Below are 113,593 nucleotides of genomic sequence, written 5' to 3'. Positions count from 1 at the left end.
TCTTCGGGGCGATGCTTCTCAAATGCGTTGTGGAAGCGTTCCATAATGTCGCGGGTATCCCGAAAAGCCACTCGACGCGCCGATGTCGAAACACTTGACCTTGGCACTGACGGGCATCGTTCCCTACGCCGCCAAACTTACCGCCTTTTCCAGAAGGCTCAAAGACGCCTGTGGGCTGAGGCTCGCCTACCATCATCACCTGATGATGGTAGCGGAAACCTTCGAGGAAATCAGCGCCATCTTCGACGCCGCCGGCCCGGAGGTGCGACTGCTATTGGACACGGGCCACGCTCGCGCCGCGGGGTTCGATTTCACCCGCCTCATCGAGCGTTTCGTCGATCGAATTGCTCACATTCATCGATAGGACGTGAGAGTTCAAGTCCTAGCGAGGGTACGGGATGGCAACATGAGCTTTAATGACGGCGTCCGGGCCGGCATGTTTACCGTCCCGGGTTACGGTGACGTGGATTTCGATCCTGGGTTCCAGTTGGTCCGCAAAGGCGGTTACAAGGGTTGGATTGTTGTCGAAGCCGAACAGGACGCGAGTATTGCTCCGTCCAAACCTGCTGTCGGCCGAGCGCATCGCTACCTGTCAGGAAGGCTCTTGCTCCGAAACGAGCGCTGAGGCGAGTTGCAAATGCCACGCCTTGAACCGAATCGAACCATCGGCCTTCGAAGCTTGTCTCCTAAGCCATTCATAATCATCGATACTCAGAAATGCCAATATCACCCTTTTCGCTGGATTCGTGGTTTCACTTGGCGGGCTTGGCAATATTGGTATTCTCGGTGCCATGATGCCGCTCCTCATGACCGTTGCTTTGGAATGAGAATGACAATCAACGATGACCCAATGCCCGAAATTCTCGAAACAGACACAGTCCGGTCGATTGATCGCCCCTTTCGATTGTCGCGTGCTTGCCCCAAATCGAAAACGATGTTCAGCCCCTAGTGGGCGCTTACCAAGACGGCAAAAGACTCATGCGCCGATCGCAATAATCGGTCTATATTTGCATTTCACATAAGGTCATTTCTTCCGCTACTTTCCCGCAAAGCGCAGCTTTTCAGCGTATTCGAGCGTTTTTTCTACGTAGCTGAGGACCAACCAATGTTGGTTGGAGGTTCGAGAATCGACCGGCCACCGTATCATTCTCCGACCTAACGGTTACGCCGACCAGCTGAACCGGACAATCAGATGCTTAATACTCTGCTGGCATAGCATATACTTCTGCAGCCGGATCCGCGAGGAATGAGCGCACCGTCGGTGGTAGGTGGCGCGACGTTAATGGCAAAGGGCCACAGCGCGCAAGAAGTTCGCGTAAGTCTGGCTTGACGCCCACATAGCGCCAGATCATCCGTGAGGCATAAGGGAGGTTTTCCCTTCGCCAGGAAATTCCCATTGTTGTTCCGCGCAAATAGACGCGCTGGTACTGATCGAAAGGCAGGAGGATCGTCTGGGACAACATGGAGTTCGGGCCGACGACACGCTCCGTAATGAAGATCCGGTTCCGATAGAAGGCCGCCAAGCCCACATATTTCGAAAACTGCTGGATGCCGTTTCCAGGGTCCCGCAGACGTTCCATTGACTTGACATGTACCAGACCCCTCCGCTCGATAAGGCGGCTGCACGAGCAGACGACCATTCCAGGCCAGGATGGCGAGCGATGATAGGTCTGAAAATAGCCGATATGGCGCCGCAGCGCCGTCAGATTTCCGGGGAACCCCTTTAATAGCTCTGAATTTTCATCGAGGCCGAGGGTCGGTTTCCGAAGGCGCTCGCGAAAATGCTTGGGAGCGAGACCAAAGTCGGCTGTGTCGAGATCGAAATAGTTGGCGATACGCGCGAGATTATGGGCAGACGGTCTCGTCTGGCCGTTAATGTATCGATTGAATTGTTGCCGGTTGATATTTATCGCACGGCACAGTTGCGAAATGGAACGCTGTGTTGCACAGGCAATTTTGAGGTTCTCGACCAGATAAGGCATCAGCCACTCCATTTCAGAAAGCCCAGCGTAAACTTGCTTAAAGAAGCGTCAAGTCGCGAAATTGCGTGAGCCGCCCCGACCTCTACATTCCCCGCTACAAAATAGAAAACGAGGGAACTGCGATGACGCATTCAAAGGATCAATCTTCACAGCTGAAAATCGGCCGCCGCCACTTCCTCGGCGGTGCCGTCGCGCTCGGCGCTTTACCGAGCCTTGCCTCGGGGCTGCTGCTGCCGCGTGATGCCCGCGCCCAGGAAATGAAACGCGGCGGCCATCTGAAGCTCGGTCTCAAGGGTGGCGCTAGCAGCGATGCGCTCGACCCGGCAACATACAGCGCCTCCGTATTGTTCGTCATCGGCCGCCTGTGGGGCGATACGCTCGTCGAATCCGATCCAAAGACAGGCGCCGCTGTACCGTCGCTGGCCTCTTCCTGGACGCCGTCAGCGGATGCATCTGTCTGGACCTTCAAGATCAGGAACGATGTGCAGTTTCACGACGGCAGCAAGATGACCGTCGCCGATATCGTCGCGACACTGAAACGGCATGCGGACAAAAATTCGCAGTCGGGGGCCCTCGGTCTGCTCACTTCGATCGCCACTATTGAAGAAAAAGCGGGCGATCTTGTGCTGACGCTTTCAGAAGGCAATGCAGATCTCCCGCTCCTTCTCACCGATTACCACCTTATCATCCAGCCGAATGGCGGGATCGACAAGCCTGCGGCCGCCATCGGCACCGGCCCTTATATTCTGAAAACTTTCCAACCCGGTGTTCGCGCAACCTTCGAGAAGAACTCCAAGGATTGGCGCGCGGAGCGCGGCTTTGTGGACAGCGTCGAAATACTCGTCATCAACGACAACACCGCCCGTATTACAGCGCTTGCCTCCGGCCAGGTCCATTTCGTCAACACTATTGACCCGAAAACGGTCCCGATGCTGCAGCGCGCACCCAATGTAGAAATTGTCCGAAATGCCGGCAAGGGCTTCTATTGCTTTTTGATGCATTGCGATACGGCGCCTTTCGACAACAATGATCTGCGGCTTGCGTTGAAATATGCCATCGATCGCCAGTCGATCCTGGATAAAATTCTAGGCGGCTATGGATCAATCGGTAACGACTATCCGGTCAATTCCAACTATGTCCTCGCGCCAAACGATATCGAGCAGCGCCCATATGATCCAGACAAGGCCGCCTTCCACTTCAAAAAATCGGGGCTCGACCGTCCGGTTCAATTGCTCACCTCCGACGCAGCCTTTCCTGGCGCCGTGGATGCGGCGAGCCTTTTCCAGCAAAGCGCGCGCAAGGCTGGCATTACGATCGACGTCAAGCGTGAACCGGAAGACGGCTATTGGTCAAGTGTCTGGAACAAGCAGCCTTTCTGCGCATCCTTCTGGGGTGGCCGTCCGACCCAGGATTCGCGCTACTCCACCTCCTATCTGTCGACCGCGGATTGGAACGATACGCGTTTCAAGCACCCTGACTTCGACAAATTGGTACTGCAGGCCCGGTCTGAGCTCGATGAAGCCAAGCGCAAGGTGCTTTATCGACAGCTGGCTCTGATGGTGCGGGACGATGGCGGTCTGATCCTGCCCGTTTTTAACGACTACATCATGGCCTCTTCGAAAACGCTAAAGGGATATGTCGATGATATCGGCAATGATATGTCCAATGGCTATATCGGCAGCCGTGTGTGGTTCAACACCTAAACCTTTTCGGGAATATGTGATCATGACCGAGCGCAGTTTCACCAGCATCGAAAATCAGTGGATCACCCTGAAGGACGGGACGCGGCTTGCCGCACGCATCTGGATGCCGCACGGTGCGGAGAGCGACCCCGTGCCTGCGGTTTTCGAGTTTCTGCCCTACCGCAAGCGCGATGGAACGAGCCCGCGTGATGAATCCACCTATCCGGTCTTTGCCGCTGCTGGCATTGCTGGCGTTCGCGTTGATATACGAGGCTCCGGCGAATCCAGCGGCGTCATCGATGGAGAATATACCGAGCTCGAGCTCGCCAATGCCCGCGAGCTGATCGGCTGGATCGCCGCACAGCCTTGGTCGAACGGTTCTGTTGGCATGATGGGCATTTCCTGGGGCGGCTTCAACTGCCTGCAGGTCGCGGCTCTGAAGCCCCCGGCGCTGAAGGCAGTGATATCGATCGCCTCTACGGTCGACCGCTATAATGACGACATCCACTACAAGAACGGCTGCCACCTCTCCGCCCAGCTTTCCTGGGCGGCAACCATGCTCGGCTACCAATCGCGTTCACCAGATCCGGCAATCGTCGGTGACGACTGGCGAGATATGTGGCTGCAGCGACTGAAGCAGGAACCCTTCTTCATGGAGGAATGGCTGGAGCATCAGCGCCGCGATGATTATTGGCGGCATGGTTCGATTTGCGAGAATTTCGCCGAATTCGACGTGCCGGCCATGGTCATTGCTGGCTGGGCGGACGGCTATCGCAACACGCCGCTGAAGGCGATCGAAGGTCTCGGCGACAAGGCGAAAGCGCTCATCGGCCCATGGGTTCACAAATATCCGCATTTGGCCTGGCCAAAGCCACGCGCCGATTTCCATGGTGAGGCCATCGCCTGGTGGAACCGTTGGCTGCGCGGCGAAGAAAACGGTGCGGAAAACCTGCCGTCGGTGCGCGCCTATATTCTCGATGCCATCAAACCTGCAATACGCCGCGATTTCGATCCTGGCTTCTGGATCGCAAAACGAAAATGGCAGCAGCCTGACCTGCAGTGCTTTTATGTCGAGCAGTTCGGCACCTTGACGGAGGGCATACCGATCCCGCACGCGCCGGAGCACCCAGTCTATCTGCGCTCGCCGCTCGACACGGGCACCGCCTCGGGCGAGTGGTTTACACTGAAGCCGGATGCAGAACTGGCGATCGATCAGCGTGTCGACGAAGCTGGATCGCTGACCTTTCAGACCGCGCCGCTGACCGAAGATCATGATTATCTCGGCCGTCCGCTCGTGACGCTGGCGCTCAGATGCGATGCGGAAACCACCAATCTCTGCGCAAGACTTGTCGATATCCATCCGGATGGTACGGCAACACGCGTCTCTTTCGGCCTGCTCAACCTCGCCCATCGCAACGGCAATGTCACGCCCGAACCTATGAGCAAGGGTGAACGCACGACTGTGAACCTGGTTCTTGATGCCTGCGGCTACCGTTTCCGCAAGGGGCACCGCCTTCGTCTGTCACTGTCGACTGCCTATTGGCCTATGGTTCTGCCACCTCCCCAAGATCCGGGTCTGACAATCGACATTACCTCGATCTGTCTTGGCCTGCCCCTGCTTGGGGCGCATGAGCTCATCGACGTGAAACAGCCTGACAATCCCGATCCACTACCGAAATATATTGAGCAATCGCCGTCGTTAACGAAGCGGCTGGTGGTACGCGATCTCTCAGCCGGCATTACCCGCTATGAAATCCAGGAGGATACCGGCCTTTTCGAGCATCCTCTCACTGGCCTGTCTACGCGGCAGCTGCGTGAGGAAACTTGGTCGATCGCGCCGGATGACCCGCTGTCAATGTCCGGCATCTCGACCTGGACCTGCGACATGCAGCGCCCCGGTTGGTTCGTTCGGACGGTCGCAACCTCATCAATAGCCTGCACGGAAAAGGATTGGATCATCAGCGCCTCGGTCATTGCCTATGAAGGCGAAACGGAGATCTTCCAGAAGATGTTCGAGGAGAAGCGTATCGCGCGAGATCTGATGTAGGTCAGCGCGAACCGAGCGATGAGATAGCAACTTCTCTCCAAGCACAACTCAGCTGGTTGAACGATGTATTTGGCAAAGCAATCGCTTCGGCGACGTTTCAGGCCCTACCGACAATCTCGTTGTCGATAGTATGGCGACAGTCAATTGAGAGCGGTGGCATGGCCTGTGTTTGACATCGCCATCAACTATCTGTTCCTCTATCCGACCAAGATTGGACTGATCTCATAGCGCTGGCCCACGCAGCAATATAGCGATATCGACAATAAGCTCCAAACTTGGGCGCAAGACTTCGTCTCCAGCACCCCAACGGACACCCTGCCCCTTCGTAAGGACGTCAGACTTGGGATTACATCATCGATCTGCAGAGCGCACGCCTTTCAGACAATGGAGGTCAAGATCGAGGTCAACGCGACTGACTTGGCTTACGCTTTTAGCGTTTAGGGTTCAAATCACCGGCCGACCCGCGATCTTGATTAGAGTCGAACCCTCGACCTACAGATTACTGTTGCGTATAAATAGGGAAGCTGTCAGCAACCCTTCCTTTGAAAATGCCGATAATAGGCTAATTTTCACCGATTTCGATTGTGGCGCAGATGTCTACAATACCTATTAAATGCCTGCTTTGTCTCGGCTTTTCAATAGTCTATCTCGAACAGGGTGTGGACTGCAGACCCGCTAGTTATCCCCCTTGTTGATATTTGATTTGGCAACAACAGGAAGAAAGCGGCCAAACGAACGACGACTGTTTCGCGCCCGGGCATCGATTTTCTCGATCTTTCCTGCCGCCGCCCATGCATCGATTACTCTTGCCTTCTCGGACGTAACAGTTCGCATGTGGTCGCGGGCCGCAATCGAAAGGTGTTCAGCTCCCTGCAATATCTCATTTGCAAAAAGGCGTCGGCGACGTTCGAAGGGGTAGAGAGGCCAGAACCACAGCGACATGGGGCGGCAGGCTGTTGGTCGGGGGATTGCGAGTGAGGCGGCCCGACCTGTGCGCCGCCCGACTTCCGATCAGGCAAAGCCTTCGAGCACGACCTTGCCTATGGTCGAACCGCTCTCGAGTTGCTCGTGCGCCTTCTTCAGGTTTGCTGCATTGATCTCGCCAAGGTTCTGCTTGGCAGTTGTACGAATCCTTCCATCATCGACGGCACTCGATATTTTGTTCAGGATCCTTGCCTGCTCGTCCATGTCAGGCGTGCCGTAGATGGCGCGAGTGAACATAAGTTCATGGTGGATAGATACGGCCTTGCGCTTAAACTTCATGATGTCGAAGCCTGATGGATCATCGATCAGGCAGAAACGGCCCTGCGGCGCGATTAGCTCGACGATGTCATCAACATGCTGCGCGGTCTGTGTTGTGGAGAAGACGAAGGCAGGAGCGCCTATGCCCAGTGCCGCTATCTGGCCGGCCAGCGGCTTCGAGTGATCGACTACATAATGCGCACCCAGTGACTTGACGAAATCCCTGGTTTCCGGACGCGAGGCCGTCGAAATAACAGTCAGGTCCGTGAATTGGCGCGCGATCTGGATGGCGATCGATCCCACTCCGCCAGCGCCGCCGATGATCAGGATGGCGGCAGCAGCTCCGGGTACCGGCTTCTTCACATCCAGGCGATCAAAGAGGGCCTCCCATGCCGTCAACGAGGTCAATGGCAGTGCCGCCGCTTCGGCCCAGCCGAGCTTTGAAGGCTTCCTGCCGACAATGCGCTCATCGACGAGATGAAATTCGGCGTTTGCGCCTGGACGGATAACGGAGCCTGCATACCAGACCTCGTCTCCCGGCCTGAAATTGGCGACATCTGACCCGACCGCGGCGACCACTCCCACAGCATCCCAACCAATCACTTTCCATTCGGCCCCGTCTGCTGGCCCAGTGCTACGACGGATCTTGTAGTCGACCGGGTTGACCGAAATCGCTTTCACTTCGACCAGAATGTCGCGGCCTTCAGGCCGCGGCGTCGGCAGTTCGATGTCAATGAGCGAATTCGCGGCCGCGATGGGCGAAGGGGTTTTGTATCCGATGGCCTTCATGCGTGTCTCCTTCTAGGTGAGTTGTCATTTGATATGATGGCTTGTTGAGTTTTAGGCATTCACTGGAAGCAGTTGGTCGATCTTCTTGGCCTCCAAAAAAACTTTCGTGCGTTGCCCTTTCAGAAGAGAGGATTCTCGATGCCGCCCAGTCTGTATCTCCGCCCGATTTTGCGCCTAATACCTGCTAGTCCCACCATAGAACTCCAATCTGCTTCTGAATGCCTTCCTTCACTTGATTGGCAACGAGACCTTCGTTCAGCAATTGGGTGGTCGTCAAAACAACCCGACAACCACCTGACAGTTTATCCCAAAATCACTTGAGCGGCGTTGCCTATGTTGCTGCAGCGTCTCCATCATCCTGTCCGGTGGCGGCAAAAGCGCCACCTTCGAGATGATAGACTGTCGGTTCGTCCGAAAAAAATTCTTGTATGCCTCTCATGAACACCTCGTGATCTTCGCTGGATTCAAAACCTGGAGTGTGATCCTCGAGCGAGCCCCATCGCACGATGAGGTTGAAGACTTCGGGCGTTTCGATCCCTTGCGCCAGAACATGGCCTTGGTAACCATGCGCACGGCTGAGCAACGGACGCACTTCAGCGAATGCTTGTCTGAACGCTTAGATGTGCTTCTTGTAAACGGGCAGCACAGCAATCTCATAAATCATGGTTGCACCTTTGAAGTGAATTTAAGCGGTTATGAGCTCTTACGCGCAGTGCCGGCCGACGGGTCGACGGCAATCGCGATCTTGCCCCGAACACCGTTGTTCGGAGTCTCGAGCAGCGCATGGGCGAGAGAAATGTCAGCAAGCGTATAAACAGCCCCAACGTGCGGCCGCAACTGACCACGCTCCACCAATGTGCTTAGTTCATCAAGCTTGCCTTGGTTCTGCCTTGTGAACACGAAGTGATAACTTGCGTTCTTGCCCCATGCTTCAATGAGGTTTTGTGGCTGTGCGATGTCTACAATCGAAACGACGCGTCCAAGATCCGCGAGCACGTGTGGGCTACGGGACAACGTGTCACCGCCAAGGGTATCAAATACGACGTCGACGCCCCGGCCACCTGTTTCCCGCATTATAACGTTGACATAATCTTCTTTCCTGTAGTCGATGACGACATCTGCGCCAACACGTCGTGCGAATTCAAAATTATCTTCGCGTACGGTCGTGAAGACCTTCGCGCCGATGGCTTTTGCGACCTGGATCGCAACATGACCGACCCCTCCCGCGCCACCATGGATCAGGATGCTTTCTCCCACTCTCAAAGCGGCACGCGACACCAAGGCCTCCCACGCCGTCCCGCCCACAAGGCTCAGGCTGGCTGCTTCTAAATGACTGAGCGTTCTCGGCTTCCGTCCGATGATGGTCTCGTTCGCAACATGGTATTCGGCATAGCTTCCTTGGCCGTTGAAGATTTGCGGCGTGTACCAGACTTCGTCTCCTGGAGAGAACATCGTCACGCCCGGTCCGATCGCTTCGACCACGCCGGATACGTCATGACCAGTAATGGCCGGCAATGGTACATAGTCGTGATAGTCACCGCGCCGAACCTGGTAGTCCAACGGATTGATCGACGTAGCATATACGCGCACCAAGACTTCTCCCGCCTGCGGAACGGGCTTCGGTACGTCAGAAAGCACGAACGAATCCGAACCGCCAAAAGAGTTGAGTATCATCGCTTTCATTTTAGATCCTCGTTTGTTGACAATAGTGTGCAGCTGCGGTTTTTACGATTAGCGCGGCGCTGAACGCAGGTTTCGTCACACCATCAGGCAGACGGGCTATACGGAGCCCGTCTGCTGCAGTGCGTAGAAGCGCTTCCCAAAGCCCAGGGTTGCCTCAGGCGCCTCCAGGACATTTTGGTAGCAATTGCCGTCGGCAACCCCGCTTTAACAAACAGGATTTTGCCGATGGCTGTCGAAGCGTGCGCCTTGATAGACACTCAAGGGTCTCATCGTTTGTTCATGGGTATTTCCGACGGCTTACGATCTCCAGCGACCGGTCTTCCCTAAGCCTGTAAGTTTCCTCATAGTTTTTGAAGCGGTGGGTGAAAGTACTTCCAATAGAAGACTTGAGCAGTTTTGTTCTTGGCTGTCCTTGAAACGTGATGCTGCCCTCAATTGGTTCAAGTGCATTTGCTTTTGTGGCAAGTGCCGTCTGGGCTGCCAAACTAGCCACTAGTACGATTGCGGAAACGGCTGCCTTCAAGGTCTTGGTCATGACGATATCCTTTCATCAGAGTGTTGACGGTCCCCATAAGCCATGGCGCGGTCGTGATGCTTGATATATGATTTACTGCGATTGCCTTTGGTAGCTGGCCTGCTTTAGGATCAGTTTCAACAAATCTTTGAAAGTAACCTCATGGATGTAGACGACTTGAACCTGTTCATACGCATCGCCCAACTCCGTAGCATCAGCGCTGCAGCTCGCGACGTAGGCTTAACGCCGGCGGGAGCCAGCGCCAGACTGGCGGCGCTGGAGCGAAAGCTCAGCGCCAGACTACTTCATCGCACGACACGGCAAGCGACCCTGACCGAGGACGGCCTCGCCTTTCTGCCGCATGCAGAAAATGTTGTGAATGCGGCTGAATCCGCTCGAGCGGCTCTTGGGCGAGAGCAAGCCGCGCCTCGCGGCACATTGCGGGTTGCTGCTCCGGCCTCGTTCGCGCGGATGCATATTGTGCCAGGTCTGCCCCACTTCTGTAGGCAGTATCCTGAACTGACCCTCGATTTCCGGATCTCGGACAGCATCGTTGATCTTGTCGAAGGTGCCTTTGATGTGGCGGTTCGTTACACCGAGCTCAGTGATTCGTCTTTCATTGCGCGACGGCTTGCACCAGACAACCGGGTGCTGGTTGCGTCCTCCGAGTATATCCAGCAACGCGGTCGGCCAAAGACACCTGACGATTTAGTTGAACACACATGCCTCGTCGTTGGCACGCTCGATCTTTGGACGTTTCGAGGAAAAGATGCAGAGGTGATTGAGCGGCGTGTCGCCCCTAGCATTCGCATCAATGACGGGACAGCCGTCCGCGACGCCGCTTCTGCCGGGCTCGGCATCGCTCTTATGGCCACGTGGTGCGCATCGGACGAAATCCGCTCTGGTACCCTCGTGCCAGTGCTTCCCGACTACCCGCTAATCTCCACGCAGACGCTGTGGGCGTTATATCCAAGTTCCCGTGAACTGGCGCCAAAAGTGAGGGTGTTCATCGATTGGCTCGTCGGTCTGTTTGGAAATCAGCCGTACTGGGACCTAGGCCTTGAGAGGATTTTGAACAACGGTCGATGACACGCACTTGCCATTAGTACATTTTCCTGCAGTTGGAGAGTTGCTTGCCCTAAATGTCTTTGTGGCGCTTTCAGCAACGGCGACGACATACGGAACGGTAGTGGCTCCAGTCCTGCGGAAACAACGACGCGCTGGACGGAGCTCAACGCGGAGCTCCGTCCAGCTACGTGCCAGGCGCGCGCATCGACCTCACCAAATGTCTGTTTGACATAGCCGCGCGGCTCACGGCGCACGGATTCTGAATTGCGGAAGGACTTCAGTTCCGATCTCGTCGAAAACTTCAGCTACCGGTCTCTTGCTAAACTTGAGGTTCAGGCGACGTGGTTGACCCCATTTGAGCGCAGGTCGTCCAGAAGGTCAGCCAGCCGTCGTCGACCCACCCGATATCCGAGATGGATAGGGCCGGGCGGCATATCCGGATCTGCGGCCAGGTCGACGTAGAGCGATTGGGCAAGTGGCTTGAATCCTGCTCAGGCGGTCGAGTGCTTCTCGCCATTCCGAGGCGACCTGCGCCTGCTGAATGACATTGCGTGGGTAAGTGAGCCAGCCATCGCTACGTTGCGCGATCCAGTCCAGCGATTGCTGGCTTTGGCCGGTCACGAGGGTGGGCAGCCGCGGTGAGAGAGGTTTGGGCACGAGATCGCCTCCGCCCGCGAGCCGCCCGTAGTACGCCGACTCGTGGACCGGAAAACGCTTCGTGAGAAACGCCTCTACGTAGTCGAACGCTTCGCGGAAGAGTTCGGCGCGCAGGTTCGCGTCGCGGCCATAGGCAGGATACTCGACCGGGCGGTCGCCCGAAGCTACGCCGAACACGAAACGTCCGCCGGATAGGCGATCAATCGACGCAGCCGCTTTGGCGACATCTATCGGGGGGTGGAGCGGCAGGATGTCTATCCGTGGATCGCGGTTCCGCTCGATCGTCAAAGCCATCTGGTCGAGCAGTTCGGCATGCAGCCGCGCCGCCATCATCCGGATAATCGCCGATGCGTTCGTAGGTCGCCGGATTGATGGAGATGCGGAGGCTCGCCGACGAAACGAACGAGCCATTGATCCAATTCTTGGCCGAATAAGCCGTCATCTGAAAGTCCTTAGATAGCTGCATGACATGACGGTCCCTCCACCGCCGTGAATGGACTGGTGTTGCTAGAAAGCTCCTGCTCGTGCTTGAGCCCGCTGCGACCTCGCTTAAGCGGGCACGGACCGCATCGGGGATCAGGTCAGGAACGGGGGAGCATTTTCGCCGCGCAGGCGATAGTTGGGACGCGGGCGTTCAAGACGGATCGATTCGAGCACTGTGTAGGCGTGATACTTGGTCTGTGTGGTCACACCGGCGAGCCGTTCCGACCAGAGCTGGCCGTTGCTGCTGCGCTTCTCGAGTACATACTTGGTGGCGTAGTTCGCCATGGAGTTGATCCAGTTCTCGGTGCCGACGAACACTTTGTCCCAGCCGGCGCCGTCCAAGATGCTAATCAGGGCATCCGACCTCGAGAATCGATCGACGGCGGCTTGCGCGCCATCAAGGACGTCGGCGAAATACTCAATCGACGCCTTGACCGTCTCAGGCGTGCCGTACTTCATGTGGTGACCGGCGACGAGGAAGTCGAAGTCGAACTCGAGGAGCTGTTCCTGGGCCTGATACCAGCCGGTTATGTTCTGCGAAGCGTCGCAATGCATGAAGGTGGCGCTGCCGGGGCTGATGATGTCGATGACGGTCAGCACCTTCTGCGCCGGCGTGTAGATGAAGATGTTGCCGGGGCAGTGGTTCTCGCCCTTGTACGAGAGCTCTAGGGTCACACCGCCGACCGTCAGCGTGTGTTCCTTGTCGAAGGTCAGCGTCGGGATCGGACGGTTCGGATCGGGAAAGCGCTCGAGCAATTCCTTGGTGATCTCGTGAGCGACGATCTCGACGTTCGGCCCGAACACGGACGCGGCGCCGATGTGATCGGTGTGCCAGTGGCTGTAGATGACATGCGTCACGGGTTTGTTGGTGACATCCTCGATCGCTGCGAGCATATTCTCGCCGATCGTGGGCGGGGCATCAATCGCGATCACGCCGTCGTCCGTCACCACGAACGCCGCATCATAGCCACCGCTGGTAACCCAGTAGAAGCCGCCGCGCAGCTCCTCGACATGGTAGCCCAGCTTCTGGAAGCGCTCACTGGTGAAATAGGATGGATAGTAGTTCGGGGGATCCGCCGGATGCTCACCCGCCTCGGGAAAGCCGTAATTGTCGATTGCGAAGAATGCCGGCGTGTCGCTGGCGTTGATGGCTTTCTGATGGTTGTTGCACATGATCCGCTTCCTTTGCTGATAAATTGGGAGTCGCGCGGGACGCTCAGGCGTCCGTGGCCTCGAACCGGAGGACCGCCTTGATGACGCGACCGGCGGCGACGTCTTCGAACGCCTGGTTGATGTCCGCGAAGTCGTAGAAGGTGATCAACCGGTCGAACGGGAACCGACCCGTCCGGTAGAGGCCGATCAGTTCGGGGATCACCAGCGCCGACACGGCATCGCCTTGAATGATACCCTGGAGCGTCTGCCCGACTGTCAGACACGATGCGTCCACCATCGCGCCCGAATGGGCGTTGAAGGCGACGAAGCCGAAATGTCCCATCGGCGCCAGGGCACCAATCCCCGCATCGAGGTTCGCCGCGCGCCCGCTGGTGTCGAGAACGAACTCGACGCCCCTTGGCTCGATCTGCCGGATCGCGGCGGATACGTTCGTCTGGCCGGCCGCGTTGACGACGTGGGTAGCGCCAAGCTCTATGGCAAGCTTCAGTCGTTCTGCATTGATGTCGATGGCAATCACCGTGGCCGCGTCGGCGACCTTGGCGGCCATGATCGCGGCGAGACCGACCGCGCCCACGCCGAAGACGGCGACCGTGGCGCCGACCGGAACCCTCATCGCGTTCAGGATCGCACCGGCGCCGGTCTGGAAGCCGCAGCCGAGCGGCCCCAGGATCTCCAGCGGCACGTCGCTGGGCACCTTGATGGTGTTGCGCTGATGCGCAAGCGCATAGGTGGCGAAAGAGGATTGGCCGAAGAAATGGGCGTGCAGAGCCTCCGCGCTGTTCCGCTCGACGCCGATGGAGCCGTCCAGCCTCGCGCCCGCAAAGTTGGCCTCCCACACCTTCTCGCAATAGGCGGCGTGAGACGACAGGCAGGGTTTGCACTGTCCGCACGAATGGTAGGAGAGCACGACGTGGTCCCCAGGCTTGAGGTGGGTGACCGATACTCCAGTACGCACGACGAGGCCCGCGCCCTCGTGGCCGAGGATTGCCGGTAGTGGCGTCGGCATCAGCTGTTGCCGGACATGGGCATCGGTCGCACAGATGCCAGTTGCGACCATGCGGACCAGCACCTCGTCCGGCCGGGGCGTTTCAAGTGTCACATCCTCCATCACGAAGGAAGCATCCTTTCGCTCGATCACGGCAGCGCGAGCACGCGTGATCGCGCTCTGACCGTGCAGAGCGCGGGGAATGTCCGCTGCTTCAGGGTTTCGCGATCTTGTCATCGGTGGCCTCCAGGGAGCTCGATTGCGAGGGAAGCGGTTGGTGTTTCCGCTGCCCTTTCCTCGAAAATACCGATCCTGTAGTGTTGCAGTAGCCGCCAAAGCAGAAACGTGGAGTTGCTAATGCCAGAACCCGAGCCCGTTGACTTGTTGGACGTGATCGCATTCATCCGAGTGGTGGAAACCGGAAGCATTGCAAATGCTGCCGCGCGCCTCGGCATCGTCAAATCTATCGTGAGCCGGCGCGTCAGCCGCCTCGAGACTGTTCTTGGTGCTCAGTTGCTGACCCGCACGCCGAGGGGCACGAGGTTGACGGATATTGGTCGCGAATATCATGCGCATGCGGCCGCAGGCCTATCGCAACTGGAATCGGCGCAGGAGGTCGTCAGCAAGTCGACCAGCGAGATTTCTGGCCAGCTGCGAATTCAGGTTCCGGCCGCCTTTGGCGAGTTTCTGCTGGCGCCGCTACTGGCGGAATTCGCGCTTCTCTATCCGCTTATCCAGTTCGATGTTCGCTTTACCGATCGTCAGGTGGACATGGTCGCCGAGGCGTATGATCTTGCGATCTGGCCCGGCGCCGTTCCGGACTCGATTCTCATCACCCGCAAGTTTGCCAAGGTTCGCTGGGCAGTGGTAGCCAGCCCGGCCTACCTCGATGCGCGCGGACGTCCTGCGGTCCCCGCTGACCTGGCGGCGCACGACACCATTCTCTACGCGCTGGATCCCGGCCGTTGGCGCTTTCAGGGCCGCGAAGGCTGGGAGCACGTGCGCATGAACTCCCGATTCTGCACTGATAACGGGCAGATGCTCCTGGCCGCTGCGCGCGCAGGTCTGGGGGTTGTACTTGCTCCAATGTTCATGGTCGAAGGCCCTTTGGAGCGAGGCGAGCTCGAAGCGATCCTTCCCGATTTCCAGCACGAAGGGGGGGATCTGCAGATCTTCATGCCGCCTGCACGCGCCGGTATCGCGCGTGTGCGGGCATTGGTGGATTTCCTCTACGAGAAATTCGACCGGGAAATCTAAGTCGTTTGCCGGGTCAGGGCAATCTCCAGGCCGCCAGAACCAGCAGGGCACCACCAATCGCCATCGCGGCCAGTGCGGCAGTAACACCTCGGCTAGGGCGTGGCGGCTGCCAGCCCCCATCACTCGATGCAACATGAGGCCCGCCCGCGGCTGCGGGCTGATCGACTGTGTTGGCGCTGAGCTGAATCCGCAGTTCCGCCATCTTCCGCCGGATGCGTAAAGCGAGGATAACCGCCAAATATGCCGTCATGAGCGCCGCCAGTGCGGCCACGAGACGGAGCGTATCCGATTGCGCCGTGAGCGGAGCGGCGCCAGCTGCCACGCGCCCGTCCATGTAGCTTCCCAGCAGCGCAGATCCGGCAAGCGCCGAGTGCGTTGACGACGCCGAACAGCACGATGAAACTGATCAATTCCCTGCTACCGTACTGGAGTGCGTTGGTGATGCCGAGCAGTAGCGCCGGACCCAGGAAGAACGTCCCCGCGAACGCGATCCCCGCCTGCGATACATAGAAGCGCCACAGATCATGCGGATTAGCCGAGGTGCTCTCACCAAAGGCCGCGATGTGCAGCGTAGAGGCTGAGCGAAGTCAAGGCGAAGCGGCGCAGGCCATATAGCTGGCGAATCTTGATCGGCAGCAGATTGCCGAAACGGCGCTCATGACATGGCTGGTCGTCAGCCACACCGCCTGTTCGACACTCAAACCCAGAACCTGTTGCAGTTGAGCAGTGTTGACGCTCACCAGCGCGCTGCCGAGGCCCGCCGTCGTTCCCACCAGCACCGCGACCAGGATGTGGGCGAGTCTGGTCGCCGGATCCTGCGAGGGGGTTGCGGGCGAACCGGCGACAGCAGGCCGCTGATGCTCCGGAAAGTCACAGGGTTTATCATCCAGAATGTCGCGAAACAGGGTCATGAGTCTGTAATCATGTAGTTCATCGAAAGGATTTGATCCCGAACGAGGCTAGGATATGAGGAAAGCTGAAACAAAGAAACGCCACTGATGATTGCGGCTACCGAAGGCGATACCGTTGACGCCCACAGCGTCGGCAGGCGCAGACATGTTAGCCGGAAATGAGCTTTTTGCCGGCGGCAGCCATGCATCATCCATGATCATCGAGAACCCTTTCCAGTCCACGATCCCAGTACGGTTGAAGCCCAAATCGACTGACAACCCGGTCGATGAAGAGCGAGCGGTGTCTATTTTGCGCAGGTCATAACCCCCGCAGTGGCACGATGCCCCGCGCGACGGGCCGGTCCGCTCCTAAAAGACACGCGACCTAGACGCCGTTCGAACACGCTATTTGATGATGGTGCAAAGTGGATGAGAGTGGAAAGCTAGTAGGTGGTAGTATCAAGTTAGCTCCCACTCTCCTATGTTGCAAGTCACGGACCCGCTGGTGTGTTTAGGTCAGCGTGCCACCATCAACGGTCAGGATGGTTCCGGTGATTTGTCGGGCCGCACCAGATGCGAGGAATGCAACCGCAGCCGCGATATCCTCCGGCTCGCCGTACCGGCCGAGCGGAATTAGAGCACGCTGGAAATCTCCGAACTCGCCCTCGGCCGGGTTCATTTCCGTGTTGGTTGATCCCGGCTGAATGAGGTTGACAGTGATGTCACGAGGGCCAAGTTCTCGCGCCAGACCGCGGGTAAATGATTGAAGTGCCGATTTTGTCATTGAATAAACCGTCGACGGTCCGACAATGCGTTCTGCGCCTGCGGAGCCGATTGTGACGATCCGGCCACCTTTGCCAAGATACGGCATCACGGCTTGCGATGCCAGGATCGGGGAGCGAGCGTTGACAGCAAAAAGGGCGTCGATCTCGGCGACGGTGAAATCCGCCACATCCTTGTAGATCGCGATAGCAGCATTGTTCACCAATATGTCGAGGCCGCCCAACGCCTGCGCCGCCTCATCAACCGACCACTTGACCGCATTGGGGTCCATGCTGTCAGCCTGGATAGCCAACGCCTTGCGCCCTTTGCCTTCGATCGTTGCGACAACTTGCGCTGCCCGATCAGCGGCGCGTTCGTACGTGATCGCAACGTCGGCGCCTTTTTCGGCCAGTGCGATTGCGATCGCGGCTCCAATGCCGCGGGACGCACCAGTCACAAGCGCACGTTTACCTGCTAGTTCACTCATCGATCATTCCTTTCTTTATCGACAGGGGAAATGTTTCGCCCGGCCGCCTTGCGGCGGGCGTCCGTGCGGCCTGCCGCCGTACGATTATTTTCGGATTACGCGATCAGGACCGGCAGACCGCTCAAGCGGCGGTTGTCCATATCGTCATGCGCGCGGGCTATCTCGTCGAACGGATAGCGCGTGGTTTCGAGATCACTGAATATGCCTGAGCGCAGTGCATCCCATAGCTGAGTGGTCGCGATTTCGACTGCCGATCCCCAGACGTATTGAGGGGTACCGCCGCTGCGGACAACGACGCCTCGTCGCACAAGATCGGGGGTCGGCGCCGGCTGACCCGACGCGGCTCCAATCGTGGCAATCACGCCACCATCACGGACGCTTGACACGCCTAGCGCAAAGGTCGCCCGGCCAACCAAATCATAGACGACGTCGACACCGTCAGGTGCGATCGTGCGGATCTTGGCGGCGATGTCCGGCTCGCCAGCGTAGAAGGCATGGGTGGCACCGGCCGCGACCTTGTCGAACTTGTCCGGGGATCCGGCGACGCCGATCACGGTTGCGCCCAGCGACTTTGCCCAGCGAGACAGGATGGCGCCCACGCTTCCCGATGCCCCAAGTACCAGCACCGTGTCGGGGGACTTGAGATCGTGGAGACCACGCATCCCCATCCAGGCTGTCCCACCCTTCGCCAGGAAGGTCGCCGCAGTCTCGTTCGAGATATCGGCGGGCAGGCGGATGAGCGGCGCGGTCGGAATGATCCTCTCGGTGGCATATGCGCCTTCCGAAAAGAAGTAAGCCACTCGGTCGCCGACCAACAACCCCTCGACGCCGGATCCGACCTCGGTGATCGTCCCGGCTGCTTCGAAACCGGGAACCGCCGGCAACGCTATCGGATACTGGCCCTTTCGTATCATCGTATCGACAAAGTTGAGGCCGATCGCGTCCTGAATGAGCCTGACCTCGCCGGCTCGTGGCGCGCGCAGGTCTTTCTCAACGATTTGCAGGACGGAGGGGCCGCCGGTTGACTGAATTTGAATGAATTTTGACACGATATCGTCTCCGGGTTTCAGATGGCTGGCGGCGCCTCCGGTGAAATACGAGGTGGGCGCAGCGATGCTCAGTTGAACTTGACGAGGTTGAGAGCAGGCAACGGACCGCCGGGGAACTGAACCAGTTGGCCGCCGATCGAGAGGGAGCCGAGATCGATCCCGAAGAAGCCTATGCGGTCGATGATGGCCGCAACCTCGGCTTTGGCCCTAGTGTCGTCGCCGGAATAGAACAGGACTCGCCTGCCGCCTTCCGACTGGGGGTCGCCCGACAACTGTTCGGGCCTTAGATGGTTGAACGCCTTCACGACGCGCGCGCCCGGCACGAGTGTGTGGAAGATTTCCGTGGAGGTGCGGCCGCCAAGGTCCGCAGGCCGGTAGAGCGGCGCTTCAATGGAGTTGTTGGCATCGATCACGATCCTGCCGTCGAAATTCAGGCCGGCGAGCGCGCCAGGAATCTTTGACCACGGAACTGCCACGAGAACGATGGCATGCGCTGCGACCTCTTGCAGGCTTCCAGCCCGGATCGTGCTGCCGAGGTTCGAAACGAGCGTCGTAAGACTTTCCGGTCCGCGGCTGTTCGCGATCACGGCATCGATGCCTGCCTTACCGAGCGCCATGGCAAATGCACCTCCTTTATTGCCGGCTCCGATGATTCCAACGGTCATGATCCAGACCTTCCAAGTCAGTTAGCGGTTGTTTTGGCGGCGGCCGGTCCTTCTGCTTCATCCTTGGCCTGATGCCGTCGGCGTCGCAGAAATCCGGTGTTGCTGTTGACCCGAATATGGCTGGCAAATAGACACAGCATAAGTCATAGATGGATTGTTTTAGTTTCAATCAATGTTTGAAGGTTGCTTATTATGGAGACGCTGGCAAACCTAGAAGCGTTCGTTCGAAGCGCGGAAGCGAGCAGCTTTTCCGGGGCTGCTCGGCGTCTCTCGATCACACCGGCCGCAGTCAGCCGGAACGTTGCGATGCTGGAACGAAACCTCGGCATACGGCTGTTTCACCGCTCGACGCGGAAGTTGACCTTGACCGAGGCGGGGGAGTCCTTTCTGGCAAGCATCGGCGACAGCCTGAACCACCTTCAGGGGGCAATCGACGGGGCATCACAAACGAAGGGCGAGCCTGTCGGCGTTCTGAAGCTCAGCATGAGTTTAACGTTCGCTATGGGATACGTTCTTCCCGCACTGCCCGACTTTCTGGCCCGTTACCCGGGCGTCAGACCTGACTGGCATTTCGACAGCCGCAAGGTCGATCTTATCGCCGAGGGTTTCGACGCCGCGATCGGCGGTGGTTTCGAACTCAATCCGGGCGTCGTTTCCACGACGATCGCACCGGTTCACGTTATCGCGGTCGCTTCGCCCGGCTATTTTGCTGGACGTCGCCGGCCGACTAGCCCTGCCGATCTGGCCGATCATGCCGGGATCTTGATGCGGTCCTCCAATTCAGGCCGGATCAGGCAATGGATGATGCGTGACGCCCAGGGGCGCGAAGAGCGCGCGCTGCTCAACGAGACGATCGTGATGAGCGACGCCGCCCCCATGGCGCAAGCGGCGATCGCAGGGCTCGGCATCGCGTTGCTGGCTGTGCCCGATGTGTTGCCGCATCTGGAAAGTGGTGCGCTCGAACGTATCCTTCCGAAGTGGTATGCCGATGCCGGATCGATCTCGCTCTACTACTCAGGCCGCGTGCTCCAACCGCTAAAAACACGCGCTTTCATCGACTTCTATACTGAATATTTCCGTCGCGAGCGCCTCAGTGCTCGGTTTGCAGGCAGTCTCGGATAATGTCCACACGTCCTTGTTAGTTTCTTTGAAAACCGTGGTAGTTGGACCGCATTGAATATCCCATGTTCAACACATGCTTGAATATGATCCAACTGATATGACGCTAATATTCTAGGATAGAATGTCGATTGGTCCTAGTCGATCGGTTGCACTTCTTCACGCATCTTTGGGTTCCTCGTTGCGCAACACTGGGTTCTCGAACCCCTATCTTGATCGAGGCCGGTCCGATCCGAGATGATTGGCGATGATGCCGAGGTGGCGCCGATCGCGGCGAACTCGGTCCCCAAGTTACGAGAAGGACCAGAATTATGCTGCAGAGATCGATTGACCGCATCACAAGCATACCTCCACTCGGCCCGGGCTTCGACGGCGAGCGGCACAAGGCCGCATTGTTGATCGCGCCCGGCGACCTTGCCTCGACCGATCCGTTCTTCCTGATGGCCGACGACAACATCACGCTGGAGGGACGTTTCGGCGATGCACATCCCCATGCCGGCCTCGAAACCGTGACCTTCATGCTCAAAGGCACGATGGAGGATACCGGCGGCCGGCTGGAGGAAGGCGATGTGGAGTGGATGACGGCGGGCAGCGGCATCGTCCACTCGGAGAATGCGGTGGTCTCGACGGGGATGCGTCTGTTCCAGCTCTGGCTGATCCTGCCGGAAGCGCAGCGCAACATGCGCCCCCGGGTGCAGGTTCTGCGCCGTGCCGATATGCCGGTGCACGCTGAGCCGGGGGTCACGGCGATAGTCTACAGCGGCCAGTTGGAGGATGCGGCAGCGCCGACTTTGAACGCGGTGCCTGTCACCTTGATCGACATTCATCTAGAAGCAGGAGCCGCCTTCGCGCCGCAACTGCCCGCCTCCTACAACGCCTTCGTCGTCTTGATCGATGGCGAGCTGGAGGCTGGCGTCACCAGCGAGCAACTGGCCACAGGCTCGGTGGGCTGGACCGCGCCGATGGGCGATGGCACGAGCTCGCTCACGATGCGCGCACGCGATCGCGGCGCGCGGGTGCTGCTTTACGCCGGGCAGCCACAGAGCATCGAGGTGGTAGCGCAAGGGCCGTTCATTGCGGGATCGGCGAGTGAACTCGCCGGCTACTATGCCGCTTACCGTCAGGGCAAGTTCCCTCATGCCGGCACGATGCGGCCGGTCGCCCACGCGTAGCAACGTTTCGTCGCGCCGCGATCGTCGTGCGGCACCCTCCAAGGAAAAGGGTTATGGCCAGAAAAGTCGAAATGCAGTCGATCGGCACGCCCGCCGTTCTCAAGATCGTCGAGACGGACGTCGGATCACCCGGGGCGGGTCAGGTGCGACTGGTCCAGGATGCGATCGGCATCAACTATGTCAACGTGATGGTGCGCACAGGGCTCTTCCCGATGCGCCTGCCCACCACGCTGGGCTTCGAGGCGGCGGGTGTGATCGACGCTGTCGGACCGGGCGTGACGGGATTCGAACGGTGCGACCGCGCCGCCTATTTCTTCGTCGAGGGGGCCTATGCCACGGCGTCACTGAAACCCGCAGAGAATCTGGTTCGGCTGCCCTATGACATCTCCAACGAGGTCGCGGCAACGTTCCTGGCGAAGGGCCTGACCGCGTGGATGGGGTTGTATGCGCTGCACCGGATCACCGCCGGCGACGTCATCCTCTTGCTCGGCGCATCGGGCAGTGTCGGTTCAATTCTTTCGCGTTGGGCACGAGCGCTCGGCGCGACGGTGATCGGCGTGGCCGGGACGGCTGAGAAGCTCACCAACGTCGAGGCGGGCGCGACCCACGCGTTCCTCGCAAGCACCCCGGAACTGTCCACCAAGATCCGCCGGGCGTGCAGTCAGGTGTCGAAGTGGTCTATGATTTTGTCGGGAAAGCGACCCTTCTATTGGGCGTTGCCGCCGTGCGCGATGGCGGCGTGATCGCAGCGATCGGCGCTGCGTCGGGGCAGCCTCCGGCAGTGACCGAGCAGATGGCGTCGCGCGGCATCCAGATCCGTGCCGGCGGTACCGCGCAGTATGCATGGCGGAACCGTCGCGGTCGCTGCGGAACAGCTCTGGGATGCGGTCCGGGCAGATCTTTACAGCGATCTCGAAGTCGTCCGCTACCGCTTCGACTAGATCGGTGGAGCGCACGCCGACATGGCGAGCCGGCGGCTGGGGGGCTTTCCTGTCCTGATCGTCTGAAGGAGCAGCCCGATGCTTGTCACTGATAGCACGTGCGACTATACATCCACATGATGGATTTACACGGCATTGACCTCAACCTGCTTGTGGCGCTCGACGCATTGATCGCCGAGCGGAACGTCACGCGTGCCGGCCAGCGTATCGGACGCACGCAACCGGCGATGAGCGCCGCCCTCAATCGTCTGAGAGGATTGTTGCGGGACGAATTGTTCGTTAGGGGACCCCACGGCCTTCAACCCACGCCACGCGCGCTGGAACTGGCGGAGCCGATCTCCCTGGCACTGCGCAACATTCAGCAAACGCTGGAATTCACGCAAGAGTTCGATCCATCTGCTGTGGCGATGACGTTCTCGCTGGGGCTCTCGGGGCATACCGAAAGCGTGGTTCTTCCGCCTCTGATCCGGATACTCGCCGACCGGGCGCCGTTCGTTGACCTTCGGGTTCGCGACTATGGCAGCCGGGACGAGGCCACTCGCATGCTGGACGCCGGCGAGGTTGACATGGCGGTCGGACTTCCGCCGGTCGATACCGGTCGAATCCTGAGCGCCCGTTTGTTTCAGGATCGCTTCGTGTGCATCCTGCGCAGGGACCATCCTGCGGTGAGCCAGCCGCTCGACATGGAAGGGTTCCTGTCGCTGCCGCACATCCTGGTCTCACCGGAGAACGAAGGGCTGGACGTGGCCGACGCCGCGCTCGCCACCAAAGGCCTGAAGCGCCGGGTCGCAGTCACGGTTCAGCATATGGCGAGCGCGCCGGAACTGGTCGCCGCTTCCGACATGGTGGCAACCGTTCTCGAGAGCGTCGTCAGGCAATCGGGTTGTTCGGAGCAACTCACGGTGCGGGACTTTCCGCTGCGGCTGAATCCCGTGCCGTTCGTCCTAAACTGGCATCGCCGCAATGACGTGCATCCGGCGCAGCGCTGGCTCCGCAACTGCCTTTCCGGCGCCTTCCCGCACGTGTGGCAAGGCTCTGAACAGGTCTGCGCCGACCTCAGACAGCAATATTACTGAGGCAGGTCTCACGGATAGTCATCCATGCGATGGATGATGATGCATATCCGATATCGATTTCAAGATATCGATCCCGCCCGTTTAAATGCCAGGCGACAGCGCCAATGAGCGCTCGAATATCAATTCTGGAGCATAATCATGACGGACAGGAAGTTTCGTGTCGGGATCATCGGCGCGGATACGCAGGCGAGCTGGGCTGGCGCATCACACGTCCCCGCGCTTGCGGCGCAGCCATCGCTGGTGCTTGCAGGAGTGGCGACACGCCGGGAGGACAGCGCGAGGGCTGCTGCCGAGGCATTCGGCACCGAGCGCTGGTATGCGGATCCCTATGAGCTCATCCGGGACGAGAGCATCGACGTCGTAACCGTCGCCGTGAAGGTTCCGGCGCACCATGACCTGGTAATGGCAGCGTTGAAAGCGGGCAAGGCGGTCTATTCCGAGTCACCGCTCGGAGCGACCTTGGCGGAAACCGAGGCGATGGCGGCTGCGTCCAAATCGCTTCACACTGCGATCGGATTGCAGGGTCGCCACAATCCGGCTGTACGCCGCGCCGCGGAACTGGTCGCTTCCGGCAAGCTTGGACGTCTGCTGTCGGCCCGAGTCGACGCGACGACGTTCGGCTACGGGCCCCAGACGACGAGCAACTACGACTATTTCAACAAAGCCGCGTCGGGCGCGAGTTTCATGACGATCACGAGCGCCCATGTCCTCGATGTGATCGAAGCTATTCTGGGTGACATCACCGAGGTCGACGCCCGCGTCGCGCTCCTCTGGCCGGAGATCGAGGTCGTCGATACCGGGGATATCACGGCCCGCGAGATCCCGGATCATCTTGACCTGATCGCCAAGACTATGAGCGGAGCGCCGGTATCGGTCCAGGTGCTCGCCGGCGTTCCGGCCGAAGACGCGCGCTTCACTTTCGAAATTCGTGGAACCGAGGGACGGCTGACCCTGACCGGCCATCACCTCGCCGGCGTACAGGTCGGCGATCTCAGGCTCACGGCGAGCGTCGCGTTCACACCACCCGACACGCCGATCGCGACTGGTGTCGGCCCGACCGCCGCAGATTTTTGGGCCGGCGCCGCGATCAACGTCGGGGAAGTCTACGCCTCGTTCGCACGTGACCTGATCGCGGGCACTTACAAGACGCCGGGGTTCGATCACGCGCTTCGCAACAGCCGCCTGATTGCTGCGGTGGAGCGCGCGGCCCGGACGGGCGAGCGGCAGAGCGATCTCAGCTGACCTGATTTTCAAACGGGACCCGGCGTCACGTTCTACGCGCCGGGCCGTCAAGACAAGGAGATGTAGTATGCGGATGCGCAAGCTTGGCAGCAGCGGACTGTTCGTGTCCGAGCTCTGCTTCGGTGCGATGACCTTCGGGGGATCGGACGGTCTGTGGGGACAGGTCGGAAAACTGGGGCAGAACGATGCGGATGCGCTGATCGGCGCCGCGCTGGATGCGGGCGTCAACCTCTTCGATACGGCCAACATCTATGCGCATGGCCGAAGCGAGGAGATTCTGGGCCGATCGCTCAAAAATTTGGGCGTGGCGCGGGAGGATGTGGTTGTCGCGACGAAGGTGGCGTCGCCCATGGCCGATGGACCGAACCGAGGCGGCGCGTCGCGGCTTCACATCCTGAGCGAGTGCCGCGCCAGTCTGCGCCGATTGGGGCTCGACCATATCGATCTCTACCAGATTCATGCCTTCGACCCGGCGACCCCGATGGAGGAAACGCTGGAGGCGCTCGACACCCTCGTTCGTACAGGCGATGTTCGCTACATCGGGCTGTCCAACTGGGCTGCCTGGCAGGTCATGAAGGCCATCGGCATTACGCGCGCGAGAAATCTGGCGCCGATCACCTCGCTGCAGGCTTATTACACGCTCGTCGGCCGGGACGTGGAGCGCGAGATCGTGCCGCTCCTCGCCTCCGAGCAGGTGGGCCTGATGGTATGGAGCCCGCTCGCCGGAGGCTATCTGACTGGAAAGTACGCCGACGGCGGAAATCCCGAAGGCGCACGGCAGACCGAACTCGACTTCCCCCCGATCGACCGCGTCCGGGGTGAGCCGCTGATTCGCGTCCTCAAGGACGTTGCCTACAAGCATGATCGCAGTCCCGCGCAGATCGCGATCGCGTGGCTCCTCAAACAGCCGGTGGTGTCGACCGTCGTCATCGGCGCCAAACGGGTCGAGCAGTTGCGCGAGAACGTTCAGGCCACAGAGGTCCAGCTTGACCCGGACGACATGGTGCGTCTCGATTCCGTCAGCCGCCTGCCGGTCGAGTATCCGGGCTGGCTTTTGAATGCGCCGAGCAGTCGCGGCTCGTGATCCTTGCGGGTTACATGGCTGCCGTTCGCTTGGGTTCCTCAAACAGCAACCCCATGTTTCATGTCTGCCCGCTACTGCAACGCGATCGAGGCGATTATCTTCCTAACAGCGCTCAACAAGGAGATATTCATGCCGGCAGTCCTCGTTCACGGTGTTCCTGACACTCATCGCCTTTGGGATCCCGTCCGCTCACATCTGGCGCGCACCGATATCATCGCGCTCGATCTCCCGGGTTTTGGTACGCCGCTGCCGTCAGGCTTCTCCTCGACCAAGGAGGAATATCTCGACTGGCTGATCAAGCAGGTCGAGCAGATCGGCGAACCCGTGGACCTGGTCGGCCACGACTGGGGTTGCCTGCTGACGGGGCGCCTCGCGTCTATCCGCCCCGATTTGGTGCGAACCTGGACCGGAATCAGCGGGCCCATCGATCCAGAATACCCATGGCACTATCTCGCCAAGATCTGGCAGACGCCAGGTGAAGGCGAGCAATGGATGAAGGACCTCGACCTCGAGGAATTTGCGGCGAAGCTCGTCGAGGCGCAGATGCCGCGAGATGCGGCGGATGAATCGGTTCGGCATCTCGATGCCACTATGAGGGCAAGCATTCTCGCACTTTACCGTTCCGCTATCGAGGTCGGCGCGGAATGGAAGCCGGGTTTGAGCAGCATGACCGCGCCAGCACTGGTGATCTGGGGCCTCGACGATCCGTTTTTGCCGCACCGTTTCGCCGACGAGCTCGGCAATGCCATACGCGCACGCGCCGTCGTGAAGCTGCGGAGCTCACATTGGCCGATGATAGAGCGTCCGGCCGATGTCGCGCGCGAACTCGAGGCCCATTGGACTCACGTTTAATTACCTGCGTTTGCGTTACTTGGGCTCAAACCCACGCAGCGCAACGCGAACGGCAATGATTGGTCACCCGCCATGCGCCCAAGCATCTGTCCGGAAACGAAACCATGGTGAAGCAGCACGGCGAGCATTGCCCGGGTTGCACCAGACAGGAGCACGCCTACATGACAAATTCAGCAAACACGCGGATCGGCGTCGGCATCGTCGGCGCCAGTGCTGATCGAGGCTGGGGCGGAATTGCTCACGTCCCGGCACTGCGGGCGCTCGACGCGTTCCAGATCCGCGCTGTCAGCACGACTCGCATGGAGAGTGCGAACGCGACCGCTAGCCGACTAGGCGCCGATCTTGCCTTTGACACACACCGGGCGCTGGTCCTGCGGCCGGAGGTCGACTTGGTGGTGGTTGCAGTTAAGGTGCCGGAGCACAAGCAGATCGTTTCCGACGCGCTCGCTGCGGGCAAGATGGTCTATTGCGAATGGCCGCTCGCGCGAAACCTATCGGAAGCGGAAGCGCTGGAGGGGTTTGCCCGCGAACGGCGGCTGCGAACGGCTATTGGGTTGCAGGGCGGCCTGCACCCGCCGATCCGCTACCTTCGCGACCTCGTCCGGCAGGGCGTGATCGGCATACCGCTCAGTACGAGCATCCGAGCGCATTTGATCGACGCCATGTGGCTCGGCCGATATGACCCGCCGTTCGAGTACATGGCTCGCGCAGAGAATGGCGCCACGCTTCTAAGCATCATGCTCGGCCACGCGCTCCAACCGCTCGCGCACGTACTCGGCGCATTTGAGAGCCTGTCCGCCGTCGTCGCCAATCAGCGAGGCGACGGTGTCCGCCTCTCGGATGGCACGTCCCTCCCGAAGGACGCGCCGGACGAGATCGTCGTCGCCGGCGTTCTCGAAGGCGGGATCGTCACTTCGCTGCACTACAGTGCCGGGCAGTCCGCCGGCTCGGCGATGGTGTGGGAGATCCAAGGTACCGAAGGCAGTCTGCGCGTCGAGACGGCATCGGGCTACATCCACTTCGGCGATGTGACCATCACTTTGCGCTGCGGCAGCGAGCCTGTCCAGCGGCTACAGGTCCCGCCCGCATATGCGGCTCCCGACCTGCAACTCGACGCACCCGCGGCTGGTATCGCCCGCCTCTACGCCCAGTTCGCCGCCGACCTCCGCGATGGAACCGCCGATGCGCCGGACTTCGCGGTCGCGCTCGATCGTCACCGGGTGCTCGAGGCGATCACAAAGGCCGCTGAAACAGGTCATCGCCAGCATCTGTCCCATCCCGACCTAGTCAATTCCAATCTCTGAAAACCCGAGGAGTTTCCTGACCATACCCGTGCACCTCATGCATGAAAAAGTTCAGTCAATAACGCGGCTGCGGCGAAGATAGTCATCTCAGCTTTCCGTCGAAGCCCCCAGATACGTGTCAAATCTGGGCAAATCAGGGAAAATGCGGCGTATCGGTATTAGAATGCTACAACTCGGTGGCAAGAGGTGCTCTTCGCGGAACGACGCCTGCAAAATATTCCAGCACCGGCGTGGCATCTTCCTGATCTATTGCTTGCATGTCTTCTGTAGCCTGTTTGACCGCCTCTTTCAAAGCGAGAGAAACCGCAGCAGCCAACGCCGTGTCCGCACGTTTGATGACATCGACGATTTTTCTTTCAGCCGGCGCAAGAACAGGGCAACTTTTTGTCACTACTAACTCCGTGAACTTTGATAGTTTTGGTTGTGCAGCCACTGCGCCTAATCTGGTGGAGTGGTGAGAAGCGACAGGTAGCTTCTCACTCTTTCGGTAAACTCGCGGTCGGTGTCGGAGAGGGGCTCAAACCTTGCATGGCGGGCGTCGATTGTCTCTTTCTATATCCTCCCGTCGGTCTTTCCTCTCTGCCGCGCGCTCTCTCCCAGTGACGGGCGACGCTGCGGCCCATATAGAGGATTTTCCATGCCGTATCCGGATTTCTTCCCGTGTTCGTGCTCAAGTCGGCCCCACACAGGCGCAGGAACAGGTGGCAGAGGACGGCGTCCGCGAAGTAGTCTTGCGGTGATCTGCCGACGCCGAGCGACTGAAGTTCATGCCCTGCGGTCTGGGCGGCGCGCTCAATGGCTTCATCAACAGCGGCCGTCAGGGTCTTATCTGCCTCCTGGAATAGGTGGGGTTCTTTCTGCATGCTATCCGCTATGCGCCAGGCTCCTGAGCAGTGGCTCACTTGCGAAGAATATCCTGCAACTCACGACGACAGGAATAATTGCGGTCTCTTCTCATCAGGCGTCCTCGACCGCTTGCCGTATAAGGCGTTCACCGACCTTCCGGCTCAGCCTCGGAAACTATACCATCCTGATAAATGGTTCCTGATGCACGACAATTCGCGCATGATAGGGGACACGGTCATAAAGATCGACGATGTCGTGGTTGATCAATCTTACGCATCCGGAAGAGACGCTTTTGCCGATAGACTGCCACTCGGGACTACCGTGTAGCCGATATAGAGTGTCTTGCCGGTTCTGAAAGATGTAGAGCGCCCGCGCGCCGAGTGGATTAATGATCCCGGGATTCATGCCGCCGTTCGCGACGGAATAGATTTCCAATTCCGGCTGACGAGCGATCATCTCTGCAGGAGGTTTCCATCGTGGCCACGGCTGGCGCCAGTGGATGATACCCTCGCCCTTCCAGGCAAACCCGTCTCGGCCTATGCCGACGCCGTACCGCATGGCCGTACCGCCCTCTTCAACGAGATATAAGAAACGGTTGGGCGTATCGACGACCACCGTGCCAACCTTTTCTCCCGTCGGGTCAGCAACACGCTGGCGATAATACTTCGGGTCCATGTTCTGGTAGGGGATGGCAGGCACGAAGTGCCCTCCATCCTCGAATGCCGCATAACGAGCTTGAAGCTCAGGATCGGATGCAACTGGCGAAGGTAATTGAACTTGCTTCGCCAACGTCATCTGCTCCGGAGTTGGGTTGTTCGTCGCGCAGCCGGAAAGAGCGGCGGCGGACATGGAGCCAAGGAGAAAGGTGCGGCGGGATATATGATGGGTCACTAGCTGCATAGATAATATTCACTGGTCTCTAACCGTTGCCCGAATTGCAACATCTCGAACCAGAAGAACAATTTCGCGGGAGTATTGTCTATCGTTTATCGAGTGATTGCGCGCATAACTGATTGTTATAAGACGCATCCCAAATCATCAGCGCTTTGGCTTATTCCTTCAATTTCTTTCAGACGCGGCATGACGAAATCGGTAAAGGCGCGCACCACGGGACGCATGAACTTGTTCGACGGGTAGGCAAGGAATGCCTCAGTCGGCTTCACTGCGTAGGCGGGAAGCACGCGCACAAGCCTGCCTTCGGCGATCAGGTCTGTTACGAGACACCATTGCACCTGTCCGATCCCTCGTCCTGCCAGAAGTGTGTTGAGAAGAACGTGAGCGTCATTCGTCCGGAAGACAGGTTTGACCGGAATTTCGATTGTCGGAGATCCGGATCGCATCAGCGGCAACATATTCTTGCCTGACAGGACGACGAAGGTCGAAATTATGCTGAGGCTTGATAATTGCTCCGGAGACCTCACCTCGCCGACGCGTTCGAGATAACCGGGAGCGGCAACGAGAATACGTTGCATCCAGCCGAAGCGCCGGGCAATGACCTCCTGAGCCTCTATCCGGCCATAGCGTAGGGTGAGATCAAAATTCTCGTAGATGAGATCGACGGTACGGTCGTCCAAGACAAGATCGACGACAATTTTTGGATGCAGGTCCTGAAAATCCAGAAGGATGCCGTGGAGGTGTTTTGAACCGATACAGGATGGCGCGTGAATGCGGAGATTGCCCTCGATTTCGCCTACGTTCAATCGGATACCCTCGAGGGCGGCATCGATGGATGCGATCGCACCGCGGCTTGCTTCGTAAAGCGCCAGACCGTGCGTGGTCGGGCGGATATTCTGAGGCGATCGCTCGAGAAGCCGTGCATTCAGATGTCGCTCGAGATTGAGAAGATGTTTTGTAACAGCGGGCTGCGAGATGCCGAGATCTCGCGCCGCACCGGTCATGGAGCCCTTCTCTACTGTTCTGATGAATGCTTTCAGGGCTGCGTTCAAATCCATTTATAACTCCTGGCTATCACATCGATAACGCCATAACTAAAATGCGAATGTGGCCACGCCGCGACTGATCGTGAGTTCAGAAGCCCGAATTTCGAGGCTCAAGGTCTGGGCCTTTGGGGGATAAGCGGATTCTCCACTTCGAACTCAGTCGTGACGACCACTGCAACGTTCCCGAACGGTTGTCCGAAGGACGTATAACTAACGCGCCGCGCGCTGATTTTTCTCGGTTGTGTGCTTAGCGCCGGAAAGGCGCTTCCAAGCGGCGATCGGGCTGCTCCCGGAGGATTTTCCAAACTCGGACAATGTTGCCGTAATCTTCTCCTGCTCTGTGGGGTTTCGGCTGGTCATTGCGGCCGCGGGGCGCCGCTGTGTCTCGCTCGCGGCGTCAACGAACCGCCAGCGCTCATTCTCGAAAGGAAGCCTGCGCCGAGTGGCCGAAAGCCAGCATCGCTGCTGCAAGGCATGTTAAGGCTAAGAGTTCTTTCATGGCACTTCCTCCCTTTACGCGATGGTGAAATTCCAAGCCCGTCAACGCCATCGCATAGGTTGGGGGCTGCGAGCGGCTTCAGTATCCTCCTCAGAACCCGAGGCCGCCGTTTTCTGCTAGCTCGGCAGATACTCCGCGCTCCAGGTCTCGCTGATCGTACCGGAGGCAATCAGCCGATTGATTTCGGCTTCGGTGTAGTTCAGGGCGCGGAGAACGGCGCGTGTGGAGGCTCCGTATTTCTCCGCCGGAGCGACAGCCTTGACCTTGCCGACAGCCGGACGGATGGCGAAGGGGTCGAGTTGCGTGACCGTGTGCCCGCTCGGATGGTTCGGGTAAATGGAGAAGGAATAGCTGCCCCGGTCGATCCCGGACGTGCCGTCGGCAATGCGGGAACTGCGGCTGCGGATCGTTTCGATGTTCTCGCATAGCGATACGCCAATATCGGCTTCCCGCAGGCGCTGCTGCCAGGATTCCGCGGGCTCGGTCAGGAAAGCCCCCGCGAGATAGGCCTCGCGATCGGACGCGGCCATCTCAATAATCCCTCTCAGGCCTTCGACCTTGCCGAAGCGCGGAAGATCGGCTTCAGAGGCGCACAAAAGAAGGTGATCTCCGCCTGCGGTTTCGTAGAGCCGAGACAGGGCATTGGACCCTTTGGTTTCGCGGCCAGACGGCTCATCGAAGGGACCGCGCCCGGCATAATCGTAGCAGAACGGTATCTGCGCGAGGCCGGTCAGTGCCGACAGCGATGTCCGCGGACGGCCGACAATCCCGGTTCTGGATTTCTGGTAGAGAGCGGAAGCAATGCCGAGCGCCGCGCCGAAGCCGCACATGACGTCGATGGTCCCCACATGGGCATGTTCCTCCGGCGTATCCATCGAGCCGCCGAAGCGCAGCATGATCCCGGTTGCCGATTGCACGAGATCGTCATAGCCGAGATAATCGGTCCGCGGGCCGGTGCGCACCCCACCGAAGCAATCGAGTTGGCAGAAGATAGCCTGCGGATTGAGCGCTTTCAGGCTTTCGGCATCGAGCCCCATCGCCTTGACCTGGCGATCGGTCGCGTTCCAGACGACGATGTCGACGGAGCGCACCAGTTCCTCGAAGACGACACGGCCATCGGGCGAAACGATGTTCAGCAGCACGGACTGCTTTCCGCGCATGTGCGACATGCCGAAAATCACGGTGTTCCAGCAGTCGTAGAGCGGCTTGGCCGGATCGATCTTGATGACCTCGGCGCCGAAGCGGGCAAGATAGGCGACCGAATGTGGACCGGCGATCACATTGCACAGATCGAGAACCTTGACACCGTCCAGCCAGCCGCCGGGGGCTTCGGTCGTCGGCGCCGGCAGCGACGAGCGCTCCACACCCGAAAGCATCGCCAGCGCGTCCTTAAAGGTTCCCCAACGCCGCGGGCGCGGCGTCAACATGGCTTCGGCGCTCTCCTGCAGCCAGGCCATCGGTCCCGGCTGGGTCATCCGGCCGTGGGTCGGATCGTCCACCTCGATCATCAGGCCGGCGGCCTTGGCATGATCGTCGGCGATCCATTCCTTCAGCCAGCGTTGCGGCGCACCCGGAAACAACCCCTCCCCAAATACACGTTCCCATTCGGCCGCCGTCCTGGTCAAGAAAACCTGCTTCATGCGGGCCGCGATCTTGTCGGCCCAGAATTTCGGGAGCGGATAGACGCCAAGCGACACGTCCGACGACCACTGCGAGACCGGAAGGTAGGTGTCTTCCTCCTCGCGCAGACCTTCAGCGACCAGTTCGTCGTAGATGCCGAGGGCTTGCAGGCAGCGCTTCGCATGGTTCTTGTGGCTGGGGCAGACAACATAGAACATCCGCCCGTCGGCGCACATATAGCTGCGATAGAAGGGGTCGAGGAATTCCTGAAGGTCGTCATACGACATATCCATCGGCAGGCCTTCTGCGCGCCGGCGCTCGATCTCCCGCTCGCGCTGGGTCTGGTAACGCAGCGGATAATCGTCGATGAGGATGGAATTGTAGGAGAGGCCCTCCATCACGGCGCTAGCCAGCGGCACTTCGATGTGGTCGCCATGGCCCGTGCGCTCCCGCGCCTGAAGCGCCAGCACCGTTGCGGACGCCGCGAGCATGGTGCCGTAGGCGGACGAGAGCGGCAGCGGCGAGAAAGACGGGTTGATACCCATAAGGACGCGATTAAGGCCCATATCCGTGAAGACGCCGGAGGAGGCCGCGATCACCGCCTCAAAGGCTCGCCAGTCACGGCGAAGCTGATCATCGGAGGCGAAGCCGGGGATCGACAGGGTGATCAGTTCCGGTCGCGCCTTGCGCAAGGAAGAAAAATCGATCCCGAGCCGGGCGAGCACGCCGGCGCGGAAATTCTCGACGACAATATCGGCTTCGGCTACCAGCGCTTCTGCCTCATTCAACCCCTCCTCCGTTTTGAGGTCGAGGGTGATGATCAGCTTGTTGCGGTTGAGGATGGCGTTGGCGGGATTGTCCCAGAGCGGACCGCCGGGCGGATCGACATGCACGACGGTCGCGCCAAGATCACCAAGGATCATAGCCACGGCCGGGCCGGCAATATATTGCCCGAAATCAACCACCCGAACGCCGGAAAGCGGAAGCGCGGAACGTGCGATCGATGTCATTTCTCTTATCTCCCCAAGAATTTTCTATGCGCGCACATGGACCGCGCCCAACTGCTTCGCCAAGGTACGAGCGATTGTCGTTTTACCAGTGCCAGGCAAACCGCCAAAAATAATGAGCATGAAGAATGGCCTTCCCTATTGATGAGGCATCGAAACCCATTCGAGCCGAGTCAGTCCTGCTGGATGATCGTGCCAATCGCGTTAACAAGAAGGCGCGCGGCGGTTAGGGCTGACAGGCTGTCAATGTCGGCCGGAGGGTAGAACTCGACAAGGTCGAATCCTGCGATCCTGGCCCGCCTGCCAACGCCTGCGATCAGGTCGATCACCTGAGTATAGGTAAGCCCGCCAGGTGTACGGGCCATCACGCCCGGCATCACGCTGGGATCGAGGCCGTCACAGTCGAGAGTGACGACGACCCGTGCTCCTTCTGGAATATGCCTAAGAGCCTCTTCGACGCCATGAGTGTGAACCTCACGGGCCGTCACGATACGACTGCCATAGTGCCGGGCCGCCTCAATTTCCATGACCCGGGCGCTACCGACGCCGCGCATGCCAACCTGCACCATCCCCGCGACATGGGCCATCTCGCTCACCCGGCGCATCGGGTTCGAATAGCCGTAGCGCTCGCCATGCACTTCGTCGCGCCAGTCGATATGGGCGTCTATCTGCAATACCCAAACAGGCCCGTGATCCCCAAAGCCTGCGATAAAAGGAATAGGCACGGAATCGTCACCGCCGAGCATGATCGGAACAGCCGGCAATGCCAGAACCTCGCGCGTCTTCGCCTCGATCCGGGTCCGGTTCCCGGCATTGTCATGCAACGTTGTCGAAATGTTACCAGCGTCGACGCAGCAGACCTGCTTGCTCTCGAAAAGTGGGCCACCGAGATCAAAATCCCAGTGGTCGAACAGCCCGGCATCGTCTTGACTGGCAGCTCGGATCGCGTCGGCAGCTAAAGCGTGGGCGCTACTATCCTTACCCGGATAAGTACTGCCGTGGCCAGCTCCGAAGATCACCACACGCGGCGAGCCATTGGCGAGGCAGTCGGGCAAGCCGAGAAAGGAAGGCGAAGCAGACATTCGTGATGGCCCTCTTGCGCAAGTTATGTCGAAGGAGACTTACCACTTGAGACGGAAACATGCGATGCCAAACTCCTGATCATCGCGGAATTGCCATCGAGCAATAACCGCGACGATCAGGACTGCAACCACAGAAGGTTTCGGGATTATTGCGATAGGAACTTGTAAAGGGGATCAGTCCATGGCCAACTCGGAACGGAGGATATGTCTCGCAACGTCCTTGCTCTTGCTCAGCGCTGAAGGTGGCGCGGGTGCGACGCTTTCATATCTGACGATCAAGGTTGGCGGTGACCTTCTAAAGCACGGCGGCGTCGTGAGCTTGTATCCGATTCCAGTCCTGGAAGACGACTGGCCGACAATCGCCGGGGACGAGTTGGTGCAGGCTTGCACGATTGCCGACGAACAATGGCCGGATATGAATGCACGTTGGTGGCGTGCTGTAGCCGAACAGCGCCTGGAGCGCCTGAGAGATCGCGCGCTGCGCCGCTGCTACGACAGCAGTTGGTTCGGAGGCGGGACTTGCGAGCCCGATCCGGAATCGGACGAACCAGCTTATCTTTACAAATCCACGAAATAGAGCGTCGGGATGTCATGGCCAGGTTCGATGAAGAGCGACCTGTCGGCAATTGCGGTCTTGGCAGAGTCTTGGGTTTTCGGCGTTTACAGTTTGTATTGGATTCTCAGCCTCATCGTCATATGGATCGGCGCTCGGTTCTTCATTCGTACCTGGGGTTGTCATCACCAATAGGGCTGAGGATGGATGAGGGCACAAGATTCTCTTTTTGACGAAGCCTGGATGAAGAATGCGTCTTGCGCCCTGGATTCGTTTGTGCGTACGCGTTCAGAGCGCGCGCATGCTTCGACATCCTAGACAGGGACGAGTTCATCACACTTGCGATGAGTACGAGAGCCGCCGGCAGTTCGAGGCGCGAGAACGTGCGGTTCCAGGTCAGCCATTGTGCGATTTTTCGAAGTACAGAACGGCTGCAGAGCCGGCTTAAGCGATGCATGGAACGCAATCTTCTCTGACACACATCGGAATGAATACCCAACACTCAAGTGCCGTGGCTACTAGCTCCCTGCACATCCGGCTGCGGCCATCGCTGCAGCGCGATGCGGCCAGCTTCTGTCAAGGCATAGACGCCCCTATCGAGGCGCTTAAACCAGCCATAAACATTCGAAAGCAATATCTTGCCCGCGTCCGGTACGTTGGTTCTAATATCACGCACTCGCAGCGGTCCTGCCGTCAGCGTTGCCGCACAGGCAAGCGCCTGCTGCCGATATGCCGTCATAATTGGCGTGCGGGTACTACCACCAAGCACGGGATCTCCGCGTCGTTTCTGATGTTCGCGCATAAGCCTCGAACGCCGCTTTGGATCGGTCCGCGGCATTGGTGATACGGAACCAACGATAACGCTGACCTCGCCGGCATCGGAAATGCCCAGCATGCCAACGCCAAGCCTGCGGCATAGGTTGCGGTAGCGTTTGTCGGATTCACGACCTCTGCCGCTGGACGATATCCGGGCAGCAATCCAGACCTCGTTTGAAATGGTCGCCCGGTCGACCGCCTGCAAAATGAGCTCCAGATTGAAACTCAATTTTAGCTCGGCGACCACGACAACAGGCGGATCGTCATTACTGAGGCCGACAAGATCGCAGCCGCCAACCTCGCCCTTGACGACGTAACCTGCCTCTTCGAGAAAGCTTTTGACCGGCAGATAAAGCGAAGTTTCCATGTATATAGATCAAATCGGAGAATCGTTTGACAAAGAAAATACACCGATATGGCAGTTAGGGACACCGCATTCGCCTTGAGAAGTATCTAACCCACGACCCCACTGAAATCTTTTCCCAATTCAGAATTCGGCCTGTTCAATTGCGGAACCTGCCAAAAACCCTTCCTTTGAAAATGCCGATGATAAGCGAATTTCGCGCATTTTGGATTGTGGCGCAGATGTCTACCTGGTTGCCCTTATTCCAGGGATTGTACATAGTAGATTGTGAGTCTGGGGAGATGGAGGATGCGTAACCTAGGTGGAACACGGCACAGCCTTCGGAGCACTCGAAAGCTTTCTATCATCGCTCAAGATCCGTCTGTTACTGTCGAGGGGAAGATCGTCAGGGCATCCGTCGATGTTCCCGCAGAAGAGCTTCTTCCCGGTCCTCGTGGCTATCGTGTTGTTGTTGTCGACTACGATGTGTCTGCGAACGCACTCTACGCGCCGGCGGAGTTGCCGTCCGGCCTGGAAGGCGATTATGTTGACCCGTTCGACAAAGCGTCGGACGCTAAACTTCTTTCAGATCCAAGATTTCATGCTCAAAATGCCTATGCGATCGCCATGCGAATTCTTGCGCGCTTCGAGTTTGCACTCGGCAGGCGCATCAAATGGGGATGCGAGGGCCATCAACTCAATATTCTACCGCATGCTTTCGCCGAACCGAATGCTTTCTATTCCCGTGAAGACCGATCCCTCTTCTTTGGATATTTTGAAAGTCGGCCCGATAAAAATGGCGCAACCAGAACCATTTACTCCAGCCTGTCTCATGATGTCGTTGCGCACGAAACGACCCATGCTATTTTGGATGGACTGCGTGCCCGGTATCTCGAGCCCTCATCACCGGATCAAGGTGCGTTTCATGAGGGCTTCTCGGACGTTGTAGCCTTGCTTTCGATTTTTGCCCTCCCGGATGTGGTTTCGGCTGTTCTCGATGGCAAGCCAGGCGATAAGCTCATCGATCAGAAACATCTGACCAAAGCGCGGCTAGCTCAGTCAGTCCTGTTTGGTCTGGCCAAAGAAATGGGGCAGGAGCTCAGCGGGGTTCGCGGCAAATCTCTGCGACATTCAATCGAACTGAAGCCTGGCACGGACTATATGGATGATCCGGATTATCTGGAGGTTCATGCCCGGGGTGAGCTTCTCGTTGCGGCGATGCTCAAATCCTTCCTGGACATCTGGGTTAGCAGATTAAGCCGGATCGGTACCATTACTGATGGAAAGAAAGATCGCTCGCTTGTTGTTGAGGAAGGTGCTCGTGCCGCAGATCACTTGCTGACCATGGCAATCCGCGCGATCGACTATTGCCCGCCCGTTGACTTGTCATTTTCTGATTATTTGTCAGCGCTTCTTACTGTGGACCGCGAAGTCGTTCCCGACGACAAATACGGCTACCGAAGCGCGTTGCTCGCTAATTTTACGGATTTCGGGATAAAGCCAAGCACCCACGCTGACGCGGATGGCAGTTGGCTTCGCTCCAACAAGGAATTGATTTACAGCCGGACGCATTTCGACTCGATGCTGCGAGACAACGAGGAAGTCTTTCGTTTCATTTGGGAAAATCGCAAGTCGTTGGAGATTGGGGACATTGGCTACATTGAAGTACAGTCGGTGCGCCCAAGCGTCCGTATAGCGCCGGATGGTTTCATCTTACGTGAGACGATTGCTGAATATGTCCAGATCCTGACGCTAAGAGTGGAGGAGCTCGAAGAGGATTTCAAGGTATCCCTGCCGGAGGAGATGGAGAGTTGGCGGTCGGTACGAATTCTCGGCGGCGGCACGCTGATTTTCGACGAATACGGACAGCTCAAATATCAGATCGCCAACCATCTTCTCAATGATGAAGCAGATGTCGCCCGTCAGGGCAGACGACTGAAATATCTATGGGAACAAGGGTTGTTCGACAAGCAAGATCGCACTGGCAGTTTCGCAGCACTTCATCTTTCACGAAGCGGTGTGAAGGAGACTGTGCGATGACCCCTAGCCACGTCACAATCCGCTCGTATCAGGTGGGCTTCGGAGACTGCTTCCTGCTTAGTTTCAAATACGAAGCGGAAGAGCGCCATGTGCTGATCGACTTTGGCTCCACCGGATTGCCCGAGGGCGTTCCGAAAAATCAGCTTGATCTCATAGCACAGAACATTGCGGCTCGCTCGACGGGCAAGCTGACTGCAGTTGTGGCAACCCATCGACATAAGGATCATATTTCCGGGTTCTCCACGAGGAACAAGAAGACATCTTCAGGAAGTATCATCGCCGGCCTCAATCCTGAACTCGTGCTCCAACCCTGGACCGAAGATCCCGACTTATCGCCTGAGGCGACAGGACCACGACGCCGCGAACCATCACTGGCTGCGCACCACGTCTCTTCCCTTGCCGAGATGCAGCTTGCCGCGGCTCATGTTTTGTCAGAAGTGAAACGTGTTCGCTATCTCTCTACCGATCTTCGGAACGAATTGTCATTTATGGGAGAAAATAACCTCGCGAACCTCGATGCGATCAAGAACTTGATGACGATGGGAAATAAGCGGGAGTATGCGCATGCCCAGCAGCCAACGGCCCTGCAGGATCTTCTTCCCGGTGTGACGGTGGACGTTCTTGGCCCGCCCACGGTAGATCAGTCCGAGACAATCAGAAAGCAGCGTAGCCGGGACAAGGATGAGTTCTGGCATCTCCTGGCAAATGCAGCAAATGCCCTGGGGCAGCCTAAAGGTGGCAAGGTCAAGCCACTGTTTCCGGCATATCTCGCCCAGAAAAATCGCGACCAGTTCCCTATCGATACAAGATGGCTGATTAATCAGGCAAAGCAACTGCGGACAGAACAGATGCTTCGGATTGTCCGCATTCTCGATGAGGCCCTGAACAATACGAGCCTGATCCTGCTGTTCAAAACTAGTTCGAAGAGTTTTCTTTTCCCGGGAGACGCCCAAATCGAAAACTGGTCATATGCGCTTGATCAGGAAGATATCCGCGAGAAACTGAAAGGCGTCGATCTCTACAAGGTAGGCCATCATGGAAGCCTGAACGCCACTCCAAAGTCGCTTTGGAACCTGTTCCAACACAAATCAAAAGATGCCTCCGCGCATGGCAGACTGCAGACTTTGATGTCGACCATGGCACACAAGCATGGTTCAGAGGAACGAAAAACCGAGGTTCCGCGCCAACCGCTGGTACAGGCGCTCAATCGCGAGAGCACCCTCTTTTCGACACAGGCCCTGAAAACCGAGCTTTATCACGATACCGTTGTCGAGCTCTGAGCTCTAAGCTCAATGTTCTTTCCAAAGATTGGAGTTCAGATGCCAAAGAACGTCGTGGTCTGCTGTGACGGCACTGCCAACGAATTTGCTGATGATCGTACGAACGTTGCCAAGCTCTGCTACTGCTTGATCAAGGATGCTGACCGGCAAGTCGTCTACTATCACCCAGGAGTTGGCACCGAGGCACCGCCCGGTTTTGTGACAGGAATTGGCACTAAGCTGGCAAAGCTTGCCGGCTTGGCTTTCGGTTATGGTCTGAAACGGGATGTAGCAAACGCGTATATCTTTATCATCAACAACTACAAGCCGGGAGATCGCCTGTTCATCTTCGGGTTCAGTCGCGGCGCATACACTGCACGCGTTGTTGCTGCGCTGATTCATTTGTACGGTGTGATCATGCCAGGCAATGATGCGCTAGTGCCCTATATGGTCAAGATGCTGTGGGCAATAAACAAGGCTCGTGGCAACAAAGCCAAAACAAGCCGCTATTTCAAACTCGCATCTGATTTCAAGGCGACATTGTCTGGAACTGAATGCAAGCCACACTTCGTTGGGGTTTGGGATACGGTAAGTTCCGTGGGCTGGATTGGCTCGCCAGTCTCACTTCCATACACGCGCGACAATCCCGACATCCAGATCACCCGCCATGCGGTCTCAATCGACGAACGCCGAGCATTTTTCAGGACAAACCTGTTCGCGGTTCCAGAGGGCCGGAACATCAAGCAAATCTGGTTTTCCGGCGTGCATTGTGATGTGGGCGGCGGCTACCAGGAGGAAGAAAGCGGCCTTTCCAAAATCGCCTTGAAGTGGATGATCGAGGAAGCCGAGGAGAGCGAACTTCTGCTCGATCCGATGCTTAAATCCAATATCCTTGGTGGGGACGAACCCAGATTTGCGAAGCCCAACACCACCAGCAAGATGCATGAGTCTCTCACCTGGAAATGGTGGCCAGCTGAATTCGTGCCGAAGCGCTACTATGACAGAAGAACCAACAGCGAAACGTGGCGTATCAACTTCTTTCGGCGGAGAAATCTCGGTGAGCGACCTGTGCTTCACGATTCCGTTTGGCAGATTCCAAACTATCGATTCATTCCTTCTGATGCAGTAAGAGCGTCAGCTTCGTTCCAATCGAATTCCCTCTCAGAAGTCGTGGCCGACCTGCCAGCCTGCGATGACGGCTGAACGCGCTCCATAACAGCTAACACTGAAATCAAGGCCTTGTGCGGCATTATAAATTCCTGCAGAAATTTATAATGCGATGTCTGATAAGAACTTCGTCACTCCTAAAGGTGCGCTATGCGTCTCATAATTATCATCGCTGCTCTCCTCATCGCCGTCTTTAGTGCAAGTGCCAGTGGGCGGTCATGGCAAAGCGCCGACCCGGGTTCTGCAGGCTGGTCCATTGAAGGTTTGAAACAGGCTCAGAATTATGCACTCAGCTTGAGGCCCACAGGCATTATGGTGGTTCAGGACGGCAGGATAATTGCCAGTTGGGGCGACGTCTCCCGCAAGGTTAATGTAGCCTCGGTTCGAAAGAGCCTGTTGAGTGCTCTCTACGGGATTGCCGTTTCAGAAGGTCGGATCAATCTCGGCAGTACGCTTGCCGAACTTGGCATTGACGATAGGCCGCTGGCGCTGACAGAGACCGAAAAACAGGCAACTGTTCGCGATCTCTTGATGTCACGCTCTGGCGTTTACCATCCTGCAGCTTATGAGACTGCCGACATTAAACGGAAGAGACCGGCGCGCGGTAGCCACGAACCCAGTTCATTCTGGTTTTACAACAACTGGGATTTCAACACGCTGGGCACAATCTATCGCCAAAGAACGGGCGAGGACATATTTCAGAGCTTTGAGCAGAAAATTGCAAGGCCAATCCAGATGGAAGACTTTTCACATCGCGATGGCCATTATGTCAAAGAACAAGCGTCGGAGCATCCGGCCTATCCGTTTCGCCTCAGCGCCCGTGATGCAGCCCGGTTTGGCCAACTTTTCCTCGACGGGGGTCGATGGGGTGATCGGCAGATCATTCCATCATCCTGGGTCAAAGAGGCAACTACAGCATATTCTTGGACAAAACGTGGCAGGCAAGGCTACGGATATATGTGGTGGTCGCTCCCCTCCGATGTTTGGGGGCTGAATGCCGCGTATGCTGCTGGCTATGGAGGGCAGATCATAGCATTCATCCCATCAAAGCGCCTGGTCGTGACGCAAACCGTAGATTTGAGTCAAAATCCAAAGGGCATCAAGACCAGCCATTTTATCGATCTGCTAAGAGAGATTGTTTCGGCAGCGCCATAACGACCAGTCGGGGCCGATTCATTTTCGGTGAATCAAACTTTCTTTTCCAGCGCCATTAGGAGGTGACGAACAGCTTGGAGTACATCGCTCCATTTAGTCGACTGACTCCTTCGGTTCTCTCTCTACTTAACTGAAGATAACACTGAATGACTGTCCGTTCGTCAGTCTCAAGCGTATATTGGAACAGCATTTTGAACAGCTCGGAGCACTGGTATCCTCGTAATGGGCGAAGGGCCAGCATGGAAAGGTCGACCGGTTCAGAGGCCAACCAAATCCCGTACATCACTGTAGCAACAGATTGATTTGCATCATAGACGTGCCTCCATCCATGCCGGAAAACACCACCTAGCTATTAATCCGGCGGTCAATTTTTAACCCGCCTGTCATAATGGCTTGCGTCATCGGACGGGCAAGGAATTCATGTGGAAAGCCGCGATCAATCGAACTTATTTGTTCCAGCCTTTGGTGATGCTCCTCGTCGAGAACCACATTCAAAGCGCCGAGATTTTCTTCAAGCTGCTGCAATGTCCGTGCACCGATCAAAGGTGCTGTCACTGCTGGATTGAGCAATGTCCACGCAAGCGCGATCTGTGATGGTGTATTGCCGGTTTCTCCTGCAATCTTCTTTAGCACATCGGCAATTGTGAGCCCCCGTTCGGTGAGGGAACCATTGCCCACCGCAACGTCCCTGCGCGTGCCTTCTGCCGCAGACCCTCGCGGAACCTTGCCAAGGTCGGCCTTTGAATATTTCCCGGCAAGAACACCGCTTGCCAGTGGTGACCATGGTATGACGCCAAGGCCCATCTCCTGCGCCATGGGAGTGAGATCGCTCTCGGACGTGCGTTCGATCAGGTTGTACTCCACTTGCAATGCGACAAGCGGCGTCCACCCGCGCAGATCTGCAATCGCCTGCATGCGTGATACCTGCCATGCGGGAATATCCGAGACCCCGGCATAAAGCACCTTGCCGGATCTCACGAGATCATCTAGGCCGCGCAACACCTCCTCAACCGGCGTAGTGAAATCCCATGCGTGCAAATAGAGAAGATCGATATAATCCGTACCGAGCCTTTTCAGGCTGTCTTCGACTGAGCGAACCATGGACTTGCGATGATTGCCGCCGGAATTTGGATCGCCCGGGCGCATAGGCAAAGTGTACTTTGTCGCTATAACGAGCTGGTCGCGGCGCCCCTTGGCAAACTTCCCGACAAAGCGTTCAGAGGTTCCTTCGGTATAACGATTGGCGCTGTCGATGAAATTACCACCCCGAGCGACGTATGCATCGAAAATGCGACGCGCGTCGGCTTCTTCTGTGCCCCAGCCCCAGTCGGTGCCAAAAGTCATTGTACCCAGCGCTATAGGCGAAACCCGCAGGCCAGAGCGGCCAAGCAGGCGATAATGATCAAGTGCAAGTGTCATGACAGTCTCCTTTCGGATCTATACTGACGCATTCCATTGATTTGATAATCGTATATTATCTCTATAGGTCATTAAGCAATGGAGATATAATGCGTGGATCGGATTATGCGGAATTGCGCGCTTTTGCGATGCTTTCAGAGCATCGCAGTTTTCGCCGCGCCAGTGCGCATCTTGGCATGTCAGCATCTGCTCTGAGCCAGACAATAGCAAAGCTTGAAGCCCGCCTTGGAGTGACGCTGGTCAATCGGACCACGCGCAGTGTCAGTCTGAGCGAGCCGGGTGAAAGCCTCATTCAAAAACTGCGTCCCATTCTTGCCGATCTTGATGCGACAATCAGCGATGTCATATCTTCGCGCGGCGTTATTGCGGGAACCTTGCGTATCAATACCACGCAGATTGCTCTTTCCCACTACCTGGCACCGCTGTTGACGCCATTGCTGAATGCTCATCCGGAATTGATACTGGACATAACAGTTGAGGAAGGGCTGATCGATATTGTGTCGGGGGGATATGATGCAGGCGTCCGCCTCGGCGAGAAACTGCATGCAGATATGGTCGCCCTGCCCATCAGTGGACCCCAACGCCTGATGTGTGTTGCGGCGCCCGCTTATCTTGACCGGATGGGAACACCCGAAACGCCGTATGATTTAAGGCATCATCGCTGTTTCAACTATCGCGGCCCGACCACCCATAATATCTACCGTTGGGAATTCGAGCGAGATGGCAAAGAGTTCGAGATCGCTGTGGATGGGCCAATCGTTGTCAACGACACGCAGGTTCTGGTTCAAACCGCCGTAGCTGGATTGGGTGTGGCTTACCTATTGGAGGATCAGGTGAAGCATGAGGTGGCTGCTGGTCGTCTCCGGTTGATCCTCGAGGGTTGGGCACCGCGTTTTCCCGGTTTTTACCTCTACTATCCGAGCAGGCGCCAGGCGTCGCCAGCCTTGCGCGCGCTGATCGAACTCGTGCAACGGCGAAAAGCCTCACGTGGAAGTGAGGTATGGGCTGCGTCCTGACAAGCAAAGCAATCGGTATGTCATCCGGAATAAAATATCTTGTCTCGGTCGCTGAGCCCATTGACTCCGATAGCCAATAGGACCGCGGCGCTTCGAAAGTGATGCCGCTTGCCTGGCGACGCGTTTAGGGTCGACTGGTCCGAGGACTGGGCGATTATCGGCAATTAGCGACGGGCATTTCCACATTATACAATCTGCCAACATGGATCCACGGCCCTCGGCGGAAGGCATGCACTGTTACTGGTGTGATCGCACCCAATAAATTGAATTAGCGTTTGTCCAAAGCGTCACTTAGCAGCAAACCTTCCTTTGAAAATGCCGATAATAGACGAATTTTAGGCATTTTCGATTGTAGAGCAGAGGCCTACAATCCCGTTTAAACCCTGTTGTGGCTCGCTTTTTCAATAGTACTTCTCGACTGATCAGAGTATGAAAGCAGTCGGCCGGCTGGTCCCTTTCGATCATTCCAGCCCTTCGGCTCGCGACAGCTTGTGTTGCAAGACAGGCAGAGCGGGTGGCTTGCCGAAAACTGCGATGGCGGAGCAGACGCCGGCGAATTGCAAAGTCGCCCCAATTGCTTCGGCCAGAGATGGAAACCGTCCCTCGAACATCAATCCGTAGCCGAGGCCGAAAATTGTTTCGGCAACGATAAGTTGAGCGCAGAGTGCAAGCGGCAAGCGACGAGACGCGACCACCCAACACCACGTCGCGAACCACGAGCCTGCCAGCCCCATCACGAGTGCCCATACGACAAATCGGAGAGTCTCCGAAGCGGATGCTGTATACGCCAGATCGAAAGACGCCAACGGCAGCAGGACCAGACTTCCGATCGCTGCACCGACACCTTGTAGCCCTGTCCATTGCAGACCATCCGGAGCATCGGCTGACCGCATCACTGCCGCATTAGCGAGCCCGTAGGCAATCCAGATCAAGAGAGCCACCAAACTGGCAAGAATACCAAGTAGAATCGATGCAGTTTCGGCAGCGTTTGCCGCGCTGATCGCCGCGAAGTTGACGATCGCCACGCCGATCGCAATCAACACCAGAGGTAAAGCAAGTGCCCGCCAAGGTGCTGTACGGTCCCGGAAATTCGCGATAATCGCCAGAAACACGGGCATGGTGCCGATGATGACCGGCGGGATTGCTGCCCCTGCAAGTTGGACGGCAAAGGCGGCGCTGACGAAGTAACCGACATATCCCACCCCGCCGAGCAGCAACCCGATCAGAACCCGTGACGTGGCAATGCCAACGGGCCGAAACCGTCGATCGGCCATCAAAAGAAGGCAGGCCAAGCCGAAGATACCATAGCGGGCAATGGTCAAATCCCATGCCGTGAATGGTGCGATGGCGCGTGGAGCGACGAAGGTCAGGCCCCATAACGCGCACGTGGTCAGGCCAGCGATGATCCCAAGCAGCATGATTTTCTCCTGTTGGAGTCATCATGCAATGCGATCCGACTGATTTATATGGAATGACAAGAGCAGTTCGCATAGATTGCTTATCATGTCGAAGGCAAAACCACCCCAGAAACTTCAAACCGGAAAATCAACGCTCGACGAGACTGACGCGCGTATTCTTGCCGCGCTCGATTCTGATGCCCGCTTGTCGATGAGCGAGCTTGCCCGCCTCGTGGGAATGTCTGCGCCGAGTGTGTCTGAACGTGTTCGCCGACTAGAAGCTACCGGCGTCATTCGAGGCTTTACCGTCGATGTGGATACACGCGCGATCGGCTACCAGATAAGGGCCATGGTGAGGATCAGGCCCCTGCCCGGCAAGCTGCATCTGGTCGAACGGCTCATTCAGGAACGACCGGAATTCATCGAGTGTGACAAGATCACCGGTGACGATCCCTTCCTTGCCCGCCTGGTTGTCCATTCGATTGAACAGATGGACGACGTTCTTGAGGCACTTTCCGAGCATGCCGTCACCAGCACGGCTGTCATCAAGGGAACCTCCGTCAAACGGCGCCTGCCACCCCTATAGCAAAATCATGACAGCGAGTAATTTTTCATAACCAGGTTTGCCGCCATCGGGAATACAAGCCGCCGGCCAGACGTCGAGCACTATGGGGGTCTGTTCCAATATCTTTGAGCAACTCGGGCTTGCCCAGTATGCTAAGAAACCATCTTCGACGGTCGTTAGCCTTTTTTCGATTATCGAGAAATGTCTTCAAGCACGTCGGCCAATGCGCCATTTTATTTCCTCTACAGCAGTTTCAACTTAACAATGAGGAAAAGATTGACATTATGAAAATTGATAGAAATCATGAGTGACATTATTATTTTTTATGAAAGCTCCGATGTCGACGACGCTTGATAGTGAACTTCTTCGGACCTTTGTCGTTGTGGCCAACAGTGGCAATGTAACGCGCGCGGCAGAGCAACTCGGGCGAACGCAATCCGCAATCAGTATTCAAATTAAGAAGCTGGAAGAAACGCTTGGAGAGAGCATTTTTCAGCGCGGGTCGAGAGGAGTCACACTAACGACCCACGGTAAAAAGCTGATGGTAAATGCCACCAAAATTATCGGCCTATTAGATGACACCGTCGCTACGCTGCGATGTGCGCCACTCCACGGACCAGTTCGGATCGGTATTCCTGAGGAATACGGGGACACGATCCTTCCTCGGGCATTGGCAGCTTTTTCCAACCGGCATCCTGAAGTCGAAGTCACAGTGAAATGCGGATACTCTGTTGAGCAGCTTGCAGCTATTAGTTCGGACGAACTTGATATTGCAGTTGTCTTTGAACCAGGACATCCAGCTAAAGGAGAAATCCTTTATGTTGACCCTACGGTTTGGGTAACATCGGAGGCGCATTGCGTTCACCACAACAGCGTCGTTCCGATTGCGCTTTATGATAAATCAAGCTGGTGTAAGGCCTCGGCCCTCGGATCCTTGGAAAAGAACAATATTGATTATCGGATCGCTTATACGTGCGATACCAGCGGAGGGCTGGTAATCGCTGTAGTATCAGGCCTCGCAATTGCGCCACTTGCGCGAAGTAAGATTCCTGTGAACTGTCGTGCTTTGGATGAGAACGACGGCTTTCCGGTGATTGATTCTACAAACGTTGTGCTGGTGCGAAATCCCCGCACCACCAATGTTGCAAGTAATGCCATGTCCGACGTTATTCGAGCAGCATTCTCGCAAACCACCACAGATTGGATGTAGGGGAAAATAGAAGGAGGGCATAAAAGAACCTATACTCCCTCCGTTGAACACATTGCGGTATTCGAATCTGTGGCGCGATATGGCAGCATGAACAAAGCTGCACAACATCTCAACGTGACGTCGTCTTCGATAACTCAGCACATCCAAACGCTGGAGCAAACACATGGGGATCCTCTTTTATTTACAGAACCCGTTTTCAATTGGATTCTCTTGCTCTGTGAACATTATGTGGATTGATGAATCAGATGTAATATTGCAGATTAGAAATGTTGATGAGGAAACTGACAGCAATAACCCCGGCTTCCCCCTCTAAGAGCGTTGGGCACTGTGCTGTTTCTCATCCATCTCGCTGCAGGTTCCCCGTTTCCTGCGGTATGTCGAGCCAAACTGGTGAGCCGAGGCTCACCTTTTTTGCTTTTCAGAAACCCTCAGCTACTAAGCCCGATTGACTTGATCCGGTCGCAGATGAATTCTACCTATGACACCAGCCCCTCCAGTTGACCCTACCCTGCAGCGCCGTTCCATTCAGGATAGGCAATGCGAGGGTAGAGCTCCCCTTGCCCGATTGCTGTTTATCGCGATATTGGAACTCAACGATCGCGGCTAGGCCAGCGCGGTTGCAGCTGGTATGCTCCATCTTCGACCATCTCGCCGAGCCACCGGTTGCCTACGCCTCGACGGATGCGGATGCCTGGCTGGCGGTCGAAGATTTCAACACTTATAGCTGGTTGGCGCTGGAGAAGTTCGAGCCGGACCGCATCATCTTCGGCTCCGACTGTCCGGACTGTACGCTGGCAGCAAGCTATAGCACTGTGAAAGCAATTGCCCAGAGGCAAGCCGAGACCAATCCTCGTATTGCTGAGCGCTTCTATCACCTCAACGCCATCGCTGCTTATAGATTGAGCGGCCAGAAAACGGGAATACACTGATGAGCATTGATTTCAATAGTGGTATCTGGCTGAACGAACCGCAATCCTGGAAAGCCAACGAAAGTGGCTTGACCATAACGACGGACGCCAAAACAGATTTCTGGCGCGAGACCTATTACGGCTTCACACGCGACAGCGGTCATTTCCTCGGCTTTACCGCTGGCGGCAGCTTCACCGCCACGATCCGTATTCGCGGTGAATTTCGCACGCTTTACGATCAGGCCGGTCTTATGGTTCGGATCGACGACACGAAGTGGGTCAAAACTGGTGTCGAGTTTACTGACGGCGAGCTTTTCCTTTCGACAGTCATCACCGACGGCAAGTCGGACTGGTCGGTATCGCAGCCGTTCAAGGAACTTGAGGATTTTCACATCCGCGTCACCGTCATCAATGGCGCAATGCGCATCCAGGCCTCGCGAGACAGCAAACTCTGGCCGCTGCTGCGGCTGGCACCATTCCCGATCGCGACGCAATATCAGGTGGGACCGACAGCCTGCACGCCGGAGCGTAGCGGTCTGACCGTCAACTTCTCCGAGTTTTCGATCGGTCCAGCGATAACTACCGATCTCCACAATCTGAGCTGAGGTTTTCCCATCGATCCGATTCTGAACGCCGGCATGGAGGCCCGCCCAAGCCGCGCTCTTCTGGCGACGGCAATAAAAGCTTTCCCCTGCCGCGTGCCAGCGCGCGCCGGGAGGTAATTCGCCTGCCCCCTAACAATCTGAGACTTCCTGAACTGTCGCACCTGACCGCAAACTCTCCGAGATAATCGAACCTTTTAAATCAGAGGGCCACTGACGATGACCATCACGCTTACTCTAACCCGTTGTGAGAAACTCCGTTCTATTCATCAAGCGGGTAGATATACGCCCATTGGACGGTGAAAACAGCGGGAAAGATTGTGCTTGCTGGCGCCATGGATGGCGGCCATTTCTTGCCGCCCCAAATCGTAATTCAAGTCGCCGCCAAGGAATTTACTGTTCTACGCGTTTTCAGCAAATGCTGAAATGGTGATCAGGTGAAAAGGGCGCGGGTAACCTTCGTCAAACCGCTGTTTTTACGGCGTTTTCAAACCAATTCGGCATCACGTAGCTTCATTCCAGAAGAATGATGCTACGGTGCGATGCCGCGGCCGCGCGCGCTTATCGGACAGCTCAAGCCCACCGACGATGACGAACAGGCGGCGAACCGGAGCGACCGTTGTGCGCCAGATCGCGCCGGGCCAACCCGTTATGCATGATTTCAGAGACGTCACCGTCGAGACCGATCCGGCCTCCGGCCGCGTGGTCGGAGCCACCTACGGATAGGTGGTCCAGACGCGAGTACAACGTGTACTCGGTCGAACCGGTACAGCGGCAAGCCGCCATCCCCGGGACCAGGGACCGCGCAATGCTAATTCAGGATCAACGCTGGTTGAACGGGAAGCGATCCCAAATAATAGCGCTTGGGTGCGGCCAGGAATAAAAGATCAAAGGCCGGGGCGAGCTTGCCGAGCCTTTGGTACTCGTCTCTTGAATGCCTGACGCTTCAGAATATCAAGGCGAAAGCTCCTCCAGGACCCGCCCCTTCGTCTCCACTGCGAAGAGGGCCGTCACCAAGGCACCGACCAGCAGGATTGCGGCGAATGCGCCGAAGACATACTGGATACCCATTGACGACATGACCCAGCCGACGGCGATCGGCCCTGCGGACGATCCGAGACGCAGCCAGGCGCTGCCTGTCCCTGTGCCGATGGCGCGCAGGCGTGTCGGGTAGATTTCCGCCGAGTAGAGATAGAGCGAGAAGGTCACGGTCTGGAGAATGGCATAGGCAAGACCGGCGAGAACCAGAACCTGGGCCGCAGACGTCGCGCCGAGCCATGCAAGGATGATGAGCGGGATCGGTGCGATCAGAAGAGCCCCTGTATACCACCGCTTGCGTCCAACCTTGTCGATCAGAAATGCGCAGATCACCGCCGCAATCACCCCGCCGACCGATGTCAGGAAGCCGTAGAAAATGCTGGTTCCGAGCGGTAGGTTGAACGTCTGCCGGTAGAGCGTCGGTAGCCAGGTAATGGTCCCGTTCGCAACCATGTAAGCGCAGAACCACATAGCCCAGATCGATAGGGTGCGCTTCAGATAGATGCCCTGGAAAAGCTCGCGCCAGTCGGATTTCCGGTTGATCGGCGCGGCAACGATTTTCGGTTCCGGCAATTCGTTGCCGGCGGCGCGCGCGCTATTCTCGAACTTAGTGACGATCCGGTCAGCCTGTTCATAGCGACCGTTGGCCACCAGCCATCGCGGTGATTCATGCAGGAACCAGCGCAAAGGGATCATCAGGATTGCTGGCACAAGGCCAACGACAAACATCGCTTTCCAGCCATAGACGGGCACAAGAAAATAACCGATTAGGCCCGCACCAACGAGACCGAGCAGGAACATCACCTCGTAGAGCAGAAAGAAGCGTCCGCGGCCCTTGGAGCCGATCAGCTCGTTGATATAGGCGCTCGCGACCGGAACTTCGCCGCCTGTTCCAATGCCCTGAACAAAACGGAAGGCCATCATCATGGCGGCCCCGGCCGCAAAAAGACATGCGACGTCCATACTGACGAACAGCAGGATCGTGAACAGCAGCACCTTGAGGCGGCCGATTTTTTCGGCAAGCCAGCCAAAGCAGATCGCACCGATTAACTGCCCGAGATAGCCCATCGACAGGATCATCCCCGTCTGCCCGGGGGTCAGGTTCCACTCGCGGACAAGGACCGGCATGGCGTAGGCAATGGCGATGACAGTATAACCATCGAAGAACGTCGCAGCGCCAACGATGTTGCGTGCCCAGAACACTTCGCGGGTGACAGGCAGCCGCTCGAGGCGCGCGCTGATTTCAGCTTGTGGATCGATGACCGGTAACGGCACGGTCAGCCGTTGTTCGATATTCATGTTTTCCTCCCTTGGCCCAAACCCTCTCCCGGTCTGGCGTTGAAACTACGTGTCGAGGTGCCGCTTCCGCAATGCCGTGGCACTGTGCGTCCGAGGCATCGAAGCAAGGCTGTCGACGAGATGTTGGGGAATGAACGCATGGCAGAGCCGCACGCGCGCAGACGCATCCATCCCGGATGCGACCGCGCTTTTCATCCCCCCACGGAAACGCCCGCCTGCAACGCGGGGCAGTCCCGTTACTCGGCGGCCATCAACTGCTCGACACGGCCGATACCAGCGGCTGCGAACGCGGCAAAAATTTCAGCTTCCGCCTTTTCGCCCAGATTCTTCAACGGCTCGCGGATGGTCGCATGGTCGAGGACGCCACGATGAACGAGGCCGAGCTTCAGGGCCACGGTGCCCTCCATATGCGAACCGCGATGATAGACGGCCCGGGTTACCGGCAAGAGCTGCTCGAATATTTTGCGGGCTTCGGGATAGTCCTGCGCCTTGCCCGCCTTGATCAGATCGATGAGCAATTCCGGAGCGATATTGCCGTAGCCGACAAGCAGGCCATCAACATCGAACATGGTTGGCAGCAGCCATTCGTCGTGGCAGCTCAGGATCTGTAGGCTCGGATTGGCTTTCTTTATTTCAGGAATTTCGACGTACCAGCGCTTCATGTTACGGACGCCGTTCTTGGTGGCGACGACGCCGTCCTGAGTCGCGATCGCAAGCTGGGTGTCGAGATCGTAGGAAGCCTTCGTAGCATCCGGATACTGGAACAGAATGCACTGCAGGCCTGACTCCTGCCAGATTGCCTTATAGCGATCCTGTGGAGCGCCCTTCTGGAAGCCGAAGCGCAGCCATCCGTGGTTCGGGTAGACAAGAGCACCGGTCGCGCCGGCGGCCTTGCACTTCTTCGCTTCCGCGGCGGCAACCCTGGTGCCCTCACCGGTGATGCCAGCAATGATCGGAATGGCGCCGTCAACGGCTTCGACATAGGTGCGGATGAGCTTCAGCCGTTCCTCTTCCGTCAAAAACGTGCCTTCGCCGGCGTGGCCGAGAATAACGAGGCTCTTCACGCCATCCATTTCGGCAAGCCATTTGGCGATGCGTGTATTGGCCGCGTAATCCACTTCGCCGTCACGGGTGAATGCGGTGACAGGCGCTGGGCTAAGGCCTCTCAGGTCCATTGATTGCATTGGGTCTTCTCCTCCAAGATAACCGCTGTCCTCTGCGATCAGCGATGGGATCGTTAATGGGAACGTTCCCACTATCGTTTCCGATTTTACTGGAGTCAACATTTTTTTTGATGCATGTTTCCGCTAAGATGCTGTCAGTGGAGAAAACGGAATGAATTCAAGGACAGAAGATGGAGGACGGCTGGCACGCGTCACCATTCTCGACGTCGCCTCGGTCGCCGGGGTGTCGAAGTCGACGGTGTCGCGCATCCTCGATGAGCGACTTCCCCGGTCTGACAATGAAACCTCGCGCCGCGTTCGAAAAGTTGCTGAAGAAATGGGATATGTCCGCGACGTTTCGGCGTCGAGCCTGAGACGCGGCAGCACGATGACCATTGGAGTGATCGTGCCTCGTCTGACCGATACCGTCATGGCGATGCTTTACGAAGCTCTGGTAAAGGCGTGCAATAAATCCGGTCGCTTCGCCATTGTTGCGACTACGGACGACAAGCCCAAGGCGGACCGTCTGGCCGCCGAGTCGCTGCTGAACCGCGGCGTGGACGGCCTGATCCTTGCTACTGCACGAGAGGACGATGATTTTCCAGACGAATTGATGGCTCGAGGCGTTCCTTTTGTTCTGGCGCTGAGAACCGATGGTCGGAGCCTTTCCTCAATCGGCGACGACAAATTGGGCGGTTATCTGGCGACGCGCCACCTCCTGGATCTCGGTCATCGTCGGATCGGCGTGATCGCTGGTCCGTCATATGCCTCCAGCTCGCTCGGACGCGTCGAAGGCTACAGGCAGGCGATGGAAGAGGCCGGAGTCACGCTCTGTCCTGATTGGATGGTACCGTCGACATTCGGGATAGACGCTGGAGCTGATGCGGCCGAGCAGCTTATGAATCTCAAGGATCGGCCAACAGCGATCTTTGCGGTCAACGACAACACCGCGATCGGCGCACTGTCCGGTCTTTCGCGCCTGGGGATCTCCGTGCCCGACGACGTTTCGGTCGTCGGGTACAACGACATCCCGATCGTCAGTCATCTCCCAACCCCGCTGACGACGTTGCGCGTACCCTTCGAGCAGATCGCGTCGAACGCTTTGGACTTGCTTACAAGCAGCGCTTTGTCGGCTGACGATCGGATCCGCGTCTCGGCGCCCACCCTCATACCCCGAAAGTCTTCTTCCAAGCCACGCCTTGAAACGATTCGAACGATCGACCACCCGCATGTTGGAGCTAAATAGCTGAAATTGAAACCGAGGACGCATATCGACGGAATGAGCATCATCGGCGAATAGCAGAAAGGTTGAGCGCCAAGCGGCGGGAAGCCTCTTCATTCGATTCTCCGCCGCTTTTCAGTTTTATGCGGCCCGGACGACAATCTGTGGCGCATACATGTCGAGAACGATCGCGCGATTCTCCACCTGGGAGTTTTTCTCCCATCCTCGTGACGCGCACTTGAGAAATACAGCCGTAAGTAACAGTATTTGCGGGATCTGTTCGAAATACGGAAACATCTCTTGAACATTGCCGATATCGATCTCGACATATTCCTTGATAACATCTGTTCAATCGACCGACGGCCGCGAGCACCATCGACAATGCGCCCGTGGAATGAGGAGCAACAACTCCGCCATTTCCTAGAGGATCAGTGCACTGACGCGTGGCCTCTCGTCTCGGCGGCCCAAGGAGCGATTTTTCGTGCATCACGACGAAGCATTTCAAGTTCTGGAAACCCTCTCGCAAAATGGCGCCGTGCCGTTAACACTGACCCACATCGATGCCCATTCCGCCCTGGGAACCGCCAGATTATAACCGGCACATGGCAAAAAACACTCTGTATGCCAAGTGGTCGCAAACCTTGCAAAAAAAGTCGGCGTCAGAGCGCAGAGGCGGCCGCGACCTATAAACACAGCAAGCTCGGCATACCGATTTTCCTTGGCGGCGATCACGCGATACCGGCCGGCACGGTTCAAGGGCTCGCCCGTCGAGCGGCCGAAGCGCCGCGCCGCATATTTCGTAACTTCGAAAATATCTTTGTCGACCTCGGTAGCGCCGATGCCGTGCAGCTTTGTTCCCGATCTCGCGGCCATCGCCCGTCTCGGCCCGGTCTCATCCAGTCTCTGCTTGTTGTTTGGCAGACCGTTCTTCCAAGGCGCTCGCGTCATCGCAGAATGGATCGTCTTCAATGGACTAACCGGTGATATCGGCCAGTCTGACGTCCTTGCCCGTATCGCCGACACACCTGTCAGCAGGCTGGAGCAACTGCTCCCATGGAGCTGGGCACCCAAGACCCTGAACGCTCAGGCGGCCTGACCCGCGGCCTTCGCCGGATGCTTACGCCTCGAAAGCGGTCATAAACGTTGCTTTATGAATGAAGAAGTCTACGCGACCACGCGTCGCCCATTGAGCACCCAGGATCGTTTTCTGAAAAGAAATGAGCCAATCGACGATATCAAGCGTGCTTTGGTGCCGGTCATGCTCGCAATAGTAGGCTTTCCAGCTCTTATCGACTCTAAAGGCGAGTAAGTTGAGGCTCGCTGCCCTATGTTTTTCACAAGGGAGTTATCAGCGAGCGAGCGCCCAATTCGCCGTTGCCATTCTCAATGTATGCTTTCAATGAACATTGACGCTTTCATTTCCACCGGTAGCAATGGTCCAGGCACTTCAGACGGACAGCGATCTGGCTTCGCATGGTTGCGGAGCCAGGCGATTGTGAGAACGAACAGGAGCAACGTCGCGGATATCGTAGCGTGACGTGTTGGAGCGCCACAATCGCAGAAATATTGATGTCGAAGGCACCTCTGTTTCGTTGCCACAGGAGTGGCAGGAGTTGATCGAAGCTTACCGCCGGTCGATGACTGCCGCAGACAACTGGTTAATTCCTGTCACACCCAGAAGGCCCATATTGCGATGAAGCTCATCCTTGAGGATGTTGGCAGCCTTTGACACGCCAGCCTGCCCGCCAACTGTGGCGGCATAGAGAAACGGGCGACCGACGAAGGCGAATTTTGCGCCGAGGGCCAGTGCTTTGATTATGTCCGTGCCCCGGCGAATTCCGCCATCTATCATGACGACTGTGTCTGAGCCCACTTCATCAATGATCGCAGGCAAGGCCTTGATGGGCGCGATAGCGCCATCAAGCTGTCTGCCGCCATGATTGGAGACGATGATGCCATCTGCGCCCCGCTGGACAGCGATGGCCGCATCGTCTGGATGGAGGATGCCTTTGATGACGAGCCTACCAGTCCATCTCTGCCTGATCCGGCTGACATGGTCCCAGCTTAAATGATCTTTCTTGCCGAAGTCGCGCATTACATTGGATGCAAGGATCGGCGCACCTCGCGTGGCATAGGAGTTCTCGAAATGGGGAATGCCATGATTGAGGATCGTGCGTCCAAAGGTGCCGATGGTCCATGCGGGGTGAGTCAATCCCTGCCAGGCGAGACGCAGGCTTGGTCGAAGGGGTGTCGAAAAACCGGCGCGGACGTTGTTCTCGCGATTGGCCAAGACAGCGGTATCCACCGTCAGAATCAGCGTCTTGTACCCTGCCGAAGCCACGCGGTCTATCAAAGCAACTATCCGATCCGGCTCACCCGGAAGATAGGCCTGAAACCATGATCGCGGGGCAGCCTCGACGATATCCTCGAGCCGGATTAGGGACGAGCCGCTCATGATCATGGGGATACCGGCATCCTGCGCCGCTCGCGCCAGCACGAGATCGCCCCGATAAGCCATCAAGGCGCTGATGCCCATTGGTGCTATGCCGAAGGGGGCGTTCCACTCTTCGCCAAACAGGCTGGTCTTAGTAGTTCTGCTTGAGACATTTCTCAGCACCCTCGGCTGCAAAGCGATCTCTTGGAATGCCGCCGCATTGTGCCGCAGCGAGGCATTGGTCTCGCTTGCGCCGGCAATATAGCCAAACAGCGGCTTTGGCAGGTGGCGCCGCGCCAAAGGTTCGAAATCGTCAAGGGACAGAACGCCGCGCAGACGGCGAGCCGTTGAGAGGCATGATATAGGTGATGTCATTGGTAGCTCACAGATTAGATCATGCCAGCGCAGGAGAGTTGCTTCTCCCTACTGAAGCAAAAAGGGCGCCTTGCGGCGCCCTGTTGTCAGTCTTCGCTCGCCTCGAATGCTGCTTTTCTGTTTTTTCGAATTGTCGGCAGGATGAGTGTCAGCAACATCAAAGCGGTCACGGCCAGAAGCACAGCACTGATCGGCCGCTCGAAGAAGACCAGCCAGTCACCTTGCGAGAGCAGCATCGCGCGCCGCAAGTTGGTCTCCAGAAGCGGACCCAGAACGAAACCGAGAAGAAGCGGTCCTGGCTCGCATTTTGCCTTGCGCAGAACATAGCCCAATATCCCGAACAGGATGACCAGCGCCACGTCGAAGCCGCGATTGCTGACGCTGTAGACACCGACACAGCAGAACAGCAGGATTGCCGGATACATCAGGCGATAGGGGATTTGCAGTAGCTTTACCCAAAGCCCGATGAGCGGAAGGTTGATGACGAGCAGCATGGCATTGCCAAGCCACATGGAGGCAACAAGACCCCAGAACAGCTCCGGCTGGTTCTGAATGACCGATGGACCCGGGGTTATGCCGTGAATGGTCATCGCGCCAAGCATCATGGCCATGATAGAATTGGATGGAATGCCGAGCGTCAGCAGAGGAATGAACGACGCCTGTGCACCTGCATTGTTCGCAGCTTCCGGGCCGGCAACACCTGCAATGGCACCATGGCCAAACTTTTCCGGTGTCTTGGAAATACGCTTTTCAACCGAATAGGCACTGAACGCGCTCAAGGTCGCGCCACCACCTGGCAGAACGCCGAGAATTGTCCCAACGCCAGTACCGCGCAAAACTGCGGCCCAACTATCCTTGAACTCCTCACGCGTTGGCCACAGCCTGCCGATCTTGCTTTGCAAGATTCCGCGGACTTCCTTGGATTCCAGATTGGTGGCGATTTCCGCGATACCGAACAGACCGACTGCGATCACAACGAATTCGATGCCATCATAAAGATCCGTCGATCCGAACGTCATGCGGGCTGACCCGCTGTTGACGTCGATACCGACCATGCCCAGCACCAGACCAAGGCAGACCATACCGATTGCCTTGACGACGGAGCCGTGGGCGAGAATGGTTGCCGCAAGCAGGCCAAAAATACACAATGCTACATATTCGGCCGGACCGAATGAAAGTGCAAAGGACGAGAGTGTTGGACCCGCAACGGCAAGCGCAATCGTTGCAACGGTGCCGGCAAAGAAGGAACCAAGCGCTGCGATTGCCAATGCAGCACCCGCCCTGCCCTTTCGCGCCATCTGATAACCATCGATCGCGGTTACGACAGCTGAGGCTTCACCGGGCAGATTGACCAGAATGGCTGTTGTCGATCCACCATATTGAGCGCCGTAGAATATGCCAGACAGCATGATCAGGGCACCCAGGGGCGGCAGGAAAAAGGTCACCGGCAGCAGGATCGCCACCGTCGCTGTTGGTCCAATCCCTGGCAGTACGCCGATCAAGGTGCCCAAAAGCGCTCCGATGAAACAAAACAACAGGTTTGTTGGTGTCAGGGCCTCGGAAAAGCCGAGCATCAATACGTCAAGAAAAGCCATCGAAAATATCCGATCAAATCAGGAAAGGTCGTCAGAACGGCCAAATGGGCATCTGAACGCCAAGTCCGTAAACGAAGAGAAGCGCGCCAAGCGTTGTCAGCACTGCCGTCGAGATGAAAATCTCCCGCCAGCGCGACTCCGGGTCGGCCAGGCTTCCCACAACCAGCAGCCATATGGTTGCAGCAACAAACCCAAAACGCTCTGCGGCAAACGCAAATCCCGCAATGGCCACGACCAGGATCACCAATGGTTTGGGGTTGACCGCATCCAGAGCTTCATGTGGCTTCGACAGGGCCTTGATAAGGACAACGGCGCCGATCAGTAGAATGATGGTGCATAGGGACCTCGGCAGAAACCCGGGTCCCATCATGGCCGGAGTGCCGTAGGTCAGGTCACGCCCAGCCCAAAGGCCAAGCGCTCCCAGAAATATCATCACGCCGCCAGCTAGAATATCGGGAAAATCACGGCTATCGGCGGCAGGCTTGATGCTCATTGCTGCACCCAAGGCGTTGTATCCCAGATTTTCTGGAACCGAGCCAGACGATTTGGCATTTCCTTTTCCCAATCGGCACCGCTGAGGTAGGCCAGCGGCAATGCCATCTGTTTGGCCTGCTTCTGGAACTCAGGATTATCCAGCGTTGCCTTGACGGCGGCGGCGAAGCGATCAGCGATTTCGGCAGGGACTTCACGAGGCGCCGCGATGCCACGCTCGGATGTCATCTCGACATTGAAGCCGGATTCGATGGCCGTCGGCACGTCTGGAAGCTGAGGCGAGCGCTCCTTGCCGAAGGTGTTGATCATTCGAAGACCAGTCGTATCGTTGCCGCCATACTCACTGACATTAAGACCACCGCCGGTCACCTGCGAGCCGAGGATGGCAGTTCGAGTCTCCCCAGCTCCGTTGAACGGAATGTGAGTGATTGTAGTTCCGGTTTCTGCGCCGAGAATGATGATGGCCAAATGATCGTCGGTACCGATACCTGACGAGCCGAAGGATACCGCGCCGGGCTTTGCCTTTGCCGCAGCAACGAATTCAGAGATTGTTTTGATCTCGGACGCTGCAGGAACAACGATGGCGGCCGGGTCGTCCACGATACGGGCTATAGGCTTGATTGTCTTTGGATCATAACCGAGCTTTCTTTGAACCTGCATGGACAGGAAGCCGGGCGTATTGATGTAAGAGAATGTGTAACCATCCGGCTTGGCCTTCGCCAATGCGGTATAAGCGATTTCGCCGGACGCACCTGGACGGTTTTCGATGACGATGTCAGCGCCGAGTTCTTTTTCAAGAAATGGCTCCATGGCACGTGCCATGACATCCGTGCTTCCGCCGGGTGCAAAGGCAACGATCATCTGGATTGGACGATCCTTCGGCCACTCTGCATGGGCTGAACCAATCGTTGCCAGCAAAGTGCCGGCTGCCAAGGCTGCTGTTCTCATCATACTCATCGACATGCTCCTCCCAAGGAACGCTATGCGGGCCCGGTCCCCGCTCCAAACTAGCCGGGTTGTCCTCCAAGCGCGGTGCTGAGCTTGCGCGCGGCAACGCGGAGAATTTCAAGATTTTTAGACACGGCCGCCTCGTCGAAACGTGACGGCGGACCTGTCAAAGCCAAAGAGCCGAACAAGGTCTGGCCCTCGCCGTAAATCGGAACGGCGATGCTTGCGACCTGCGGATCCCGTTCACCGATGGTGACGTGATAGCCCTGCGCCCGAATGTCGTCATAAAGTTTTCCGGCCGTACCACTGAAAGCCAGAATGACACGACCCGGCGCGCCGCGATCAAGCGGCATGGTGTCGCCAACACGGGCCGAGTGGCGGATGGACTGCGTGGAATCATGCCGGTGAAGGCAGACGCGGGCATCACCTTCCTTGACATAGACGGCTGCGCTCTCGCCGCTCTCGCCGCTTATCTGGGCAAGCAGCGGCTCCACGACGGCCGACGATTTGAATGTGGATTGATAAAGGCCGCCGAGCCGCACGAGCTTCGGCCCCAGGCGCCAGCTGGCATCGTCGTTGCGGACAAGCATGGAGGACTTGGCCAGCGAGCGAGCAATGCGCAGCACTGTCGACTTGTCGAGCCCAGTCCGGCGCGCGAGCTCACCCAGCGTCAACGCATAGTCGACTTCCGTGAAAGCTTCCAGCATCGAAACAGCCCGTTCTACGGCTGCAACACCTGAAGAATTGCCTGGCATTGGTTTAAACCTCCCTCAAAAAAGTATTGTACTAGGTACAACACCTTTTCATTTAGTACAATACCCGATATTGAGGATTCGTCAACCGCCGCTCCTTTGCGAGACGGTGCACCGAAATTCGGGAGGTTTTAGTGAGCAATATCAATACGGTGACGACCGCTTCAAGCCCAGAAGAAGCGGCTGCCACAGGTCTCAAGGTTCTCGTCACAGGGGCGCAACTGGCGTCCGAAGCAACGGAACTTCTCAAAAAAAACGGAATCAAGACGATATACGCGGACGGCTACAGCGGTTCGGAAAACCTCGCCTATATCGCCAAGACTAACGCCGTTGATGCAATACTCGTGCGCCAGGGCAAGATAAACGATCTGGTCATCGGATCGTCCCCACGTCTTCGCGTGATCGCAAAACACGGCAGTGGCGTAGACAATATCGATCTTGACTCCGCCACGTCCCACAACATCCCGGTGCTGCGGGCGCTTGCCGCCAATGCCCAGTCGGTTGCAGAATTGGCAATCACCTTGTCGGTGACGCTGATGAAAGACATCGGTAGCCTCAGCAATACCGTCAAAAGCGGCGACTGGCCAAAGACCAAATATGTCGGACGCGACCTCGCGGGTGCAAAGTTCGGCATTATCGGCTTTGGAGAGATCGGTCGCAGAACTGCCAAGCTTGCCCAAGGGCTTGGCATGGAAACCATTGCCTATGATCCATTCGCAGATGACGCAGACGGCACGCGCGTAAGCCGCGATCTAACTGAGGTTCTCGCGCAAGGCGATATCGTTAGCCTGCATTGCCCGCTCTCACCGCAGACCCATCACCTCATCAATAGTGAGCGACTGAAGATGATGAAATCTACTGCCTTCATCGTCAACACGTCGCGCGGCGCCGTCATCGATGAGGTTGCTCTTCTTGGCGCGCTGAAAGACGAAAGCATCGCAGGTGCGGCACTCGACAGCTTCGAGCAGGAACCACCAGCAGCCGATCACCCGTTCTGGGCTCTGCCAAACTTGATCGCCACACCACATGTGGGCGGCGCAAGCCAATCCGCACTGAAAAACATGGCCGTACAGAGCGCACAGCACATCGTCGATGTCCTCACCGGTGTGCCGTTTGATCGGCGCGCACTCGCCAACCAGAACCTCGCTCAGAATTAAACCACCAAACATGAAAACGGAGGAACCCAAATGTTAGGTTTCAGAGTATGCAAGCGTAAGCAGAAAGTCAGCACGGAATGGGTCGAGAAATTCAGAACCTTGCCGGTTGCCAATGTCAGCGACGTCATGTCCCGCATGACAGCAGGCGGCGCGCCGCTGCGTCCCTTTTACACCGGCCCGAGAATGGTCGGTGCGGCCGTGACGGTCAAAGCTCGCCCGGGCGATAATCTGATGGTTCACAAAGCACTCGATATCGCCGAACCAGGCGACATTGTCGTCGTTGACGCAGGCGGTGACTTGAGCAATGCCATCATCGGCGAGTTGATGGTCGCCCATGCCGCCCAACGCGGCCTCGGTGGAATCGTGATTTTCGGCGCCATTCGCGACAGCGAAGAACTCCTTGGAGGTTCCTTCCCCGTCTTTGCTGCCGGCGTAACCCACCGCGGTCCCTACAAGGATGGCCCAGGCGAAGTAAACGTCCCCATTGCCATCAACGGCATGGTCATCGAACCCGGCGACCTCATCTGCGGGGATGCCGACGGTCTGCTCTCCGTCCCGCTTGCCTCCGTCGAAACCGTCTTCGAAGCGGCATCCAGGAAGCACGCGGCAGAGACAAAACAGATGGAAAACATCAAGCTCGGGAAAAACGACCGGACATGGGTCGATGCCTCTCTTGCCCGACTTGGCTGCGTCATCGAAGCTTGAAGACCATGAGGCGTGGAAATGCCCGCGCCTCTCTGGACGCGGTAACGATCTTGATTGGTTGAACTGGGTACAAATAAGGAAGTGGTCAGCAAACCTTCCTTTGAAAATGCCGATAATAGGCAAATTTTGGGCTTTTTTGATTGTAGCTTAAAAGTCTACAATCCACGTCGACACTTCATTTCACCCGAAAGGGAGCCAAACAAACGGCTGCTTCGCGCCTTCATATCGGCCATAGAGGCGATCTTTGCCTCGCCTGGAAGCAGCCATTTCGGCAGCCACCTAAAGTTCATAGTCGTGCCACAACCGGCCATTCGCGCAGGTCTTTGTGCGTCACGCCCGACTCGCCCGAACGCTCAGCCACCGATCATGGGGCTTTCCGACGCACCGACGTACCTCGCTGACGATCCAGCCGGCGTCAGTGAGTGCGGACCGCAGGGCAGACTCGCGCCAGTACGTCTCGAAGTAGCGCCGCGGCGCAGCAGCATTGCCGCGTGTGGACACATCCTCGCCGTCGCCCTCTCTAACCGAGGCGTGCAGTCGGCCACCGGTCCAGGTCGCCTCGGCCAGCCGTCCAAGCACCGTGCCGAAATCCTCGCGCGCGACGTGAATTAGGCTGGCACAGGCCCAGATCCCGTCGTACGGCGTGCCGGGACGCTGCGGGTCGGCCAAGTCATCGGTCAGCGGGTCCAACAGGTCAGCCTCGAAGCCACGTTCGCAAAGCAGGTCGACGAAACCCTTCGAGATGTCGGTGCGCCGGACGCTAATTCCCCGTTTCTCAAGCTCAAGAGCATCTCGCCCGCCACCGCTTCCGATCTCCAGCACCCTGCCCGAGCCACCCAGCGCGGTCACGAACACATCGATCTCTGTCGCGACCCATTCGGGCATCGCCGCGGCCTCTGAAGCGTACTCCGCCGCGACCGTATCATAGGACCGCACGGTATCCCGGTCGGTGCTCATCTTAGCGCTCCTCCTTCAAGACAAGAGGCTCGATGAGCGAGAGGCCATCAGCCCATTGCGCCTTTCTCACTTCGGCAGTTGTGACATCGCCGGCGATTTTCTTCCCAGCTTACGCCGAAATGCGGTCTGAGACACCGCCGACCGATTGTCAATATGCCGGGCGGCAATGCACCCGCATCTCGGTCACACCCCGGCGACGGCGCTGAAGCGGACATGGAGCGGACTGAGGTGGCTGCATGTTTGTATCAACAGCGGTCCTTCCGCGTGAGAATGGAGGCGGGAACAGAATCCGCCGCCATTTCAATGGCGTCACCTGCATGGGAAGCTTAGATATCAGAGAGAACAGTCAGGTCACCCGTCCGCCAGACATTGTCGACCGTGTTGCGGGTGATGACCCAGACGTCGCCGCTTCTCGCCAGCTCGACGTCGTAGCGGTTCTTCATGAGGTAGTAACGCGAGGGATCGCTGCGAGGAACGTGCTGGGCTTCCACGAGCACGTCCATGCGTGCCGTGTCACCATTGATGGTCACACGTGGATTGCTGACGGAGTGGGTGGTGTCCAGTGTACCAAGCGACGTCAACAGGGCCGTGGCAATGAAATCCCGGCCTTCGATGACTGGATATTCGAACCCGGCCTTGGCGGCGGCCGGTCGGAAGTCCGAGATCGCGTTTTCTGCGAGCGACGACGAGAGAAGCTCCTTGTCTCGGAGGTCGATACCTGCTGCGAAGCGATACAGCGTTTCGACGACAGCCAACTTGTCGGCAGCCTCCTGAGTGGGAGATGGCGAAATTGTCATGAACGTACTCCTTATTGTGCCGGAGACTTGCGAATACAAGCCTCCCCCGGCATCCGCGCCTCAGGCGCAGATGTTCATTGTCTTGATGTGACTGTAAGGTGGGCGGCTACTCGAGATCGGCATCGATGCGCTCGATCAGACCGTCCGAATTGATCGCGATCTTGAGGATGCCCACCTCGTGACCGAAATCTCCGGTGAAATCGACACGGACATTCGAATTGAAGGCGTCCGGCGTCTGGATGGACAGCAGCCTGCTTGCGGTGTTGTAACCAACGAAGAACCGCTCCAGATAGATCCGGACGCCGTCCCAGCCGACGAAGGCATTGCCGACCGAAACATCTTCGATGACCGCATCGGGAGCAAACAGGGACAGCGCGCGCTCGACGTCGAAGACGTTTGCGGATGCGATGAATGATTCGACGAGCTTCTGCATGGCGTTCCTCAGATGTCGACGATTGTGGCGTCGGCGATAGTCTGAGCAAAGCCGCTTCCGAACACAACGGCGGGCGTCTGGAAGCCAGGTCGGAATTCTCCTCCCAGCACGCGGCGGCCGGCTTCGGCCGTTGCCATCGCGGTGAAGGTATAGCCGTTGACCGTGTCGAGACGCGAGCTGGTCACCTGGCCTTCCGCGTTGGTGACTTCAATGGCCGCCTGGTATCGGTTCGCGAGGCGCTCGTCTTCGCTCGGCCCATCCGGAAGCAGCGAAACATCGCCCTGCGGGAAGCCATCGCCTGTCACATGCACAAAGGTCTCGACATCAGGGACGCCCGTTGACCGCCAGATCGTGATGAGATCGGGAAGCGTCACCGGAAAACAGTCGACCCCACCCTTGCCGAAGTCGAATTTTCGAATTCCCTCAGCAGGAGCGCTTACGAGCTTGCCATCGATACGAGCCAGAGTCTGGGTCGTGACATTCTCCATGGCGCTGATTGCCGACCCGCGCGAGAGGCCACCTGCGACATGCAGCGCGATCCTGATTTTTCGGGGGTCGTGGACTCTCCCGACAGCGTGTCCGGCGAGGCTGCCGAGCATTGCGACGCTGCCACCACCGCCCGGCATCAGCATGATCCCCGCTGCCTTCGCCTCATCATCCAGGTCTTCGGCCAGGCAGTAGCTGTCGAGTTCGGCTGCAGTGTCGAGATAGTGTACGCCGTTGCGGAGCGACGCCCGCATCAAAGCTCCGGCGGTTCGCAGGAAAGGACCGGCGCAGTTCAGCAGGACCGAAATATAGGCAAGGCCTTTGTCAATCGCCGCAGCCTCGTCGAGGCCGAACACCCGGTATTCAACGCCGAGCTCTGCAGCAAGCCTGGAGAGAGATTCCTCGGTACGGCCTGCGAGAACGACAGGCGTGCCTGCCGCTTTCGCATATTTCGCTGCCATGCGGCCGGTATAGCCGGTCGCGCCATAGATCATCAGTTTTGTCATGTCAGTGCTGCCATTCCTTGTAGACAAATTCGAGGCTGTAACCATCGGGGTCGCGAACCTGTGCGGCGTAATAGCGTGGGTCGTAGTGAAGCTGCGGGCCGGGCGGATGTATCTCGGTTGCACCCGCGATGATCGCCGCGCCGAAAGCGGCATCCACTTGGTCGGTGCCCCTGGCGACGAAACCGACATGCGCTGCGCGGCCGTCCACGACCCCTTCGCGTAGCCAGAAGAACACCCTGCCGTTCGCGCCAAAACCTTTCAGGTCCGGATGGCCGCAAGGTCCGTCCTTTCCTTCGTAGTCATGTGCGTGGGCAATTCCGAGTGGTGCCAGCGCCGCCTCGTAAAAGGCGATCGAGCGGGCGATATCGCTGACGGAGATGAAGATGTGGTCGAGCATGCTGCTCTCCTTTGGTCAGATGATGTAGCCGCCCGCGACTTCGATGTTCTGGGCGTTGATCCAGCGGTTCTCACTCGACAGAAGGCTGGCGACAACGCCACCGATCTCTTCGGGTTCGCCGACGCGGGCGAGCGCGGTCTGGCCCGCGAGTATCGCCTCGAACTCGTCGTTCATGCCACCACCCAGTTCGGTGCGGATTGCCCCGGGTGCGATCGAGTTCGCCCTGATTCCCCGCTCGCCGAACTCCTTGGCCATGTACCGGGTGAGGACCTCGAGACCGCCTTTGAACGAGGCATAGGGCGCGACCCCGGCAGTGGCCACGCGCGAGGTGGCGCTCGTGATGTTGATGATCTGGCCGCCATCCGCCATCATCGGCAGCAGGATCTGGGTCAGGAAGAACGGTCCCTTGAGATGGACGTTGAACAGCCCGTCGAACTGTTCTTCCGTCACTGTTGCAATCGGATTGAATAGGCCGTAGCCCGCGTTGTTGACGAGACAGTCGAAGTCGCCACGGCTCCAGACGGTTTTTAGTTGGGCGGCTACGGCATCACGGAACGCTGGAAAGCCGCTGACGTTTCCGACGTCAAGCTTGAGAGCCACGGCCCTGCCGCCGCTCTGCACGATCGTCTTCACGACCTCCTCTGCCTTTTCGAGATTGCTGTTGTAGGTAACGACAACGCCCATGCCGTTTCGGGCGCACTCAACGGCGGCGCTCGCTCCGAGGCCCCGGCTGCTTCCGGTGATGACGACGATCTTCATGGGTCTTTCCTTCTGTGTTGGTGACCTGAAGCTAAGCCTGCACCGTCTCTCGCGCTCACCCATTTCTCTCTAAAACTTGCCTATTTCTGCTTCGCGCTTGCGGAGCCGATCTCAGTCTGTCACCTTCGCTCCCATGAAAAAGCAACTCCAGGAACTGCGCAGTTTGGCTTCGTCGGCCGAAAACCGCCGGACGGAGACGGGCATCCCCCGTGTTGCCATGGTGCAGGGCGAGATACCGGAACATCGGCTCTCAGCCGTCTACGAGCCGATGATCAACCTGATCCTGACGGGCTCGAAGACGATGACGGTTGGCGAGCGAACTTTTGCCTACGATCCGGCCACCTATTTCGTCATGTCTGTCGATCTTCCGGCCGTGGGGGCGGTGCATCCGTCGGCCACAGGGGAGCCGTATCTCGCGGTCAGCCTGACGCTTCATCCTCCCACGGTAGCGGCGCTGATCAGTGACCTTCCCATCCAGGTCTGCAGCAAGCTATTCGGATCAGGCTTCTCGGTTGCCCCGGTCAACGACGAGTTTCTCGATGCCTGGGTTCGAATGCTCCGGCTGATGGACAGACCGGACGAGGTCGCTGTGCTGGCCCCCACTTACGAAAAGGAGATCCTGTTCCGCGTGCTGCAGGGGCCGCTCGGCTGGATGCTTCGGGATATCGCAGCACCAGATGCGGCGCTTTCACGGATCAGCGTGGCAATCCAATGGATTCGACAGAATTTTGCAAAGCCCCTGAGGGTCGAGGTCCTCGCCGAGATGGCGGCCCTGAGCGTTTCGGCATTCCACCGCCACTTCAAGGCTGTCACAGCGCTGAGCCCGATCCAGTACCAGAAGCAAGTCCGGCTGTTGCATGCGCGCACGCTACTTATGGCCGGAGAAGGAACTGCTACTTCGGTGGCGTTCGGTGTCGGCTATGAAAGCCCGAACCAGTTCAGCCGGGAATATGCCCGGCAGTTCGGGCTGCCGCCATCCAAGGACATCGTACGTCTTCGAGGCGAGGCCGCGTAATTGTGCCTATGTGGGAGAAATCCATTTTCGACCGCTATGGGCTGCATTACAGAGCCTTGCACCCGACGGTTTTGTGTCCGCTTTCATCTCGGTTAGCCCAGCAGCGGACAGTCGGCAGTCGGCCCCATCTCGGTCAGTCAAGGGCACTAGCTCCGTGATTGTTTAAGGGAAGGTGCATAATGCGTATTTGGCTAAGCTAACGGTGCCAGTGATTAGCTCGAACTAATGACTGATGGCTCATGAGAAAGCTAATTTTGACTTCCCTTCGCCTTGAGCGGGATCGAACTATCGGCATGCGCCTTCGTTTCCCTAAACAATTGGAACGTCGAGAATTTCGGCACAACGGAATGTACGTGTCAAAGCTAGTTCGAGGTGCGTGCTCACCAGCCAATTAGAAGCGCGACACTTGCGCTGCCGATCAGCCCCGATCTGAGCGGCAGACCCTCTTGCAAGATCAGATCGGTGCGGGTGGGGCACATTATGGTGAGGGTAGTCAGCTGTCATAGCCTCGGACCTCGGCGAGCATCACCTACTGCCCTATTCGTGCGGGGGCGAAGGTATAGCTGCGACAACCTTGATTTCCACAAGAAGACCGGGATGGGCAAGTTCAGCGACGCCGATGCAAGTCCAAGCGCATGTTCCGCGAGGGAAGATCCGGTCCTTCACCTTACGAAACGTATGCATGTGCTGCTGCAATCCGACATGGTACGTAGTCATTTCGACAATATCTTCGAAGCTGCAACCTGCCGCTGACAAAACGGTAGCTAAGTTGTCCCAACACGCCTCGAATTGCTTCTCTGGGTCGTTGATGACATTCATGTTGGCATCACGTCCAACCTGCCCCGCGCAGAAAACCAGGTTTTCGACGCGTACTGCAGGGGCATAGCCTGCCTGCTCCACAATTGGCTTCATTGCCAGCGGCACGATAATTTTGCGATTCACAAATGATCCTTTCTTCGTTCGCATAGGCCGAGCCAACTTAGCTAAGTGAATGCATTGATGCGAGGCGGTCGTTGTGTTGAAGCCGCGTTAGCCCCGGATTAGGTTGAGACGATCAGGCAGGGCTCTTTGCCAATAACAAGCGACCGCCTAGCAAAATGAAAGCCGCCCCGGAAATTATTTTGATCCTTCTGGCGATGTGCGGGCGATTGAGAAAACCAGTCACGCTGCCGACAAGGAGGACAACTACGCCGTAAAAACCTACAGCGATCAGAGCATGTGTGAGTGCAAGCGCGGCGCCATTTGCAAGATCCTGTTGGTGGCCCTCCAAGAATTGGGGGAAGACTGCAACGTAAAAGATCGCCGGTTTGGGATTGAGGAAGTTGCTGAGATATCCGCGAACGAAGGCTTTCGGAGCTGTCAGGCTCATTGGAACCCGGCTTGGATTTATGACAGATGCATCCAGACCGCGCAGCGACAAGAGAGATTTAATACCCAGCCAGATGAGATAGGCTGCGCCCAACAGTTTCATCACTGTGAACAAGATTGCCGAAGCTGCGATCACCGCCCCCACTCCAACAAGTGCCAACGTGGCATGAGAAACGATGGCTGCGGCGAACCCGAACACCATCCCGAAGCCGGTCAGCTTCGTGTTGCTCGGCGAATTGGTTAGGAGCAAAGCAAGGTTGGGTCCCGGTGTCACCACGATCATGGTAACGATAGAGACGAATATGAAGTACTGATGAAGAGGGATGGACATGGCAACGACCTTGCGGTTTGGGCACAATTAGAGCGTACTGCATCCGGCCGTTTTCCGGCCTGGATCATACGAAGGGGTTAGAGTCGAGACAGAGTTATCGGGCACAGTGCTCCCGGGCAACAGATATGCAGAGCACCGCTTCAACGAAGCTGAAAAGTTGAGCCATTCTACATTCATAGGAGTACGCTCCTGCTGTACCTTCCATGGCGATCTGCATTGAAGGCCCGCGACGACACCAGGCTTTAAAGCGCGATGTTGGATCGCGGGGACCCTCTGATGACAACGTTTATCCTTTGCAGCGATCACATCACTAGCAAGGCACGAGTCCAAACTCGCAAAACGCTGCAGCTAGTGAATTTGCAGAGTTACCGCGGTCCTTTTCTGTCAGTCGACAGCTTCCGCGGCCTCCTCGATCACCTTCGCAACTGCAGCCGCCTGCGAGATATAAATAGCGTGACTACCATCGATCTCCGTCACAGTTGAACCGGCGCGCTTGTACAACCAGCGCTCAAGGTCCGGATTGATCGTCATGTCGTCCTTCGCAACAATCCCGTAGCTAGGCTTGTCGTGCCAGGCGGCAATAGACACCGGTGCACTGGTGGCCGCGATGGCGACAGGCATCTGAGACCGGGCCATAAACTCGCCCTGCTCTTTGGGTACATCCGCTCCGAAATCAGCCGCGAACTTTGCCGGGTCGATGAGCAGGAAGCCATCCTTTGTCGGCTTGATATCATTGGTGGGTGACGGCATCGATTGGAGCAGTTGTGCGCTGCTTTCGCCCTTTTCGGGCTGCAGTGCCGCAACATAGACAAGTGCCTTGACCTTGAGATCATCACCTGCTGCCGTGATGATCGTGCCCCCATAGCTGTGGCCGACGAGAACGACGTCCCCGTCCTGCTGATCAAGCACGCTCTTCGTGGCTGCAACGTCCTGATCCAGGCTTGTCAGTGGCTGCTGGACGATGCTGACCTGATAGCCGTCGCGGGTCAGGATGTCATAAACGCCGCGCCAGCCCGAACCATCCACGAGCGCGCCATGGACAAGCACGATGTTGCGCGCGTCCGCTAAGGCTGGGGCTGTTAGGACAGCAGAAGACAAAAGCGCGGCAATGAGGCCAACAGCCGCTTTACTGAAGTTCGACATGGTCGGTAGTTCCTTGAGTTTTGTGCGTGGAATTATGCAGGCTTTGAAAGCGCTGAAGGACATGTCTCTCCTGGTTCAGGGAGGGACGGACATGATCGCTTGCGCTTACTGCATGACGACAATTGGAGCCTTGATCGGCACGCGTTCATAGAGGTCTATAATGTCCTGGTTGAGCAGGCGCACACAGCCGGACGATACGGCCTTGCCAATCGAGCGCCATTCCGGATTGCCGTGCAAACGATAGAGTGTATCTTGGCCGCCGGAGAAGATGTAGAGCGCACGCGCCCCCAGCGGGTTTTTCAGGCCCGGCTCCATGCCGCCATTCTCGATCGAATACTTGGCCAATTCCGGCTGACGGGCGACCATCTCGTTTGGCGGCTTCCAGCGGGGCCATTTCTGACGCCACTGAATGATGCCCTTGCCCTGCCAGGCAAAGCCATCGCGCCCGATCCCGACACCATAGCGCATAGCGGTCCCGCCCGGCTGGACGAGATAGAGGAAGCGGGAGGAGGTGTCGACGACGATCGTGCCGGGCGCCTCGCCAGTCGGGTCGAGGACCTGCTGGCGATAGTAGCGCGGATCGATCTGCTTGTAGGGAAGCGCCGGGATCAGAAAGCCGCCATCCTCGGTGGGACCGTACATGACAGCCAGTTCGGCATCTGTCGGCGCAGGAGCGATGTGGACAGAGCCGATCGGATCCTGGGGAGGCGTCGACTGTCCCCCCACCATCCGACGCTTGCCGGCGGTGGAGACGCACCCTGCCAGTACTGACGCCGCAGCAATCGCCGAAAGCGTTATAAAGCTGCGGCGTGATGTAGTGTTTTCCAGATCCACGTTCATTGCTCGTCCTGCCACCTGCGCAGATCCGTTTGGTCGTGATAGCCCATGCGGTCGGGTGTGGTGATAAACTCAATCATCGTGCCCCAAGGCGTGCGGCAGTAGCAGACCTTGTTCCCTTGGCCTTTCTCGGTGGCATACGGAATATCGCGCGGCGCGGTGAGTGGCGTGCCGCCAGCCTTCTCAAAGCGCTCTACCGATGCGTCGATGTCGTGGGTATAGACACCAAAATGCGTGATGCCGAAGTCGCTCGGTGTAACCGGTTGCGCTTGTTTGGGGCCGTGCATTTCGAAGAGCTCGATGTCAGGCCCGGTTCCGATCTTGACCATCGCCTGCGCACGCACAACCGTTCCAGGGAATGCACCAGTGGCCCGCTCGAACTGGGGTCCCTGCCTTGCCGGATCCTGCGGTCCGAACGATTGGTAGATCACCTGGCCGCCAAAGGCTTCCACCAGGAACGATTTTGCCGCTTCGATGTCGGGCACTGTGATGCCGATGTGATTGACGCCACGAATTTGAGGTGCAGTCATGACAGTTTTCCTTTTTTGTTGAATCGATGAACGTGATCGTGCGGATCGCAGAGTTCAATTGGCCTTGAGGAAGTCGATGAGAGCAGCGGCTACTTCATCCGGGCACTCATCCGCCACATAGTGACTGCAGCGGGCAATCGAGCCGCCCGTTACATCTGTGGCGAACTCCTTGAGCATCGGAACCATATGCGCACCGAAGCGGTGCTCCCCGCCGAGACCTAAAACCGGAATCCGGAGCGGTTGCTTTTTGTATTCGAGCGCGGCCGCATGGTCGGCGGTCAGTGTGCGGTACCATTCCATGCCACCGCGCGTGCGACCAGGAAGTGCCATTGCTTTCGCATAGATGTCGATGTCTTCAGGATTAAAGGTGCTGTGATCGTAAAACCGCTCCGCCATGAAGGCCGAAACATAGTCATGTTCGCGGCCATAAATCAGGCGTTCCGGCAGATCCCGATTAGCATGGAACGCGAAGTGCCAGATCTTTGCCGTCGTCGCCTCCCACTGGCTCCAGCCAGGAAGCGGAACATCGAGGACGGCAAGGTGAGTAACCGCATCTCGATAGATAGCGGCCTGCGGAAGCGCCACCATTCCGCCGATGTCATGGCCGCATACGGCATAGCGTTCATGCCCAAGGGCGATCATGACCTCGTGCGCGTCGCGCGCCATCGTCGCCTTATCGTAGCCGTCAAGCGGGCAGTCGGAAAAGCCTGCGCCGCGCAGATCAATCGCCACCACTCTGAACTCTTCGGCCAGCAGCGGCATGACGTCGTGCCACTCCCACCAAGTTTCCGGCCAACCGTGAAGCAGAAGGAGCGGGGGGCCAGAGCCGCCCGTGACGGCATTGATCTTGATGCCGTTCACCGGCACCAGTTGCTGGGTAAAATCTTCCAGTGTTGGGATCATAACTCTTTCCCGTCGATGTTGATGTTAAACAGAGCTAGCGACCAGCTCAGGCCTGATCGAAATCGGTGGCGACCGAGATATCTCGCCAAGCGTCGATATCGGTGCGGAAAGAAGCCAGCTTTCGCTCGGCGATTGAATGCGCGACGGGCCCAAGCGGCAGATGAAGCGGGGCGTTATTGGCGTCGACCGCCTGCAGGATCACTGTAACCGCCTTATCGGGGTCGCCCGCCTGATTGCCGTTATTGGTTTCGCGATAGTGCCTGCGCGAACTCACCGCGTATTCCGGCATCTCCTTGGCCGCCATCGTGATCGAACGGCCAAGGAAGTCGGTCCGAAATGGCCCAGGCTCGACGATCAGCACGCGGATGCCGAACGGCTTCAGCTCACCGGCGAGCGCTTCGGAAACCCCTTCAACCGCAAACTTGGCTGCATTGTAATATGCTGCGCCGCCGCTGCCCGCGATCCCTGCGCCAGAAGACATGTTGACGATCACTCCGCCCGAACGTCGCAGTGCAGGCAAGGCTGCCCTGGTGGTTTCGATAAGACCGAAAACGTTCACCTCGAACATCGGTCGATATTCTTCGGGCGTGCCCTCCTCAAGCGCCCCAAACAGCCCGTAGCCGGCATTGTTCACAAGCACGTCAAAGCCGCCGAATGTCTCGACCGCCTTTGCGACTGCGGCTTGCGCTGCCGCCGCATCCGTCACGTCGAGCGGCAGGGTGATCATACGGCCGTCGAATGGCCGAGCCATTTCTTCAATCGAGTTGACGTTGCGGGCAGTCGCGACAACCTGATCGCCCCGCTGTGCCGCGGCGAGCGCGAGCCGTTGTCCGAAGCCGCTCGAGCAGCCTGTGATAAACCATGTTTTCATGACGTTTCTCCGCTTCATTTCAGAAGATGACTTGAATCTATATGTTTATATTTGTACTTGAAGTGACAGTTTTGTATTTTGACTGTTCACTTTTGTAAGGGCATGGCCGTGGAGTGGAGTGACGTAAAAATCTTCCTTGCGATTGCGCGATCCGGCACGCTCGGCGGCGCTGCGCGTGCTCTTCATACAAGCCATCCGACCGTCGGCAGACGGCTGCGTGCCCTCGAGGATGCCATCGGCCATACGCTCTTCCAGCGGACCGCGGACGGTCTCGTGCTGACCGAGGAGGGCCATGGGATCATCGCACTGGCAGAGCAGATGGAAGAAGGCGCGCTTGCCATGGAGCGCCGGCTCGCCGGGCAGGAGCAAAATCTCAAAGGCAATCTGCGTATCTCATCGGCAGACTGGTTCGGGGCCTATGTCCTGCCTCCAATCCTGGCAGATTTCTCGAAAGCCTACCCCAATGTAGACGTCGAGGTCCTGACCGGTACTCGCTTGTTCAACCTCGCCCAAAGGGAGGCCGACGTTGCCTTTCGCATCGTTCCGTTCGACACTGCCGATGTCATTCAACGGCGGCTCTTTAGGCTCGAATACGGCGTCTACATCGCCGAGGAGTCGCCTGACCCTAAATATGGCGACGGGACTGGTTTCCGTCTGATCACCCACGACACTTCTACCGGGCAGTTCCCCGACATAGCCTGGCTCGCCGAGAGTTTTCCGAACGCGAGACCCGTGCTGCGATCAAACAACCGAAACGTCCAGGGGCGAATGTGCAGGCAGGGTGTTGGAATCGCCGTCCTGCCCCGCGCAGTGGGCAATCAAATCCCGGGTATCCGCAGACTTGAACTGCCCAAGCTCCCGCCGGCGCGAGACATCTGGATGGGATATCACCGGGACCTGCGACGTCTCCAGCGTCTTCGGGCGTTTATCTCGACCGTCTCGGACCACATCACAAATGCCCCTGCATGGTAAGTCGGGCGAAGGGAATCGATTTTCCCCGCCGATCCACGGCTGCGGTAGGACAGCCGCGACAGACAACTTACTTCCTGGCTGCAATCTCCCTGTGCCGCTCCACCACAGCGCCCACGATCATTGTCATCAGCCCTTCGACAAAGTGCCGACTGAGGCCAACATCATTGGCGATACTCATCAGTCGATCCAATTGGCGTCGCTCTCGCTCATTATCGATCGCCGGCAACGCCTGCTCGGCTTTCAAGTGGCCGACTTGCTCGGTACAGCGAAAGCGCTCGGCCAGAATATAGAGGATAGCCGAATCCAGATTGTCGATGGTCCTCCGGTAGGAAGCGAGTTGCTCTGCCACATCATCTGTCATCATTTGAATATCTTCCAAGTGGTTTCATAGGCGCGAGGTAGAGCTTATGAGATGGGATGCATACTGCGACGCGACAGGGCGATCGTCAGCCAAATTGCCGAAACCAGGAAGTAGAATGCCCCAACGCCAGCGTAGCCCGCAACCGTGGAGATCGAAGGCTCCTGCGGCATTTGCGCTTGAAAGATGAAGAGAGCACCGGCCACAGCGGATTGGCCACCGCTCAAAACCATCGCCCACTGACCTCCACTCGTTCTCCAACGCCGCACGGCAGTTCCAAGCTGCAACAGCCCCGAAAAGATCGCCCATAGACCGAAAGCGCCCAGAACCCAGTTCATGTTCATTGTCAACGCCAGGATCACGGCTATCGTCATAATCGAGCTCGCTGTGACGTTGATTACCTGACTCCGGTTGGCGGCAAATCCACCACTCCTGGCCGCGTCAACGACGTTGGCCGCGGCATCCCACGCCGGATAGATGATCAGCAACGCGGCGGCCACTGCAAACGACTGCCGCCCGACAGTTAGCGCAGCCGCAACCCACAGCACTGAGAAGGCCGCTCTGGCGAAATAATACTGCTTGAGCCACTGGTCGTTGTCGCGTGTGGCGCGGGAGGTCTGAGTGTTCGACATTGTTTTCTTCCACTTTCTGAATTGGTTTATGGATGGTCCGCGCGAGCCTTGTCAGACGAAGCCAACATGCTTGCCAAATGGGGTGTTCTCGTCCCAATCATTTCGGCCGATACGATCGCTTTCTCCGGAGAGTTTTACGGTGTTCTGTAAGCTGTCGTGAGAAGGAACCTTTGCCCCGTGACGCTGGTCGCTCTCCAAGCGCATGCGTTTCTCGAATGCCTCGCTGATCGCCTCCTGCCGCTTTGCGACCCATCGACCGTCGGGATCGGAGAGGATCGAATTGGTTTGGCCGATGTCGACCTGGCGAGACGAAGCTGTCGCAGAAATCGGCATGACTTCCTGAACCTTGCGTCTGCTCATGAACTGTCCTCCTGCGGCTTTTCTCAGGGCCTTAGATCCCGGCGTACCATTCGTAGCCGCGGTCTTCCCAATAACCGCCGTTCCCGCCCCACAAGCCGGCGAAGCTGTCGACCAGTTCTATGCGCATGATGTACTTTGCCTGTTTGTAGCCGAGCTGCCGCTCGACCCTCAGGCGCAAGGGGGCACCGTGGCCGACGCTGAGGTCCTGGCCATTCATCTCGTAGGCGAGGATGGTTTGCGGATGAACCGCGTCGATGAGATCGATGCTCTCGTAGTATCGGCCGCTTCCATCCAGCGTCTTTTCGAGCTCGTCGGCACAGTGCAGAACGACAAAGCGCGCCGTGGGCTTGAGCCCGGTCAGGCGCAACAGATGGGCGAGCGGAACGCCTTTCCATTTGCCGATGGCGCTCCAGCCTTCGACGCAGTCATGGCGGGTGATCTGCGTGCGGGAGGGAAGCGCCTTCAGATCGGCGAGCGAATACTCTCGAGGCCGATCGACGAGACCGTCGATCTTCAGTCGCCAATTCGCAAACTTGCTTTCCAGCAGTTCCGCATATTCGTCGCTGTCGGGGGCACTCGTTCCATTCACGCGGAAGGAGGGGGAAATGTCCTTCTCGTCAAACTCACGCGCCAGCGCATTGCGCCCCTGAAGCAGTCTCTGTGCCTTCATGGTCAAGTGTTCGGCTGAGCGAAGGACATTGGCGACGTCTGCATTTTGGTCCAACAGGTCGCAGCCCGAGAGAGTAAGGGCACTGGCGCCGAGCGTGCCGCCGATGAGAAAGCGGCGTCGGGTGAAAAGCTTGCTCATGCCTTCGGTCCTTCCTCATGAATGATGTAACGTCCAGTGATCATCGAGCGGATGTTGTTCCAGGTCCAGGACAGGACGACCATCGCCACATGGACAATAACGAAGATGACGAGTGCCGATGCTGTGATGAAATGGATGGTTCGTGCGGATTGACGCCCACCGAAGATCTCAACAAGTGCGGGGAAAGCGGCGTCAATCCCGGGTGACATGGTCAAGCCCGTCACGACCATTAGGGGCAGCAGAATGACAATGACGGCCAGGTAGGTAAGCTTTTGAAGGGCATTGTAATGCTTTGCCTCCTCCCCTTGCGGAAAGCGCAGCCGAGCATGATCGAGAACTTCACGGCCAAGGTGGCTTGGCGAAAGCTCATGGGCCTTGGGTGCAAGGTCCCGTCTGAAATGTCCGCTGAGCAGGCTGAAACCGAGATAGACAATGCCATTGATGACAAACAGCCAGGCGAAGAAGAAATGCCATCGACGTCCGGCCGCAAGATCCTGGAATGAAGGGATGGTTGCCCAAGAGGGAAAAGCGCGTAAGACTTGTTCGCCTTCAACATTCGACACGCCGAGGACGCCTGTGGTGGGTAGTTCCAGGCCTGCAATGCGAGCAAAACCGCGCGGTTCGCCGCCTTCGTCATCAGCGCCAATCGTCAAGACGGCAGGATCACCGTCGGCGCCATAATGTCCCCAGTATAGTTCGGGGTGGGCGTTGAAGATCTGCAGTCCGCTCAAGAGAAGGAAACTCAGGCAAAGCACGTTCAGCCAGTGCGTAAGCCGGGTCACAACCGAGTGGCGGCGGATGAAGACCATTCGAGGATATTGAGCAGGAACATTATCGGCATTTTCGGTCATCTCAGCGTCTCTCGTCTGTGACGTTCACGGCTGCCGGTGGAGCAGCATCGATCGTATCGCCTGGCCGAAGCGGGGCGGCCGCTCCGGCCAGTGACGGCGTGGTCTTCACATGGGGGGAACTACGCCATTCTTGCCGACGACCACCTGATGGGCGACCGGGCCGTTTACAGACTTTTCGCCGGTGATGAAGACGACCGCCCCCGGCACGAGATCGTCCTTGGCTGCCGCAGCAATGGTCACGACAGGCGTACCATCCGGGATGGCGATCTTCTTTTCCTTGCCGTGATAGGTCACGGTGACAGTCCGTCCCTCGACGCCCTTGACGGCATCTGCCACCGTTGCGTTGGTCATGCTGCTGTCCGGCTTCAGATCCCAGCCGTAGCTGCCTTCTCCAAGGCCCTTCATCGCCGGCGGGAAGATCAGGACTTCGAGTGCGCCATCACCGCCGCCAGCCTTTGGCAGGGATGCAATACCGACAAAATCGCCGGGCTTAATGTCCGTCACCTTGGCTTCCGCAACGCCCGCGACCTTCCAGTCGTCGGCAAGCGCAACATCGACAGTCTCCCCTTCGCGGGTTTTCACCTTGAGTGTCGATCCCCCATAGGCGACGATGCTGCCGCGGACATGGATCGGCGCGGCTTTCTTATCTTCGGCAGATGCGGGTGTCGAAAGGACTGTTACAGAAAGGATGCTGGTCAGCCCGAGGGCCAGAGCGGGGAATACATTTTTCACTTAGATCTTCCTACTAGTTGGTAGTTTCGTTAGGCGCGATTGACCTGAGCAGGCTAGCTACGCAGGATTAGTGAGAGACAGTCGGTGTGAGGCGGTTGAGAGCAGGTTCGAGTATCATTGAGAACACTCCCGGCTTCCCATAGGCTCTCGCCGAAAGCATTGCCCCGTATACGGTTGCTAGAAATGTCTCGGCTTCAACATGCGGCGCACTGGTTAGACCCAGCTCGCCCTGCTTGGAACCGCGCTCCATGACCGAAGCCAGCCACGAGGAGATGAAGCGGAAAAAGTTCGTCACCTCGGTTGCGACTTCCGTGGGGAGGGAAGGCAGTTCACTGGCAAGCATGGCACAGACACAGTATGGCCTGCTCGCATCCTCAATGCATGCAGCCCAGTGGTTTGCATAAGCCTTGAGGATGTCCAGAGCATTCGGAACCTTCTGCTCAAGGACTGCCACGCTTGCCTGGCCATCCTCTCGATAACGCTTGACCAGCTCACGCACCAGATCGACCTTGCTCGGAAAATGATGATGGATGCTTGCCTTGCGGATACCGACAATCTCCGAGATATCGGCGTAGCTGAAGCTATTGTAGCCGCCGCTTATCAGAAGGTTTCGGGTGGACGCCAGAATGTCGTCCGAGGTGGTCGAAAGATTGCTCATGCAGCCTGTCTACCTTCTAGTAGGCAGATCGTCAACAACAAATTTTGGGTTTGCGTCAGCCGTCCGTGGAGACAGTCACGCCCTTCCAAGCTTCGATTTCCTGGGTCAGGCGTTCGATCCGCGCCGTTACATGTTTAAGCGCATCGCTGCCAAGGAGAAGTTGCGGCGGGGGATTGTCAGATTCGATGAGGGTCAGCACCGCGTCGGCGAGCTTTTGCGGATTTCCAAGCTGCTTGCCGCTCACTGCCTGACGCGCCTCGCGAATCGGATCAAACAGGGTATCATAGTCAGCAATGGAACGCTCTGTGCGGACCATGGAACGGCCTGCCCAGTCCGTCCGAAATGAACCGGGGCAAAGGGTTGTCACACGAACACCGAACGGAGCCATTTCCGAACGCATGACCTCTGAAATACCCTGCAACGCGAACTTGCTGCCGCAGTAATAGGCGATGCCGGGCATGGTGATCATCCCGCCCATCGACGTGACATTGACGACAAAGCCCCGGCGGCGCTCGCGGAACCTCGGAAGAAACGCCTTGGCCACGGCGACGGCGCCGAACACGTTCACGTCGAACTGACGGCGCATCTCTTCGATTGGCGATTCCTCAAGAACGCCCTCATGACCGTACCCGGCATTGTTGATCAGCACATCGACCGGCCCGTGTTCGTCCTCGACTTGTCGGACGACGTCCGGGATTCGGTCGAATTCGGTGACATCGCAAAGAACCGGGGGTAGCGTCGGAAGAGTGTCCGCCAAGGCTTTGCGCGAGGCCTCAGAGCGGATGGTGCCGATAACCTTGTGACCGGCGTCAATAGCGGCAGTGGCGATCGCCAACCCGAAACCCGAACTCACACCCGTTATAAAAAACGTTTTGCTCGACATTTTCGAAACTCCTTGATTTATGCAAGATGACAGATAATCTGATGGTTCTCTTATCTCGATTGCGAATCCTCTCGATATTTTGCCAAATCCTATGATTTATGAAGAACCGTCCGTTGGCCATGACCGGCTTGTCGCCCTGGCCGGGCAACTTGCTCCCCGTCTCGGCTACAATCAGACGGCGATCGGTTGTGTCCGTATCCTGCGCACTGAAGCAGTCCTCAACGACGTGCCGGTTCTCTATAAGCCAGGGGCAGTCTTCGTATTACAGGGAAGCAAGCACGGCATCTTGGATGGGGAAGCCTACCTTTACGATGAGGATCACTATCTTGCCGTTTCGGTACCCGTTCCCTTCAGGATGACTTCCAAAGCCAGTCAGCAGAGACCGTTGCTGGCGATCTATCTCGAGTTCGACATGCAGGTGGCGGCAGAAATCGCCATGCAGGTCGAACAACATGCAGGTTCTTCGAGCGCCACGCCGAAGGGGCTATTCTCCAGCAGGATGGACCGCAGCATCCAGGACGTGCTTCTGCGCCTGGTCGAGGCGCTCCAAAGTCCGGCCGAGGTCGCTGTGATCGGAAGCTCCATCCTGCGCGAATTGCACTACCGCGTCATGGTCGGCCCGCAAGGCGGCGCGATGATCGCGGCCCTTCAGCGAAAGGGGACGTCCGGAAAACTGGTCGAAAGCGTAGCGTGGCTGCGCGAGAACTATGGTTCTGACATCACTGTCGCGGATCTTGCCAAAAGCGTGGGCATGAGCGTCCCTTCGTATCACGTTCATTTCAAAAACCTGACCGGCTCAAGTCCGATGCAATACGTGAAGGCGATGCGACTCCACGAGGCGAGACTGATGATCGCGCGCCAGAGCGCGACCATTGCTGCCGTGGCTGCATCGGTCGGTTATGTCAGTCCCGCTCAGTTCAGCCGCGAATTCAAACGGCATTTCGGACGTACCGCATCGGAAGAGGTGAAGTGGGTCCAACAGCACCTTGGAGAACAGGTTTAACCCCATTTGCCAAGACCTGAACCCAGGGCGCCTCATACGAGATAACCGCCGAGCCGCAACCGGCAGCACATCAATCCAACGCCGCCCTAAGAGCCGCTTCACAGTGAATGAGGGTCGTATCGAAGACAGGGACGGCGACATTATCCTGGTTCAACAGCATGCCCACCTCCGTGCAACCAAGGATAAGACAGTCGCAGCCTCGATCGATCAGTCGCTGCGCAATCAATTCGTACCTCAAACGGCTTTCCTTGGTTACGACATCGCGACACAGCTCGTCGTAGATGATGCGGTGGGTCTCCGCTCGATCTCCCGCTTCAGGAATTATCGGCAACAGTCCCCTAGCAGTCAGACGGTCGGTATAGAAGTTCTGCTCCATCGTGAAGGCGGTCGCCATCAGGCCCGGCTTGCGAAAGCCGCCGTCGAGGATCGCCGTCGCCGTGGCGTCTGCGATGTGTACGAACGGGATCGACACCCCGGCCAGAATCCTGCCCGCCACCTTGTGCATGGTGTTCGTCGCCAGGATGAGGAGCTCGGCGCCTCCACGCTCCAAAGCAATGGCTTTCTCATTCAGGATATCTGCCGCCGCGTCCCAATTGGAAGACACCTGCAACGTTTCGATTTCATCAAAGTCGACGGATCGTATGAGAAGCTCAGGAGAATGAAGTCTTCCCAGGGTCTCGCGGGTGAGCCGGCAGAGTTCACGGTAATAAATCTGCGTCGAGGCGGCGGACATTCCGCCAAGTATGCCGATGGTCTTCAAATGCTTTCTCCGGTTCCATCTGTTTCAGGTTCGCCCAAAAGTATGCATCCAGCGCAGAGGCGCCAAATCCGAAGGCTGGCGGTTCTAAGGCGTTTATACTCCATGTTTCTGCACCTTTTTTCGGTCCCGTTGAATAGAACGCGGTGCTCGAGGCGTACGGTCCGCCGCCTCGCGCCAATGCTCAGGCGCTTATGCCGCCATCGACAAGAATACCCGAGCCGGTGATATAGGCAGCACCTGGACCAGCGAGGAACGCAACGGCCTCTGCCACTTCTCTGGTTCTGCCGTACCGAGCGATCGACAGTTTTGGCAGGATGGCAGGCGCGAGATCACCGTCGGCAGGGTTCATCTCAGTGTCGATTGGCCCCGGTCGGACCAGATTGACGGTAATCTCCCTCGGACCCAGTTCACGCGCCAGGCCGCGCGTGAAGCTTTCCAGCGCTGATTTGGTCGCCGCATAAACCGCGATTCCTGCAAATGGCACCGCCAGGCCTGCATTGCTTCCGGTGCTGATGATACGGCCGCCATTCGGGATGTGTTTCAGCGCTGCCTGGGTGATCAGAAACACGCCGCGAACATTGACGTTCAGTTGCAGATCTATTTCCTCCAGTGGCTGTACCGCGAAATCTCCTGCGAAGAGGACGCCGGCATTGTTAACCAGAATGTCGAGGCCGCCAAGTTCAGCGACGGTCCGCTCGACGGTAGCCGTAGCGGCGGCTGTGCTTGCTGCATCGGCCTGAATGGCCACAGCTTTGCGGCCCATAGTTCTGATCTCGGCGGCGAGAGCTTCGGCTTTTTCGGCCGACTTCTCATAGGTGATCGCAACGTCGGCACCATCTTTAGCCAGCTTCAGCGCGATGGCCGCGCCGATCCCGCGTGCTGCACCGGTAACAAGCGCGCTCTTACCCGAAAGAGGAAGATCATGGATGTTGTTCATGGCGGTTTACTCCGAAATAGTTCTGTTTCAAGCTGTGAGGAATGGTCCTCTGGTGGGGACCGACGTGGAGGCGGGAATGATCAAGCCGTCAATGCAGCGTTAGTCATTGAGCTCGTCAATGCGCGTGCTCATCGGCGCACCGCCTTGTTCGACGGAAGGCCAGCGGAAAGCCATCCTGCGACGAGAAGACAGAGTGCGATTGCGATTGCTGCCAGGCTATATGCCCGGCCGATGGATCTGGCATCGGTTGTAGACCCCAAATTCAAGAAGAACAACCCGCCAATGAGTGCAACCGCGAATGCGCCGCCAATCTGAAATGTGGAGTTGACGAGACCGGAGGCCAGTCCCGATTGCGGTCTGGCGACGCGCTGCACGACGCTTTTCAAAAGGTTTGGAAGCGCGATCCCCTGCCCCGCTCCAATGAGAAAGAGCGCTAGAGAGAGGAACTGGGCATGATCACTTGAGATAAGGGCGGCCGTTGCAAACAGGCCGCCTGCTTGCAGCCCCATGCCAATGGCAGCGGAGTATCTTCCAAAGAAGCGGAGGACGCGCTCGCTTGCAAAGGGGCCAAGGACAAAACCGGCTGCGGCAGGCAGGATGGCGAGCCCGGCTTCAAAGGGCGTGCGGCCAAGGCCGCTCTGTTGATAAACCGAGAATACGAGCCAGAATGCCGCCAGAGAGTAGAAGAAGAAGGCAGATGTCAACCCGCGCTTCAACCCCGAGACGTTCAGCAGGCTTGGTTCAAGGATAGGATTTCCGCCCGCTGTCTCGACGTTTCGCTCATGCCGCCAGAACAAGACGAAAAGCAGTGGTGAAGCACAGAGCATCAGAAGCAACCAGATTGGCCACCCCCGCTCCCGGCCCTCGATAAGCGGCGCGATCAGGGCAAAAAGTGCAAGCGCTATCAGCAAGGCTCCGCCCAAATCCAGATTGGTTGGGTGTTCCGAGCGGGTTTCGCGCAACATGAAGGAGGCCAGCGGCGCAGTGATCGCAATCACCGGGAGGTTGATCAGGAAAATGGCCCTCCATCCGAGACCGAAGATATTCAGTGCGATTAGCGCTCCACCGAGAAACAGGCCAGCCATCGATGCAACACCAAATGTCAGGGCATAAAAGCTGAGTGCCTTTGATTTCTCGTGGTCTGGAAAAATTGCATTGATCGACGCCAGCGCCTGCGGTGCCATGATGGCCGCGGCAAGCCCCTGAAGGACACGGCCGGCGATCAACGCGGCTGGAGACCAGGAAAACCCGCACAAAGCAGATGCGACTGCAAACCCGACCATTCCAGCCAGAAAGACATTTCGTCGACCATAGAGATCTCCAAGCCTGCCCCCAGTGATCAGCATCACAGCATAGGTGGTGGCGTAACCAGAGATAATCAGCTGCATCGTTGACGCAGAGGCCCTGAAATCCACCCGGATCGAGGGCAGCGCCACATTGACGATGAAGAAGTCAAGCGGTGGCAAAAATGCGCCGGTCAAAAGGATGACCAGTGCAATCCATCGACGTGGATCGAGTTTGTCATCGGGATTGCTTGTGTCTCTCATAAGTGTCTCCACATCGACCAAAAAATCGATCGAAGGTTTGCAATGTTAAAAATTTGGAACCTATTGGTTCCAAATAGAAGTCAGCCAAGCGCCTTTAGCGCCAGTTTGACCATGGCCCTCGTCTCAGCGCGATCCGCTCCTGCTTTGGCAAGAACCCGCATGCCCTGAATCTGACACACGAGGAACCTGGCAAGCGTTCGTTCATCAAGCTCGGGATCGATTTCGCCCAAGGCCTGCGCTCTTATTATCGCCGCCGCATAAAGATCTTGCAGCCGCCTGAACAGCCGGGAAATACGTGGAGCGACCTCTTCATCCTCTGGAAGCATCTCGACGGCTGCAAAGACGACAAAGCATCCACGCAAACCTTCCTTTCCCGATGCTTGATCCACTTGTTGAGAAAAAGCTTCTAAAATCGCGGCTTTGGGCGACGGATTGGAATGCAGCGTTTCACCGACCGAGCGAACAGCGTCCTCAATGTAAGCGTCGAGGGCGCGCAGATAGACGCCTCTCTTGTCGACGAAAGCCTTATAAAAGCTGCCTCTGGAAAGTTTCATACCCTCAAGCAAGTCGGGAAGGGATGCATCGTGATATCCACGATCCCAAAATACGTGCATTGCTTTTCGAACTGCTTCATCGAGTTCAAATTCTCTAGGGCGACCAACGGACGCGGATATTTGAGTACGCTTGACCATGAACGCTATATGGAACCATTCGGTCTATAATGCAAGCGATATTTTCGGGATGACGCGCCAAGCGTCGGCACCCAACTTAGTTAGCGACGCCGATCGACAGGATAGGCCCGAGAGAATTCCCTGACCGCCATCAAAATCGGCATAAGCCCGCGGCCTGCTGAACTCAGCGAGTATTCGACTCGAGGAGGCTGCTCTTGAAAGTCGTGTCGGAATATGAGGCCGTCATTTTCCAGTTCCCTGAGATGTTGCGTTAGCATCTTCTGGGATATCCCAGGTATGTCTCTCATGAACTGCGATGCCCGCAATGATGGTTCGGCAAACAATCGGAAAAGGATCGGCAGTTTCCAACGTCCTGTAATCATCCGAAGCACCCTGCTGACATGAGAGACAGATCCGTCGGCTCCGAGGCATGTCGCCCTGTCCTCGACAGGCACTTTAAAGTGCGTAATTGCCTGTTTCATCAACGAACCTCATATCTGCAGGAGACGACAACACGGATGAGATATCGTGGACTTACAACTCCAAAACAAGGTTGCGCTAGTCACGGGAAGCAGTAAGGGGATTGGCGAGGGCGTGGCCAGAGGCCTCGCAAAGGAAGGGGCAACCGTTCTTGTCCATGGTCGCGACAGAATGAAAACAGAGGAAGTCGCGCATGACATCATATCCTCTGGAGGGCAAGCGTTCGCGGTATTCGGCGATCTAACTGTGCCGGATCAGGTCGATCGTCTGGTTCGTGATTCAAAGGCTGCAGCAGGCTCAATCGACATCCTGGTCAACAATGCCGGCGGATCTGCCCCGGCGGAGGATTGGACCTCGACAAACTCTGAAACGTGGGCCGCTGTCTATGACAGGAACGTGCTCGCATCTGTGAGGATCGTCTCGCTCGCTCTGCCCGCAATGAAAGCGTCGCGGTGGGGTCGGATCATAAACATCTCAAGCCTGGCGGCCCTGATGCCGCCTGCAAGTCGACCGGACTACTCTGCCGCCAAAGCAGCCATGATCGCGATGACGGCGTCGCTCGCAAAAGACGTTGCTGCACACGGCATCACCGCAAACACCGTTTCGCCTGGAACGGTGCATAGCATCAGTTTGGATACCGCATTCCGTAAGAAAGCAATTGCGACGGGGATGGCCATTGACGCCCCCTGGAATGACATAGAGAGAGAAATCCTGCCGTTGTTTGCTCAGGTGCCCGTTGGAAGGGTCGGAACCCTCGAGGAGATTGCTGATGCGATTGCTTTTCTCTCAAGCCCTCGTGCCGGCTATATCACAGGGGCGAACATTCGACTTGACGGAGGAATGTGGCCAGGGACGTAGCTGGGCAACAGAGGAGCTGCGCCAAACCTGTCTGGGTGCTCGCATCATTTCCAGCTTGTCATGACGAACTGGTCGATCTCCGCTTCGAGTTCCTGGTCATCCGGCGTCCCACCCATGAAGCCACCATGGGGCATAGCTTCGAAGACGTGCAATTCGGTTTCCACGCCAGCTTTTCGCAAGGCTCGATGCATCCTCACCGTGTTCGATAGGAACAGGTCACGCGTGCCGGTCTGCAGAAATGTCGGCGGGAAGCCCCGCAGATCGCCAAAGAGTGGCGATAGATAGGGATTGGAAGATCTGCACCACCAGCGTAGAGCAGGTTGCTTGAACTAAGCGGGCGAGGCAGAACCAGATCAAGCATCTGGTTGGTTTGGAAACTGTCGCCCGATTCGGTGAGGTCAAACTGTGGAGAGAGCAAGACTAATCTGCCGGGCATTGGCATGCCTTCATCTCTCGCTCGCAGCAGCATAGCAGTCGCGAGATTGCCGCCTGCCGATCTCCCCATGATGACCACCTTGTCGGGGGATGACCGTTCAATACATGACGGTACGTGGCCAAGCAGTCATCAAGAGCGGCCGGATAGGGATGCTCAGGCGGCATCCGGTAATCGACACCGTAGCATCGAACGGCATGCTGGTGAGCTTGGTGTCGCGCACTGACGCGACAGGCCTCACCGCCTTCTGCGCCGCCATGCAGGTCGATGAGTGCGCTACGCTCATGAAATGATCCGTGCGGCCTCGCGACATGGATCGTTGCTTGTTCGACTACAATTGTCTCGACTGTGGACTTCAAACTCCCGGCAAGATCTTTAGCCGCGGCGGCGTAGTGTGCATCTACTGCGGCTTTCATCATCATCCAGCCTGAAAAATCCTCTGGGGACGGCATTTCATACCGCGCGTTGATCGGGCTGCCGTCCTCGTCTACCAGGCGTGATAGCGACGCCTGGGCTTCTACGCTAATGGATTGTGGGGGATAAATTGTTCGTGCAGGTATGGTTACGCTGCGTGTGAAATTGCTCATTTTTTCTTGCTCTGTCATTGGTCGAAAATCGACATCTTTATCCCTACCTCGGAATATCGGTCTGGCTTATCAAATTACGATGATCTGCACGCGACGACATCGCATGGAATTGATGCCGGTGTCCGCGGCTCCTTCTTTGCCGCATCCCAGAAATGTGTGGGGGACGTTGCATCCATTGCCGACCTCAGCCAGCTACCACCTCAACAATCTTGGGCCAGTAGCCGCTCCCAACGCAGTCACGAACGCGATAGCAACCGAATACCATATTGCGACGAAGGCAGCGCCATCGTTGAGACAAGCGATCGTATAGGCAAGGGCACCGACGGAACCTGCGAGCAAACCCGCGACAGCGCCTGCTCGGCCAAGCCGCGTAGGCGTTCCTGCCCGCATGGCAGCAAGAAAAGCAGCCAACGCAGGAATGGAAGCCATAATGATGATGCCTGCACAACTTGACACCGAATAAGTGTGAACCCCAAGCAATGGAAAGCCGCTCCGGTCGAGCAATGCTCCGGCAAGCAGGAACGCCACGCCTGGAGCAAGACACAGCAACGCACGAAGCGCCCGGCCCGGTCGTACCACGGTCCTAGCGAGCTGAAACGCGCCAGCTGCGATAAAGGCCATGCCGATGACTTTGAACTGGAACGTCCAGGTCGGCAAGATCCGCGCGAGATCTGAACGCGCCCCGGCAATCAGCAGAACCACGCCAGTTGCCGCCAGGATCGAAAAGACCATGGCAGCGGCAAGGACAATGGAGAGACTGGGTGTTGCCGACGATCGTTTTCCTGCCTGCGTTGCCAATCCCTTGATCAGATCGTCGGTCCGCCCCGTCAGCCGTTGGGTGTCATTCATGGTCGAAGCCTTTTCTCCGCGCGGCAACCATCAGTTTCTTTAAGGAGCGATGGAACGCGACCCGCACCGCCCCTTCACTTGATCCGAGCCGTTCTGCCGCCTCTTTGGTCGATGCGCCCTGAAGACCGATGGCGCGGACAGCAGCCTGTTCGCCACGAGGCAAGGCAGAAATGAGTTTCTCTACATCTGCCGGATTGCGCTCCGGATCGAACGCCTCCGAAGAAAAGATGCCAGCCCATTCCTCCTCGGTCAGATCAATGCGCACGCGTGCATCCCGTCCTAGGCGCCGGCTTGCATCAATGATCTTGTAGCGCGCAATTGCATTCAGCCAGGGAAGCAGAGCCCTCTGCGTATCCCATTGATGGCGACGGGAGTGAACGGCGATCAACACCTCCTGGACGACATCCTCTACCTCTGCGAGACTGAAGCGCATGCGCCGCAGATGCGCTTCGACGATCCTGCGCACCGAAGAGGCGAAGTCCCGAAGAAAGGCTTCATAGGCAGCACTATCTCCAATACGTTCGGCCCGCATCGCTTTCGCCCATCTGTCTTCCCGTGTATCCATGCATTTGTAACTTCGTTGGACGAGACCTGTTATTACGTGGCATTTCGAAAATCTTCCGATTTTGCCCAATGATCACATAACCGTGACGATGTAAGATCGACGACTCGGCATCGAAAGACTCCATCGAAGCATGTGCTTTATCACGAAAGGAGTCCAAGATGATCATGAATAGACGCAGATTTTCAACTGCATTGCTTGTTGGTGCGGCGGCAAAGCTTGTTTCAACCAACGGCATGGCCGCACCAGCGATTGCCCGCCCACCAAATGCCCGCAACATCGTCTTCGTCCATGGGCTTTTCGCCGATGGCTCCTGCTGGAGCGAGGTTATATCCAGGCTACAGCCCAAAGGTCTGAACATCACGTCGGTCCAGAACCCTCTGACCACCCTACCCGAGTCGATTGCGGCTGCCGAGCGCGTGCTGGCGCGGCAGGACGGCCCAACCGTCCTTGTCGGGCACTCGTTCGGCGGAATGGTCGTAACGCAGGCAGGTATGCATCCAAATGTGTCCGCTGTCGTATATATCGCAGCCCGTGCCCCAGATGCGAATGAGGACTTCGCCGCATTGGCTAAGACTTATCCTACACCTCCCGCATCTGCTGGTATTGTTTTCGACGGCGAGGAAGGCAGGCTAACCAAGAGGGCGTTCCTTGAGGATTTCGCCGGCGATATCCCAAGGGCTCGTGCGGAAGTGCTTTACGCAACGCAGTATCCGTTCCGGAAGGCGCTACTCTCAGGCAAAGTTACCGAAGCCGCTTGGCGCCACAAGCCTAGCTATTATGCGGTGTCGAGCGAAGACCGCACGATCAACCCGGACCTGCAGCGCTTTCTCGCCAAACGCATGGACGCAAAGGCAATCGAATTAAAAGCCAGCCATCTCTCGCTGATCTCGCACCCGGACGAGGTCGCGGAGCTTATCCTGGAAGCTGCAGGCTAGAAAGCCTAGCCCGATCCGCGAGCGAGACAGTCAGACATCGCTGCGTGACCTCCCCTAAGCCTGCGCTAATCGTCCAGTGACCTTTTTTGCAAAGCGGACGGTTTCCAGGCAACCAGGCGAGCAGGGCAATCGAGAGAGGACGACAGCCAATACTGGGGGTGTCGTTCTTTCTACGAGTTGTTAGCCAGTGAATATATGTTTGCCAGGTTGTTCAGATTCATCTCTCCAGAAATCTAGCTCTTGAATGGAACTGAACCGCTGACCTATAGATTACTGCTGCGTACAAACAGGAAAGTGATCAGCAACCCTTCCTTTGAAAATGCCGATAACAGGCCAATTTTTACCGATTTCGATTGTAGCGTAAATGTCTACAATCCCGCTCAAAAGGCTGTTTTGTCTCGCCTATTCAAACCAGCTTGGCCAATTCTTGAAAACTGCCGGACCGTAAAGCGCCTCATCCGAGCCATTTCAATTAAGGTCGACTGGTGCCCAAAGCTGTCGTTTAGTTTGGCGATGTAGTTCACCTAATGTTGGAAAGCAGATGACACAAGGCAGAGAGCATTACCGGCAAGCACAATGCCTTAAACCGAATCAATTGCCCTGTAGAAGGCGATTGAGTGGTTCGTGCAGTCGTCACGCGGGCAACCGCGCCTGCAACGCCATCAGACAAGCGGCAAACGCGAAGCGATTATTGTCCTGGCTCGTCCAAAAGTTTGGTTATTGCCAATGGCGCACTGCAGCCAATGTCGAGTTTCGCCATTGCCCGGGCGTCAGCCCAGAAACACAGGAAGGCGCCACACTCCCGGCAATGAACTGGTGATCGGTGTGAGTCCTCAAGGGGCACCACAGCATGAAGGTATCCGCATTCGGTGCATTTCAGCGGTTCCAGCAGCTCAATAAGGGGAAGGTCTATCATGGCACACGGCTGTCCAGGGTCTCCCTTGCTATTGTAATATTGTTACCTTTTCTTCTGCCGGAAAACGGAGACTGTCGAGAGCTTCTCTTTCCGACGTCTTCCCGAACGCCAGTTTCTGCCAATAGCCCGCAGGTGGTCTTGATATGTAATAATATTCGCAGGTTTTGGCCAGCGACGTGGCTGGGACTTGAAACTGTCGGGCCAACTCACTGATCGGATACTGCCACACCAGTTCATGGAGTTCCGCCCGCGTAAACATGGTTTCGATACACATGGTATCATTCATGGCAGTTGCCGGTCGCCGGGTTCATGGAGCAATCTCAAATGACACCGCTGGGTTATACCTCCGCTCCAAGCTGAAGCGGAGGATTCTCATTTGCCTGTGTTCAGAATTTGCCGACGACATTGAGGAAGACGCCTTCGTCATCGAAGGTGAGATCTCTCAGATCATCGGAGAATGATCCAAAATTGTAGCCGGCACCGACCTTGAAGTTCTCGCCGACATGACGATAGAGCGCAACAAGGGCACCGTAGTCGGTGGTCTTGGCTTCCGGCATATGCATGACACGGCCCTCCAGCAGACCATCCCAGTTCTTGACGATATGCAGATCGGTCCGGATAATGCCGAGATGGGCGGTGGAGGTTTCCCATCCCGTGAATGAGCCGCGATCGCCGTCCAGAATGCGCTCGCGCACCTCGCCATAGCGGAAGCCGTATTTGGCACCGACCGACAGCCAGGGAACAAGATCATAGGTGAAGTCAGCGGAGATGATGTGGCTGCGCTGCGCCGGGCCGTAATCATCACCGGTGATGGCACTGACCTGGTTTTCGCCAGGAAGATCATAGACCCAGCTATATTTGAACAGCGCATTGAGGCGGTCATTGTCAACGGGCCGGTAGGCATAGCCGAAGGAGGCTTCCACATAATCACCGTCGCGGAAGGACCCTTCGCTGTCAGAGTCGGACAAAACCGCATCAACATTGGCCAGTATCCGCCAGTTCTCGCTGGTCTTCCAGCTGAGGCCTGTGGCAAACAGATAGGTGTTGCGGTTGCGGGTATCGTCGTCTGATTCCTCAAACCGGGCTTCGCCGCGGATACGCGCGTTGATCCCGCGTTCCTCATCCTTGTAGCCCACGGTCATCGAGATCGCCTTGCGGTCAAAGTCGGACCGTTCAAGGCCGGTATTTGGATCGAGCGTATCGTCCTCGATTGTTCCGGCCTCAAAGCCGCCGTCGATGGTCCACTTCTTATCGGGCGTATAAACAACGCCATAGGTCTTGGTCAGGGAGTTGCGACGCCCGAACAGGTCATAATTGTTTTCCGCATAGGTGGACAGCGTATCATCGAGCTTGCGGCGCATGCCGATGACAAAGGTGCCCTTGTCGGTTCCCTCCAGATCATAGACCCGGTCAAGATCAAAACCACGGTCCGGATCAAGCCGATAGCCGATATAGTAATTGTCATCGGCCGTTGGCGAGTAGGTGATGCCGCCAAGAGCGCCCCAGCCAGTATTGCCGTAGGAGACTTCGCCTTCGAGTGCGATCTTCTCGGTCAGCTGATATTTCGAGCCGATGCCGATGCGGTCATTGCGCTTCACATCGCCGGAGCGATCGAGTGTACCCTGGCCAAACACATAATATTTGTGATCGGCATCGGGAGCATATTCGAGCTGCGCGCCGGCATCGAGCCGTTCGCCATCATAGCCATTCTTGCCCGATAGCCGTGCAATGGGAGAGCGCAATTCGGTATAGGAAACACCGAACGACGCCTTCCAGTACTCGTTGAGCTGCTTGCTGATAACCGCCTCGCCCTTGCGCTTGGTACGGCCGCCAATGTCCCGGTCATAGAAGTCGTCATAATCACGGCCTTCCTTGAAGTCGTCATAAGTCAGCTTCAGATCGACATCCTTGGTGATGTCGACATCGGCATTGACGCCCCAGATAACCTGATCAACCGAGATCTGGTCCGACAGGGTTGAGAAGCCTGCCTCCTTTTCCTCGTAATAGCCACCGATCGTGCCTTTCATGCCATTGCCGGTGATCTCTTCAAGTGCCACCTGACCACGTGCGCGTACTGCTGTTGCGGCATGATTGCGCGTGCCGGTCGTCCCCACATCGCTGAGGGTCAGGCCGCCATCTGTGGAGCGCGAAGTGCCAAAGCCCGGTCCTTTCGAATGGGCAACCTCAGCTTCGATATAGGTCTTTTCCGAATGGCGGATCTTGATATCGGCGCCATAGGCCTGCTGGTCGGCAACGCCCGTGGTTTCGTTCATGCCGGTAACACCAATTCGAACCTTTTCATCAAACCAGTGTTGTGCGCGCCCGCCATAGACGTAACCATCAACTTCGCCAAAGGCAGGACTGTATTCATACTGGGTGATAAGATAGACCCTGTTGCCGCCAAGCGCCCCTTCACGCACCGGTGAACTGGTGCCGGTCGATGAGGACAGCGGCCGCTTGAGGATGAGCATGCCCTGGAGATAATCGAAGGTGTAGTCCTCGCCATAAACGAGGGTCTTGCGCTCGATCACCTGCCCGGTCACCTGATCGCGATATTCAACCGTCACCGTCTCCGAACCGATGGTGATGTCCTGCTGCTTGAGGAAATAGGCAGAGCCTCCGGTGCCGAGGAACTCGTCACGCTGCGGCAACGTATCGGGCTGGGCCGCATAAAGGTTCACTTCACTCTTGCGCTCGCCGAACGATGTGGTCTCTTCGGAATTGTAGACAGCGCTTGCACCATAAAGCGCCCGCTCGGAACGCATGAACTCGGTACCCTTGATCACAGCCTTGTAGTTGCCCCACATGACATGGCTGTCGCCGCGATCAAGCCGCACATAGAATTTGCCATTGGTCGGCGCATCCTCATAGGCGGTCGAGTCATCGCCATAGATCGGGTAGTACTGGTCAGGATCGACCCGCCGCAGCAGGCTTCGTGGATCCTTGTCGTCCAGACCGCGGAAGAGATGATCAATATCATCCTCTCCGGTATCACCTGCCGCAGTCAGAAGATATTTGCCCTTGATCTTGCCTTTGACATAAAAGGCAAGGCGGCCCTTGGTGTAGACCTTGTCATATTCTCCGGGCCGAACCGCTTCAATATTGGCATCGCCGGAGCGCTTGCCGACCGTAAGATCGGCCAATCCGACATAGAACCACTCATTTTGCGGAATATTGATCTGCCGGCTAAAATCAAGCGCGCTTCCCTTCAGCGAGCCAAGCACCGCCACGTCGACATCATGTTCGCCGGGCGGCAGGATGCGCTGCATGACGAAAGACTGGTTGCGGTCGAGTGGCACCACATCATCCAGGGCGCGGACCTGATAGCCTTCCGGCACATTGCGCCCATAGACCGTGACCGCGCCGCCATGAACCTGGATGTTGCGCGACCCGGTATTGTCCTCGCCCATGCCCGGCGCCACGGCGTCGGTGATCTTGTCATCTTCCTTCGGCAGTTCCCGGTCCGTGCGTGCGATAGAACGCGGCAGGGTCTCGTCGTAGCGCCCCTCCCCGTCATAAACACGCAGGATATATTTGAACCGGGTCTTGTCGTCCTCGGATCTGGGCATCACCCAGTTGGCCTGGCTGTTGACGCTCACGGGTATGACGTCAACCGGATCGCCGGTCAGTGGCTCGTCCTTTTCGAAGATGCGGATTTCCGAGCGCTTGATGAAGGCCGGATAGTTGGCTGTTGCAAAAAACGTCACCGGCTCGCCGACATTATAGGCACGGCGCACCGGCGTCGTTGACACGTTGAGAATCGGGCGGGCGTCCAGTCCATCAAACTTGACCTGGATATCAACCGCGCTCAAGCCGACATCGGCCTGGCGCTGCAGATCCGGCTTCTTCGCCGTGACCCGCCCCTTCTTCGGCGATCCGCTTTCAACAAGAGGTGCCCCGTCCACGCTGATCGAGAACGGGATTTCTCCGCCTCCGCCTGGCTGTTCCTGTTCAACATTGGCAGTAATCGGTGTGGTCGCAATATTGCTGCTGTCGATCACCTTGCCACGCAAGGGAACAACTTCCTGCGCAAATGCGCCGTGCGCCATTGTCTGCATGGCGAGCGCCGCGCAGCCGGCCAGAAGCCAGCTGCGCTTGCCAGAGGCGAATAGGGATTTGCGTGCATTCGAGCTCATGAGGGTGGTTTTCATTGGGCTGCCTCCACGCGGGTCTCAATGTTGAGTTCGTACCTGCCTTTGACCGATTTCCATCGCTGCGTGATTTCCTCCTCGATGGATTTGATCCGTGCCCTGGCAAGTTTACTGTCTGCCGATGCGCCGTAGCCGATGCGCAAGGTCGAGGGCTCGGCTGCGAGCGTCTCGATCAGTTGATCAAGGCCCCTTTCCCACTGCTTGCGCAGCACTGTCGTGCCCCGCTCGAAAGCAGCATCGGAAAGGTCGAGGCGTACGACACGTCCAATCGATGCGCCGAAGTTGAGCGTTGACATCTTGCCGGCCGTCAAACGGATAACCCGGGGGTTTTCGGTGGTGACGCGGTAACCGGTCGGCAAGGTGCGCGGATCAAGCTTCATGATGTAGTTGGAGCCAATGCGCGAATCCGGCAGATCAGCACAGGCAACATGGAAGCGTCCATGCTTGTCCGTGGTGATCAGTGAGCCGCGGACCGTGGCGATACGCACGCCCGGCAATCCGAGCTCGCCATCATCCTGGTAGCCGTTTTCATTGGCATCATCGAACACCTTGCCGACGATGTCACCGCAATCGAATACCGGTTCGATCGTGATTTCGACATCGGCACGCGCCTCCGGCGCCAGCGGATCACCGTCAGGACCATTCACAGTGGCCCTGTTGGTGTGCTTGCCAGGTCCTGCAGAACTGAGCGCCAGCATCTGCACGCGGATGACCACTTCGGCATTCGGTCCAAGCACGACATTGTCAAAGCGAACACGCTGGCCGTTGATAATGGGCGTTGCCGCCACACCATCAACGCTTGCAGAGCCCTCGACGAAGCGGAAGCCGGACGGGATGATGTCGGTGACAGACACCGCACCGGCATTTCTGCTGGAGTGGTTGGTCACCTTGATCGTGAACGGCGCTTTCTGGCCCCGCTTGATCTGGCGCAATCCCGCTTGTTTGATGATGCTGATGTCGGAAGGTTCGGCCGCCGGCATCGTGGTCGTGGTGGACGAGGTGTTGGAGGCAACAGGATTGCCGCCGGTCACACCTTCAGCTGTCGCCGAGTTTTTGATGCCGTCGGCAATACCGGCAGCATTGTCGATATCGTCCTGCGTCAGCGTATAGGTCGCTGAGAACGTCTGCGAAGCCTTGGCTGCCAGAGTGACACTTGCCGGGGTAAACGCCGACAGGGTTGCCGTCGCCGGCTTGCCGTTGAAGGTCGGCCCTGCATCCACAGGTGTTACACCGGTAATGACCTGCCCGCCGGTATTGGTCACCGTAAACGTATAGGTGAGCGTATCGCCGATACTGGCATAGCTGTTCCTGTCGACATCATTGAACGTGCCGGTCTTTTCGATAGTCAAGCGGGACAGCTCGACCGGCGGCACGACGACCGTATCGGGCGGCGATTCCACCGGCGGACCGGATGGCGGCGTGCCCGTGCCGGTGGCAGTATTGGACACATTGCCAGCTTCGATCTCGGCTTGCGTTGGTGCATAGGTTGCCGTGAAGGTGAAGCTTGCACCCGGGGCCAAGGTTTGCGGACCCTGATCGAGCACAACACCGGCATTTTGCAACAGCGGATCGTTGACAGTGACATTGGTCAGCGTCACGGCACCGGTGTTACGCACCACAAAGGCGTAACCGATCGTTTCACCCGGATCGATGACATTATTGCCGTTCTGGTCGTTGAGTGTACCGGTCTTGTCAATCGTCATGCCTGACGCCTGATCCGGCGGCACCACGACCGTGTCGGGCGGCCCTTCAACCGGCGGGCCAGACGGCGGCGTGCCAGTCGGCGTTGCCGTGTTGGAAACCGAGCCTGCATCGATATCGGCTTGGCTTGGCGTATAAACTGCCGTGAAAGTCACGCTGCCGCTTGGCGCCAGCGTCTGGGGAGCGGGTGTAACCGATAGACCAGCATTGACCAGCAGCGGATCGTTGACCGTCACACCTGTCAGCGTGACATTGCCGGTGTTCGTCACCAGGAAGGAATAGCTGACGGTCTCGCCCGGATCGAGCAGGTTGTCACCGTCCAGATCATTGAGCGTGCCGGTCTTGTCGATGGTCAGACCGGATGCCTGATCCGGAGGAACAACAACCGTGTCGGGTGGTCCCTCGACCGGCGGTCCTGAAGGCGGCGTGCCGGTGGGGGTGGCAGTATTCGACACAGAACCTGCATCGATTTCTGCCTGGGTTGGCGTATAGGTGCCGGTGAAGGTAAAGCTTGCGCCAGGCGCCAGTGTCTGCGCCGGCTCGACAACCGATACCTTCGGATCATTCACCGTGACATTGGTCAGCGTCACATTGCCGGTATTTGTGACCAGGAACGAATAGCTGATTGTCTCGCCCGGATCGAGAAGGTTGTCGCCGTCAAGATCATTGAGCGTGCCGGTCTTGTCGATGATCAGCCCTGTGGCCTGATCCGGCGGGACGATGACCGTATCGGGCGGGCCTTCAACCGGCGGTCCCGATGGCGGCGTGCCAGTCGGCGTTGCCGTATTGGTTACCTGGCCGGCATCAATCTCTCCCTGAGTCGGCGTATAGATCGCGGTGAAGGTTGCACTGCCACCAGGCGCAAGCGTCTGCGGAGCAGGTGTGACCGATATGCCGGCATTGACCAGCAGCGGATCGTTCACCGTGACACCTGTCAGCGTCACATTGCCGGTGTTGCGCACCAGGAATGAGTAGCTGACCGTCTCGCCCGGATCGAGAAGGTTGTCCCCGTCAAGATCATTGAGTGTACCGGTCTTGTCGATGGTCATGCCCGGGACCTGATCCGGAGGAACCACAACCGTGTCGGGCGGGCTTTCCGTTGGAGGCCCGGAAGGCGGCGTCCCGGTGCCAGTCGCGGTATTGGTCACCTGCCCGGCATCAATTTCTGTCTGGCTGGGCGTATAGGTGCCATGGAAGGTGAACGAACCGCGCGGCGCCAGTGTCTGCGGCGCCTCGACAACCGTCACTTTCGGATCGTTCACCGTCACACCTGTCAGCGTCACGCTGCCGGTATTGGTGACAAGGAAAGCATAGCTGACGGTCTCACCCGGATCGAGAAGGTTGTCACCGTCCAGATCGTTGAGCGTACCGGTCTTGTCGATCGTCAGGCCCGGGGCCTGATCCGGAGGAACCACAACCGTGTCGGGCGGGCTTTCCGTCGGAGGACCGGATGGCGGCGTGCCGGTACCGGTCGCCGTGTTGGTAACCTGCCCGGCGTCAATTTCCGCCTGTGTCGGCGTGTAGGTTCCATGGAAGGTGAACGAACCGCGCGGCGCCAGTGTCTGCGGTGCCTCGACAACCGCCACCTTCGGATCATTGACGGTCACGCCTGTCAGCGTCACGCCGCCGGTATTGGTGACAAGGAAAGCATAGCTGACGGTCTCGCCCGGATCGAGCAGCCCGTCGCCGTCAAGATCATTCAGTGTACCCGTCTTGTCGATCGTCAGGCCCGGAATCAGATCTGGCGGAACCACCACCGTGTCGGGCGGGCTTTCCGTTGGAGGACCGGAAGGCGGCGTGCCGGTGCCGGTCGCCGTATTGCTCACGGAACCCGCATCGATTTCCGCCTGTGTCGGCGTGTAGGTCGCGGTGAAGGTTGCGCTGCCGCCAGGCGCAAGCGTCTGCGGGCCTGGTGTTACCGCAATCCCGGCATTGATCAATAGCGGATCGTTCACCGTCACACCTGTCAGCGTCACACTGCCAGTGTTGGTAGCAAGGAATGAATAGCTGACGGTCTCGCCCGGATCGAGCAGGTTGTCACCGTCAAGATCATTGAGCGTTCCCGTCTTGTCGATGGTCAAGCCAGGCGTCTGATCCGGCGGAACGACAACCGTGTCCGGCGGCGACTCCACCGGCGGGCCAGAGGGCGGCGTACCGGTACCGGTGGCTGTGTTGGTGACCTGACCGGCATCGATCTGCGCCTGCGTTGGTGTATAGGTCGCCGTGAAGGTGAAGGAAGCAACAGGAATGAGCGTCTGCGGACCCTGATCCAGGGCTATGCCAGCATTGACCAGTAGCGGATCGTTGACCGTCACACCTGTCAGCGTGACATTGCCGGTGTTCGTCACCAGGAAGGAATAGCTGACGGTCTCGCCCGGATCGAGCAGGTTGTCACCGTCCAGATCATTGAGCGTGCCGGTCTTGTCGATGGTCAGACCGGATGCCTGATCCGGAGGAACAACAACCGTGTCGGGTGGTCCCTCGACCGGCGGTCCTGAAGGCGGCGTGCCGGTGGGGGTGGCAGTATTCGACACAGAACCTGCATCGATTTCTGCCTGGGTTGGCGTATAGGTGCCGGTGAAGGTAAAGCTTGCGCCAGGCGCCAGTGTCTGCGCCGGCTCGACAACCGATACCTTCGGATCATTCACCGTGACATTGGTCAGCGTCACATTGCCGGTATTTGTGACCAGGAACGAATAGCTGATTGTCTCGCCCGGATCGAGAAGGTTGTCGCCGTCAAGATCATTGAGCGTGCCGGTCTTGTCGATGATCAGCCCTGTGGCCTGATCCGGCGGGACGATGACCGTATCGGGCGGGCCTTCAACCGGCGGTCCCGATGGCGGCGTGCCAGTCGGCGTTGCCGTATTGGTTACCTGGCCGGCATCAATCTCTCCCTGAGTCGGCGTATAGATCGCGGTGAAGGTTGCACTGCCACCAGGCGCAAGCGTCTGCGGAGCAGGTGTGACCGATATGCCGGCATTGACCAGCAGCGGATCGTTCACCGTGACACCTGTCAGCGTCACATTGCCGGTGTTGCGCACCAGGAATGAGTAGCTGACCGTCTCGCCCGGATCGAGAAGGTTGTCCCCGTCAAGATCATTGAGTGTACCGGTCTTGTCGATGGTCATGCCCGGGACCTGATCCGGAGGAACCACAACCGTGTCGGGCGGGCTTTCCGTTGGAGGCCCGGAAGGCGGCGTCCCGGTGCCAGTCGCGGTATTGGTCACCTGCCCGGCATCAATTTCTGTCTGGCTGGGCGTATAGGTGCCATGGAAGGTGAACGAACCGCGCGGCGCCAGTGTCTGCGGCGCCTCGACAACCGTCACTTTCGGATCGTTCACCGTCACACCTGTCAGCGTCACGCTGCCGGTATTGGTGACAAGGAAAGCATAGCTGACGGTCTCACCCGGATCGAGAAGGTTGTCACCGTCCAGATCGTTGAGCGTACCGGTCTTGTCGATCGTCAGGCCCGGGGCCTGATCCGGAGGAACCACAACCGTGTCGGGCGGGCTTTCCGTCGGAGGACCGGATGGCGGCGTGCCGGTACCGGTCGCCGTGTTGGTAACCTGCCCGGCGTCAATTTCCGCCTGTGTCGGCGTGTAGGTTCCATGGAAGGTGAACGAACCGCGCGGCGCCAGTGTCTGCGGTGCCTCGACAACCGCCACCTTCGGATCATTGACGGTCACGCCTGTCAGCGTCACGCCGCCGGTATTGGTGACAAGGAAAGCATAGCTGACGGTCTCGCCCGGATCGAGCAGCCCGTCGCCGTCAAGATCATTCAGTGTACCCGTCTTGTCGATCGTCATTGCGGGATCGCCGAGGACATCAGTGTCGCTCGCGCTGTTGTTGGCGGTGTTGCTATCGGTAACGCCGGCGGGAGCTGCAACCGTTGCCGTGTTGACAAGGTTGCCGGTGAAGGTTGCAGGTATACCCATAGTAAGCCGATAGGTCACCGACGCGCCCACCGGCAGATCCGCCGTGGTGCTGATCGCTCCCGTACCACTGGCGGCATCACAGACAGCACCGCCCGTGGCGCTGCCGCACGTCCAGCTCGCTGTCGTTATGCCGGCTGGCAGAGGATCGCGCACCACTGCATTGGTGACAGCAGCGGGGCCTCTATTAGTGACAACGATATTATAAATCGTATTGCTGCCCTGCGCATAATTCGAGCTGCCATCAGACTTTGTAATCGCCAGATCGGTGCTATTGGCGTTCGTGAACGTACATAAAATGGCAGATCCAGGCCTGACATTGGCCCCGGGAATTGTGATTCTGGGCCTGGCGAACGTGCCTATCACCGCCGGATTGCCTGTCGAGGCCGCAGCTTGGTCGGTACAGACAGCGGAAGCGAGATTCCAACCGGATGGGACAACTTCGGTCAAGGTCAGGTTCGTGCCTGGTCTCGAAGCAAAGTAGTCCGGCGAAGACACCGGCGTGCCTGCCGTCGTTGTCCTCAGCGCGGTGCTGAGAACACCGGTGCCGTTCACTTGCGCTACATTGGCCATATTGACGGTGAAGGTGCCGGTGCCACCCTGACTGATCTTCCGCACTGTCAGACAGGCAGGGCGCACGGTTAACTGATGGCCAATATTGTCATTCCCGACAATGTTTGTCGCCGTGATTCGCAGCGAGGTGATCGTGCCGGTCGAATTGAAGCGAAACGTTCCGTTTTGATCGCGAGCGGGGGGGCCGAGACGGATGACACCTGCAGTATTCACCAGATCGCCGGTCACCTTGACCATTTGTGCAACCGTGGCGGTGCTGCCAGCACCAAGCGTCACGGTCAACCGAGCGTTTGTCGATTGCAAGTCAACATCAATTAAATTGAACTGGAACCAACTGGCCGGAACTGGCTGGCTGAAGTTCCATTGAATGGTGTAATCTCCACCAAACGTATACCATGAGTTCGGGGCTGGCTGCCAACCACCATCCGTGCCGGACTTCGTGACCGTGCCGGAGATGGGCATTGGCGCGAGCGTGAATGAGGTTCCCTGCACGACATTGCGCGGCGCGCAGGTTTGCGCTTGCGCGATACCGGCGAGACTTGCAAGAGCTCCGAAGGTAATCAAAACCAGCAGCCAAGCGCGGAGAAAGCGTCGGACAAAATGACCAAAGATCCCACTACCCGTGATATTTTTCATAGACAAAGATTCCCCACTCGTTGGGAGCAGCACCTGGCAGCTGCCCCCAAAACGCCTCAATTCTCCGACGACGCCCGCGCTAAAGGAGCATCAGCTCATGCTTGCAGTTCTCAAGAGTCCCCAAGGCCTCTGATTCAAACGGAAATCCTGTAACTTGCTGAAAAGCGCACTTAGTTACGTGCGCCACGAATCAGTTTGCCATAAAATCCCATCCCGATTGGGCTTATGTTCAGCACACATTTTCGCCAAAGTGATTACACAATGTTGCCCTTTTTGTGCGATCCTGCACAAAGGCTTACGATTCTTTATAAAAAGTGAAGTGAGGTTAACGACGTTGCAGCCGTGCAACAGTGACCCGCTACGGGACAGATTGCGGAGCTCTTCTACCGTTGGGCAGCTCGGCGGGTTCTGATTATTTGGCCTGGCGTGACGTGCTTAACGCGCTTCATCATGTTGGTGAGGTGGCTCTGACTCGAAAAACCGCACTGTAGCGCCACGTCTTCGATTGTGAGCGTGGTTTCGGTCAGAAGTCTTTCCGCCCGGTCAAGCCGTATCTTGGTGAGATATTGATAAGGTGCCAGACCAAAGGTTAGAGTGAAGGCGCGGATGAAATAGCTTGGAGACATCCGGCATATCCGCGTGAGATCAATGATCGTCACGCTTTCCGCCAAATGCTGGTGCATATATTCGATCACCAGTTTTGCCACATTCTTTGGAAGCGGCTTTCGTTTCGCAGGCCCAGTAGCGCTTGGTAGGGAATAGGTCCTTATCAGGTGGACGCCAAATATCGTAAACAATGAGTCCAGATAGAGGGCATTCGTCGCCCTGCCCGAAATCTCCGCTTCCATGGCCTTGGCGATCTGCAGTGCCTTAAGGTCTATATGACCAAAACGAGGGGGCTGCAGCTCCCACTTTCCCCCATCAAGCTCCGTCTCCACCAGATCCAAATAGGCCCTCTTACTGAATGCAATGGCAGCATTTTGCTTTATCACAGGCCACCGCAGGATCCGGTCAACATTGGAAGGATTGATGATCAACGTACCTACAGGAGCGTCAAATACCTGAATTTTATCACTGGAGAAGGCCGATTGCATATTGGGCACGGGTGCAAGAAGAACGCTCGCAAACTCTGCATTTGTCCGAAACAACATTGATCCAGGCGGTCTTGTTATACTGGCGACGCCTCCCAACGGGGCCTCAAATCGGTGGCCAATCTCCTCCGGAATCGCGGAGAGAAGCCCGCCCTCATTGTTTAGGTCAATTGCTATCTCAGTGTGGTTTGTCGGACCATTCATGATCAAAGAGCCAAGCGTCAAATTTGAGTTCAGTTATACCTCTTCACTTGCTCGCAAAGCGCAAGTGACTACGCTACTCCTCGATGAGTACCGTCAAACAGCGATGTTAAGATCAATTGCACCGGCCAAGGCTTGAGCACTTGTCGGAGTCTAGAGTCCTAAGAACACGCAGATCATATAAATCAAAAGTTGTAAATACCTGTAACACACGTATTGCAGGTTGCATTACAGCTCGCGAGACCAAGCATTTTCTTAGAGTTCTACAAAGTAAGTATTTAAAACAGGTATTTACTAATGATTAAGTTGATGCATTTTGTCCTAATTCGACGCACTTTGTTAGTGATCGCCAGGGACACCCTCACATCTTCAACGAACCACCAACCATTGCCCGACCTCTTTGTATGGTGCTTAGACTGCGCCACAATCAAACATTTACTGAGATAGAGATGGCTCCGTGCTTCCTGCGCTTTTATCCTCGGCTGCAAGCGGGGATTCGGCCCCTCCTGAATACTGCTCCACTGCCTGACGAATGAGAACAGCGATCGCTGCGGGCTCATAGGGTATTGACAGGACCGTAGAACGCGGCGGCAATTCCACAGTATCGGACGCTTGAGTTACAGTCAAAAACAAGGCTATGCGGGGAAACTGCACAGCTATCATTTCCGCGAGGGTCGCTTTGGTTGTTGGACCTAATCGTGCCCACTCAACGATTGCGGCATTTATGTCAGGGCGAGTCGTCAGAGCAAGATATGCCTCTTCCGTGCTGGCGGTTTCGATAACAGTAAATCCGGCGCCCTCCAGAAACTCAGTCATGAAGAACCTCGGAACGAGCTCTTCTTCAACGAGGAGCACCACTAGGGGCTTTTCCGTGGTCGTATCGGTTGTACTCATTGACTGCCCCCGGGTGGCCTGTAGCGGCGTCAGCCTGCTGAGCTGGCTGTATCAATGTTAGCGCCAATATTTAAAATTTCAAATTAATATCGCTACACTATCTGCCGCTGTTGCCACTACGACCTCTTGTACAAGACATTAGTTTCGCCTGAAGATGCAGGCAAATTAAAGGCGTACGATGTGGGGAGCGGCAAACAACATCTTCTTGAGAAGGAAGCTTTCCTGTTTGCCGTCAGTGAGGGAAACTTGGCAGACCTCGACACAGTCCTTGCGGCAGTGAGGTACTTAGGATTGTGACAAAGATGACTTATTCAGATCATACTCCGTTCAAGCCACCTGTGCCTACTTATCAAGTGATGCTATAAAGGCGTCGAATGCTTCAATGTCGTATCGAAGATCATTAGGAGCAATGGCATCAAAAAGAGGCGCTGAATCTGGCAGCTCCCAGTGAACCCGCCCACCCAACACGTCGTCCAGATGCTTGTACCACCGGAAGAGTGCCGGTTGTAACTGCACATGCAGATCAAAACGACTTCGAAGTCGAGAAGTGTCGGCATCACTTTGGCGTTTGGCAACAACCGGATCGATAATTTTCACGAAGTACGCATCTGCAAAGCCAAGTTTTCTTTCCAGGACCGCCTGGCGGGTGGTTTGGAGCTGCAGTTCCCACTGAGATTTATCGGTAACACCAATCTGCAGCAGGCACCATGAATAGTGAAGCTTCAACGGGTCGGTGTCACACACCGCATGCTCTTTTGTTTCCTCCATTGCCAAAGCATCATTCCATCGCTTGGCATTCCAGTCAGTCCAGTATTGGGCGGTCGCCAATCCTTTTTCGGGCTGAGTCTTGCGGTCAGCAGGAAATATTTCGGGCACGAGATACTGACTTGCATTGGATCGGCACCACGTGGTTTTTCCGGCCGCACTAATTCCCTCGACCACTATAATCATCAGACACCTTTAGCTTCACCAATGCGAAAGTTACCATTTCAAAAGTAGGACCCGCTTCCGACAGATCAGCAACGCAGGCGAGCCATGCCCAGAGCGTCGACATAGGCTCCCGCCTTGAACGCGTAGAACCGCTTTATGCCTTCGCGTTCGAAACCGAACTTTTCATATAGGCGGATTGCCGGAGCATTGTCAGTGTAGACCGTCAGCTCGAGACGTTTAAACGCCAGCCAGTTGTCGGCAGCATCGATCACTTCCCGGATCAATGCTGTACCTACCCCTTTCCCAACATGATCGTCATGCACTCCGATTCCCAACTCGGCGGCATGAGCACGGCGGCCAGAGTAAGGATGAAGACCAGCCTGGCCGACGATGACATTATCAATCAGAGCGACGATGATAAGCGAGTTCGGCCCTTGGCTTTCCAGCCATTTCTTTGTCTGCTCGGGTCGTTGATATGGCAACCGCAGCGTGCCGGCCCGGAATCCCGGCAGATTGATCAGGCCTGACAGGGCTTCAAAATCATCAATCCGAGCGGCGCGGATCAACTGCCGAGGTGACTGTTTTCCGGGAGTTGAATCTGAAATAGTCGATGACTGTTCGGTAGCTTGATTCATGGGAAGCTCTCCTTTTCTATAAGGGAGGAGAGCCGAGTGTCATGAACCCTGCTCGCCTCGGCAGGGTTCGCAGGTTGATCGTATCGCGACTAACGCAATGCCACTCCCGCACACCCTTCAAGGTGCGTGGTCATGAGCATGATGATGGTGATGCGAGCGTTGATCATGCGCTGATCATAGTGAAATCGGATCATTGAGCAAGGGTCATGAGAAAGCCAGGTGTGTAGTGGTCCGGAAGTTCAAAGTTGCGACACATCGATAAATCATCGGGGGAAATTCGTGGCATCCAAGAGGAAATATGCCGCTCATCTAGATCGCTATGATCTGCATGAGTTCGATACGATTGCCGAAAGGATCGCTTACATACTTTCGCAAATATCCCTCCAGTGGTTCGTCCGAAATGGTCGGAAAGCCCGCTTTCTCCAAAGTTGCGCATATATTGGAAAGATCATCGACGATAAAGCCGGGGTGCGCTTTCCTGGCTGGGGCGAAATTCGCCTCTACGCCAAGGTGCACTCTGACACCACCGTTTTCGAACCAGCATCCTCCGCGGGCAGCAAGGTTTGATGGCTTGGATACTTCGTCAAACCCAGTAGCCCTTGGTAAAAGGCTCTGGCAGCGTTTTCTTGTCCTGCGGGCATTGCGAGTTGAACGTGGTGAATTGCCTTGATCGTCATTTTCTTCCGTTCCGATCAGCTTTACATATATCGCAGATCTTATTTCATCGCCGTCGTAGTTCACAAGAGAACCGCCGGAGGGCGCACCGTCCGGCCGATGCGGTTGGCGTATTCGGCCGCCGACAACCAAGTGATTTCATCGCCGCTGCGACCCATGGAAATTCCTTGAATCCCCCTTATAAGAGGGTATGACCCTTGGGTAGGGCTCAAGCGGTTTCTCGAGCCTTTTTGGCGGCTTCGGCGTGGTCTATGTGCTTGATGAACCGATGAGCGCGAGAGACTGGATCATACAGATATTGATCCGGGCCCAACATCTTTCGCTGGTTCAATTCGGTTGTATCGAGCAGATCAAAGTCAACTTTCTCAATTGTGCAGTCCCAACCTAAGCTCTGCGATGACCATCCTTTCCTGTGGTGTCCCAAAAGACGGTCACGGGAAGAGTATCCATGATAATCGAAAGCGATAACGCCATCCGTCACGTAGATGTGGTTGCCCCAGAAACCGTCGATTGGAATAATCCGCTCCCCATAGAATCCTTCCAGAGGGGCGCGCTTGAGGAAGGCACCTGCAAGGATATGACACGCGCCGTAACCGAAGAAGATGCGGTCTGGCAGCATCCATCGTTTTTCGGGGTCTTTCTTGATACCGTGCTTTAAAACGTACATGACTTAACGTTAGCTCCGTTGCGGCGCGCGCCAACCTCTCAATCAAGTGATCCCTCATCCTCGGGAAGATTGTATTCGGCCCAGTCCTCCTTTGGGATCAGCTCCCCTATCAGGAACTCAAAGCCTGCAACCTTCTTGTGATCAGGTGTCAGTTCGCATTTGAAGCGGAGCCTGGACCATTCCCGCTTGCTGTGTAGCGCCGCCCCTTCCGCCAAAAACGCGTTTGCTGTTAGGTTCGGGTTTGCCAATGCATAAGCGATGACGCGATCGGGCTGAAATTCTTTGCTCCATGCCCCGACCTGCGCCATGGCTTCGAGGTTGCAGAGCTGCTCAATCTGATCGCCGGGTGCGAGGGCCGCCAGTTCCCTCCGGGCCTTCCGGCTTCGTGGATCGGCAAGCACCTTTTCGGACAACATACGAGATGGCTTCACCATCGCCGGCGTTTCATCATGAGGCTGAGACTCTTGCGGTACTATGGGAGCAGCCGCGTTCTCCTCCGCCTTGTCCGGCACGACCTCTGTCCTCTCGGGAAGCGAAGGTTGCCGCGGCAGTTCCGACTGTTGCTCCACAATTGGAGGCGGCGGAAGGGTGACGAATTCCACCTGAACACCTTCTTCTTCCTGCGGGGAAGATATTTTTGGAGGAACGAACAAGAGCAATACGACGACGAATAAAACTACATGAAGCAGCGTTGATGCAGCAATGCTCCACCCATTGAACCAATCTTCCGTCCGCGCCAATCCTCCCATATCTGCGTGTCAGGGTGCTGCAGCGGCAAGGCGCTGCAAAAGGTTGATGAAATGGCTGGTCCGCATACCTTTGGCGTTCTGCGCGGTATCTACTATCTGCACGACGACCAGACGCTTTGACGGCACGATGGCGATAGCTTGACCACCATAGCCCGATGCGAGCGCTGCGCAGGGGCCGAACACTTTCGGGTTCAGCGTCCACCAGAGATAGCCATACCCCATGCTTCCCCGTTCCGTGCGCGAATAGGCTGTCGTCGACTCCCTTACCCACGCAGCGGGAATGACCTGTTTGTCGCCCCACCGGCCGGCATTGAGAAAAAGCTGGCCGAAACGGGCGGCATCCCTGGCGCTGAGGCTGAAAGGATAAGCGGAATGCTTCGACTGACGTTCGGCCACGTAGCGGCCGTCACGAGCCGAGAAATCCTCCATGCCAATCGGCGCGGCAATACGTTGCGCAAAACTGTGGAAAATATCCTCGCCGGTTTGCTGCCGGTAGATTGTGCCGAGGGCGTTGAAGTCCCAATTGTTGTACCACCAGAACGAACCGGGCTGCTTGCTGCCGCGCCCGGGCCTGTTGCGCCGCATGTCGACGGTCTCATAGGCGGCTGGATGGTAGATTCCGGATCGCGCCATAAGCAGATCTCGTACTGTGGCATGCTTCTCTGCATCGGTGAGTGCCAGTGGTTTGTCGTCAATGCCGAGTTCAGCAAGGGTGCTGCCGAGCTTAATCCGCCCTTCAGAAATAGCGATGCCATAGAGAGCGCTCAACAGGCTCTTTCGGATTGATGCGACATTCACCTTGCGGGAAATATCGCCCCAGGCGGCAATCACCTTACCGTCTTGCACCACCATGACTGCCGTCGGTTTTAGACTGGCGGCATAGGTCTGAGCCTGTTTCAAGCCGTCAGCAGACCAGCCGGTAGACGCCGGATCAGCGCTTTCCCAAGGCTGTGCGCGCAGACTTCCTCCGTAGAGGATGGTAAGGAGAGTAACCGAGAAAATTAATACTATACGCATCAGCAACCTTGGACGAATGTGAGGACTATAACAGCTTCGCGTTGGCGTTTCCGTTTGAACGGATATTCACAAAGTTCCTATGACGGCCGCACCTGCCAGCAGCACTCCGGTCAAGATGTTCGCCAGGAACAGGCGATAATTTAATTCTGGACGAGCAAGGTCAATCTTCCAAGTCTGCCATCCAAGATGCGCAGCGATGACCAGCATTCCAATGGCATAAGGTGGAGACATATCCAATAACCAGCCGCCTAACGACCATGCTCCAGTCGCCAATGCATAAAGCAGGCCAATATAGATCTTGCCGTGCCTGCCGAAAAGAATTGCCGTCGATTTCAGGCCAAGGCGGGTATCGTCCCTTACATCAACATAGGCATAGACAGTGTCATAACCAATCTGCCATGCGATGGCCCCGGCCCACATGAGATAGCGCCGGGCGGGATATGTCCTGCAACTTCGGCCCATGCCATGAGCATTCCCCAGTTGAAGGCCGCGCCCAAGACGGCTTGCGGCCAATGGGTAAATCGCTTGCATGGTGGATAGATGAAGACAAGAGGCAGGACGCAGACTGCAATCAGACGTCTGTAACGCGCGAGGAAAAACAGCAGCGAACCAGCCAGAGCCAGTTGCACGCCCAGAAAGCCAAAGGCCTGGACCATGCCGATCTGCTTGCTCGTCAAAGGCCGGAAGCGGGTTCGCTCAACGTGGCCGTCAAAGTTCCGATCAGCAATATCGTTTATGGTGGAGCCCGCGCTGCGCATCAGATTTGCAAAAACCTTCCATTTTCTGTCTTGTTTATGACAGAAAAACGAAATCTATATAATCACAATGGGCTACCTCAACGCACTTTTTCGGTTCGTGGGCGCTCGATTTCGAACAGTAGTTTGGAGTATCGAGAATGCGTATGCATGAAATTCAACATACCAAGGCGTCACACACTTACAGTCTTCTTAAGGAACACATAAGGAGATTAGATCTCAAAACAGGCACCCACTTAGAAGTCGATATCCTGGCTAAAGTATTTCAAAGCAGTGTTACACCCGTAAGGGAGGCTTTATCTCGCCTCTCCTGCGAGTCTCTTATAGAGTTACAACCCAATCGTGGTTATTTTATCCGACGAGTAGACCTCTCAGAACAAATGTCTCTTCATGAGGTTGGCGATATCATATTAGGATATTCCTGCCATCGGTTGAACAGGTTCCCGCTCGAATTTGATAACTCAAAAATTACGCCCGAACATTATTGTAGCTTTCTTGAGCTTGTGGTCAGAACTGCTGGAAATCCAGAACTCAGTCAAATGTTCCAAAATTTGATGGATCGAACGTTTGGCATGATAGCTCTTCATCTACAGCGCGAAGAAGCAAAAGCAGCGGCGGCGGAAGACATCTTCGATTTCCTGAATACCCCAGATCCTGCGCTCGCTTTCGGTTGCCTTCGTAGGCTTCGCCAGCGACTTGCTGGCGAACTACCACAACTTGTTAAGGAGTCTTCCATGCGTGTAGGCGGCTCGATAGCTCAATTCGCAGGCAATTTTGCGCGTAGGCAAACGTGAGGCCAATATGCGAGCGCGACATGAATTGTGATCTAGTGCGCTTATATGCGCGGTTGGAGCCTTCAAGACGCGAGTCGACGTTGCGTTAGGACTTCGTAGTGATCCCTTGATCTCCTTCCCCAGACATACCTGCTCCAGGAATGGGCTACGTCCAGTGGGGAGGAGACCTCAACAGGATTTGATCTCAAATCTCGTGACTCGCTCAAAGAATCTAGCCAGGTGTCATTGTAGGCTGTATGATAATAGCGATGCCCCTCATCGGCCAGCATTGCCACCACGACTTTGTCCGGCGACGTTCTTGCAACCCAATCTGCAACAAGAATCGAAGCTCCGCTAGTTGGGCCCATGAACAAACCGTGTTGCTTATGCAAGGACCGCATGGCCGTGAGGGCTTCGAATGCCGTCACCCAATGCACATCATCGAACTGCGAGTGGTCGAGGTTCTTAGGTATGATGCTGTTACCGAGGCCCCGAAGGGTTCGCGGACCATCTAACTGGCCGAATAGTACGCTATTATGAGTATCAACACCAGACACGTGCAAATCAGGGAATACGTCTCGCAAGAATGTTGCAGTACCGGACATAGACCCCCCCGACCCAACGGAACCGACTAGACAGTCAACTGTCCCTAGAATCTCTGCAAGCCTCTCAGCGACCATTGCGTATGACAATGGGTTATCCGAATTGTCGTATTGTTGGGGCCAATAGGCACAAGGGTTCTCTCTCAGTACTTGATGCAGTCGGTTGAGGCGGGCAGATTGATATCCGTGAGCTTCAGCTGTTTTTGTAACGATCTCCACCTCAGCTCCGAGGCTTTTCAGCCGCGACGCCAAATAGGGATCAACTGCGGGATCGCTGATTAGTTTAATCCGGTACCCCCGGATAGAGCCTAATTTCGCAAGGGCAAGCCCGAAAGTTCCGGATGTTGTTTCGCATATGAGAGTCCCTTCACCAACTTGACCCCGGTCCTCAGCTCGATCCAACATAAAACGAGCAGGCAGCAGCTTCATTAGCTGGAAGCAGCAGGCAAAAAGGTTGGGGCGAAGTTTAATGATCCTGGGCCGTTCAATCTCGCTGATGCTATCTAACGCTTCATACGTGGACATAGGTGCCTCCATTTGCGTGGAAATACAGTTGAGGAGAAAGCCCCAGTGATCGAAGATCGGCCACTACTTGTGCTCTGATTTGCGAATCTATCGGCCCATCGGGTTCGAACATCAGACCTACAACTGTGCCACTGTGGGCGACTTGAATTCCGAGAACGTTGTTTTTCTCTGCAATTCGTTTGATTTCGATAAAATACTTTTGGGGTAAGTGCCGTTGATTAATAATTGCGCTTGCAGTCGCTACCCTGCCGAGCAGCAACGCACTACCGTTGCGGATTGCAGAACGGAGGAAGCCCCGCAAGGAGCGGAATTGTTCGATCTCTAGGGTTGAATAGCGTGCAGGGCGGTACGCCAAAGTATCAATGGGTTTATCGGGAGCTACGTTCACACTGATCAAATCAATCGGGGGTAGCCTGCCATGTAGGCTTTCAATCACCAGCCCCTCGCGTTGTGCAAAAAGGACAGCCTGACCCGCGAACATGGTGGAATCGCATGCCTGCTCCGCTTCGACCGCAATTCGTGCAATCTCGTAGGATGTCAGTGCAACATTATGGTAATTGGCCACTGCTCTTATGGAGGCAATCACGTCGGCGGTCGATGAGCCGAGACCATAGCCGACCGAGATATTGCTCTTAATTTTCAGCCGTCCACCCCCCTTGGAAGGCAAATTTCTGCGTTCTAAGAACATCTTAACGGCGTCTCGGGCCTTTGTTTTCCAAGCCGGCACGACTGTGACCTCGGTGCCTTCTGAAGCGGTGAAGGTAGCTGTCGATTTTAAAGCACTGCATGGGAGGGAAACTAGACCCCGGATAAGCGACCGCCTCTCGCGCTCGAATACGCCTTGAATTATTTCCCCGTGGTGTCCTATCGCTGATCCTGTTCCGCGCATGGAATCTGTCTTTCCGCCAAAGGGCTTACGATGGCTAATGGTTCGCGCCAGTTCTTTTCTGTACTTCTGTGGCCAACCAGTCTGGCGGTATGTAATTGATCGCTAGGTGTGGACGTTCACCAATGAAGTCACAGCCCCATTCGAAAATCTCTTTGAGATACGGTAGGTCGAGGCCTAACCGTCTTCCCAATTCGAGATAAAGTGCCATGGAATAAAAAAGGTCAGCTCTGAAGCCAGCATGTTTCGTATTGAACAGAAAGCCGCCACAAGGCTGTTCAACGAGCGGGATGTACGATTGATGAGCCGGGATAGTTCTGAATGTTGTCAATAACGAAGTTGGATCACCTATGCTGGACCCGTACTGTTCAACTTGCTTCCCATATATCGTTCCAGAATTTGGAAGCTTGATCGCTAAGTGAAGCTCTACGGTTCGAATGAGGGTCTGTATCTCGCTATCACACCTTTCCAAGAAATACGCGGAAAGCTCGGAAAGATCTGCCCACCATCGCAAGCGCGTTTTTAGCGGGGAGCCGTCCCATTGTGAGTAAGGGCCCATTATCCCGTACAAGACCGCCGGATGCAGAGATGCGGGGCTTAGGGTCATCTCTAAGTAAGAATTCAACATCACAGTAGGCTGAGGAAAAAGCCGCTGTAGCACCTCACCTATTTTATCTCGATGATATCCAGGAACGTTATCAGCGAAACCAAGGTACAGAATGTCTTTATAACCACCAAGAGTAACTGATTTTCCAAGAGACATCGTCGGGCTCGTGGCCGGAACGCCCCGAAGCCCCCACACAAAAACGTTTTCGTTGTCCGGAACTGCACTCTGCATTAACCAATCAAAGGCATTTCCCAACGCTGGAATTACACCAACATATGTTGCCTTGGTTCTGTTGAAGTGCTTTGAGGCCGCCAGGACAGTGGGTGGAAGCCCCTCATTTTGCTGCGTGAAGATTACCACGTCAGCATCGTTGACCACTGCGGTAACGTCCTCAGATACGAGATCAGGACGGCCCGACGCTATGACTTTGTTTTCCGAGATAAGTTGGATGCCTGATGCTGGCATATTCTCAGAAATCTCGCTCGCTTTGCGGGAGTGCCAAAAAACCTCTACATCTGGAAGCTGTTTAAATAACACCGCGTACAGATGACCCGTTCTTCCCCCACCGGAAATAGATACTCTCATAGAACTCTCCATTTCATGATTTCAAATTCTATGGAGATTCCAAATATAGTG

108 protein-coding genes and 7 pseudogenes (1 of these 115 running past the window's edge) are annotated in these 113,593 nt (G+C 57.1%); 36 read left to right on the top strand and 79 right to left on the bottom strand.

The features are described from left to right. Positions 1-44: pseudogene (locus ACTJI9_RS18830) on the bottom strand (nuclear transport factor 2 family protein) (it extends 302 nt beyond the left edge of the window). 38 nt (positions 45-82) lie between these two features. Here ACTJI9_RS18830 and ACTJI9_RS18825 point away from each other — a divergent pair. Both ACTJI9_RS18825 and ACTJI9_RS18820 read left to right on the top strand, forming a co-directional pair. Beyond that, a complete protein-coding gene (locus ACTJI9_RS18825) occupies positions 83-364 on the top strand; it encodes a hypothetical protein (protein ID WP_440810161.1) in 282 nt (93 codons plus the stop codon). A gap of 42 nt (positions 365-406) precedes the next feature. Then, a complete protein-coding gene (locus ACTJI9_RS18820; RefSeq protein ID WP_440810159.1) occupies positions 407-625 on the top strand; it encodes a hypothetical protein in 219 nt (72 codons plus the stop codon). Between the two features lie 571 nt (positions 626-1,196). Here the strand turns inward: ACTJI9_RS18820 and ACTJI9_RS18815 are convergent. After that, positions 1,197-1,982, bottom strand: coding sequence for a helix-turn-helix domain-containing protein (locus tag ACTJI9_RS18815; RefSeq protein WP_440810156.1), 786 nt, complete (start codon positions 1,980-1,982; stop codon positions 1,197-1,199). 122 nt (positions 1,983-2,104) lie between these two features. Between ACTJI9_RS18815 and ACTJI9_RS18810 the strand changes: the two genes are divergently transcribed. Together ACTJI9_RS18810 and ACTJI9_RS18805 are read left to right on the top strand one after the other, a co-directional pair. Beyond that, positions 2,105-3,685 (top strand): ABC transporter substrate-binding protein, encoded by a 1,581-nt coding sequence (locus tag ACTJI9_RS18810; protein WP_440810153.1) that lies wholly within the window; start codon positions 2,105-2,107, stop codon positions 3,683-3,685. Between the two features lie 22 nt (positions 3,686-3,707). Continuing rightward, positions 3,708-5,711: a CocE/NonD family hydrolase gene (locus ACTJI9_RS18805; protein ID WP_440810150.1), complete on the top strand. Its 2,004-nt coding sequence runs from the start codon at positions 3,708-3,710 to the stop codon at positions 5,709-5,711. Between the two features lie 675 nt (positions 5,712-6,386). On the opposite strand, the gene ACTJI9_RS18800 is transcribed toward ACTJI9_RS18805, so the two are convergent. From ACTJI9_RS18800 to ACTJI9_RS18780, 5 genes and pseudogenes are all read right to left on the bottom strand, one after another. Next, positions 6,387-6,653, bottom strand: a complete 267-nt coding sequence (locus ACTJI9_RS18800; RefSeq protein ID WP_440810147.1) for a TetR family transcriptional regulator C-terminal domain-containing protein — start codon at positions 6,651-6,653, stop codon at positions 6,387-6,389. Between the two features lie 69 nt (positions 6,654-6,722). Next, positions 6,723-7,742: a zinc-binding alcohol dehydrogenase family protein gene (locus ACTJI9_RS18795; RefSeq protein WP_440810145.1), complete on the bottom strand. Its 1,020-nt coding sequence runs from the start codon at positions 7,740-7,742 to the stop codon at positions 6,723-6,725. Between the two features lie 331 nt (positions 7,743-8,073). Further along, positions 8,074-8,346, bottom strand: a pseudogene (locus ACTJI9_RS18790) (antibiotic biosynthesis monooxygenase family protein); the annotation flags it as partial. 89 nt (positions 8,347-8,435) lie between these two features. Next, positions 8,436-9,425, bottom strand: a complete 990-nt coding sequence (locus ACTJI9_RS18785; RefSeq protein WP_440810144.1) for a zinc-dependent alcohol dehydrogenase family protein — start codon at positions 9,423-9,425, stop codon at positions 8,436-8,438. A 277-nt stretch (positions 9,426-9,702) separates the two neighbouring features. Continuing rightward, positions 9,703-9,960, bottom strand: a complete 258-nt coding sequence (locus tag ACTJI9_RS18780) for a hypothetical protein (RefSeq protein WP_440810141.1) — start codon at positions 9,958-9,960, stop codon at positions 9,703-9,705. Between the two features lie 141 nt (positions 9,961-10,101). Here ACTJI9_RS18780 and ACTJI9_RS18775 point away from each other — a divergent pair, with 141 nt between their 5' ends. Then, positions 10,102-11,028 carry a LysR family transcriptional regulator gene (locus tag ACTJI9_RS18775; RefSeq protein ID WP_440810139.1) on the top strand — a complete coding sequence of 309 codons (927 nt, stop codon included), beginning with the start codon at positions 10,102-10,104 and terminating at the stop codon, positions 11,026-11,028. A 357-nt stretch (positions 11,029-11,385) separates the two neighbouring features. On the opposite strand, the gene ACTJI9_RS18770 is transcribed toward ACTJI9_RS18775, so the two are convergent. The 3 genes from ACTJI9_RS18770 to ACTJI9_RS18760 all read right to left on the bottom strand — a co-directional run bounded on the left by ACTJI9_RS18770 (position 11,386) and on the right by ACTJI9_RS18760 (position 14,542). Beyond that, a complete protein-coding gene (locus tag ACTJI9_RS18770; protein ID WP_440810136.1) occupies positions 11,386-12,075 on the bottom strand; it encodes an LLM class flavin-dependent oxidoreductase in 690 nt (229 codons plus the stop codon). Positions 12,076-12,240: 165 nt separating this feature from the next. Then, positions 12,241-13,320, bottom strand: coding sequence for an MBL fold metallo-hydrolase (locus tag ACTJI9_RS18765; protein WP_440810134.1), 1,080 nt, complete (start codon positions 13,318-13,320; stop codon positions 12,241-12,243). 43 nt (positions 13,321-13,363) lie between these two features. Further along, on the bottom strand, positions 13,364-14,542 hold the full coding sequence (locus ACTJI9_RS18760; protein WP_440810131.1) for an NAD(P)-dependent alcohol dehydrogenase: 1,179 nt from the start codon (positions 14,540-14,542) through the stop codon (positions 13,364-13,366). Positions 14,543-14,662: 120 nt separating this feature from the next. Here ACTJI9_RS18760 and ACTJI9_RS18755 point away from each other — a divergent pair, with 120 nt between their 5' ends. Further along, positions 14,663-15,562 carry a LysR family transcriptional regulator gene (locus ACTJI9_RS18755; protein ID WP_440810129.1) on the top strand — a complete coding sequence of 300 codons (900 nt, stop codon included), beginning with the start codon at positions 14,663-14,665 and terminating at the stop codon, positions 15,560-15,562. A gap of 13 nt (positions 15,563-15,575) precedes the next feature. Here the strand turns inward: ACTJI9_RS18755 and ACTJI9_RS18750 are convergent, their stop codons facing one another. From ACTJI9_RS18750 to ACTJI9_RS18725, 6 genes are all read right to left on the bottom strand, one after another. Continuing rightward, positions 15,576-15,896 carry a hypothetical protein gene (locus ACTJI9_RS18750; protein WP_440810127.1) on the bottom strand — a complete coding sequence of 107 codons (321 nt, stop codon included), beginning with the start codon at positions 15,894-15,896 and terminating at the stop codon, positions 15,576-15,578. Positions 15,897-16,149: 253 nt separating this feature from the next. Further along, positions 16,150-16,473, bottom strand: a complete 324-nt coding sequence (locus tag ACTJI9_RS18745; protein WP_440810125.1) for a hypothetical protein — start codon at positions 16,471-16,473, stop codon at positions 16,150-16,152. Positions 16,474-16,521: 48 nt separating this feature from the next. Continuing rightward, entirely contained in the window at positions 16,522-16,674 is a 153-nt protein-coding gene (locus ACTJI9_RS18740) for a hypothetical protein (RefSeq protein WP_155755798.1), read from the bottom strand. A 289-nt stretch (positions 16,675-16,963) separates the two neighbouring features. After that, complete coding sequence (locus ACTJI9_RS18735) at positions 16,964-17,701, bottom strand: SDR family NAD(P)-dependent oxidoreductase (protein ID WP_440810124.1); 738 nt, start codon at positions 17,699-17,701, stop codon at positions 16,964-16,966. Positions 17,702-17,796: 95 nt separating this feature from the next. Continuing rightward, on the bottom strand, positions 17,797-18,750 hold the full coding sequence (locus tag ACTJI9_RS18730) for a zinc-binding dehydrogenase (RefSeq protein WP_440810121.1): 954 nt from the start codon (positions 18,748-18,750) through the stop codon (positions 17,797-17,799). Positions 18,751-18,818: 68 nt separating this feature from the next. Continuing rightward, positions 18,819-19,415, bottom strand: coding sequence for an NADPH-dependent F420 reductase (locus ACTJI9_RS18725; RefSeq protein WP_440810120.1), 597 nt, complete (start codon positions 19,413-19,415; stop codon positions 18,819-18,821). Between the two features lie 192 nt (positions 19,416-19,607). Here ACTJI9_RS18725 and ACTJI9_RS18720 point away from each other — a divergent pair, with 192 nt between their 5' ends. The 8 genes from ACTJI9_RS18720 to ACTJI9_RS18685 all read left to right on the top strand — a co-directional run bounded on the left by ACTJI9_RS18720 (position 19,608) and on the right by ACTJI9_RS18685 (position 28,205). Further along, positions 19,608-20,537, top strand: a complete 930-nt coding sequence (locus tag ACTJI9_RS18720; RefSeq protein ID WP_440810118.1) for a LysR substrate-binding domain-containing protein — start codon at positions 19,608-19,610, stop codon at positions 20,535-20,537. A gap of 308 nt (positions 20,538-20,845) precedes the next feature. Beyond that, positions 20,846-21,706, top strand: a complete 861-nt coding sequence (locus ACTJI9_RS18715; RefSeq protein WP_440810115.1) for a pirin family protein — start codon at positions 20,846-20,848, stop codon at positions 21,704-21,706. A 53-nt stretch (positions 21,707-21,759) separates the two neighbouring features. Beyond that, entirely contained in the window at positions 21,760-22,449 is a 690-nt protein-coding gene (locus tag ACTJI9_RS18710; protein ID WP_440810112.1) for an alcohol dehydrogenase catalytic domain-containing protein, read from the top strand. A 314-nt stretch (positions 22,450-22,763) separates the two neighbouring features. Next, the gene (locus tag ACTJI9_RS18705; RefSeq protein WP_440810109.1) at positions 22,764-23,723 is read left to right on the top strand and encodes a LysR family transcriptional regulator; all 960 of its coding nucleotides are present in this window, start codon (positions 22,764-22,766) and stop codon (positions 23,721-23,723) included. Between the two features lie 138 nt (positions 23,724-23,861). Next, entirely contained in the window at positions 23,862-24,965 is a 1,104-nt protein-coding gene (locus ACTJI9_RS18700; RefSeq protein ID WP_440810106.1) for a Gfo/Idh/MocA family protein, read from the top strand. Between the two features lie 67 nt (positions 24,966-25,032). Continuing rightward, the gene (locus tag ACTJI9_RS18695; protein ID WP_440810103.1) at positions 25,033-26,049 is read left to right on the top strand and encodes an aldo/keto reductase; all 1,017 of its coding nucleotides are present in this window, start codon (positions 25,033-25,035) and stop codon (positions 26,047-26,049) included. Positions 26,050-26,109: 60 nt separating this feature from the next. Then, positions 26,110-26,901 carry an alpha/beta fold hydrolase gene (locus ACTJI9_RS18690; RefSeq protein WP_440810102.1) on the top strand — a complete coding sequence of 264 codons (792 nt, stop codon included), beginning with the start codon at positions 26,110-26,112 and terminating at the stop codon, positions 26,899-26,901. A 104-nt stretch (positions 26,902-27,005) separates the two neighbouring features. After that, complete coding sequence (locus tag ACTJI9_RS18685) at positions 27,006-28,205, top strand: Gfo/Idh/MocA family protein (protein WP_440810100.1); 1,200 nt, start codon at positions 27,006-27,008, stop codon at positions 28,203-28,205. A 166-nt stretch (positions 28,206-28,371) separates the two neighbouring features. Here ACTJI9_RS18685 and ACTJI9_RS18680 read toward each other — a convergent pair whose 3' ends face one another. The 6 genes and pseudogenes from ACTJI9_RS18680 to ACTJI9_RS18655 form a co-directional block, all read right to left on the bottom strand. Beyond that, complete coding sequence (locus ACTJI9_RS18680; RefSeq protein ID WP_440810098.1) at positions 28,372-28,596, bottom strand: hypothetical protein; 225 nt, start codon at positions 28,594-28,596, stop codon at positions 28,372-28,374. A gap of 629 nt (positions 28,597-29,225) precedes the next feature. After that, positions 29,226-29,951: a L,D-transpeptidase gene (locus ACTJI9_RS18675; protein WP_440810096.1), complete on the bottom strand. Its 726-nt coding sequence runs from the start codon at positions 29,949-29,951 to the stop codon at positions 29,226-29,228. A 116-nt stretch (positions 29,952-30,067) separates the two neighbouring features. After that, a complete protein-coding gene (locus tag ACTJI9_RS18670; RefSeq protein ID WP_440810094.1) occupies positions 30,068-31,003 on the bottom strand; it encodes a LysR family transcriptional regulator in 936 nt (311 codons plus the stop codon). A gap of 603 nt (positions 31,004-31,606) precedes the next feature. After that, positions 31,607-34,120 (bottom strand): CoA transferase, encoded by a 2,514-nt coding sequence (locus ACTJI9_RS18665; protein WP_440810092.1) that lies wholly within the window; start codon positions 34,118-34,120, stop codon positions 31,607-31,609. A gap of 30 nt (positions 34,121-34,150) precedes the next feature. Further along, positions 34,151-34,240, bottom strand: a pseudogene (locus tag ACTJI9_RS18660) (AAA family ATPase); the annotation flags it as partial. Between the two features lie 50 nt (positions 34,241-34,290). After that, on the bottom strand, positions 34,291-35,199 hold the full coding sequence (locus ACTJI9_RS18655) for an agmatinase (RefSeq protein WP_440810089.1): 909 nt from the start codon (positions 35,197-35,199) through the stop codon (positions 34,291-34,293). A gap of 181 nt (positions 35,200-35,380) precedes the next feature. On the opposite strand from ACTJI9_RS18655, the gene ACTJI9_RS18650 reads away from it, so the two are divergent. Further along, positions 35,381-35,776, top strand: coding sequence for a hypothetical protein (locus tag ACTJI9_RS18650; RefSeq protein ID WP_440810087.1), 396 nt, complete (start codon positions 35,381-35,383; stop codon positions 35,774-35,776). A gap of 478 nt (positions 35,777-36,254) precedes the next feature. Here the strand turns inward: ACTJI9_RS18650 and ACTJI9_RS18645 are convergent, their stop codons facing one another. After that, positions 36,255-36,935 carry a DUF2161 domain-containing phosphodiesterase gene (locus ACTJI9_RS18645; protein ID WP_440810085.1) on the bottom strand — a complete coding sequence of 227 codons (681 nt, stop codon included), beginning with the start codon at positions 36,933-36,935 and terminating at the stop codon, positions 36,255-36,257. A gap of 285 nt (positions 36,936-37,220) precedes the next feature. Between ACTJI9_RS18645 and ACTJI9_RS18640 the strand changes: the two genes are divergently transcribed. The 4 genes from ACTJI9_RS18640 to ACTJI9_RS18625 all read left to right on the top strand — a co-directional run bounded on the left by ACTJI9_RS18640 (position 37,221) and on the right by ACTJI9_RS18625 (position 42,532). Beyond that, positions 37,221-38,951 carry a hypothetical protein gene (locus ACTJI9_RS18640; RefSeq protein WP_440810082.1) on the top strand — a complete coding sequence of 577 codons (1,731 nt, stop codon included), beginning with the start codon at positions 37,221-37,223 and terminating at the stop codon, positions 38,949-38,951. Next, positions 38,948-40,231, top strand: coding sequence for a hypothetical protein (locus ACTJI9_RS18635; RefSeq protein ID WP_440810080.1), 1,284 nt, complete (start codon positions 38,948-38,950; stop codon positions 40,229-40,231). The genes ACTJI9_RS18640 and ACTJI9_RS18635 overlap by 4 nt, the downstream gene beginning before the upstream one ends. Before the next feature lie 39 nt (positions 40,232-40,270). After that, on the top strand, positions 40,271-41,413 hold the full coding sequence (locus tag ACTJI9_RS18630; RefSeq protein WP_440810077.1) for a T6SS phospholipase effector Tle1-like catalytic domain-containing protein: 1,143 nt from the start codon (positions 40,271-40,273) through the stop codon (positions 41,411-41,413). A 114-nt stretch (positions 41,414-41,527) separates the two neighbouring features. Next, positions 41,528-42,532 (top strand): serine hydrolase domain-containing protein, encoded by a 1,005-nt coding sequence (locus ACTJI9_RS18625; RefSeq protein WP_440810074.1) that lies wholly within the window; start codon positions 41,528-41,530, stop codon positions 42,530-42,532. A gap of 345 nt (positions 42,533-42,877) precedes the next feature. On the opposite strand, the gene ACTJI9_RS18620 is transcribed toward ACTJI9_RS18625, so the two are convergent. Next, entirely contained in the window at positions 42,878-43,951 is a 1,074-nt protein-coding gene (locus ACTJI9_RS18620) for an aldo/keto reductase (protein WP_440810073.1), read from the bottom strand. A gap of 89 nt (positions 43,952-44,040) precedes the next feature. Here ACTJI9_RS18620 and ACTJI9_RS18615 point away from each other — a divergent pair, with 89 nt between their 5' ends. After that, the gene (locus ACTJI9_RS18615; protein WP_440810070.1) at positions 44,041-44,967 is read left to right on the top strand and encodes a LysR family transcriptional regulator; all 927 of its coding nucleotides are present in this window, start codon (positions 44,041-44,043) and stop codon (positions 44,965-44,967) included. A 461-nt stretch (positions 44,968-45,428) separates the two neighbouring features. On the opposite strand, the gene ACTJI9_RS18610 is transcribed toward ACTJI9_RS18615, so the two are convergent. Further along, the gene (locus ACTJI9_RS18610) at positions 45,429-46,385 is read right to left on the bottom strand and encodes a DMT family transporter (RefSeq protein WP_440810068.1); all 957 of its coding nucleotides are present in this window, start codon (positions 46,383-46,385) and stop codon (positions 45,429-45,431) included. Between the two features lie 85 nt (positions 46,386-46,470). Here ACTJI9_RS18610 and ACTJI9_RS18605 point away from each other — a divergent pair, with 85 nt between their 5' ends. The 5 genes from ACTJI9_RS18605 (at position 46,471) to ACTJI9_RS18585 (ending at position 49,652) form a co-directional block, all read left to right on the top strand. Then, the gene (locus ACTJI9_RS18605; RefSeq protein ID WP_440810065.1) at positions 46,471-46,950 is read left to right on the top strand and encodes an Lrp/AsnC family transcriptional regulator; all 480 of its coding nucleotides are present in this window, start codon (positions 46,471-46,473) and stop codon (positions 46,948-46,950) included. A gap of 316 nt (positions 46,951-47,266) precedes the next feature. Continuing rightward, positions 47,267-48,139 (top strand): LysR family transcriptional regulator, encoded by an 873-nt coding sequence (locus ACTJI9_RS18600; RefSeq protein ID WP_440810062.1) that lies wholly within the window; start codon positions 47,267-47,269, stop codon positions 48,137-48,139. A gap of 6 nt (positions 48,140-48,145) precedes the next feature. Then, complete coding sequence (locus tag ACTJI9_RS18595; RefSeq protein WP_440810412.1) at positions 48,146-48,376, top strand: helix-turn-helix domain-containing protein; 231 nt, start codon at positions 48,146-48,148, stop codon at positions 48,374-48,376. A 380-nt stretch (positions 48,377-48,756) separates the two neighbouring features. Continuing rightward, positions 48,757-49,068 carry an amidohydrolase family protein gene (locus ACTJI9_RS18590; protein WP_440810059.1) on the top strand — a complete coding sequence of 104 codons (312 nt, stop codon included), beginning with the start codon at positions 48,757-48,759 and terminating at the stop codon, positions 49,066-49,068. Then, a complete protein-coding gene (locus ACTJI9_RS18585) occupies positions 49,068-49,652 on the top strand; it encodes a DUF1349 domain-containing protein (protein WP_440810057.1) in 585 nt (194 codons plus the stop codon). The genes ACTJI9_RS18590 and ACTJI9_RS18585 overlap by 1 nt, the downstream gene beginning before the upstream one ends. Positions 49,653-50,152: 500 nt before the next feature. On the opposite strand, the gene ACTJI9_RS18580 is transcribed toward ACTJI9_RS18585, so the two are convergent. From ACTJI9_RS18580 to ACTJI9_RS18570, 3 genes are all read right to left on the bottom strand, one after another. Then, positions 50,153-50,323 (bottom strand): hypothetical protein, encoded by a 171-nt coding sequence (locus ACTJI9_RS18580; protein WP_440810055.1) that lies wholly within the window; start codon positions 50,321-50,323, stop codon positions 50,153-50,155. Positions 50,324-50,603: 280 nt separating this feature from the next. Beyond that, entirely contained in the window at positions 50,604-51,986 is a 1,383-nt protein-coding gene (locus ACTJI9_RS18575) for an MFS transporter (RefSeq protein WP_440810054.1), read from the bottom strand. A gap of 236 nt (positions 51,987-52,222) precedes the next feature. Beyond that, a complete protein-coding gene (locus ACTJI9_RS18570; RefSeq protein ID WP_440810051.1) occupies positions 52,223-53,170 on the bottom strand; it encodes a dihydrodipicolinate synthase family protein in 948 nt (315 codons plus the stop codon). Positions 53,171-53,321: 151 nt separating this feature from the next. Between ACTJI9_RS18570 and ACTJI9_RS18565 the strand changes: the two genes are divergently transcribed. After that, positions 53,322-54,395, top strand: a complete 1,074-nt coding sequence (locus tag ACTJI9_RS18565) for a LacI family DNA-binding transcriptional regulator (protein WP_440810049.1) — start codon at positions 53,322-53,324, stop codon at positions 54,393-54,395. A 694-nt stretch (positions 54,396-55,089) separates the two neighbouring features. Beyond that, entirely contained in the window at positions 55,090-55,467 is a 378-nt protein-coding gene (locus ACTJI9_RS18560) for a hypothetical protein (RefSeq protein WP_440810426.1), read from the top strand. A gap of 528 nt (positions 55,468-55,995) precedes the next feature. Here ACTJI9_RS18560 and ACTJI9_RS18555 read toward each other — a convergent pair. The 5 genes from ACTJI9_RS18555 to ACTJI9_RS18535 form a co-directional block, all read right to left on the bottom strand. Further along, positions 55,996-57,180 carry an alpha-hydroxy acid oxidase gene (locus ACTJI9_RS18555; RefSeq protein WP_440810046.1) on the bottom strand — a complete coding sequence of 395 codons (1,185 nt, stop codon included), beginning with the start codon at positions 57,178-57,180 and terminating at the stop codon, positions 55,996-55,998. Between the two features lie 86 nt (positions 57,181-57,266). Then, positions 57,267-58,775: a tripartite tricarboxylate transporter permease gene (locus ACTJI9_RS18550; protein WP_440810043.1), complete on the bottom strand. Its 1,509-nt coding sequence runs from the start codon at positions 58,773-58,775 to the stop codon at positions 57,267-57,269. Positions 58,776-58,806: 31 nt separating this feature from the next. Continuing rightward, a complete protein-coding gene (locus ACTJI9_RS18545; protein ID WP_440810040.1) occupies positions 58,807-59,268 on the bottom strand; it encodes a tripartite tricarboxylate transporter TctB family protein in 462 nt (153 codons plus the stop codon). Continuing rightward, positions 59,265-60,224, bottom strand: a complete 960-nt coding sequence (locus ACTJI9_RS18540) for a tripartite tricarboxylate transporter substrate binding protein (protein WP_440810037.1) — start codon at positions 60,222-60,224, stop codon at positions 59,265-59,267. The genes ACTJI9_RS18545 and ACTJI9_RS18540 overlap by 4 nt, the downstream gene beginning before the upstream one ends. Positions 60,225-60,274: 50 nt before the next feature. Next, positions 60,275-60,970 (bottom strand): IclR family transcriptional regulator, encoded by a 696-nt coding sequence (locus ACTJI9_RS18535; protein WP_440810034.1) that lies wholly within the window; start codon positions 60,968-60,970, stop codon positions 60,275-60,277. Between the two features lie 131 nt (positions 60,971-61,101). Here ACTJI9_RS18535 and ACTJI9_RS18530 point away from each other — a divergent pair, with 131 nt between their 5' ends. Together ACTJI9_RS18530 and ACTJI9_RS18525 are read left to right on the top strand one after the other, a co-directional pair. Continuing rightward, positions 61,102-62,124 carry a hydroxyacid dehydrogenase gene (locus ACTJI9_RS18530; RefSeq protein WP_440810032.1) on the top strand — a complete coding sequence of 341 codons (1,023 nt, stop codon included), beginning with the start codon at positions 61,102-61,104 and terminating at the stop codon, positions 62,122-62,124. A 30-nt stretch (positions 62,125-62,154) separates the two neighbouring features. Further along, a complete protein-coding gene (locus ACTJI9_RS18525) occupies positions 62,155-62,829 on the top strand; it encodes an RraA family protein (RefSeq protein ID WP_440810030.1) in 675 nt (224 codons plus the stop codon). Positions 62,830-63,159: 330 nt separating this feature from the next. Here the strand turns inward: ACTJI9_RS18525 and ACTJI9_RS18520 are convergent, their stop codons facing one another. From ACTJI9_RS18520 to ACTJI9_RS18495, 6 genes are all read right to left on the bottom strand, one after another. Continuing rightward, on the bottom strand, positions 63,160-63,786 hold the full coding sequence (locus tag ACTJI9_RS18520) for a class I SAM-dependent methyltransferase (RefSeq protein WP_440810027.1): 627 nt from the start codon (positions 63,784-63,786) through the stop codon (positions 63,160-63,162). A gap of 326 nt (positions 63,787-64,112) precedes the next feature. Next, complete coding sequence (locus ACTJI9_RS18515) at positions 64,113-64,583, bottom strand: nuclear transport factor 2 family protein (RefSeq protein WP_440810026.1); 471 nt, start codon at positions 64,581-64,583, stop codon at positions 64,113-64,115. Between the two features lie 106 nt (positions 64,584-64,689). After that, the gene (locus tag ACTJI9_RS18510) at positions 64,690-65,016 is read right to left on the bottom strand and encodes a nuclear transport factor 2 family protein (protein ID WP_440810024.1); all 327 of its coding nucleotides are present in this window, start codon (positions 65,014-65,016) and stop codon (positions 64,690-64,692) included. Between the two features lie 8 nt (positions 65,017-65,024). Next, positions 65,025-66,008: a saccharopine dehydrogenase family protein gene (locus ACTJI9_RS18505; RefSeq protein WP_440810022.1), complete on the bottom strand. Its 984-nt coding sequence runs from the start codon at positions 66,006-66,008 to the stop codon at positions 65,025-65,027. Position 66,009: 1 nt separating this feature from the next. Then, the gene (locus ACTJI9_RS18500; protein WP_336441123.1) at positions 66,010-66,405 is read right to left on the bottom strand and encodes a VOC family protein; all 396 of its coding nucleotides are present in this window, start codon (positions 66,403-66,405) and stop codon (positions 66,010-66,012) included. 15 nt (positions 66,406-66,420) lie between these two features. Beyond that, on the bottom strand, positions 66,421-67,164 hold the full coding sequence (locus tag ACTJI9_RS18495; RefSeq protein ID WP_336441124.1) for an SDR family NAD(P)-dependent oxidoreductase: 744 nt from the start codon (positions 67,162-67,164) through the stop codon (positions 66,421-66,423). A 133-nt stretch (positions 67,165-67,297) separates the two neighbouring features. On the opposite strand from ACTJI9_RS18495, the gene ACTJI9_RS18490 reads away from it, so the two are divergent. After that, a complete protein-coding gene (locus ACTJI9_RS18490; RefSeq protein WP_440810019.1) occupies positions 67,298-68,179 on the top strand; it encodes an AraC family transcriptional regulator N-terminal domain-containing protein in 882 nt (293 codons plus the stop codon). Between the two features lie 537 nt (positions 68,180-68,716). Here the strand turns inward: ACTJI9_RS18490 and ACTJI9_RS18485 are convergent. The 7 genes from ACTJI9_RS18485 to ACTJI9_RS18455 all read right to left on the bottom strand — a co-directional run bounded on the left by ACTJI9_RS18485 (position 68,717) and on the right by ACTJI9_RS18455 (position 74,162). Then, positions 68,717-69,121 (bottom strand): RidA family protein, encoded by a 405-nt coding sequence (locus ACTJI9_RS18485; protein ID WP_440810017.1) that lies wholly within the window; start codon positions 69,119-69,121, stop codon positions 68,717-68,719. Positions 69,122-69,233: 112 nt separating this feature from the next. After that, positions 69,234-69,878, bottom strand: coding sequence for a LysE family translocator (locus ACTJI9_RS18480; protein ID WP_440810015.1), 645 nt, complete (start codon positions 69,876-69,878; stop codon positions 69,234-69,236). A gap of 384 nt (positions 69,879-70,262) precedes the next feature. Next, complete coding sequence (locus tag ACTJI9_RS18475; RefSeq protein WP_440810410.1) at positions 70,263-71,021, bottom strand: alpha/beta fold hydrolase; 759 nt, start codon at positions 71,019-71,021, stop codon at positions 70,263-70,265. A gap of 105 nt (positions 71,022-71,126) precedes the next feature. Further along, positions 71,127-71,861, bottom strand: a complete 735-nt coding sequence (locus ACTJI9_RS18470; RefSeq protein ID WP_440810012.1) for a L,D-transpeptidase — start codon at positions 71,859-71,861, stop codon at positions 71,127-71,129. Beyond that, positions 71,858-72,388 (bottom strand): VOC family protein, encoded by a 531-nt coding sequence (locus ACTJI9_RS18465; RefSeq protein WP_267227755.1) that lies wholly within the window; start codon positions 72,386-72,388, stop codon positions 71,858-71,860. The genes ACTJI9_RS18470 and ACTJI9_RS18465 overlap by 4 nt, the downstream gene beginning before the upstream one ends. Before the next feature lie 54 nt (positions 72,389-72,442). Further along, positions 72,443-73,291 carry an alpha/beta fold hydrolase gene (locus ACTJI9_RS18460; RefSeq protein ID WP_267227756.1) on the bottom strand — a complete coding sequence of 283 codons (849 nt, stop codon included), beginning with the start codon at positions 73,289-73,291 and terminating at the stop codon, positions 72,443-72,445. 46 nt (positions 73,292-73,337) lie between these two features. Beyond that, positions 73,338-74,162 (bottom strand): oxidoreductase, encoded by an 825-nt coding sequence (locus ACTJI9_RS18455; protein ID WP_267227757.1) that lies wholly within the window; start codon positions 74,160-74,162, stop codon positions 73,338-73,340. 108 nt (positions 74,163-74,270) lie between these two features. Here ACTJI9_RS18455 and ACTJI9_RS18450 point away from each other — a divergent pair, with 108 nt between their 5' ends. Continuing rightward, on the top strand, positions 74,271-75,134 hold the full coding sequence (locus ACTJI9_RS18450) for a LysR family transcriptional regulator (RefSeq protein WP_440810007.1): 864 nt from the start codon (positions 74,271-74,273) through the stop codon (positions 75,132-75,134). Between the two features lie 67 nt (positions 75,135-75,201). On the opposite strand, the gene ACTJI9_RS18445 is transcribed toward ACTJI9_RS18450, so the two are convergent. From ACTJI9_RS18445 to ACTJI9_RS18410, 8 genes are all read right to left on the bottom strand, one after another. After that, on the bottom strand, positions 75,202-75,498 hold the full coding sequence (locus ACTJI9_RS18445) for a chorismate mutase (protein ID WP_440810004.1): 297 nt from the start codon (positions 75,496-75,498) through the stop codon (positions 75,202-75,204). A 41-nt stretch (positions 75,499-75,539) separates the two neighbouring features. Then, a complete protein-coding gene (locus ACTJI9_RS18440; RefSeq protein WP_440810002.1) occupies positions 75,540-76,124 on the bottom strand; it encodes a DUF308 domain-containing protein in 585 nt (194 codons plus the stop codon). A 51-nt stretch (positions 76,125-76,175) separates the two neighbouring features. Beyond that, complete coding sequence (locus tag ACTJI9_RS18435) at positions 76,176-76,484, bottom strand: hypothetical protein (protein ID WP_267227761.1); 309 nt, start codon at positions 76,482-76,484, stop codon at positions 76,176-76,178. Positions 76,485-76,515: 31 nt separating this feature from the next. Next, complete coding sequence (locus ACTJI9_RS18430) at positions 76,516-77,292, bottom strand: molybdopterin-binding protein (RefSeq protein ID WP_336441130.1); 777 nt, start codon at positions 77,290-77,292, stop codon at positions 76,516-76,518. Next, a complete protein-coding gene (locus ACTJI9_RS18425) occupies positions 77,289-78,143 on the bottom strand; it encodes a cytochrome b/b6 domain-containing protein (RefSeq protein ID WP_440809997.1) in 855 nt (284 codons plus the stop codon). The genes ACTJI9_RS18430 and ACTJI9_RS18425 overlap by 4 nt, the downstream gene beginning before the upstream one ends. 105 nt (positions 78,144-78,248) lie before the next feature. Beyond that, positions 78,249-78,875 (bottom strand): hypothetical protein, encoded by a 627-nt coding sequence (locus ACTJI9_RS18420; RefSeq protein ID WP_267227766.1) that lies wholly within the window; start codon positions 78,873-78,875, stop codon positions 78,249-78,251. 67 nt (positions 78,876-78,942) lie between these two features. After that, a complete protein-coding gene (locus ACTJI9_RS18415) occupies positions 78,943-79,533 on the bottom strand; it encodes a TetR/AcrR family transcriptional regulator (protein WP_336441133.1) in 591 nt (196 codons plus the stop codon). Positions 79,534-79,588: 55 nt separating this feature from the next. Further along, the gene (locus ACTJI9_RS18410) at positions 79,589-80,416 is read right to left on the bottom strand and encodes an oxidoreductase (protein ID WP_336441134.1); all 828 of its coding nucleotides are present in this window, start codon (positions 80,414-80,416) and stop codon (positions 79,589-79,591) included. Between the two features lie 91 nt (positions 80,417-80,507). Between ACTJI9_RS18410 and ACTJI9_RS18405 the strand changes: the two genes are divergently transcribed. Beyond that, complete coding sequence (locus ACTJI9_RS18405) at positions 80,508-81,419, top strand: AraC family transcriptional regulator N-terminal domain-containing protein (RefSeq protein ID WP_440809993.1); 912 nt, start codon at positions 80,508-80,510, stop codon at positions 81,417-81,419. Between the two features lie 70 nt (positions 81,420-81,489). On the opposite strand, the gene ACTJI9_RS18400 is transcribed toward ACTJI9_RS18405, so the two are convergent. The 5 genes from ACTJI9_RS18400 to ACTJI9_RS18380 all read right to left on the bottom strand — a co-directional run bounded on the left by ACTJI9_RS18400 (position 81,490) and on the right by ACTJI9_RS18380 (position 85,816). Next, positions 81,490-82,179 (bottom strand): aspartate/glutamate racemase family protein, encoded by a 690-nt coding sequence (locus ACTJI9_RS18400; RefSeq protein WP_440809990.1) that lies wholly within the window; start codon positions 82,177-82,179, stop codon positions 81,490-81,492. Positions 82,180-82,360: 181 nt separating this feature from the next. Continuing rightward, a complete protein-coding gene (locus ACTJI9_RS18395; protein WP_440809987.1) occupies positions 82,361-83,116 on the bottom strand; it encodes an SDR family oxidoreductase in 756 nt (251 codons plus the stop codon). A 128-nt stretch (positions 83,117-83,244) separates the two neighbouring features. Beyond that, a complete protein-coding gene (locus tag ACTJI9_RS18390) occupies positions 83,245-84,663 on the bottom strand; it encodes an MFS transporter (protein ID WP_440809984.1) in 1,419 nt (472 codons plus the stop codon). A gap of 80 nt (positions 84,664-84,743) precedes the next feature. Then, positions 84,744-85,277: a TetR/AcrR family transcriptional regulator gene (locus ACTJI9_RS18385; RefSeq protein WP_323748361.1), complete on the bottom strand. Its 534-nt coding sequence runs from the start codon at positions 85,275-85,277 to the stop codon at positions 84,744-84,746. Positions 85,278-85,435: 158 nt separating this feature from the next. Next, the gene (locus ACTJI9_RS18380) at positions 85,436-85,816 is read right to left on the bottom strand and encodes a winged helix-turn-helix transcriptional regulator (protein WP_440809979.1); all 381 of its coding nucleotides are present in this window, start codon (positions 85,814-85,816) and stop codon (positions 85,436-85,438) included. 46 nt (positions 85,817-85,862) lie between these two features. Here ACTJI9_RS18380 and ACTJI9_RS18375 point away from each other — a divergent pair, with 46 nt between their 5' ends. Continuing rightward, positions 85,863-86,672 (top strand): SDR family NAD(P)-dependent oxidoreductase, encoded by an 810-nt coding sequence (locus ACTJI9_RS18375; RefSeq protein ID WP_440809976.1) that lies wholly within the window; start codon positions 85,863-85,865, stop codon positions 86,670-86,672. A gap of 44 nt (positions 86,673-86,716) precedes the next feature. On the opposite strand, the gene ACTJI9_RS18370 is transcribed toward ACTJI9_RS18375, so the two are convergent. The 5 genes and pseudogenes from ACTJI9_RS18370 to ACTJI9_RS18350 form a co-directional block, all read right to left on the bottom strand. Beyond that, positions 86,717-86,851, bottom strand: coding sequence for a hypothetical protein (locus ACTJI9_RS18370; protein ID WP_440809974.1), 135 nt, complete (start codon positions 86,849-86,851; stop codon positions 86,717-86,719). A 3-nt stretch (positions 86,852-86,854) separates the two neighbouring features. Next, positions 86,855-86,908: pseudogene (locus ACTJI9_RS18365) on the bottom strand (hypothetical protein); the annotation flags it as partial. A 119-nt stretch (positions 86,909-87,027) separates the two neighbouring features. Beyond that, positions 87,028-87,521: pseudogene (locus tag ACTJI9_RS18360) on the bottom strand (alpha/beta hydrolase); the annotation flags it as partial. A 363-nt stretch (positions 87,522-87,884) separates the two neighbouring features. Further along, positions 87,885-88,541: a DUF1109 domain-containing protein gene (locus tag ACTJI9_RS18355; protein WP_336441137.1), complete on the bottom strand. Its 657-nt coding sequence runs from the start codon at positions 88,539-88,541 to the stop codon at positions 87,885-87,887. Next, entirely contained in the window at positions 88,534-89,106 is a 573-nt protein-coding gene (locus tag ACTJI9_RS18350) for a sigma-70 family RNA polymerase sigma factor (protein ID WP_267227779.1), read from the bottom strand. Before ACTJI9_RS18350 ends, ACTJI9_RS18355 begins: the two co-directional genes overlap by 8 nt. Positions 89,107-89,264: 158 nt before the next feature. Here ACTJI9_RS18350 and ACTJI9_RS18345 point away from each other — a divergent pair, with 158 nt between their 5' ends. Next, positions 89,265-90,041, top strand: coding sequence for an alpha/beta fold hydrolase (locus ACTJI9_RS18345; protein WP_267227780.1), 777 nt, complete (start codon positions 89,265-89,267; stop codon positions 90,039-90,041). Between the two features lie 944 nt (positions 90,042-90,985). On the opposite strand, the gene ACTJI9_RS18340 is transcribed toward ACTJI9_RS18345, so the two are convergent. From ACTJI9_RS18340 to ACTJI9_RS18310, 7 genes are all read right to left on the bottom strand, one after another. Beyond that, positions 90,986-91,243, bottom strand: coding sequence for a hypothetical protein (locus ACTJI9_RS18340; protein WP_440809970.1), 258 nt, complete (start codon positions 91,241-91,243; stop codon positions 90,986-90,988). Positions 91,244-91,343: 100 nt separating this feature from the next. Beyond that, a complete protein-coding gene (locus tag ACTJI9_RS18335; protein WP_440809967.1) occupies positions 91,344-95,108 on the bottom strand; it encodes a TonB-dependent receptor in 3,765 nt (1,254 codons plus the stop codon). Further along, on the bottom strand, positions 95,105-101,950 hold the full coding sequence (locus tag ACTJI9_RS18330; RefSeq protein ID WP_440809965.1) for a DUF7507 domain-containing protein: 6,846 nt from the start codon (positions 101,948-101,950) through the stop codon (positions 95,105-95,107). The genes ACTJI9_RS18335 and ACTJI9_RS18330 overlap by 4 nt, the downstream gene beginning before the upstream one ends. Before the next feature lie 383 nt (positions 101,951-102,333). Continuing rightward, positions 102,334-103,101 carry a helix-turn-helix domain-containing protein gene (locus tag ACTJI9_RS18325; protein ID WP_440809963.1) on the bottom strand — a complete coding sequence of 256 codons (768 nt, stop codon included), beginning with the start codon at positions 103,099-103,101 and terminating at the stop codon, positions 102,334-102,336. A gap of 576 nt (positions 103,102-103,677) precedes the next feature. Next, positions 103,678-104,136, bottom strand: coding sequence for a hypothetical protein (locus ACTJI9_RS18320; protein ID WP_440809962.1), 459 nt, complete (start codon positions 104,134-104,136; stop codon positions 103,678-103,680). A gap of 342 nt (positions 104,137-104,478) precedes the next feature. After that, the gene (locus tag ACTJI9_RS18315) at positions 104,479-105,087 is read right to left on the bottom strand and encodes a hypothetical protein (protein WP_440809959.1); all 609 of its coding nucleotides are present in this window, start codon (positions 105,085-105,087) and stop codon (positions 104,479-104,481) included. A 65-nt stretch (positions 105,088-105,152) separates the two neighbouring features. After that, positions 105,153-105,701, bottom strand: a complete 549-nt coding sequence (locus ACTJI9_RS18310) for a GNAT family N-acetyltransferase (RefSeq protein ID WP_440809957.1) — start codon at positions 105,699-105,701, stop codon at positions 105,153-105,155. A 41-nt stretch (positions 105,702-105,742) separates the two neighbouring features. Between ACTJI9_RS18310 and ACTJI9_RS18305 the strand changes: the two genes are divergently transcribed. After that, positions 105,743-105,898 (top strand): hypothetical protein, encoded by a 156-nt coding sequence (locus ACTJI9_RS18305; protein ID WP_440809954.1) that lies wholly within the window; start codon positions 105,743-105,745, stop codon positions 105,896-105,898. Positions 105,899-106,010: 112 nt separating this feature from the next. Here ACTJI9_RS18305 and ACTJI9_RS18300 read toward each other — a convergent pair. The 5 genes and pseudogenes from ACTJI9_RS18300 to ACTJI9_RS18280 all read right to left on the bottom strand — a co-directional run. After that, positions 106,011-106,378: pseudogene (locus tag ACTJI9_RS18300) on the bottom strand (VOC family protein). 206 nt (positions 106,379-106,584) lie between these two features. Then, positions 106,585-107,043, bottom strand: coding sequence for a hypothetical protein (locus ACTJI9_RS18295; protein ID WP_440809952.1), 459 nt, complete (start codon positions 107,041-107,043; stop codon positions 106,585-106,587). Between the two features lie 38 nt (positions 107,044-107,081). Beyond that, complete coding sequence (locus tag ACTJI9_RS18290; protein ID WP_440809949.1) at positions 107,082-107,792, bottom strand: DUF930 domain-containing protein; 711 nt, start codon at positions 107,790-107,792, stop codon at positions 107,082-107,084. Between the two features lie 9 nt (positions 107,793-107,801). Beyond that, positions 107,802-108,809, bottom strand: a complete 1,008-nt coding sequence (locus tag ACTJI9_RS18285; RefSeq protein WP_440809946.1) for a serine hydrolase domain-containing protein — start codon at positions 108,807-108,809, stop codon at positions 107,802-107,804. A gap of 66 nt (positions 108,810-108,875) precedes the next feature. Beyond that, positions 108,876-109,576 (bottom strand): annotated as a pseudogene (locus tag ACTJI9_RS18280) (4-hydroxybenzoate octaprenyltransferase); the annotation flags it as partial. 128 nt (positions 109,577-109,704) lie between these two features. Between ACTJI9_RS18280 and ACTJI9_RS18275 the strand changes: the two are divergent. Then, entirely contained in the window at positions 109,705-110,358 is a 654-nt protein-coding gene (locus ACTJI9_RS18275; protein WP_440809943.1) for a GntR family transcriptional regulator, read from the top strand. Positions 110,359-110,420: 62 nt separating this feature from the next. Here ACTJI9_RS18275 and ACTJI9_RS18270 read toward each other — a convergent pair whose 3' ends face one another. The 3 genes from ACTJI9_RS18270 to ACTJI9_RS18260 form a co-directional block, all read right to left on the bottom strand. Continuing rightward, the gene (locus tag ACTJI9_RS18270; protein ID WP_440810409.1) at positions 110,421-111,368 is read right to left on the bottom strand and encodes a pyridoxal-phosphate dependent enzyme; all 948 of its coding nucleotides are present in this window, start codon (positions 111,366-111,368) and stop codon (positions 110,421-110,423) included. Positions 111,369-111,450: 82 nt separating this feature from the next. Beyond that, entirely contained in the window at positions 111,451-112,152 is a 702-nt protein-coding gene (locus ACTJI9_RS18265; RefSeq protein WP_440809940.1) for a GHMP family kinase ATP-binding protein, read from the bottom strand. Positions 112,153-112,387: 235 nt separating this feature from the next. Continuing rightward, a complete protein-coding gene (locus tag ACTJI9_RS18260; protein ID WP_440809937.1) occupies positions 112,388-113,542 on the bottom strand; it encodes an NAD/NADP octopine/nopaline dehydrogenase family protein in 1,155 nt (384 codons plus the stop codon). Positions 113,543-113,593: the final 51 nt, after the last annotated feature.

Source organism: Phyllobacterium sp. 22552, assembly GCF_052044585.1.
Taxonomy (GTDB): domain Bacteria; phylum Pseudomonadota; class Alphaproteobacteria; order Rhizobiales; family Rhizobiaceae; genus Phyllobacterium; species Phyllobacterium ifriqiyense.
This window is presented reverse-complemented; position numbering and strand designations above follow the sequence as displayed.

Bases quoted from the DNA above. Each gene is read 5' to 3' on its own strand.
- ACTJI9_RS18615 (WP_440810070.1), top strand. From the start codon at position 44,041: ATGCGTGGATCGGATTATGCGGAATTGCGCGCTTTTGCGATGCTTTCA.
- ACTJI9_RS18310 (WP_440809957.1), bottom strand. From the start codon at position 105,701: ATGAATCAAGCTACCGAACAGTCATCGACTATTTCAGATTCAACTCCC.
- ACTJI9_RS18305 (WP_440809954.1), top strand. From the start codon at position 105,743: ATGAACCCTGCTCGCCTCGGCAGGGTTCGCAGGTTGATCGTATCGCGA.
- ACTJI9_RS18805 (WP_440810150.1), top strand. From the start codon at position 3,708: ATGACCGAGCGCAGTTTCACCAGCATCGAAAATCAGTGGATCACCCTG.
- ACTJI9_RS18335 (WP_440809967.1), bottom strand. From the start codon at position 95,108: ATGAAAACCACCCTCATGAGCTCGAATGCACGCAAATCCCTATTCGCC.
- ACTJI9_RS18780 (WP_440810141.1), bottom strand. From the start codon at position 9,960: ATGACCAAGACCTTGAAGGCAGCCGTTTCCGCAATCGTACTAGTGGCT.
- ACTJI9_RS18340 (WP_440809970.1), bottom strand. From the start codon at position 91,243: ATGAATGATACCATGTGTATCGAAACCATGTTTACGCGGGCGGAACTC.
- ACTJI9_RS18800 (WP_440810147.1), bottom strand. From the start codon at position 6,653: ATGTCGCTGTGGTTCTGGCCTCTCTACCCCTTCGAACGTCGCCGACGC.
- ACTJI9_RS18520 (WP_440810027.1), bottom strand. From the start codon at position 63,786: ATGAGCACCGACCGGGATACCGTGCGGTCCTATGATACGGTCGCGGCG.
- ACTJI9_RS18765 (WP_440810134.1), bottom strand. From the start codon at position 13,320: ATGTGCAACAACCATCAGAAAGCCATCAACGCCAGCGACACGCCGGCA.
- ACTJI9_RS18810 (WP_440810153.1), top strand. From the start codon at position 2,105: ATGACGCATTCAAAGGATCAATCTTCACAGCTGAAAATCGGCCGCCGC.
- ACTJI9_RS18430 (WP_336441130.1), bottom strand. From the start codon at position 77,292: ATGAGCAAGCTTTTCACCCGACGCCGCTTTCTCATCGGCGGCACGCTC.
- ACTJI9_RS18725 (WP_440810120.1), bottom strand. From the start codon at position 19,415: ATGACCGTTGGAATCATCGGAGCCGGCAATAAAGGAGGTGCATTTGCC.
- ACTJI9_RS18445 (WP_440810004.1), bottom strand. From the start codon at position 75,498: ATGATGACAGATGATGTGGCAGAGCAACTCGCTTCCTACCGGAGGACC.
- ACTJI9_RS18295 (WP_440809952.1), bottom strand. From the start codon at position 107,043: ATGTACGTTTTAAAGCACGGTATCAAGAAAGACCCCGAAAAACGATGG.
- ACTJI9_RS18425 (WP_440809997.1), bottom strand. From the start codon at position 78,143: ATGACCGAAAATGCCGATAATGTTCCTGCTCAATATCCTCGAATGGTC.
- ACTJI9_RS18820 (WP_440810159.1), top strand. From the start codon at position 407: ATGAGCTTTAATGACGGCGTCCGGGCCGGCATGTTTACCGTCCCGGGT.
- ACTJI9_RS18435 (WP_267227761.1), bottom strand. From the start codon at position 76,484: ATGAGCAGACGCAAGGTTCAGGAAGTCATGCCGATTTCTGCGACAGCT.
- ACTJI9_RS18585 (WP_440810057.1), top strand. From the start codon at position 49,068: ATGAGCATTGATTTCAATAGTGGTATCTGGCTGAACGAACCGCAATCC.
- ACTJI9_RS18350 (WP_267227779.1), bottom strand. From the start codon at position 89,106: ATGGATACACGGGAAGACAGATGGGCGAAAGCGATGCGGGCCGAACGT.
- ACTJI9_RS18515 (WP_440810026.1), bottom strand. From the start codon at position 64,583: ATGACAATTTCGCCATCTCCCACTCAGGAGGCTGCCGACAAGTTGGCT.
- ACTJI9_RS18380 (WP_440809979.1), bottom strand. From the start codon at position 85,816: ATGAAACAGGCAATTACGCACTTTAAAGTGCCTGTCGAGGACAGGGCG.
- ACTJI9_RS18355 (WP_336441137.1), bottom strand. From the start codon at position 88,541: ATGAATGACACCCAACGGCTGACGGGGCGGACCGACGATCTGATCAAG.
- ACTJI9_RS18720 (WP_440810118.1), top strand. From the start codon at position 19,608: ATGGAGACGCTGGCAAACCTAGAAGCGTTCGTTCGAAGCGCGGAAGCG.
- ACTJI9_RS18750 (WP_440810127.1), bottom strand. From the start codon at position 15,896: ATGGACGGGCGCGTGGCAGCTGGCGCCGCTCCGCTCACGGCGCAATCG.
- ACTJI9_RS18475 (WP_440810410.1), bottom strand. From the start codon at position 71,021: ATGTCGAACTTCAGTAAAGCGGCTGTTGGCCTCATTGCCGCGCTTTTG.
- ACTJI9_RS18540 (WP_440810037.1), bottom strand. From the start codon at position 60,224: ATGAGTATGATGAGAACAGCAGCCTTGGCAGCCGGCACTTTGCTGGCA.
- ACTJI9_RS18545 (WP_440810040.1), bottom strand. From the start codon at position 59,268: ATGAGCATCAAGCCTGCCGCCGATAGCCGTGATTTTCCCGATATTCTA.
- ACTJI9_RS18645 (WP_440810085.1), bottom strand. From the start codon at position 36,935: ATGGAAACTTCGCTTTATCTGCCGGTCAAAAGCTTTCTCGAAGAGGCA.
- ACTJI9_RS18535 (WP_440810034.1), bottom strand. From the start codon at position 60,970: ATGCCAGGCAATTCTTCAGGTGTTGCAGCCGTAGAACGGGCTGTTTCG.
- ACTJI9_RS18625 (WP_440810074.1), top strand. From the start codon at position 41,528: ATGCGTCTCATAATTATCATCGCTGCTCTCCTCATCGCCGTCTTTAGT.
- ACTJI9_RS18495 (WP_336441124.1), bottom strand. From the start codon at position 67,164: ATGAAGATCGTCGTCATCACCGGAAGCAGCCGGGGCCTCGGAGCGAGC.
- ACTJI9_RS18695 (WP_440810103.1), top strand. From the start codon at position 25,033: ATGCGGATGCGCAAGCTTGGCAGCAGCGGACTGTTCGTGTCCGAGCTC.
- ACTJI9_RS18525 (WP_440810030.1), top strand. From the start codon at position 62,155: ATGTTAGGTTTCAGAGTATGCAAGCGTAAGCAGAAAGTCAGCACGGAA.
- ACTJI9_RS18470 (WP_440810012.1), bottom strand. From the start codon at position 71,861: ATGAACGTGGATCTGGAAAACACTACATCACGCCGCAGCTTTATAACG.
- ACTJI9_RS18740 (WP_155755798.1), bottom strand. From the start codon at position 16,674: ATGATCATGGATGATGCATGGCTGCCGCCGGCAAAAAGCTCATTTCCG.
- ACTJI9_RS18275 (WP_440809943.1), top strand. From the start codon at position 109,705: ATGCGTATGCATGAAATTCAACATACCAAGGCGTCACACACTTACAGT.
- ACTJI9_RS18755 (WP_440810129.1), top strand. From the start codon at position 14,663: ATGCCAGAACCCGAGCCCGTTGACTTGTTGGACGTGATCGCATTCATC.
- ACTJI9_RS18630 (WP_440810077.1), top strand. From the start codon at position 40,271: ATGCCAAAGAACGTCGTGGTCTGCTGTGACGGCACTGCCAACGAATTT.
- ACTJI9_RS18565 (WP_440810049.1), top strand. From the start codon at position 53,322: ATGAATTCAAGGACAGAAGATGGAGGACGGCTGGCACGCGTCACCATT.
- ACTJI9_RS18815 (WP_440810156.1), bottom strand. From the start codon at position 1,982: ATGCCTTATCTGGTCGAGAACCTCAAAATTGCCTGTGCAACACAGCGT.
- ACTJI9_RS18690 (WP_440810102.1), top strand. From the start codon at position 26,110: ATGTCTGCCCGCTACTGCAACGCGATCGAGGCGATTATCTTCCTAACA.
- ACTJI9_RS18825 (WP_440810161.1), top strand. From the start codon at position 83: ATGTCGAAACACTTGACCTTGGCACTGACGGGCATCGTTCCCTACGCC.
- ACTJI9_RS18675 (WP_440810096.1), bottom strand. From the start codon at position 29,951: ATGCAGCTAGTGACCCATCATATATCCCGCCGCACCTTTCTCCTTGGC.
- ACTJI9_RS18600 (WP_440810062.1), top strand. From the start codon at position 47,267: ATGTCGACGACGCTTGATAGTGAACTTCTTCGGACCTTTGTCGTTGTG.
- ACTJI9_RS18405 (WP_440809993.1), top strand. From the start codon at position 80,508: ATGATTTATGAAGAACCGTCCGTTGGCCATGACCGGCTTGTCGCCCTG.
- ACTJI9_RS18455 (WP_267227757.1), bottom strand. From the start codon at position 74,162: ATGAAAACATGGTTTATCACAGGCTGCTCGAGCGGCTTCGGACAACGG.
- ACTJI9_RS18490 (WP_440810019.1), top strand. From the start codon at position 67,298: ATGAAAAAGCAACTCCAGGAACTGCGCAGTTTGGCTTCGTCGGCCGAA.
- ACTJI9_RS18500 (WP_336441123.1), bottom strand. From the start codon at position 66,405: ATGCTCGACCACATCTTCATCTCCGTCAGCGATATCGCCCGCTCGATC.
- ACTJI9_RS18555 (WP_440810046.1), bottom strand. From the start codon at position 57,180: ATGACATCACCTATATCATGCCTCTCAACGGCTCGCCGTCTGCGCGGC.
- ACTJI9_RS18460 (WP_267227756.1), bottom strand. From the start codon at position 73,291: ATGATCCCAACACTGGAAGATTTTACCCAGCAACTGGTGCCGGTGAAC.
- ACTJI9_RS18290 (WP_440809949.1), bottom strand. From the start codon at position 107,792: ATGGGAGGATTGGCGCGGACGGAAGATTGGTTCAATGGGTGGAGCATT.
- ACTJI9_RS18665 (WP_440810092.1), bottom strand. From the start codon at position 34,120: ATGACATCGATCGCACGTTCCGCGCTTCCGCTTTCCGGCGTTCGGGTG.
- ACTJI9_RS18650 (WP_440810087.1), top strand. From the start codon at position 35,381: ATGGCCAACTCGGAACGGAGGATATGTCTCGCAACGTCCTTGCTCTTG.
- ACTJI9_RS18415 (WP_336441133.1), bottom strand. From the start codon at position 79,533: ATGAGCAATCTTTCGACCACCTCGGACGACATTCTGGCGTCCACCCGA.
- ACTJI9_RS18710 (WP_440810112.1), top strand. From the start codon at position 21,760: ATGGCCAGAAAAGTCGAAATGCAGTCGATCGGCACGCCCGCCGTTCTC.
- ACTJI9_RS18440 (WP_440810002.1), bottom strand. From the start codon at position 76,124: ATGTCGAACACTCAGACCTCCCGCGCCACACGCGACAACGACCAGTGG.
- ACTJI9_RS18715 (WP_440810115.1), top strand. From the start codon at position 20,846: ATGCTGCAGAGATCGATTGACCGCATCACAAGCATACCTCCACTCGGC.
- ACTJI9_RS18315 (WP_440809959.1), bottom strand. From the start codon at position 105,087: ATGATTATAGTGGTCGAGGGAATTAGTGCGGCCGGAAAAACCACGTGG.
- ACTJI9_RS18785 (WP_440810144.1), bottom strand. From the start codon at position 9,425: ATGAAAGCGATGATACTCAACTCTTTTGGCGGTTCGGATTCGTTCGTG.
- ACTJI9_RS18655 (WP_440810089.1), bottom strand. From the start codon at position 35,199: ATGTCTGCTTCGCCTTCCTTTCTCGGCTTGCCCGACTGCCTCGCCAAT.
- ACTJI9_RS18605 (WP_440810065.1), top strand. From the start codon at position 46,471: ATGTCGAAGGCAAAACCACCCCAGAAACTTCAAACCGGAAAATCAACG.
- ACTJI9_RS18640 (WP_440810082.1), top strand. From the start codon at position 37,221: ATGCGTAACCTAGGTGGAACACGGCACAGCCTTCGGAGCACTCGAAAG.
- ACTJI9_RS18330 (WP_440809965.1), bottom strand. From the start codon at position 101,950: ATGAAAAATATCACGGGTAGTGGGATCTTTGGTCATTTTGTCCGACGC.
- ACTJI9_RS18685 (WP_440810100.1), top strand. From the start codon at position 27,006: ATGGTGAAGCAGCACGGCGAGCATTGCCCGGGTTGCACCAGACAGGAG.
- ACTJI9_RS18395 (WP_440809987.1), bottom strand. From the start codon at position 83,116: ATGAACAACATCCATGATCTTCCTCTTTCGGGTAAGAGCGCGCTTGTT.
- ACTJI9_RS18510 (WP_440810024.1), bottom strand. From the start codon at position 65,016: ATGCAGAAGCTCGTCGAATCATTCATCGCATCCGCAAACGTCTTCGAC.
- ACTJI9_RS18505 (WP_440810022.1), bottom strand. From the start codon at position 66,008: ATGACAAAACTGATGATCTATGGCGCGACCGGCTATACCGGCCGCATG.
- ACTJI9_RS18795 (WP_440810145.1), bottom strand. From the start codon at position 7,742: ATGAAGGCCATCGGATACAAAACCCCTTCGCCCATCGCGGCCGCGAAT.
- ACTJI9_RS18705 (WP_440810109.1), top strand. From the start codon at position 22,764: ATGATGGATTTACACGGCATTGACCTCAACCTGCTTGTGGCGCTCGAC.
- ACTJI9_RS18700 (WP_440810106.1), top strand. From the start codon at position 23,862: ATGACGGACAGGAAGTTTCGTGTCGGGATCATCGGCGCGGATACGCAG.
- ACTJI9_RS18760 (WP_440810131.1), bottom strand. From the start codon at position 14,542: ATGACAAGATCGCGAAACCCTGAAGCAGCGGACATTCCCCGCGCTCTG.
- ACTJI9_RS18345 (WP_267227780.1), top strand. From the start codon at position 89,265: ATGATCATGAATAGACGCAGATTTTCAACTGCATTGCTTGTTGGTGCG.
- ACTJI9_RS18775 (WP_440810139.1), top strand. From the start codon at position 10,102: ATGGATGTAGACGACTTGAACCTGTTCATACGCATCGCCCAACTCCGT.
- ACTJI9_RS18320 (WP_440809962.1), bottom strand. From the start codon at position 104,136: ATGAGTACAACCGATACGACCACGGAAAAGCCCCTAGTGGTGCTCCTC.
- ACTJI9_RS18620 (WP_440810073.1), bottom strand. From the start codon at position 43,951: ATGACACTTGCACTTGATCATTATCGCCTGCTTGGCCGCTCTGGCCTG.
- ACTJI9_RS18465 (WP_267227755.1), bottom strand. From the start codon at position 72,388: ATGACTGCACCTCAAATTCGTGGCGTCAATCACATCGGCATCACAGTG.
- ACTJI9_RS18770 (WP_440810136.1), bottom strand. From the start codon at position 12,075: ATGGCTCGTTCGTTTCGTCGGCGAGCCTCCGCATCTCCATCAATCCGG.
- ACTJI9_RS18570 (WP_440810051.1), bottom strand. From the start codon at position 53,170: ATGCAATCAATGGACCTGAGAGGCCTTAGCCCAGCGCCTGTCACCGCA.
- ACTJI9_RS18745 (WP_440810125.1), bottom strand. From the start codon at position 16,473: ATGACCCTGTTTCGCGACATTCTGGATGATAAACCCTGTGACTTTCCG.
- ACTJI9_RS18575 (WP_440810054.1), bottom strand. From the start codon at position 51,986: ATGAATATCGAACAACGGCTGACCGTGCCGTTACCGGTCATCGATCCA.
- ACTJI9_RS18635 (WP_440810080.1), top strand. From the start codon at position 38,948: ATGACCCCTAGCCACGTCACAATCCGCTCGTATCAGGTGGGCTTCGGA.
- ACTJI9_RS18270 (WP_440810409.1), bottom strand. From the start codon at position 111,368: ATGAAGCTGCTGCCTGCTCGTTTTATGTTGGATCGAGCTGAGGACCGG.
- ACTJI9_RS18325 (WP_440809963.1), bottom strand. From the start codon at position 103,101: ATGTTGTTTCGGACAAATGCAGAGTTTGCGAGCGTTCTTCTTGCACCC.
- ACTJI9_RS18285 (WP_440809946.1), bottom strand. From the start codon at position 108,809: ATGCGTATAGTATTAATTTTCTCGGTTACTCTCCTTACCATCCTCTAC.
- ACTJI9_RS18390 (WP_440809984.1), bottom strand. From the start codon at position 84,663: ATGAGAGACACAAGCAATCCCGATGACAAACTCGATCCACGTCGATGG.
- ACTJI9_RS18260 (WP_440809937.1), bottom strand. From the start codon at position 113,542: ATGAGAGTATCTATTTCCGGTGGGGGAAGAACGGGTCATCTGTACGCG.
- ACTJI9_RS18610 (WP_440810068.1), bottom strand. From the start codon at position 46,385: ATGCTGCTTGGGATCATCGCTGGCCTGACCACGTGCGCGTTATGGGGC.
- ACTJI9_RS18670 (WP_440810094.1), bottom strand. From the start codon at position 31,003: ATGGATTTGAACGCAGCCCTGAAAGCATTCATCAGAACAGTAGAGAAG.
- ACTJI9_RS18265 (WP_440809940.1), bottom strand. From the start codon at position 112,152: ATGTTCTTAGAACGCAGAAATTTGCCTTCCAAGGGGGGTGGACGGCTG.
- ACTJI9_RS18410 (WP_336441134.1), bottom strand. From the start codon at position 80,416: ATGTCGAGCAAAACGTTTTTTATAACGGGTGTGAGTTCGGGTTTCGGG.
- ACTJI9_RS18735 (WP_440810124.1), bottom strand. From the start codon at position 17,701: ATGAGTGAACTAGCAGGTAAACGTGCGCTTGTGACTGGTGCGTCCCGC.
- ACTJI9_RS18385 (WP_323748361.1), bottom strand. From the start codon at position 85,277: ATGCACGTATTTTGGGATCGTGGATATCACGATGCATCCCTTCCCGAC.
- ACTJI9_RS18480 (WP_440810015.1), bottom strand. From the start codon at position 69,878: ATGTCCATCCCTCTTCATCAGTACTTCATATTCGTCTCTATCGTTACC.
- ACTJI9_RS18550 (WP_440810043.1), bottom strand. From the start codon at position 58,775: ATGGCTTTTCTTGACGTATTGATGCTCGGCTTTTCCGAGGCCCTGACA.